At 69.7% G+C, this 113,747-nt stretch carries 105 protein-coding genes and 2 pseudogenes (2 of these 107 only partly in view); 62 read left to right on the top strand and 45 right to left on the bottom strand.

The features are described 5' to 3' along the window. The 14 genes from ACZ63D_RS03365 to ACZ63D_RS03300 form a co-directional block, all read left to right on the top strand. Positions 1–543: the 3' portion of a phage tail tube protein gene (locus tag ACZ63D_RS03365; RefSeq protein WP_465352678.1), read on the top strand. The gene continues 144 nt to the left of window position 1, outside the view; 543 of the gene's 687 nt are visible here — the last part of the coding sequence; the start codon falls outside the window, past its left edge; its stop codon occupies positions 541–543. A 108-nt stretch (positions 544–651) separates the two neighbouring features. After that, positions 652–843, top strand: coding sequence for a hypothetical protein (locus ACZ63D_RS03360; protein ID WP_465352677.1), 192 nt, complete (start codon positions 652–654; stop codon positions 841–843). Positions 844–865: 22 nt separating this feature from the next. Next, positions 866–1,171 carry a hypothetical protein gene (locus ACZ63D_RS03355; protein ID WP_465352676.1) on the top strand — a complete coding sequence of 102 codons (306 nt, stop codon included), beginning with the start codon at positions 866–868 and terminating at the stop codon, positions 1,169–1,171. Between the two features lie 608 nt (positions 1,172–1,779). After that, positions 1,780–5,433 carry a tape measure protein gene (locus ACZ63D_RS03350; protein WP_465352675.1) on the top strand — a complete coding sequence of 1,218 codons (3,654 nt, stop codon included), beginning with the start codon at positions 1,780–1,782 and terminating at the stop codon, positions 5,431–5,433. Between the two features lie 9 nt (positions 5,434–5,442). Continuing rightward, positions 5,443–6,390 carry a phage tail family protein gene (locus ACZ63D_RS03345; protein WP_465352674.1) on the top strand — a complete coding sequence of 316 codons (948 nt, stop codon included), beginning with the start codon at positions 5,443–5,445 and terminating at the stop codon, positions 6,388–6,390. A gap of 33 nt (positions 6,391–6,423) precedes the next feature. After that, positions 6,424–6,759 carry a hypothetical protein gene (locus tag ACZ63D_RS03340; protein ID WP_465352673.1) on the top strand — a complete coding sequence of 112 codons (336 nt, stop codon included), beginning with the start codon at positions 6,424–6,426 and terminating at the stop codon, positions 6,757–6,759. 3 nt (positions 6,760–6,762) lie between these two features. Further along, positions 6,763–7,962, top strand: coding sequence for a hypothetical protein (locus tag ACZ63D_RS03335; protein ID WP_465352672.1), 1,200 nt, complete (start codon positions 6,763–6,765; stop codon positions 7,960–7,962). Further along, a complete protein-coding gene (locus ACZ63D_RS03330) occupies positions 7,962–9,101 on the top strand; it encodes a hypothetical protein (protein WP_465352671.1) in 1,140 nt (379 codons plus the stop codon). Before ACZ63D_RS03335 ends, ACZ63D_RS03330 begins: the two co-directional genes overlap by 1 nt. Beyond that, on the top strand, positions 9,101–9,637 hold the full coding sequence (locus ACZ63D_RS03325) for a hypothetical protein (protein WP_465352670.1): 537 nt from the start codon (positions 9,101–9,103) through the stop codon (positions 9,635–9,637). The genes ACZ63D_RS03330 and ACZ63D_RS03325 overlap by 1 nt, the downstream gene beginning before the upstream one ends. Positions 9,638–9,655: 18 nt before the next feature. Then, a complete protein-coding gene (locus ACZ63D_RS03320; RefSeq protein ID WP_465352669.1) occupies positions 9,656–9,916 on the top strand; it encodes a hypothetical protein in 261 nt (86 codons plus the stop codon). Then, on the top strand, positions 9,909–10,427 hold the full coding sequence (locus tag ACZ63D_RS03315) for a hypothetical protein (RefSeq protein ID WP_465352668.1): 519 nt from the start codon (positions 9,909–9,911) through the stop codon (positions 10,425–10,427). Before ACZ63D_RS03320 ends, ACZ63D_RS03315 begins: the two co-directional genes overlap by 8 nt. An 11-nt stretch (positions 10,428–10,438) precedes the next feature. Further along, the gene (locus tag ACZ63D_RS03310; RefSeq protein WP_465352667.1) at positions 10,439–10,585 is read left to right on the top strand and encodes a hypothetical protein; all 147 of its coding nucleotides are present in this window, start codon (positions 10,439–10,441) and stop codon (positions 10,583–10,585) included. Further along, entirely contained in the window at positions 10,586–11,245 is a 660-nt protein-coding gene (locus tag ACZ63D_RS03305) for a peptidoglycan-binding domain-containing protein (protein WP_465352666.1), read from the top strand. A 5-nt stretch (positions 11,246–11,250) separates the two neighbouring features. Then, positions 11,251–11,562: a hypothetical protein gene (locus ACZ63D_RS03300; RefSeq protein WP_465352665.1), complete on the top strand. Its 312-nt coding sequence runs from the start codon at positions 11,251–11,253 to the stop codon at positions 11,560–11,562. 435 nt (positions 11,563–11,997) lie between these two features. Here ACZ63D_RS03300 and ACZ63D_RS03295 read toward each other — a convergent pair whose 3' ends face one another. The 3 genes from ACZ63D_RS03295 to ACZ63D_RS03285 form a co-directional block, all read right to left on the bottom strand. After that, positions 11,998–12,483, bottom strand: a complete 486-nt coding sequence (locus ACZ63D_RS03295; RefSeq protein ID WP_465352664.1) for a histone-like nucleoid-structuring protein Lsr2 — start codon at positions 12,481–12,483, stop codon at positions 11,998–12,000. An 18-nt stretch (positions 12,484–12,501) separates the two neighbouring features. Further along, positions 12,502–12,906, bottom strand: a complete 405-nt coding sequence (locus ACZ63D_RS03290; protein ID WP_465352663.1) for a hypothetical protein — start codon at positions 12,904–12,906, stop codon at positions 12,502–12,504. Between the two features lie 179 nt (positions 12,907–13,085). Continuing rightward, positions 13,086–14,291: a helix-turn-helix domain-containing protein gene (locus ACZ63D_RS03285; RefSeq protein WP_465352662.1), complete on the bottom strand. Its 1,206-nt coding sequence runs from the start codon at positions 14,289–14,291 to the stop codon at positions 13,086–13,088. 763 nt (positions 14,292–15,054) lie between these two features. Between ACZ63D_RS03285 and ACZ63D_RS03280 the strand changes: the two genes are divergently transcribed. The 4 genes from ACZ63D_RS03280 (at position 15,055) to ACZ63D_RS03265 (ending at position 17,258) form a co-directional block, all read left to right on the top strand. Then, complete coding sequence (locus ACZ63D_RS03280; RefSeq protein WP_465352661.1) at positions 15,055–15,420, top strand: hypothetical protein; 366 nt, start codon at positions 15,055–15,057, stop codon at positions 15,418–15,420. A gap of 424 nt (positions 15,421–15,844) precedes the next feature. Continuing rightward, positions 15,845–16,099, top strand: a complete 255-nt coding sequence (locus tag ACZ63D_RS03275) for a hypothetical protein (protein ID WP_465352660.1) — start codon at positions 15,845–15,847, stop codon at positions 16,097–16,099. Continuing rightward, on the top strand, positions 16,096–16,842 hold the full coding sequence (locus ACZ63D_RS03270) for a DddA-like double-stranded DNA deaminase toxin (RefSeq protein WP_465352659.1): 747 nt from the start codon (positions 16,096–16,098) through the stop codon (positions 16,840–16,842). Before ACZ63D_RS03275 ends, ACZ63D_RS03270 begins: the two co-directional genes overlap by 4 nt. Then, on the top strand, positions 16,839–17,258 hold the full coding sequence (locus ACZ63D_RS03265) for an Imm1 family immunity protein (RefSeq protein WP_465352658.1): 420 nt from the start codon (positions 16,839–16,841) through the stop codon (positions 17,256–17,258). The genes ACZ63D_RS03270 and ACZ63D_RS03265 overlap by 4 nt, the downstream gene beginning before the upstream one ends. Positions 17,259–17,350: 92 nt before the next feature. On the opposite strand, the gene ACZ63D_RS03260 is transcribed toward ACZ63D_RS03265, so the two are convergent. From ACZ63D_RS03260 to bla, 8 genes are all read right to left on the bottom strand, one after another. Then, complete coding sequence (locus ACZ63D_RS03260; RefSeq protein ID WP_465352657.1) at positions 17,351–17,563, bottom strand: hypothetical protein; 213 nt, start codon at positions 17,561–17,563, stop codon at positions 17,351–17,353. Positions 17,564–17,838: 275 nt separating this feature from the next. Beyond that, positions 17,839–19,359, bottom strand: a complete 1,521-nt coding sequence (locus ACZ63D_RS03255) for a recombinase family protein (RefSeq protein WP_465352656.1) — start codon at positions 19,357–19,359, stop codon at positions 17,839–17,841. Positions 19,360–19,446: 87 nt separating this feature from the next. Then, the gene (locus tag ACZ63D_RS03250) at positions 19,447–19,779 is read right to left on the bottom strand and encodes a VOC family protein (protein ID WP_465352655.1); all 333 of its coding nucleotides are present in this window, start codon (positions 19,777–19,779) and stop codon (positions 19,447–19,449) included. A 65-nt stretch (positions 19,780–19,844) separates the two neighbouring features. Next, positions 19,845–20,570 carry a maleate cis-trans isomerase family protein gene (locus ACZ63D_RS03245; RefSeq protein WP_465352654.1) on the bottom strand — a complete coding sequence of 242 codons (726 nt, stop codon included), beginning with the start codon at positions 20,568–20,570 and terminating at the stop codon, positions 19,845–19,847. Then, positions 20,570–21,094 carry a hypothetical protein gene (locus tag ACZ63D_RS03240; protein WP_465352653.1) on the bottom strand — a complete coding sequence of 175 codons (525 nt, stop codon included), beginning with the start codon at positions 21,092–21,094 and terminating at the stop codon, positions 20,570–20,572. Before ACZ63D_RS03240 ends, ACZ63D_RS03245 begins: the two co-directional genes overlap by 1 nt. Before the next feature lie 166 nt (positions 21,095–21,260). Continuing rightward, positions 21,261–22,013, bottom strand: a complete 753-nt coding sequence (locus ACZ63D_RS03235; protein WP_465352652.1) for a hypothetical protein — start codon at positions 22,011–22,013, stop codon at positions 21,261–21,263. 132 nt (positions 22,014–22,145) lie between these two features. Next, positions 22,146–22,667: a D-alanyl-D-alanine carboxypeptidase family protein gene (locus ACZ63D_RS03230; RefSeq protein ID WP_465352651.1), complete on the bottom strand. Its 522-nt coding sequence runs from the start codon at positions 22,665–22,667 to the stop codon at positions 22,146–22,148. Next, positions 22,664–23,560, bottom strand: coding sequence for a class A beta-lactamase (gene bla, locus ACZ63D_RS03225; protein WP_465352650.1), 897 nt, complete (start codon positions 23,558–23,560; stop codon positions 22,664–22,666). The genes ACZ63D_RS03230 and bla overlap by 4 nt, the downstream gene beginning before the upstream one ends. Positions 23,561–23,665: 105 nt before the next feature. On the opposite strand from bla, the gene ACZ63D_RS03220 reads away from it, so the two are divergent. Next, positions 23,666–24,550 (top strand): LysR family transcriptional regulator, encoded by an 885-nt coding sequence (locus tag ACZ63D_RS03220; protein WP_465353686.1) that lies wholly within the window; start codon positions 23,666–23,668, stop codon positions 24,548–24,550. Between the two features lie 4 nt (positions 24,551–24,554). Beyond that, the gene (locus tag ACZ63D_RS03215; RefSeq protein ID WP_465352649.1) at positions 24,555–25,460 is read left to right on the top strand and encodes a serine hydrolase; all 906 of its coding nucleotides are present in this window, start codon (positions 24,555–24,557) and stop codon (positions 25,458–25,460) included. A gap of 286 nt (positions 25,461–25,746) precedes the next feature. On the opposite strand, the gene ACZ63D_RS03210 is transcribed toward ACZ63D_RS03215, so the two are convergent. Further along, positions 25,747–26,700 (bottom strand): SEFIR domain-containing protein, encoded by a 954-nt coding sequence (locus ACZ63D_RS03210; RefSeq protein ID WP_465352648.1) that lies wholly within the window; start codon positions 26,698–26,700, stop codon positions 25,747–25,749. 191 nt (positions 26,701–26,891) lie between these two features. Between ACZ63D_RS03210 and ACZ63D_RS03205 the strand changes: the two genes are divergently transcribed. The 4 genes from ACZ63D_RS03205 (at position 26,892) to ACZ63D_RS03190 (ending at position 32,998) form a co-directional block, all read left to right on the top strand. Next, positions 26,892–27,467 carry a TIR domain-containing protein gene (locus ACZ63D_RS03205; RefSeq protein WP_465352647.1) on the top strand — a complete coding sequence of 192 codons (576 nt, stop codon included), beginning with the start codon at positions 26,892–26,894 and terminating at the stop codon, positions 27,465–27,467. Between the two features lie 3 nt (positions 27,468–27,470). Beyond that, a complete protein-coding gene (locus ACZ63D_RS03200; RefSeq protein WP_465352646.1) occupies positions 27,471–29,078 on the top strand; it encodes a KGGVGR-motif variant AAA ATPase in 1,608 nt (535 codons plus the stop codon). Positions 29,079–29,144: 66 nt separating this feature from the next. Then, a complete protein-coding gene (locus ACZ63D_RS03195) occupies positions 29,145–29,777 on the top strand; it encodes a hypothetical protein (protein ID WP_465352645.1) in 633 nt (210 codons plus the stop codon). Then, complete coding sequence (locus ACZ63D_RS03190; RefSeq protein WP_465352644.1) at positions 29,774–32,998, top strand: ATP-binding protein; 3,225 nt, start codon at positions 29,774–29,776, stop codon at positions 32,996–32,998. The genes ACZ63D_RS03195 and ACZ63D_RS03190 overlap by 4 nt, the downstream gene beginning before the upstream one ends. Positions 32,999–33,046: 48 nt before the next feature. Here the strand turns inward: ACZ63D_RS03190 and ACZ63D_RS03185 are convergent, their stop codons facing one another. Then, the gene (locus ACZ63D_RS03185; protein ID WP_465352643.1) at positions 33,047–33,754 is read right to left on the bottom strand and encodes a S1 family peptidase; all 708 of its coding nucleotides are present in this window, start codon (positions 33,752–33,754) and stop codon (positions 33,047–33,049) included. A 262-nt stretch (positions 33,755–34,016) separates the two neighbouring features. Between ACZ63D_RS03185 and ACZ63D_RS03180 the strand changes: the two genes are divergently transcribed. Next, a complete protein-coding gene (locus ACZ63D_RS03180; protein ID WP_465352642.1) occupies positions 34,017–34,433 on the top strand; it encodes an STAS domain-containing protein in 417 nt (138 codons plus the stop codon). Between the two features lie 103 nt (positions 34,434–34,536). Here ACZ63D_RS03180 and shbA read toward each other — a convergent pair whose 3' ends face one another. Together shbA and ACZ63D_RS03170 are read right to left on the bottom strand one after the other, a co-directional pair. Then, positions 34,537–35,187 carry an RNA polymerase sigma factor ShbA gene (gene shbA, locus ACZ63D_RS03175; protein WP_465352641.1) on the bottom strand — a complete coding sequence of 217 codons (651 nt, stop codon included), beginning with the start codon at positions 35,185–35,187 and terminating at the stop codon, positions 34,537–34,539. Positions 35,188–35,471: 284 nt separating this feature from the next. Beyond that, positions 35,472–36,431, bottom strand: coding sequence for a hypothetical protein (locus ACZ63D_RS03170; protein ID WP_465352640.1), 960 nt, complete (start codon positions 36,429–36,431; stop codon positions 35,472–35,474). 473 nt (positions 36,432–36,904) lie between these two features. On the opposite strand from ACZ63D_RS03170, the gene ACZ63D_RS03165 reads away from it, so the two are divergent. Next, entirely contained in the window at positions 36,905–37,048 is a 144-nt protein-coding gene (locus ACZ63D_RS03165) for a hypothetical protein (protein ID WP_465352639.1), read from the top strand. A 62-nt stretch (positions 37,049–37,110) separates the two neighbouring features. Further along, positions 37,111–39,273, top strand: coding sequence for an ATP-binding protein (locus tag ACZ63D_RS03160; protein WP_465352638.1), 2,163 nt, complete (start codon positions 37,111–37,113; stop codon positions 39,271–39,273). 465 nt (positions 39,274–39,738) lie between these two features. On the opposite strand, the gene ACZ63D_RS03155 is transcribed toward ACZ63D_RS03160, so the two are convergent. From ACZ63D_RS03155 to ACZ63D_RS03140, 4 genes are all read right to left on the bottom strand, one after another. Further along, the gene (locus ACZ63D_RS03155) at positions 39,739–40,143 is read right to left on the bottom strand and encodes a hypothetical protein (RefSeq protein ID WP_465352637.1); all 405 of its coding nucleotides are present in this window, start codon (positions 40,141–40,143) and stop codon (positions 39,739–39,741) included. 5 nt (positions 40,144–40,148) lie between these two features. Beyond that, positions 40,149–41,591, bottom strand: a complete 1,443-nt coding sequence (locus ACZ63D_RS03150; RefSeq protein ID WP_465352636.1) for an MDR family MFS transporter — start codon at positions 41,589–41,591, stop codon at positions 40,149–40,151. Then, positions 41,588–41,776 carry a hypothetical protein gene (locus ACZ63D_RS03145; RefSeq protein ID WP_465352635.1) on the bottom strand — a complete coding sequence of 63 codons (189 nt, stop codon included), beginning with the start codon at positions 41,774–41,776 and terminating at the stop codon, positions 41,588–41,590. Before ACZ63D_RS03145 ends, ACZ63D_RS03150 begins: the two co-directional genes overlap by 4 nt. A 285-nt stretch (positions 41,777–42,061) precedes the next feature. Further along, entirely contained in the window at positions 42,062–43,156 is a 1,095-nt protein-coding gene (locus ACZ63D_RS03140) for a calcium:cation antiporter (RefSeq protein ID WP_465352634.1), read from the bottom strand. A 221-nt stretch (positions 43,157–43,377) separates the two neighbouring features. Between ACZ63D_RS03140 and ACZ63D_RS03135 the strand changes: the two genes are divergently transcribed. The 4 genes from ACZ63D_RS03135 to ctaD all read left to right on the top strand — a co-directional run bounded on the left by ACZ63D_RS03135 (position 43,378) and on the right by ctaD (position 46,660). Further along, positions 43,378–44,142: an acetate uptake transporter family protein gene (locus ACZ63D_RS03135; protein WP_465352633.1), complete on the top strand. Its 765-nt coding sequence runs from the start codon at positions 43,378–43,380 to the stop codon at positions 44,140–44,142. Positions 44,143–44,176: 34 nt separating this feature from the next. Further along, positions 44,177–44,602 carry an SPW repeat domain-containing protein gene (locus ACZ63D_RS03130; protein ID WP_465352632.1) on the top strand — a complete coding sequence of 142 codons (426 nt, stop codon included), beginning with the start codon at positions 44,177–44,179 and terminating at the stop codon, positions 44,600–44,602. Positions 44,603–44,607: 5 nt separating this feature from the next. Further along, positions 44,608–44,850: a hypothetical protein gene (locus ACZ63D_RS03125; protein WP_465352631.1), complete on the top strand. Its 243-nt coding sequence runs from the start codon at positions 44,608–44,610 to the stop codon at positions 44,848–44,850. 103 nt (positions 44,851–44,953) lie between these two features. Next, positions 44,954–46,660, top strand: coding sequence for an aa3-type cytochrome oxidase subunit I (gene ctaD / locus ACZ63D_RS03120; protein WP_465352630.1), 1,707 nt, complete (start codon positions 44,954–44,956; stop codon positions 46,658–46,660). Here the strand turns inward: ctaD and ACZ63D_RS03115 are convergent, their stop codons facing one another. The 5 genes from ACZ63D_RS03115 to ACZ63D_RS03095 form a co-directional block, all read right to left on the bottom strand. Continuing rightward, positions 46,661–47,236, bottom strand: a complete 576-nt coding sequence (locus ACZ63D_RS03115) for a TetR/AcrR family transcriptional regulator (protein WP_465352629.1) — start codon at positions 47,234–47,236, stop codon at positions 46,661–46,663. Next, the gene (locus tag ACZ63D_RS03110) at positions 47,233–47,556 is read right to left on the bottom strand and encodes a hypothetical protein (RefSeq protein ID WP_465352628.1); all 324 of its coding nucleotides are present in this window, start codon (positions 47,554–47,556) and stop codon (positions 47,233–47,235) included. The genes ACZ63D_RS03115 and ACZ63D_RS03110 overlap by 4 nt, the downstream gene beginning before the upstream one ends. 95 nt (positions 47,557–47,651) lie before the next feature. Beyond that, on the bottom strand, positions 47,652–48,017 hold the full coding sequence (locus tag ACZ63D_RS03105) for an RNA-binding S4 domain-containing protein (protein ID WP_009076800.1): 366 nt from the start codon (positions 48,015–48,017) through the stop codon (positions 47,652–47,654). A gap of 7 nt (positions 48,018–48,024) precedes the next feature. Next, on the bottom strand, positions 48,025–48,954 hold the full coding sequence (locus ACZ63D_RS03100) for a hypothetical protein (protein WP_465352627.1): 930 nt from the start codon (positions 48,952–48,954) through the stop codon (positions 48,025–48,027). A gap of 82 nt (positions 48,955–49,036) precedes the next feature. After that, positions 49,037–49,864, bottom strand: coding sequence for a MerR family transcriptional regulator (locus tag ACZ63D_RS03095; protein ID WP_465352626.1), 828 nt, complete (start codon positions 49,862–49,864; stop codon positions 49,037–49,039). Positions 49,865–50,133: 269 nt separating this feature from the next. Between ACZ63D_RS03095 and ACZ63D_RS03090 the strand changes: the two genes are divergently transcribed. The 3 genes from ACZ63D_RS03090 (at position 50,134) to ACZ63D_RS03080 (ending at position 52,276) form a co-directional block, all read left to right on the top strand. Then, positions 50,134–50,826, top strand: a complete 693-nt coding sequence (locus ACZ63D_RS03090; RefSeq protein ID WP_465352625.1) for a helix-turn-helix transcriptional regulator — start codon at positions 50,134–50,136, stop codon at positions 50,824–50,826. Positions 50,827–50,890: 64 nt separating this feature from the next. After that, a complete protein-coding gene (locus tag ACZ63D_RS03085) occupies positions 50,891–51,475 on the top strand; it encodes a nuclear transport factor 2-like protein (RefSeq protein ID WP_465352624.1) in 585 nt (194 codons plus the stop codon). Between the two features lie 54 nt (positions 51,476–51,529). Next, the gene (locus tag ACZ63D_RS03080; RefSeq protein ID WP_465352623.1) at positions 51,530–52,276 is read left to right on the top strand and encodes an alpha/beta fold hydrolase; all 747 of its coding nucleotides are present in this window, start codon (positions 51,530–51,532) and stop codon (positions 52,274–52,276) included. A gap of 57 nt (positions 52,277–52,333) precedes the next feature. Here the strand turns inward: ACZ63D_RS03080 and mftD are convergent, their stop codons facing one another. From mftD to mftA, 7 genes are read right to left on the bottom strand one after another with little or no spacing between them, the layout of a single operon-like run. Then, positions 52,334–53,506 (bottom strand): pre-mycofactocin synthase MftD, encoded by a 1,173-nt coding sequence (gene mftD / locus ACZ63D_RS03075; RefSeq protein WP_465352622.1) that lies wholly within the window; start codon positions 53,504–53,506, stop codon positions 52,334–52,336. Continuing rightward, on the bottom strand, positions 53,503–54,930 hold the full coding sequence (gene mftF / locus ACZ63D_RS03070; RefSeq protein WP_465352621.1) for a mycofactocin biosynthesis glycosyltransferase MftF: 1,428 nt from the start codon (positions 54,928–54,930) through the stop codon (positions 53,503–53,505). Before mftF ends, mftD begins: the two co-directional genes overlap by 4 nt. Then, positions 54,927–55,715 (bottom strand): mycofactocin-coupled SDR family oxidoreductase, encoded by a 789-nt coding sequence (locus ACZ63D_RS03065; protein WP_465352620.1) that lies wholly within the window; start codon positions 55,713–55,715, stop codon positions 54,927–54,929. Before ACZ63D_RS03065 ends, mftF begins: the two co-directional genes overlap by 4 nt. Continuing rightward, positions 55,712–56,401 (bottom strand): mycofactocin biosynthesis peptidyl-dipeptidase MftE, encoded by a 690-nt coding sequence (gene mftE, locus ACZ63D_RS03060; protein ID WP_465352619.1) that lies wholly within the window; start codon positions 56,399–56,401, stop codon positions 55,712–55,714. Before mftE ends, ACZ63D_RS03065 begins: the two co-directional genes overlap by 4 nt. 1 nt (position 56,402) lies before the next feature. Then, the gene (mftC, locus tag ACZ63D_RS03055; protein WP_465352618.1) at positions 56,403–57,575 is read right to left on the bottom strand and encodes a mycofactocin radical SAM maturase; all 1,173 of its coding nucleotides are present in this window, start codon (positions 57,573–57,575) and stop codon (positions 56,403–56,405) included. Then, positions 57,575–57,865 carry a mycofactocin biosynthesis chaperone MftB gene (gene mftB, locus ACZ63D_RS03050; RefSeq protein ID WP_465352617.1) on the bottom strand — a complete coding sequence of 97 codons (291 nt, stop codon included), beginning with the start codon at positions 57,863–57,865 and terminating at the stop codon, positions 57,575–57,577. The genes mftC and mftB overlap by 1 nt, the downstream gene beginning before the upstream one ends. Beyond that, positions 57,855–57,959 (bottom strand): mycofactocin precursor MftA, encoded by a 105-nt coding sequence (gene mftA, locus ACZ63D_RS03045; RefSeq protein ID WP_037355132.1) that lies wholly within the window; start codon positions 57,957–57,959, stop codon positions 57,855–57,857. Before mftA ends, mftB begins: the two co-directional genes overlap by 11 nt. A 190-nt stretch (positions 57,960–58,149) precedes the next feature. Between mftA and ACZ63D_RS03040 the strand changes: the two genes are divergently transcribed. Then, a complete protein-coding gene (locus tag ACZ63D_RS03040) occupies positions 58,150–59,736 on the top strand; it encodes a PepSY-associated TM helix domain-containing protein (RefSeq protein ID WP_465352616.1) in 1,587 nt (528 codons plus the stop codon). Further along, entirely contained in the window at positions 59,733–60,341 is a 609-nt protein-coding gene (locus tag ACZ63D_RS03035) for a DUF5134 domain-containing protein (protein WP_465352615.1), read from the top strand. The genes ACZ63D_RS03040 and ACZ63D_RS03035 overlap by 4 nt, the downstream gene beginning before the upstream one ends. 599 nt (positions 60,342–60,940) lie before the next feature. Here ACZ63D_RS03035 and ACZ63D_RS03030 read toward each other — a convergent pair. Next, complete coding sequence (locus tag ACZ63D_RS03030) at positions 60,941–61,681, bottom strand: zf-HC2 domain-containing protein (protein ID WP_465352614.1); 741 nt, start codon at positions 61,679–61,681, stop codon at positions 60,941–60,943. A 100-nt stretch (positions 61,682–61,781) separates the two neighbouring features. Between ACZ63D_RS03030 and ACZ63D_RS03025 the strand changes: the two genes are divergently transcribed. Continuing rightward, positions 61,782–62,351, top strand: a complete 570-nt coding sequence (locus ACZ63D_RS03025) for a sigma-70 family RNA polymerase sigma factor (RefSeq protein WP_465352613.1) — start codon at positions 61,782–61,784, stop codon at positions 62,349–62,351. 329 nt (positions 62,352–62,680) lie between these two features. Further along, on the top strand, positions 62,681–64,618 hold the full coding sequence (locus ACZ63D_RS03020) for a bifunctional copper resistance protein CopD/cytochrome c oxidase assembly protein (RefSeq protein ID WP_465352612.1): 1,938 nt from the start codon (positions 62,681–62,683) through the stop codon (positions 64,616–64,618). 156 nt (positions 64,619–64,774) lie between these two features. Here the strand turns inward: ACZ63D_RS03020 and ACZ63D_RS03015 are convergent, their stop codons facing one another. Continuing rightward, positions 64,775–65,008: a hypothetical protein gene (locus ACZ63D_RS03015; RefSeq protein ID WP_465352611.1), complete on the bottom strand. Its 234-nt coding sequence runs from the start codon at positions 65,006–65,008 to the stop codon at positions 64,775–64,777. 189 nt (positions 65,009–65,197) lie between these two features. Between ACZ63D_RS03015 and ACZ63D_RS03010 the strand changes: the two genes are divergently transcribed. The 16 genes and pseudogenes from ACZ63D_RS03010 to ACZ63D_RS02935 all read left to right on the top strand — a co-directional run bounded on the left by ACZ63D_RS03010 (position 65,198) and on the right by ACZ63D_RS02935 (position 89,890). Continuing rightward, positions 65,198–67,435 (top strand): heavy metal translocating P-type ATPase, encoded by a 2,238-nt coding sequence (locus tag ACZ63D_RS03010; protein WP_465352610.1) that lies wholly within the window; start codon positions 65,198–65,200, stop codon positions 67,433–67,435. A gap of 78 nt (positions 67,436–67,513) precedes the next feature. Further along, positions 67,514–67,672: pseudogene (locus ACZ63D_RS03005) on the top strand (SDR family NAD(P)-dependent oxidoreductase); the annotation flags it as partial. 252 nt (positions 67,673–67,924) lie between these two features. Further along, a complete protein-coding gene (locus ACZ63D_RS03000; RefSeq protein WP_465353685.1) occupies positions 67,925–68,611 on the top strand; it encodes a 2,3-dihydro-2,3-dihydroxybenzoate dehydrogenase in 687 nt (228 codons plus the stop codon). Positions 68,612–68,767: 156 nt separating this feature from the next. Beyond that, a pseudogene (locus tag ACZ63D_RS02995) lies at positions 68,768–69,097 on the top strand (isochorismate synthase); the annotation flags it as partial. A gap of 294 nt (positions 69,098–69,391) precedes the next feature. Continuing rightward, the gene (locus ACZ63D_RS02990) at positions 69,392–70,525 is read left to right on the top strand and encodes an isochorismate synthase (RefSeq protein ID WP_465353684.1); all 1,134 of its coding nucleotides are present in this window, start codon (positions 69,392–69,394) and stop codon (positions 70,523–70,525) included. After that, on the top strand, positions 70,522–72,123 hold the full coding sequence (locus ACZ63D_RS02985) for a (2,3-dihydroxybenzoyl)adenylate synthase (RefSeq protein ID WP_465352609.1): 1,602 nt from the start codon (positions 70,522–70,524) through the stop codon (positions 72,121–72,123). Before ACZ63D_RS02990 ends, ACZ63D_RS02985 begins: the two co-directional genes overlap by 4 nt. A gap of 3 nt (positions 72,124–72,126) precedes the next feature. Beyond that, positions 72,127–72,789, top strand: coding sequence for an isochorismatase family protein (locus ACZ63D_RS02980; RefSeq protein ID WP_465352608.1), 663 nt, complete (start codon positions 72,127–72,129; stop codon positions 72,787–72,789). Continuing rightward, positions 72,786–73,028 carry a phosphopantetheine-binding protein gene (locus ACZ63D_RS02975; RefSeq protein WP_465352607.1) on the top strand — a complete coding sequence of 81 codons (243 nt, stop codon included), beginning with the start codon at positions 72,786–72,788 and terminating at the stop codon, positions 73,026–73,028. Before ACZ63D_RS02980 ends, ACZ63D_RS02975 begins: the two co-directional genes overlap by 4 nt. After that, positions 73,025–73,879 (top strand): siderophore-interacting protein, encoded by an 855-nt coding sequence (locus tag ACZ63D_RS02970; RefSeq protein WP_465352606.1) that lies wholly within the window; start codon positions 73,025–73,027, stop codon positions 73,877–73,879. Before ACZ63D_RS02975 ends, ACZ63D_RS02970 begins: the two co-directional genes overlap by 4 nt. Before the next feature lie 27 nt (positions 73,880–73,906). Continuing rightward, on the top strand, positions 73,907–74,911 hold the full coding sequence (locus ACZ63D_RS02965; protein WP_465352605.1) for an ABC transporter substrate-binding protein: 1,005 nt from the start codon (positions 73,907–73,909) through the stop codon (positions 74,909–74,911). Continuing rightward, the gene (locus ACZ63D_RS02960) at positions 74,908–75,891 is read left to right on the top strand and encodes a FecCD family ABC transporter permease (RefSeq protein ID WP_465352604.1); all 984 of its coding nucleotides are present in this window, start codon (positions 74,908–74,910) and stop codon (positions 75,889–75,891) included. The genes ACZ63D_RS02965 and ACZ63D_RS02960 overlap by 4 nt, the downstream gene beginning before the upstream one ends. Beyond that, the gene (locus ACZ63D_RS02955) at positions 75,888–76,910 is read left to right on the top strand and encodes a FecCD family ABC transporter permease (RefSeq protein WP_465352603.1); all 1,023 of its coding nucleotides are present in this window, start codon (positions 75,888–75,890) and stop codon (positions 76,908–76,910) included. The genes ACZ63D_RS02960 and ACZ63D_RS02955 overlap by 4 nt, the downstream gene beginning before the upstream one ends. Then, positions 76,907–77,683: an ABC transporter ATP-binding protein gene (locus ACZ63D_RS02950; protein ID WP_465352602.1), complete on the top strand. Its 777-nt coding sequence runs from the start codon at positions 76,907–76,909 to the stop codon at positions 77,681–77,683. Before ACZ63D_RS02955 ends, ACZ63D_RS02950 begins: the two co-directional genes overlap by 4 nt. Positions 77,684–77,699: 16 nt before the next feature. Further along, positions 77,700–87,536, top strand: a complete 9,837-nt coding sequence (locus ACZ63D_RS02945; RefSeq protein WP_465352601.1) for an amino acid adenylation domain-containing protein — start codon at positions 77,700–77,702, stop codon at positions 87,534–87,536. A 41-nt stretch (positions 87,537–87,577) separates the two neighbouring features. Next, entirely contained in the window at positions 87,578–88,888 is a 1,311-nt protein-coding gene (locus tag ACZ63D_RS02940) for a DHA2 family efflux MFS transporter permease subunit (protein WP_465353683.1), read from the top strand. Continuing rightward, positions 88,889–89,890, top strand: coding sequence for a 3-deoxy-7-phosphoheptulonate synthase (locus tag ACZ63D_RS02935; protein WP_465352600.1), 1,002 nt, complete (start codon positions 88,889–88,891; stop codon positions 89,888–89,890). Positions 89,891–89,972: 82 nt separating this feature from the next. On the opposite strand, the gene ACZ63D_RS02930 is transcribed toward ACZ63D_RS02935, so the two are convergent. Beyond that, a complete protein-coding gene (locus tag ACZ63D_RS02930; protein ID WP_465352599.1) occupies positions 89,973–90,809 on the bottom strand; it encodes a helix-turn-helix transcriptional regulator in 837 nt (278 codons plus the stop codon). 180 nt (positions 90,810–90,989) lie between these two features. Between ACZ63D_RS02930 and ACZ63D_RS02925 the strand changes: the two genes are divergently transcribed. The 3 genes from ACZ63D_RS02925 (at position 90,990) to ACZ63D_RS02915 (ending at position 93,738) form a co-directional block, all read left to right on the top strand. After that, entirely contained in the window at positions 90,990–92,618 is a 1,629-nt protein-coding gene (locus ACZ63D_RS02925; RefSeq protein WP_465352598.1) for an AMP-binding protein, read from the top strand. A 31-nt stretch (positions 92,619–92,649) separates the two neighbouring features. Then, positions 92,650–93,534, top strand: coding sequence for an SDR family oxidoreductase (locus ACZ63D_RS02920; protein ID WP_465352597.1), 885 nt, complete (start codon positions 92,650–92,652; stop codon positions 93,532–93,534). Positions 93,535–93,606: 72 nt separating this feature from the next. After that, on the top strand, positions 93,607–93,738 hold the full coding sequence (locus ACZ63D_RS02915) for a hypothetical protein (protein WP_465352596.1): 132 nt from the start codon (positions 93,607–93,609) through the stop codon (positions 93,736–93,738). Between the two features lie 90 nt (positions 93,739–93,828). On the opposite strand, the gene ACZ63D_RS02910 is transcribed toward ACZ63D_RS02915, so the two are convergent. The 8 genes from ACZ63D_RS02910 to ACZ63D_RS02875 form a co-directional block, all read right to left on the bottom strand. Continuing rightward, complete coding sequence (locus ACZ63D_RS02910) at positions 93,829–94,419, bottom strand: SMI1/KNR4 family protein (protein ID WP_465352595.1); 591 nt, start codon at positions 94,417–94,419, stop codon at positions 93,829–93,831. A gap of 53 nt (positions 94,420–94,472) precedes the next feature. Further along, positions 94,473–95,432, bottom strand: coding sequence for an NAD(P)H-dependent flavin oxidoreductase (locus ACZ63D_RS02905; protein WP_465352594.1), 960 nt, complete (start codon positions 95,430–95,432; stop codon positions 94,473–94,475). Further along, on the bottom strand, positions 95,429–97,000 hold the full coding sequence (locus ACZ63D_RS02900) for an AMP-binding protein (RefSeq protein WP_465352593.1): 1,572 nt from the start codon (positions 96,998–97,000) through the stop codon (positions 95,429–95,431). Before ACZ63D_RS02900 ends, ACZ63D_RS02905 begins: the two co-directional genes overlap by 4 nt. Continuing rightward, positions 96,997–97,737 (bottom strand): enoyl-CoA hydratase/isomerase family protein, encoded by a 741-nt coding sequence (locus ACZ63D_RS02895; protein ID WP_465352592.1) that lies wholly within the window; start codon positions 97,735–97,737, stop codon positions 96,997–96,999. Before ACZ63D_RS02895 ends, ACZ63D_RS02900 begins: the two co-directional genes overlap by 4 nt. Next, entirely contained in the window at positions 97,737–98,927 is a 1,191-nt protein-coding gene (locus ACZ63D_RS02890; protein WP_465352591.1) for a CaiB/BaiF CoA transferase family protein, read from the bottom strand. Before ACZ63D_RS02890 ends, ACZ63D_RS02895 begins: the two co-directional genes overlap by 1 nt. Beyond that, on the bottom strand, positions 98,924–99,640 hold the full coding sequence (locus ACZ63D_RS02885) for an enoyl-CoA hydratase/isomerase family protein (protein WP_465352590.1): 717 nt from the start codon (positions 99,638–99,640) through the stop codon (positions 98,924–98,926). Before ACZ63D_RS02885 ends, ACZ63D_RS02890 begins: the two co-directional genes overlap by 4 nt. A gap of 20 nt (positions 99,641–99,660) precedes the next feature. Next, positions 99,661–100,581, bottom strand: coding sequence for a hydroxymethylglutaryl-CoA lyase (locus tag ACZ63D_RS02880; RefSeq protein WP_465352589.1), 921 nt, complete (start codon positions 100,579–100,581; stop codon positions 99,661–99,663). 61 nt (positions 100,582–100,642) lie between these two features. Continuing rightward, positions 100,643–101,128 (bottom strand): MarR family winged helix-turn-helix transcriptional regulator, encoded by a 486-nt coding sequence (locus ACZ63D_RS02875; protein WP_465352588.1) that lies wholly within the window; start codon positions 101,126–101,128, stop codon positions 100,643–100,645. Between the two features lie 97 nt (positions 101,129–101,225). Between ACZ63D_RS02875 and ACZ63D_RS02870 the strand changes: the two genes are divergently transcribed. The 3 genes from ACZ63D_RS02870 to ACZ63D_RS02860 all read left to right on the top strand — a co-directional run bounded on the left by ACZ63D_RS02870 (position 101,226) and on the right by ACZ63D_RS02860 (position 108,285). Continuing rightward, a complete protein-coding gene (locus ACZ63D_RS02870) occupies positions 101,226–102,563 on the top strand; it encodes an MFS transporter (RefSeq protein ID WP_465352587.1) in 1,338 nt (445 codons plus the stop codon). A 133-nt stretch (positions 102,564–102,696) separates the two neighbouring features. Continuing rightward, positions 102,697–104,130: an LCP family protein gene (locus ACZ63D_RS02865; protein ID WP_465352586.1), complete on the top strand. Its 1,434-nt coding sequence runs from the start codon at positions 102,697–102,699 to the stop codon at positions 104,128–104,130. Between the two features lie 270 nt (positions 104,131–104,400). Further along, positions 104,401–108,285 (top strand): Pls/PosA family non-ribosomal peptide synthetase, encoded by a 3,885-nt coding sequence (locus ACZ63D_RS02860; RefSeq protein ID WP_465352585.1) that lies wholly within the window; start codon positions 104,401–104,403, stop codon positions 108,283–108,285. Between the two features lie 4 nt (positions 108,286–108,289). Here ACZ63D_RS02860 and ACZ63D_RS02855 read toward each other — a convergent pair whose 3' ends face one another. Together ACZ63D_RS02855 and ACZ63D_RS02850 are read right to left on the bottom strand one after the other, a co-directional pair. Next, positions 108,290–109,480, bottom strand: coding sequence for a CaiB/BaiF CoA transferase family protein (locus tag ACZ63D_RS02855; RefSeq protein WP_465352584.1), 1,191 nt, complete (start codon positions 109,478–109,480; stop codon positions 108,290–108,292). Beyond that, positions 109,480–110,661 carry an acyl-CoA dehydrogenase family protein gene (locus tag ACZ63D_RS02850; protein WP_465352583.1) on the bottom strand — a complete coding sequence of 394 codons (1,182 nt, stop codon included), beginning with the start codon at positions 110,659–110,661 and terminating at the stop codon, positions 109,480–109,482. The genes ACZ63D_RS02855 and ACZ63D_RS02850 overlap by 1 nt, the downstream gene beginning before the upstream one ends. Before the next feature lie 126 nt (positions 110,662–110,787). Between ACZ63D_RS02850 and ACZ63D_RS02845 the strand changes: the two genes are divergently transcribed. Together ACZ63D_RS02845 and ACZ63D_RS02840 are read left to right on the top strand one after the other, a co-directional pair. Beyond that, complete coding sequence (locus ACZ63D_RS02845) at positions 110,788–111,528, top strand: IclR family transcriptional regulator (protein ID WP_465352582.1); 741 nt, start codon at positions 110,788–110,790, stop codon at positions 111,526–111,528. Between the two features lie 145 nt (positions 111,529–111,673). Continuing rightward, on the top strand, positions 111,674–112,990 hold the full coding sequence (locus ACZ63D_RS02840; RefSeq protein ID WP_465352581.1) for an MFS transporter: 1,317 nt from the start codon (positions 111,674–111,676) through the stop codon (positions 112,988–112,990). Positions 112,991–113,002: 12 nt separating this feature from the next. Here ACZ63D_RS02840 and ACZ63D_RS02835 read toward each other — a convergent pair whose 3' ends face one another. After that, a protein-coding gene (locus tag ACZ63D_RS02835) for a polysaccharide pyruvyl transferase family protein (protein WP_465352580.1) crosses the window boundary here: on the bottom strand, positions 113,003–113,747 show its 3' portion. Its footprint extends 428 nt past the window's final position; only the last 745 of its 1,173 coding nucleotides appear in the window; its start codon lies beyond the right edge, outside the window; its stop codon occupies positions 113,003–113,005.

The following is a 113,747-nucleotide window of genomic DNA, read 5'->3' as shown; positions in this document are numbered from 1 at the left end:
CTGCTGGCTCTGCCGCCTGGTTACGAGGACATCGGTTGGGTCGACAAGGGCGACGGCGCGACCTGGAGCCGATCCGTCGACACCTCCGACGTGAACTCGTGGGGCGCGGTCGAGCCGACGCGCACCGACATCACCAAGCAGTCCGACGGCCTCAAGTTCACCGCTCAGGAAACCAAGCGGCGCACGCTGGAACTGTATGAAGGAGTCAATCTCGCGGGCGTCACTCCGGATGCCACGACCGGCGAAGTCCGCTTCGACCGTCCCGCCCGCCCGGCGACCCGTCACTTCCGCGCCTTCGGCCTGTTCGTAGACGGCGTCGGCCCGGACACCATTTACGTTGCCAAGCTCGCGCCGAAGGCGTCTGTCACCGACACGGGCGACCAGAAGTGGGCCGACGGCGACGACCCCGTGGGATACGAAGTCACGCTCACCGCCAAGTACGACGAAGCGGCAGGCACCGCAATGCGCTTCTTCTTCGGCGGTCCTGGTTGGAAGGCCCTCCTGAACGAGATGGGCTTCACCAAGCCTCCGACAAGCGGCTGAGCGCACCGACGCGGCGCGGCGTGCACGGTGGGGTGGCCGTGAGCGCCGCGCCGCCCCCCATCGCGCCTCGCAATGAGTCACCCCCGTCGCAACACCCAGGAGATCCCGATGACGACCCTGCGCGCGCCTGACGGCCGCTCGTACGACACCGACGACGAGCGCGAGACGAAGAACCTGACTCTCGGCCACGGCTACACCGTCGTCCCCGAGAGCACCGAGCAGCCCAAGCCCACCCCCGCGCGCTCCCGGCGCACCCCGCAGCCGGCCAGCTCCGAGCACGCCGACACCACCGACGCCTGACAGCCGTAGGAGAGACCACCCATTGGCCAAGAAGTACAAGTTCAACCGCTACGTCCGCGAGGCGAAGGCAGAGCCCTTCGTTCTGGAGCTGGACGATGACCAGGAGATCAGCATCCCCGCGCCGGACGGAGACACGATCCTTGAGATCGAGGAGTCGCGCAGCTCCCGCCGCACGCTGGAGCTGCTGACCGGTGACCACTTCGATCAGGTCTTCGACCTGGTACGCCACCAGCCTGCCAGCGTGCTCAACGGCCTGGTCGGCGACATGGTGGACCACTTCGGTCTGTCGGCGGCCCCGCCGGGGGGTACGCGAGCCTCGTCGCACTGATCGAGCAGTACGGCGAGGCTATCGAGTACGACCTCCAGCACCAGCTCGGCGTTGACCTGCTGGCCTTCTTCCGCGCCGAACGCCCGTGGGCACAGCTCCTCCGGCTTGTCGAGCGGCTGCCCGATCACAGCCACTACAAGGTCGCGATCCATGACGACGACGAGCTGGCCCGCCGCCTGCACGACGCCGAGCTGGCCGACGGTGCCAAGCGTCTCCCACGGCCGAACTACATCGACGCGCACACCTGGACACCCGAGCGCGCCGCTCTGACCGACGTCGCGGACATCCTGCTAGCGATCCGCTCATCACTGGAGGCTCAGCGAACCGGCAGGAGCCAAAAGACAACGCCGATGCCCCGGCCCCGGCTCGCTAGGGATCGTCTCGACACCGCCGCCAGCCACCGGCGCCACCGCGACCGCGTTCGTCTGATGCTCGGCAGGGGGTGACCCTGCTTGTACTCGGCCGGTACCGCCTACGTCCAAGTCCTCCCAACTCTGCGCGGCTTCGGCAACTCGGCGGCATCACAGATCAACTCGCAGCTGTCGAACGTCGGCGGCCCGGCCGGACAACGCCTCGGACGAGATCTCGGAGCGGGAGCGGACACCGGCTTGTCCGGCACACTCGCCCGCCTGCGCGGCCGGTTCGATGAGCTGAGCCGTTCCGGCTCGGACTCCATGACCCGGCTGGCGCGCGGGACTGCCCCGGTGCTGGACCAACTCGCCAAGGTCAACCCGGTCCTCGGCCGGGTGCGCGACGGGTTCCAGTCCGGACAGGCCGCAGCGTCGGCATTCTCCGGCGCGGCAGGGACGATCGGCGGGCACCTCCGGACGATCACGGACGCGACGAGCCGGGTCGGAGCTGGCCTCGGCTCGATGGCCACCGTCAGCGAGTCCGCGATGAGCCGGACTGGTACAGCCATCAAGCGCGGCCTTCTCGCACCAGTACGCGGGGCGAGCACGATCCTCGCGGGGTACGGCATCACTGCCGGGACCATCTTTACCGGAGCTGGCGTGGCCGCGGTCGGCATGGGCGTCAAGTTCGCGGCCAGCCAGGAACAGGCCGAGATGGCCTTCACGACCATGCTTGGCAGCGCGCAGAAGGCGCAGCATTTCGTCGCCCAGCTCCAGGATTTCGCCGCGCGCACCCCGTTCGACTTGCCCTCGGTGACCACGGGCGCGCAGCGGCTCATGGCCTTCGGCTTTGCTGCGCAGGACGTGCTGCCCACCCTAACCGCGATCGGCGACGCGGTTGCCGGGATGGGCGGCAGCGCAGAGCAGATCAACCAGGTCACGCTCGCCATCGGGCAGATGTCGGCCAAGGGCAAGGTCCAGGGCGACGAGATCTTGCAGCTCACCGAGGCTGGCATCCCAGCCCTGCGCATCCTCGCGAACCAGTACGGCGTCACGACTGGCGCGATGCAGGACATGGTCTCGAAGGGACTGGTGCCGAGCGCCGAGGCGATCCCGAAGCTGATGTCCGGCATCGAGCAGGGCACACGCGGCGCGGCCGGGGAGACCCAAGCCTTCGCCGGGATGATGTCCAACCAGGCCACGACCTTGGTCGGGATCTGGTCCAACTTCACCGACAACTTCAACCGAGCGATGGGGCAGCTCGTCTCGCCCGCCCTGCCTGCGATCAAGAACGCTCTCTCCGGCCTGACCGATGCGCTCGGGCAAGTGCCATCGCTACTACAGTCCATTTCGGACAGCCCGTTGTTCCAGGTGATCACTGGCGCTTTGCGAACAGCACTGTCCGAAGTGGTCGGTGGCGTGCGCGCCTTCTTCGCCGCCTGGCGCGACGGCGGGACCGACCTCACCAGTTCGGGCATCGCGGGATTCATGGAAGCCGTCGGCTTGGCAGCGCGCAACATTTGGAACGCACTGCAACCCGTCGTCGCGCTGTTCGGCCAGATCGCCGGGGCCGCGGTCGTCGGAGCCTGGCGACTGCTCGGACAGATCCTCGGCGACTACGTGGCCCCAGCGCTGATCACCGTGTCCACCTGGGTGCAGCCGTTGACGCCCGTCATCGTCGGAGTCGCAGCGGCCTTCGCTACCTGGTACGGGATCGCTACCGCTGTCGGCGCTGTCACGACGGCGATCTCGTTGGTGCGCAACGCTATCCTGGCTGTGCGCATCGCCTGGCTCGCTCTCCAGATCGCGTTCACGACCTCGCCACTCGGGTTCGTGATCGCCCTGGTCGCCGCGCTAGTCGCCGGGATCGTCTACGCCTGGACGCACTTCGAGGGCTTCCGAAATGTCGTGCTCGCCTGTTGGCAGGCCATCCAGACGGCGGCGCTTTGGGCGTGGCAGAACGCCATCAAGCCTGCCTTCGACGGGCTCGTGGCCGGAGCGGTCGCGGTCGGCCGCTTTTTCGTCATGCTCTGGAACGGTGCCGTAGCGGCGTTCCGCGCGATCGGAGCCGCCGCGTCCTGGCTCTGGTCCAATGTGCTCGGTCCGGTCTTCAACTTCATCGGCCTGGCCGCGCGAGTTCTGATCGCGATCGTGGTCACGGTCCTCGTGACGCCGTTCGTAATTGCCTTCCGTGCGCTCGCCGCGATCGCGACCTGGTTGTGGGGCAACGTGCTCTCGCCTGTGTTCGGCTGGATCGGCGATGCCGCGGTGTGGCTCTGGACGAACGGAATCAAACCCGTGATCGACTTTGTCGTCGGCTACTTCCAGATGTGGGCCGCTGTCGGGTTATGGTTGTGGCGCAACGGGATCAAGCCTGCGTTCGACGGAATCGGCGCGGTGATCTCGTGGGCCTACAACTCGGTGATCCTGCCGGTGGTCGGCTTCATCGTCGCGGGTTTCCGGATTGTCGGTGACGCCGCGTCCTGGTTGTGGCGCAACGTGATCGTGCCTGCCTTCGACGGAATCGGCGCGGTGATCTCGTGGGCCTATACCAATCTCGTGCTGCCGACCTTCAACGGCCTGCGCACCGCGCTGAACGTGGTCGGAGCCGCCTTCTCCTGGGTCTACCAGAACGTCATCCGACCAGCCTGGTCCGCTCTGGGCTCCGTGATCCGATGGGTCTACGACAACGTGATCGTCCCGGCCTTCAATGCAGTCAAGGGTGCGGTACACGCGGTGGGACAGGCGTTCGACTCGGCGGTGACCTGGATCGGCCAGATCTGGGACAAGATCAAAGGCATCGCGGCCGTGCCTGTCAACTTCGTGATCGACTGGGTGTACAACAAAGGCATCCGCGCCGTATGGAACTGGATCGCGGATTTCCTGGGCCTGGGCAAGCTCGCCGAGGCTACGCCGATCAAGTTTGCAGGCGGCGGGGTCATTCCCGGTTTCGCGCCGGGTCGCGACGACGTGCCCGCATTGCTGTCGCGCGGAGAATCGGTCCTCACCCCCGAGGCTACGCGACTGGTCGGCGCGGAGAACGTGTTGGCGCTCAACGCTGCGGCGTCGGGTCGTCCGGCAACAGTGGTAGGGCGCAACGGGTTCTCTGGCGGCGGTATCGCGCGCTTCGCAGGAGGTGGCGTGATCGACACGATTCTGTCCTTTGTGGAGGGAATCGGCGACAATGTGGTCTCGCTGTTCAAGGACCCGATAGGCTGGGTGAAGTCGCGAATCGGATTCGCGGATTCTCCGTGGATCACGATGCTGGCCAAGATGCCCGGCGAGCTGATCGGCAAGGCGGTCGATTGGCTCTGGTCCAAGCTGAACCCGTTCTCCTCTGGCGAGAACGGTGCTCCGACGGTCGGCGGCAACCTGCTGGGTTGGATTCGCTCCGCTATGGCTTTCACAGGAGTGCCTGCGACATGGCAAGGTCCACTCCAGACACTCATCATGCGAGAGTCCGGCGGAAATCCGCGGGCCACGAACATGTGGGACATCAATGCGAAGCGGGGCGACCCCAGCCGAGGTCTCATGCAGACCATCGGGGCCACCTTCCGCGCCTACCGTGATCCGCGCCTGTCCGCCGACATCTACGATCCCATCGCCAACATCGTCGCGGGCATCAACTACATCAAAGCCCGCTACGGAACAATCTTCAACGTCCAGCAGGCAGTCGGCTCCACTCCGCGCGGGTACGACCAAGGCGGATGGCTGCCGCCCGGACTGTCCACTGTGTACAACGGGACGCGTCGGCCCGAAGCGGTGTTCACCGAGGAGCAGTACAAAGACATCAGCCGCGCTGCGGACCAGCCTGCCCAGACTCACATCACGGTGTATGCGCGCACCGACGCCGACCCAGAGCACATTGCGCACTCGGTGGATCGTCATCTCGCTCTCGGAGCACGGCTGTAGGAGGTGGCGATGCCGCAAGGTGCCCACGTCTGGACCCTCGACTGGTTGACGATGCACCCGGACGGCGAGGTGCGCGACTCGGCGGGCGTGCAATGGATTCTTACGCAGGAGAAAGGATTCTGGGGGGCACCAGGTACAAACGCTGAGTTTTCGTCCCGGCTCGCGCGCCACGGCGCGTACCGATCACCCGGCTGGAAGAAGCAGCGCACGATCAGCTTGACCGGCCGCGCCTACGCGGACGACTTCACCACCCTGCGCCAGGCGCAGGCGAACGTCCTTGGCCTGCTGTCGGACCCGCGCGTTTCCGCACCCTTGACCTGCTTCTCCGAGTTGGGCGCGCTTACCTGTGACGTGTTCTTGGACGATGAGATCCTTTGCACGCCAATCGATGTAGTCAGCGAGCCCGGCTTCGAGTTCAGTATTCAGGTCGTCGCGCCTGACCCTGCGAAGTACTCGGTCGAGCAGCAGAAGATGACGGCGAGCCTTCCGCGCGACTCGGGCGACGGCCTGGACTTCACTCAGGTGGTGCAGCCCGACGCCAACCAAGGGCTCTACTTCGGAGTGGGTGCTGACGACGACGGACTCACCTTCGGCACCTCGAACGCATCGGGTTTTATGCAGCTGACCAACCGCGGATCAGCGCCGACGACGCCGGTTTACACACTCTACGGCCCGTTGACGAATCCGATCCTTACCGCCGAGAAAGCGACGATGCGATACAACGGCGCGCTCGCGGCCGGTGAGTTCGTCGTGATCGACCCCAACGCGCCCAGCGTGTTGCTCGGTGGAACGGCGGTACGCCGTCAGCTGCTCAACCCAGCTCAGTTCAACGGCTTTGCGATCCCGCCGGCCAGCCGGACCGGCGGCCCCGGCGTGCTCTCCGTCGGCCTCACACACAGCGGCGCGGCCACCGACGCCGGTTACGTCACCGCGGTCTTCCGATCCGCGTGGTTCTGACCTCCGTTCCCGTCGCACGAAAGGGGATCTCTCATGGGTGTATACAGCAACGAGCCTGATCCGCCGGTCTACTACCAGGCGGTCGAGGCGACTGACTGCGTGCGGTACACCGACGTCAGTCAGAGCCGATGGTTTATGGACCGGATCAACTACGCCTTCGGCGGGCAGGCGTCCACCAACGTGCGGCTCGCGGACGACGGCACGACTATCCGGTGGTTCGGCTACTACTGGTTGCGGCTCGGCGATTGGCTGTACAGGGGGAACACTGCGATCACCGACGAGGTGCTTCGCGCGTCCGGCCTGCGGCCGATTATGACGGCGTGGCCGGAGAACCCGCCTCCGCAGGCGGCCTCGGTGGCGGAGGCGTAACCGGTGGTCTCTCTCGGAGCCTCCGCAACCTCGGCCGTCGATCCTTGGGCCGTCCAGTCGCGCATCGGACTCACCGATGCGCGACTGGCACTCGATTCCGTGCTGATGCCGCGACCAAACCTCAGCTTCATCGATTACCGCAGCGGAGTCATGGCCAGTGGTGACACCGGCGGAGTCGGCGGCAGCTCGCACATGGCGATGCGTGTCAAGCCCGACAGCTCGGGTCTCGCGGTCACGGTCGAAATGGGCAACGCGGTGATCAACACCCCGTCGATGGGCGCGTACATGTGTGCCCTGGACTCGGTGAAGACGCTGGCCCTCGCAGCGGCCAGCTCGACAACGAACCGAATCGACTTGGTCATCGCCAGGGTCTACGACGATCTCAACCCGGCCATCGCGTCGGCCACGGGCGTCCGGAAGTTCGTCGTAGAAGTCTGGCAGGGCGACCCGGCAACGGGCACGCCGTCGGTGCCGACCCCGACGCCGACGTCCGGCTGGACACCGCTTGCCGCCGTCACCGTGGCCAAGGGCGCGACCGCGCTCACTACGGCCGACATCAGGGACATGCGCGGACCCGGCCTCGTGGCGCGCGGCGGCCTCCGTGCGCTCTACGGCGAAGACGCGAAGCCGACTTCTGCGGCATTCAAGGAGATCGGTTCCTACCCCGGCGAGCAGAGGTGGGTGCAGGCCCCAGGTTTCCAACACCAGGCTTGGTACGGAGCGGGACCAGACCCTTCGACCTCCGGTTGGCGCGGTGTCTTTAACTGCATCAGGTACTACGCGGCAGCCCCGCCGGGCGAGTACTCCTTCACCTCCGGTTTCGGCGTCGCCCGGGAAATCTGCCGGGTGAACATCAGCGATCCCGGAGTGCCTTATTTCGTGTACCCGACCGGACGGGCCGCGATCACCCTGTCCGGACAGTCAGCAGCGGATCTACGGATGAATGTCGGTTCGCTCACTGGCATTGATATCAACTGGACCAGGTTCCACAACTACGGGTCCAATGTGGACAAGCTGCAAGTTCCTAACGTCGCGCCGATGCACTACGGGCCGATGACCGGCGCACAGAGCATCGTCCTGAGCTGCGGGATGCGGGATAGCGCCTCGCAGTACTCGGGGTTCGGCTACCGCGGAAACGATGTGGGAGCCAACGTGTTGTCCGTGCTCGTCATGCCGTCGACCGTGCAGCCGCCGCCGGTCTGATGAGCACCGAGTGGCGGGTCATGGTCGCGGAGACAACGACCGGTTTGTTGCTCGCCGACGTTACACCCCGAGACCTGCCGTCGTTCTCGCGCAAGCTGACCGATCGGGGCCAATGGACGGTGAACGTCATCCCGGACGACGCCGCGAACGCGAGCCTGGATTTCCACTCGCTCACGGATGCGGGCCGATTCTCCTGGATCGTCATGTGCGGTGCGGTCGTCGTCCAGGCCGGGCCGACCTTTACTCACTCGTTCGATGACAACACTCGAACGCTCTCGGTCTCCGGAACCGGGATCGCGGGCTTGTTCGACCGGCGAGTTCTGCGGAACTCGGTGGCGTATACGTCGATCGTCAACCCGACCGAGGACCTCACGATCTCCAACCGGAGCCTTCGGGGCATCGCCCGGGAGATCGTGGCGACCAATTTGGCGCAGACCGGATATGGGCTTCCGATCGATCTTCCCGCGCCGGAGAACGGCACGAACACGCGAACCTACTACGGCTACGACCTGGCGATGGTCTGGGATCGTCTCGATGACCTCTCGAAGGTGATCGGCGGTCCCGAGATCGACTTCTGGCCCTACCTGGTGCCGGGGGAGAACAAGCTCCGTTGGCAGATGCTCATCGGTTCGCCGCTGCTCGGCGACCAGCAATCCGCGGCCGTCTGGGACTACGGCGGCGCGCTGTCCGCCATCGACGTGGACGTGAACGGCAGCGCGTCACCGTGCACCCGCGTGTGGGTCAAGGGTTCCGGTACCGAGCGGGGCATGCTCACCGGCTACGCGGAGAACGGCTCTCTCGTCGGTCTTGGCTTTCCACCCACCGACTACGTGGACGGCGACCACACCTCAGTCACCGAGACGAGCACGCTCAAGGGCTACGCAGATGCGGATCTTGCGCAGTTCAACGCGCCCACTGAGACGTGGAAGTGTTCGGTCCGGATCGACGGGGCGACCGGCAGCGGGTTCGAGGTCTCGCCCGCGCTTGGCAACTGGGGTCTCGGCGATGCACCGACGTTCGGGGTCAGCGGCCACCCCTGGATTGCCGACGGGCAGTACCGACGGCGGATTCTGGCCTTCAACAGCAAGGACGAAGCATCGGTGTCCCTGGAACTGCAACCAACTCCTGGAGCGCTCTGATGCCCCAGCCACCCGGTTCCGGCACCCTCGCGGAGCAGCTTCGTGCGCTGGCGAACCGTGTTGACGAGCTGGCTCGCGCGAAGCCGGTCCTTCCGGCCTGCGTGGTCCGGCTGACTGGCGACGCGAACCTTGCCGCCGGGGTTGACACGTTCGCTCAGCTCGGCTGGAGCGCGACGTACGATCCGCTTGCCCAGTTCGTCACGGGGGCGGCCGGGGTGCCTGCCTACATCCAGCTCGCGCGGGCCGGTTACTACCGCGTGCACTTCCACAGCGCGGTGACCGGTGCCAACGCGGTCGCTGGCGCGAAGGTGTCCACCAGCGGATCCAATGTCGGCAACTCCATCGCCACGGACTCCGGACCGATCGTCCAAGCCGGGGCGGACGGCGCGGTGCTAGACGCGATTCGCTCACGGATCTACCTGAACACTGGCGACAAGCTCTACTGGTCGAACTGGTGCAACGCCGCCGCCACTGTGAAGGGGTCCTCATTCGGTGTGCCCACCGAGATCAGCGTGCAGTACGTGAGTGCTCAGTGAGCGGGGAGGGGCGCTGAGATGCTGCCACGCCCGCTGGTGACGGCGCTTACCATCCTGATTTCTTTTGCTTGGACGGGAAACGTCGTCGTCGGCTTCATCTACCCCGACCGGCACGACCCAACCATCAACGCCATCTTCGCGATCGTCGTGGGTGCGGTGTACGCCTTGGGGCACCGGAAGACCGCCAGGATGAAGGAAGCTCGCCGCAAGCTTGCCGACATGATCGCCGGAGACGAGAAGGAAGCCACCCCCGACGAGCAGGACAGCCCCGATGAGTGAGCTGTGGAACTACGTCTTCGAGTCGGCCGGGTGGGCGGTGCTCGGGTTCGTCGTCGGCTTCCTCACCGGCCGCGCAGCTCGGGACGTTCACCAGGTCGCGAACGCCATCACTTCGGAGGAGCCCGTGCCCGACGATCAGACCTCACCGCGGCCTCGCTGGCGCGTCCCGACGGCGCAGTTCGTGCTCGGCGTCGTCGTGGTGCTGCTCGGCATCATCACCGTGGCCCAGGGCATCGTCACCAACTCAGCCACACGCCGGATCACCGAATGCCAGTCCGCATACAGCAACGGCTTTGCAGACGCGCTTGATGCTCGCGCATCGGCCACGGCGGACGCGCAGACGGCGCTTGATGAGCTGATGAAGGCGATCAGCGGCTACCTCGCCAATCCGCCGGTTCCGCCCGAAAAGGTACGTGCCGCCATCGGCGACTACCTCCGTTCTCGGGAACGAGCTGACGCCGAGCGACAGCAGCATCCGTACCCGCCGCCGCCACGAGACCTGTGCAAGTAAAGGAGGAACCGATGCCCGAACTGGGATCACCGACCGACGAACCGCCGGCAAGCAGTGCTGGCGAAGAGTCCCACGAGTACATCGCTGAGTTGATCGGCGAGCAAGCGAACGCACCAGAGGACGTTGGCCGAGCAGAAGACAAGGAAGGTGACGCCTGATTGGCTTGGCGTCTCGCTAGCGCTCTAGTAGACCTGCGCACCGAAGTGAACATCCGCTGGCCGCAACGAGACAAGGCGAGCGATGGCACGATCGGCGATGCGGCGCACGCGAGCCGATCCAGCGACCACAACCCGTGGGTCAAGGACGCGGCCGGAGTCGGCGTGGTCCGCGCGATCGACATCGACGTGGACGGCATCGACGCCGCATGGCTCGCCGAGTACCTGCGCCAGCGCGGGCGTAGCGGCGACCGTCGGCTGACCGACGGCGGGTACGTCATCCTGAACCGCCGGATCACGAACAACGACTTCTCCGGTTGGCACGCGTACACCGGGAGCAATCCACACACCAGCCATGTCCACGTATCGTTCTCCCGCAGCCACTACGACGATCGGGGTTCCTGGGGAATTGTCGGTGGTGGTGGGAGCACCACGCCGCCGTCGACCGGCCGCCCGACCCTGCGCGAGGGCTCGACCGGGCAGCCCGTCAGGGACCTCCAGGCGTTCCTTAACCGCGCATACCCGGCTTACTCGAAGCTCGCCGTAGACGGGGTTTTCGGACCGAAGACCACATCTGTGGTGAAGGAGTTCCAGCGGCGCTCCGGGATCACCAGCGACGGAATCGTGGGGGCGCAGACCTGGATGAAGCTCGGATTCCGGTGACAATGGTGGTTGACTACAGCACTCGACCGCGACCGATTCTCGATGCAATCCGTGGCGGGGCTTGGAAGACCGTGCTCGGTACGTTCATCACTGCTGCCGTCTCGTTCGGACTGTTGAACAGCACGCAGGCGACGCTGCTTGACAACATCGTGGCCGCGCTGGCCACGTTGATCACTGCGGTGACATCCTTCGCGGCACAGGTGCACGTCCTCGGCCGGGCCGAGCCCCGCGTCACGCCGGTTTCAGATCCGCGCAGCGATGCTGGCGCACCACTGGTTCCGGTTACTGCGTCGCCACCTGAGTCTCCACCCGCCTAACCTCGTTGATACAGTTCCCTGCGCGGCGATCACTCGTCAGGGGAACAAAAGCCCCGCCTGTCCCGAGTGGACAGGCGGGGCTTTTTCTTGTTCAGCAAGCCTTTTGGTTCGTGCATGTGTCGACAGAATCGGGGTACGTCTCGAAGGCAGGGATGGTTTCCTTCATCACCACGACCAACACGCCGCGTCGCTGGAACAGTTTGGCTGCCTCACGAACGTGGGATGGGGTGGGGCCAAACGCTTCCGGCTTCGCCACGCGGACCTCGTCTCCCGGTCGAACACGATCCAGGAGGCGATCTAGACCAGGAGGTCGCTGTGGCCCTTGCCAAATGTCGGCTACGACCTCCGAACAGCCAAGGAAACGCATCCACCAACTCAACATGTCGGCGGTCCCCGCGATCGCCTGGGGGTTCACGCGGAGGTAGCCAAAGACGGTCACGCCAACCCCACGGCCGCCGGGCCGATCGGCAACCCGTTGTCGCGGCGGTAAGCTTCGTACCCCGCGTAGACCGCTTCCGCCACGATTCCGCGGCTGCCGACCTCGAATCCGTGCTCGCGCCCCCACTGCTTCGCCAACTCTCGATACTTCTTCTTAGCAAGCTCGACGTCGCGAGGTGCGCTGCGATCCGACTTGTACCAGGGCTTTCCGTCGGACATCGATGCCAAGTCGGCGGCAGCGGGCATGGTCTTCGTCGCCAGCGCAGAGCCGTTTTTCTTGCTGCTGGGCGCGCGGCGCTCCGGCTTGAACTTGCCGATTTTCGTTGCTACATCGCGGAACGGTGCGATCGCTTCGCGCAGTGCGGCGGCGTGCTCCGAGCTGAGGTCCACCGAGTACGCTTCCCCGTCGATCGCGAACGGGACGGTCTCGCTGGCTGGCGTATCGTGATCGAAGTCGTCTACCAGAAGGACTTTCTTCGCCACTCAGCTTCCTCCTTCCACTTAAGCTGCGGCGGCTTGTGCCGCGCTGCGGTTGTGCCGAACCCCTCGCCGTCTACCGAGCTTCCGCTTGCTCATGTACTGCTCGGCGAGGAACAGCCTGATGTGCTCGCGCGCAACGGGAACCGGCGACAGATAGCCCTCGACCTCCGGGTACAAGATGCGGCGCGCGCCGATGCGGGTCATCGTCCACGGCTCGCAGATGTCCACTCCGGGCAGGTGGCAGCGGGCGCACTGCAACTCCTGCCGCCAAACCTCGTCCGGCTGGCCCTCGTTCTGGATGAAGTACGTCCCGAGCTGGTGGGTCAGGTCCCAGTTGTGGTGGAACAGTCGGCAGCGAAGGAACGCTTCCGGCGCGGACTCCAGGTACTCGCGAACTTCCGGGGGTATCCCGGACGCCTCGGTCATGCAGACCATCCCTCTCGTGTGCGCGTGATCACCGTGTTGAAACCGATTTAACACACCGTGCGAAGAGTAAGCAACCGGTAAGGACGGAAGGTTTGCCCCGGCACCGAACACGACGGACGAGAAAAGCCCCGCCGATCGCGTGGATCGGCGGGGCCGTGTGAGAGGTCAGAAGCGGTAGGTCATGCCCCCTTGACGCCAGCCCAGGCGGCGAGGCGGGCAACAGGATCTGCGGCTCGGCGAGCGCGGGCCAGCGTGCGAATGGTCTCGTGGACCATCGGGTGGTAGCGCGTCTGCTGCGGGGAGATTTCCTTGGCGCGGTAGAGGCTTTGCGTCGCTTTCTCGTTGTCTCCGTGGAGAAGAAAACCTCGTGAAACATCGATCCAGTGATGTCCTGCCCGCTCGCGCTGCGTGCTGCTGGGGAGGGTGAGCCGCGAGGCACGCTTCACCGCTTCGGTGCCGTCGAGGGCTTCGACTGCCAAGCCCACCGACCAGATGCCGACGTTGGTTGGGCCGAAGCAGAGGCGGTAGTCGTCACGGTCGCCGCCGAGGCGCTGGGCTGCCTCGTGAGCTTCCGCCCAGTGAGCGTCCGCGGTCGTCAGGTCTCCGGAGCGAGCGGCTGCCAAGCCAGATTTCAGATGAAGGTTCCCCCACACCGCGATGGTTGGCTTGTGATCCCGCCGCACGTCCTGCTCGATCCGAGCACGACTCTGGTCGAGCAGTCGGAGCGCGCTGTCCCAATCCGCTGCGCTCAGCATCTCTCCAGCGCGCTGGTAGTGGCCGACGAGGACTGCCAGCTCGTCCCCGCTTCGCTCGGCCGCCCACTCGTACCGGTCGACGGCCAGCGACGACAGATCGATGTATCCGAGCTTGTAGGCAGCCTGACTGGCGGCGTAGTACGCCTCAGCCAGCAGGCTGAAAGCGCGCTCCTTCTCGACCCCTTCGGTCGACCAGTGCTTGACGCGCAGGTCATATAGCAATCCCGGTAGCTCTTCTCCGAGAGCATCCAGGTTCACGGCATGGCGATGGCTCGACGCCTGCGCGACGCGTGCGGCCAGCGCTTCCATCGAGCGAGGTCGGTCGTTCTCGTCGGGCGCGATGCTGTACGCGGCGAGTTCGCGCCGCAGCGGAGGAATAGTGGCGTGCACCCGCTGCTCCTCGCGGGTCGTTCGTTCGTACGGCTGCCCCAACAGGTCGGCGACGCCGATATTCAGCGCGCGGGCGGCCGACGCGACGAACCCGGGCGAGGCCGGTGCCTTGCCCTGTTCGACCTTGCGCACCATCGAGGGCGAATATTGCATCCGACTGGCCAGCTGCACCTGCGTGAGGCCGGCGAGTCCGCGTTCTTCCACCAGGCGCTCGCTGATGCTTTGTTCTGGCTGGATCATGCTTCCTGCCTCCAGGTCGGCGGGCGTGCTAAACCCGATGTTACGTGCGCTCAAGAGGGCGAGCCGGTCCGCTGGCACCCGTTGTCACTTTCTTGTCACTTGACGCTCCGATCCCCGCATATGGTCACTCCTCGTGCAGGCGGATCAACCCCCCGTTACGGAATGTTGACCGCCTGCTCAGCCCGGCTGAGTCGGTCACCCCGATGGAGCAGTCGGGTAGATGAGGACGGATGGCCACCCCACGGCCGTCCCCCGGCGGTTACCCCGATTTCTTGGGGGCCATCCGTCCTTTGGACTGGGAGAAAGCGGATGCGGGCGCAGATAGATCGAATTCTTGTCAGGTGGATACGGTGCCGGGACGGCCTGGAGCACGCCGTCTCCGACGAAGAAGCCGAGCTGGCCGCACGTGAAGGAGCACCCGGCTTCGAGGCAGTGTGCGGTTCTTACGTCGCGCCTGCCGTTGCCAATCTTGGCGCGGCCAACAAGTGCGTCCGGTGCACCATGTTCCTTCGCGCTCGCGCCTCGTTGTCGTCCTTCGACGCTCGGATGACCGGTCCTCGGCTCGGCCGCCGTCGTCGCAATCGCCGTCGCTGGCTTCCTTTTCCGCAAGCTTCCCGTTCCTCGGTTGTTCCCATCCCGCGTTCGGGCAGAACAAGCCCGACGACCAAGGCCGGGACCTGACGTGGCGGTCCCGGTGCAGTTCTGCCCCCCGACCGCCGGGATCGCCACATCCACCCTTCTCACCCACAGACGGGAATTCACGATGACGCAGACGTCTATCCGACCGGAGGAGAAGCCGCACATCGACGCGCTACAGCGGGCCGTTCTGCTTGGCTTCAAACCGCTTCCGCTCCCTGGTGTCGCAGCGCTGTTCTATTCGCGACAGTTCGACGGCGTGGTCGAAGTGATCCAGTGCAGCGGGATGGACGACGCGCGGGCGGCCCGGTGGCGCGCGACAGAGTACGTTCAGCGAGCAGGCCGAGCATCGGACCCGCTGTGGCAGGTCGCAGGCACTGTCGCCGAAGTGATTACCGCGCTGCTGGAGCTTCCGCCGCCTGGTGACCCGCGCGCTCCTTCATTGGCGGTTCGGCGATCGAGCGGCCTTCTCCTCCCCGGTGATTTGAGATGACCATGCCCGCCGGAACGGGCACGACCTGGGTGGGGGCCTGGGAGCTGCTGTTGTTTCGGCGGGAACGCGAACACCAAGTCGTTAAACGGAACATCGGTCGGCTGCAAGTCAACGCCGGACAGCGATACAGCCTGGCTGAGTGTGGTGCGGCATGCGTACCCGCGCCCGCCGCCGTCCCCTATGTGCGTCCTTACCGACACCGACGACGTTGCCGGAAGTGCTGGAGCAAGCCGGTGTGGCCCGAGGACGAAGACACCAAGGTGTTTCCGCGCTTACCGCTCCTGCCGAAACGAGTACCGCGGCCTGTCCCGCCCCCATTGCCGATACGCAGCAAAACGACCGGCTCATCGCTCCCGAACCCCCTGTTCACCCCACCGGCTGACCAGGACGTCCCCGCACGGAAACCGACCACGGAGGAATCTGAATGACCATCCAGGAGCAGGCTGAGCAGCTCAATGCGCTCGCCGAACAGGTACCCGCAGGACAGAACGAAGCACTGAAAGGCGAGCTGGCGAATCTTCAACAGCAGGTCGTCGGGATCTTGGGCAACACGGGCGGAGCGCAGGAGATCCAGGGCGTCATCAACCAGGCGATCGAACAGATCAACAACGTGGGCGCTGCGCTGGAGCAGGTCAAGCAGACCATCACGTCGAAGGCCGCCTACCACCAGCAAGGATGACGGTCGAGGACGACGCCAACCGGCTCCGCGATCTCGCTGGAGCGGTGCCGGTCGCCGCGCTGTCCCAAATTGCCTCAGCAATCGAGCAGATCGGGAACCACAGCCAGACGCTCGTCGGTCATGACGACGACATCGGTAGGGCGATCGGCGATGCGCTGGCAGCCATCCAGGGGGCCGGGGCAGCGTTCGCGCAGGTGCAGCAGTCCATCAAAGCCACCGCTGCACGGCACGCCGGCCAGGTCGAACCACCTGGCTCGGCGGCACCTTCACGAGGCCAGCCGGAGGCGAAACCAGCGGCACCGACTGTTGCTGGCCCGGACGGGTCGAAGTATCCCGAGCAGGCGGCGTGGTGCGCCGACATGCTGCCCAGCCGAGTCCGGAAGGGAGAACGGCAGCGGACCGTCGGCTACGCGGACGGCTCCTTCACCCCGTTCACCTCGGGAAGGGACGGAACATATTCACCGCAGATTCGGGAGGGGTTGATCAACGCGGGTTTTTACCCGGACAGCGCGACGTTCCTCAGCTCGCATGTCGAGTTGAAGGCCGCAACGGACATGATCATTCGAGGCAAGACGGACAGCGAGCTGGTCATCAACCACCAGCCGTGCCAGGGGACCGGGCCGATGACACCCGGTTGTGACGAGGCGCTGGAGCGGTACCTTCCAAAAGGGCACACGCTGACGGTGCACGGGACGACGCAAGAGGGTGAGCCGTTCACCCGGACCTACCGAGGGAAAGCATGAGCACACCAGAGATCGTTCGACAGGATGCTTACGACGTCTCCGTGACCACCGATGCCACGGACCTCATCGCGATGATGAAGGCGGTCAACGCCGAGCGCGCCAACCCCGACGCCGGGATCGTGTGGTGGCTGTACGCGGGCAGCTCTCCGGTCGGTCGGCTGGTTGCCGGTGTCCGCGGTGAGCGGGGGGTTCTGACCTGGTCCGACCCGAAGCAGCAGTATCTGCCGGATGGTGGCGCGAACGAAGCGGACGTGGACTACTTCACCTGGGAGAGCCACCACTATCCCCAGCAGGCCGGTTCCGAGATATCGATCGACCTCGTGTACCAGGCGGTCACCGAGTACGTCGCCACCAAGCAGCGGCCGACCTGCCTCGAATGGGTTCCGGCCCCAGATCCGGCGACGACCAGCGGCTAGCCACCCCGTAGCCCGCCGAAAGCGGGCTCGTGCCAAGATGCCGACAACGGGAAGCCCCCGGCGCACGCGTCGCGCCGGGGGCTTCCTTCCGTTCACACGGTGACGTGACGCCCGAGGATCGCCAGCATCCGTTGCAGGCACTCAAGCAGGTCACCGAGGTCGTCCGCAAGAAAGACGTCGGCGGGGCTGTCCGCCCACACCTTGCTCACGTACTCGATGGCCCGCTCAAGCCCCATCGCATCCTCGGGATGCCCCGAGAGCCGAAGCTCTTCGGCGGACGCCTTCACCTTCTCCTCCAGGGTCATGCTCGTGCCTCTCCCCGTTGCCAGAACCGGAACGCCCCTCGTGGGGTGCCCTTTTTCGCCGGTTTGACCCGTGGTTGATTATTCAAGTTCCGGCCCCGAGTTCCTACTCACTTTTGGGGCGCACGATGTATCTGAGCCCTCGGAGCGGACACGGGCTCGACGGCGGGCCACTTCCCGCCGACGACGCCTCTGCTCTTCCTCGAACTTGTCGAACGAGCACAACAGCTCAGCGATCAGGTTCGCCTTCGGGTCGTTTCCGGAGGTGTCCGGCGCGCTCATGCTGCCTCCTTCTTGTCGATGACCACCCGGTCGCGGTAGTCGCCCTCCAGGTGTCGAGGCTTGCGCCCCTTCTTGCCCTTCAAGATCGTGACCGTGCACAGGGCGTCTACGATCGCCCGCTTGCGCTCGATCGGGGTCTTGTCCGGGTTCATGAACACCTCTGCCGGGTTCGGCGCGTCCGCGACACCGCTCAACACCGAGCTGGTGGCGCGGGAGGCCAGGTCGGCGTTAACCGTGTCCAGCTTCGTCAGGATCTTGTCCCGTTGCCGGAGGAATGCCGGACGGGTCAGCTCGCCCTCGCCCAACATGTCCTCCAGCTCATGGATTCGAGCCCGCAGCGCGTTCGCCTTCGTGCGCAGGTCCGAGGCACCGCCGTTCGGTACCCAGATCAGGTCCGCGCCATGCTTGGCGAGCCGGACGCTGATATAGGCGTTCACGATCGCGTCGATCGGTGCGGCACGCACCGACAAGTGGAGACCGTGCTTGCATCGGTAGGCCGCGTGCTTCTCCCCACCCGAACCCTGCGAGGAGACCCCGGCCGACCGCATGAGGTCGTCGCACACGGCGCAGCGGTAGAGGTTCGTGCCCAGCCATTTGAGCGAGCGGCTTCCCCGGTAGGTCGTCCGGTTCTCGTTGTCCAGCAGGATCGCGCGGACGGCGTGGTACTCGTCCTCGTTGAGGATCGGAGGCCACCCGGCTCGAACGCCTTCCAGCACGACACCGCGGTGCTCGACCCAGCCGACGTTGCGCGGCCGGATGAGGATGCGCTTAAGCGTCTCCGGGAGCCAGCGCTTCGATCCGCGCGGGGTCGGCACTCCCGAAGCGGTCCAACGCTTGCAGATCGCGTACAGGCTCTCACCGGAGATCACCCGCTGCACGGCGTCCTTGATCATGGCCGCCTCGTGCTCGATGATCTTGACGCCGACCTCTTCGCGGTTGAGCACATTGCCGTAGGCGTCCCGGATCGGCCCCATGTAGCCGAACGGACGGGCACCGCCGATCCACTCGCCCTTGTTGAGCGCCGTCATCTTCTGTGCGCAGATGCGCTCGGACATGTGCTCGACCTCGTACCGTGCTGCGGCACCGAGGTTCCGAGCGACCAGGCGGCCCGCCGGGGTGGTGAGGTCCAGGTGCCCGGCCTTCACGCAGTAGGTAGCGATGTCGCGGGGTTCGCAGACCTGGATGTATTCCTCCAGCTCGATCGGCGAGCGGTGGAGCCGGTCCGTGTGCCACGCCAGGACCAGGTCGGCCAGGCCAGCGCGGAGGTCCGCGAGCATCCGGAGGTAGTTCTTGCGTGGCTTGCCGGAATACGCGGACATGTCGTTGTCCACGTAGACCGCGACCACGACCACGGTCTTGCCTAGCTGCCGCGAGAGCATCGCGGACAGCTCGCGGCAGTCGCCTTCCTGGCGTTCAACACCGAGGCCCGCGCCCACCTTGTCCTTGCTGATCCGGACGTAGATGAACGCCCGGATGACGTCCTCGGCGACTTCCTTCACGAGGTTCAGGTAGCTCATGCGCACCACCTGCAACCCTGTGACCTGCTGCTATATCCTGTTCCGTAGGGTTCTGTTGAATCCATTTAAACAGTGTCACATGTGAGGCTATCCCTCGGGGTCTTTCAGCACGATCCAGTGGTCGTTTTCAGGATCGTCCACGACTTTCGCGCCGAGGGTGACGAGACGGGCCACCTCGTCGCGCTGTTCCACCGTGTCCGGCGCGATGTCGAGGTGCAGCCGGTTCTTGACGGTCTTCCCCTCGGGCACCGGCTGGAACAGCAGCGACGGACGGTCCGGCGCTTTCAGTTCGACGTAGGTGAGTCCGTGGCTGTCCGGCCACCGTTCGGCAGGCGGATAGCCCAGCGCTTCCCGCCAGAATTCGGCGAGCGCTTCGGCGTCCCGGCAGTCGACGGCGATGGCGATCAGATGGCTGCTCATGATCGGGGAACTACCCGCGATCGGCCGCGGTTATGCCCGGGACCTGATCTGTCCACAGTGGACAATCAATGCGGATGGGCGAGCAGGGTGCCGAGACCGGGCCCGGCGGCGGGGCGGCCGAGCAGGGTGAGGCAGTGCCAGAGGGTCACCTGCGTCGCGGTGAGGACGGGTTTGCCCGCGCGGTTTTCGAGCTCGGCGAGCAGCGGCGCGGTGTGCAGGGCGGTCTCCGGGAGCAGGACGGCCTGGGCGTCCGAGGAATCGGCGGAATCGACCAGCTCGCGGATGCGGTCGCTGTCCCAGGCGGCCAAGTCGCGGTCGGAACCGGCGTCCGCCGACACGGCGTGCACGGTAGAGACGTCTTCCTCGGCCAGGAACGCCGCGAACGCGTCGGTGATCTCCGACGCGTACACCGAGGCGAGCGCGACCCGCTTCAAACCGAGCCGGTGCGCGGCGGCGAGGAACGCCAGCGACGTGCTGCTCGCCGGGACGCTCAGCGCGTCCGACAGAGCCTCAGTCTGCGTCTTGGCCACGGCGACGCCGTCGATGAAACTGCAGCTCGTGCACGCCCAGCTGACCACCCGCGGCGACGTCGTGAAGGTCGCCGCGGTCCGGACCAGCCGGTCCGGTTCGCTCAGCTCGCGCACGGCGGTCTGGACGTTCTCCCGGTCGACCGTGCGCCGGGCCCAGGGCACGTAGGCGAACTCCACGCCCGGCCGGGCGTCGAGGCATCCGGCCAGCGCGGTGAAGTCGTCCTCGGCGCAGCCGCGAGTGGGATACAGCAAACCGATCATCACGGGCAGTGTCGCACTTGATCGCCCGGACGGCAGAACTTCAGGAGCCGGGGCCGGTGTAGATCTCGGCGGCGGGCGGGGGCTTGAGCGGCTCGGGGCCGCTCCCGCTGAAGTCCAGCGTGCCCTGCTTCGGGGACTCGTAGCGCATGGTGGGCCGCCTTGGCCAGCGCCTTGCTGAACTTGATCCAAACCTGGTCGCCGACGCGCAGCAGCGGCATCGACACTCCGTCGTACTCGATCGAGCCGCCCGCGCTGTCGTGGTTGATCTGCAGGTCGAGCTTCGCCGTCCGGCCGTCGCCGCCCTTGACATGGATCGCGACCCACATCTTCATCCAGTCCGCGACTGTGTCGCCGATTGTCGCGGCGTCGGGGGGTGCGTCGAACGGCTTGACCGGCGAGCTCGGGGCCGCGCTGACCGGCGGCGGAGCGAGAGCTCCCGCGGAGCCGGAGCAGGAGGCACACGCGAGCACGGCCGCGAGGGCGCCGCAGCTCAGGAGGAGACGTTTCCGGGCCGGGCGAATCATGCGTTTTCCGTTCGGGACGGGCCCGGGCGCATCCGCTTGTCGCCAGGCCCGGCGATCCGTTGCGGCGCGGCCGTTTCCGTCGCGGATTCGTTCCGTATGGACTATCCACAGTGGACGGAAGGCGGTCTCGCGCTCCCGAGCGGCGCGGGACCCCGAGACCGTCCGATCAGGAGCCGGGGCCGGAGTAGATCTCCGCGGCGGGCGGGGCCTGGGCCGGGACGGGCTGGTCCCAGCCGCTGAACTCCATCGTGCCCTCCGACGGGGATTCGAGGCGCAGCAGGCGGTGCGTTCCGGCGGCTTCGAGGAAAATCGTCCGGGCGCCGTTCTTGTACCGCAGCGCCGGGGTGCCCGCCACGTCGGCGGGTTCGGCCGCGGAGTAGCCGGGCTTGTCGGCGTCGTCGCCCATGGAGCCGACGAAGACGTCGTAGTCCAGGAACAGCTTGAACGCCTCGCCGAGGCCCTGGCCGAGCTGCGAGTCGAGCGACACCCACTTGTCGTTGACCATCGCGGCGGCCTCGGCGGGCAGCCCCGCCTCCTTGGTCAGCGACTTGCTGAACCGCATCCAGACCTTGTCGCCGACGCGCCGCACCGGGACCTCGACGCCGTCCTTCTCGATCGAGCCGCTCACGCTGTCCTTGTTGAACTGCATGTCGACCTTCATCTTGCCGTCTTCGCTCTTCGAGCCCTTGACGTGCACCGCGGTCGACTTCTTCATCGCGGCCTTGACGGTTTCGCCGACCTTCGCGGGGTCGATCGGGGCGGCGGACGGCGCCGCGGACGAGGCGGCGGCCGGGTCGGCGGCGGCAGGGGCCGGCTGGGCGTTTCCACCGGAGCCGGAGCAGGCGGTGCACGCGAGCGCGGCGGCTGCCGCGAGGGCGCCGCAGCGCACCAGGAGACGGTTCGAGACCGGGCGAATCATGAGTTTTCCGTTCGGGACAGGCCCAGGACACCCCCGGGCTCATCCGGTTATCGCCTGACCCGGAGGTTCGTTACGGCTTGCCCGATTCCGTCACGCATTCGTGATCTTGGTCCACTGTGGACGGACCAGGGGTCAGCTGGCGGCGCGGGTCGCGGCCCAGCCGGGATGCGGCAGCCGTTGCGGACGGCCGTCCGGGTGGTACTCGAAATGCCACCATTCGTTGTCGTACACGCGATACAGGCCGAACCGTCCACCGTGGACTTCCAGCCACAGCGCGCCCTCGTAAGGCCGCACGTCGAGCGCGACGCCTCGCACATGCTGCGATTGCGCGGGCGGGAGCGTGAGGCGCAGGGCGAGTTCGGCCGAACCGGCGCGCTGCACCTCGGCGTCGAACAACCCGGCCTGCGTCGCGGCGTCGCGGTGGCCGGACGTCAGGCCGAGCAGGATTCCGTGCCGCCACAGGGCTTCGGTGCGTGCTGCGGTGAACGCGGCGTACGTCCCCGGCGTGAGCCCGGCGAGGTTTTCGGCCGGATAGCGGGCGCTGAGCGCCCACTGGCACGCGACGTGCCGCGCCCGGCCCCGCGCGACCACCCACGCGACCGGCACGAAAAGCACCGCGAGCACGTGGGTGACCACTCGGTAGATTCCCGTCACTGCAGCGCCTTCGCGACCGCGGCGGCGGCCTGCGCGATCAGTTTGTCGTCGGTCTTCGCATCCTTGGCCGGGCGATGGGACAGCACTGCGAGCACGATCGGCGCCCGGTGCGGCGGCCACAGCACGGCGATGTCGTTGCGCGTGGCGTAATCGGCGGTCCCGGTCTTGTCCGCGACCTGCCAGTCCGCGGGCACGCCGGCGCGGATCACGTTCGCGCCGGTGGTGTTGGCGCGCATGATCTTGGTGAGCACGGCCTGTTTGTCCGCCGGGAGCCCCGAGTCGAGCGCGACGGCGCGCAGGTCCTTGGCCCAGGCTCGCGGGGTGGTCGTGTCCCGGACGTCACCAGGGCTCGTCTCGTTGAGAGCGGGCTCGATGCGGTCCACGTGGGTGACCGTATCCCCCAGCCGGCGAAGCTCCGCAGCCAGCCCGGCGGGACCGCCGATTTCGCGGAACATGAGGTTATCCGCCGTGTTGTCGCTGTAACGCAGCGCAGCGTCCAGGACGCTCAGTAACGACATTTGCTCCCCGATGTGCTTTTCCGTGATCGGGGAGTTGGGCACGAGATCGCTTTGCCGAATCGTGACCGTCCGGTTCAGATCGTCCCCGCGGTGCAGGATGGCTGCCGCGTTGAACACCTTGTGCGTGGAAGCGTAGGCAAAACGCTCATCGGCGTGATAGGCGACCTCGCGGCCGTCGCCGGTGTCGATCGCGTAGACGCCGAGATGTGCGTCGAAAGCCTTTTCCAGCGCGGCGAAATCCAGCTGGGCGACGGCTTTGGCCGCCGCGGGCGAGGCGGACTGCGCCGAACTCGCCGGGGCGGCCGGTGGTGCTGGTGTGGCACACGAGGCTAGCGCGACCAATGCGAACGAGGCCAGGGTCAGCCTGCGGAACACGAGGTTCTCCCTCCGAAGTCGATCAAGTCCCCAGAAGCGTGCCTCCGGGTGGTTCATGCGGTCCAAGACACTTTTGCGGAAGTTGATGCGAATCTGGCATAAGCTCTGGTCGTGGACCTGGTGGGCTGGTGCAAGGCGTTCGTGAGCGTGACCGAGGCGGGGAGTTTCACCGGCGGCGCGGCGGTCGCGCGGATCCCGCAGCCGGTGGCGAGCCGCCGGATCGCCGCGCTCGAACGGCATCTGGGGGAGCGGCTGTTCGACCGCTCCACGCGGCGGGCGCGGCTCACGCCGTTCGGCCGGGACCTGCTGCCGTCCGCGCAACGCCTCGTCCGGCTCGCCGAGGCGATGGAGCACGACGCTCAGCGCGCGCGCCGCCGGCCGCTGCGGCTGGCGGTCCCGGACACGTCGACCACCCGCGATCTCGCCGAACTCGAAGCGCAGGCGCGGACGGTGGGGATGTTCCTGGAGTTCCGCGTCGCCGGGCCGGCCGAGCGGGCCGAATTGGTGCGGACGCAGGAGGTGCGCGCCGCGCTCGTCGCGGTGCCGCCGGAGGACGGGGTGTGGACAGTGCCGCTGGGGCTGGCCGGCGAGGCCGAGCCGGACGAAGCCGTGGTGTACCTGGAAACCCTGCGCGCGGGCCGGTCGGCCGGGCCGCGGCGGCGGGTGTGGGTGCAGCCGGAGGACGACGTGCCGCACGTGCGCGACCGGGTGTTCCGCGCGCGGGACGCGGCCGGGTTGCTGCCCGCGCAGGTCGAGGTCGCGGCGACGCTGACGACGGCCGCGGCGAGTGTGTTTTCCTCGGCGGATCTGCTGCTCTGCTCGGCGGACCAGGCGCGGGAACTGGGGCTGGCGTGGCGTCCGGCGGGCGGCGTCCGGCTCGCGCGGGGGTACGACGTGGCGGCCGGGCTTGGCGACGACATCGACCGGGTGCGGACGCCGCTGCGCGCGGCGATCGCGCGCTGTCTCGGCGCGAGCGTTGCGGCAGACTGACGCCGTGAACACTGAGGCGCTGCTGGCGCGGCTGCGGGACGAACTCGACGAAGGCGGGCTGCGGGGCTCGTTCCTCGTCCGCGACCTCGGGTCCGGCCGCGAGATCGGGATCGAACCCGACCTGGAGTTCGCGACCGCCTCGCTGGTCAAGGTCCCCCTCGTGGCGGTGACCGAGGACCGGATCCGGCGCGGCGAACTCGACGGAGCCCGGCAGGTGGACATCGAACCCGGCCGCATCGACACCGCGGGGCCGACCGGGCTGTCCCGGTTCCGGTATCCGGCGCGGGTGTCGGTGGCCGACCTGATGTACCTGGCCTCCGCGATCAGCGACAGCGCCGCGGCCGACGAATTGCTCGCCCTCACCCCGCCCGCGGAGGTCACGCGGACAGTGCGGGAGTGGGGCATCTCCGGCATCTCGGTGCGGCATTCGCTGAGCGAGCTGGCCGACACTCCGGTGGAACGCTTCGACGCGGCCGAGGTGCATCTCGCGCACTCGCTGGCGATCGGCGCGGTGACCGAGGGGCAAGGACATCCGGTGCGGCAGCTGGACGTTTCGCGGGCGAGTTCCGGTTCGGCGCGCGCGTTCACCGATTTGCTGACCGCGTTGTGGACGCCGTCGAAAATCGACCCGGACGTGTCCGCCCGGGTCCGGGAGCTGATGGGCGAAAACCTGCTGCGCCAGCGCTTGGCGCCGGATTTCGCTTCCGATTCCGCGAAGTGGTCCTCGAAAACCGGGACCTTGGTGAATCTGCGGCACGAGATCGGGGTGGTGGAGCATTCCGACGGCCAGACGTTCGCGGTCGCCGCGCTCACCGAATCCCGGGTGCCCGCGGCGATCCAGCCGGAAGCGGAGATCCTGATGGCACGGGTCGCGCGGGCGCTGCGCGACCATTTGCGGGCTCGCGGCTGACCGGGCGGCCGGATCCGCCCTCGCGGCGAATCCGGCCGTTCCCTCGTCAGACCAGGCCCAGCAGCGTGAGGATGAGAACGATTCCGTGCGTCTGCATTTTCCCGCACCTCCTTCCCGGATCCAGGCACGGAAAACCCCCGCCGGGAAAGCGCGCGCTTTCGCGGTTGTGCGGGTTTCCGTGATTCTCGGCGAACCGCCCGGAACGAGCGGCGTGCACCAAGAATGCGATCCGGGAACGAGGGCGGACAAGGCGTTTCCTGTTTCCTGGAAAGCAGGAAACAGGTGTTCAGCGCAGAGTCGGGTTTCCCCAGGCCAGCGCGGCCGGACGGGACGCGCGGGCGGCCGGGCCCGCCGGAGGGCGGCGGATTTCCAGCCGCAGCCGCCGGACGCCGGTGACGTCGAGTTCGGTGTGCCGCGGGCTGCCGAAAGCGGAATGGTCGAGGTGGCGGATCTCCCCGTCGAGCCGGACGCAGAACAGCCCGGTCTGGAAAGCCGCGTCCTCGGCGTCGTCGAGCACGCCGGCGACCGCGGTGAAATGCGCGTACGCGCCGTCGAGGTCGATTTCCGCGAACGCCCATGCCCCGGATGTCGGCCCGGCGGTGCGGAAAACGACGCTGTGCTCGTAGCCGATCCCGTCGATCCGCGCTGAGCCGGCGGCGATGTCCGCGCTCTTCTCGCGCCACGGCAGTTCGGTCGCCAGCACCGGCCCGGGCGCGGAATCCGGTGTCCCGCGCCAGATCCCGCGCACCGGCCGCTCGTTCTGGCTGCGTCCGGTGATCGCGGAGACGAGCCCGGCGACGCCGTCCTGGGTGAACGCCGGAATCCGGAAATGCGTGGTGGAATACGGGGTGAGAAACGCCGGGATGTCTTCGACCGAAGCGCCGGGCAGCACCACCGGCAGGATGCGGCGGGTCTCGCGCTCCAGGTCGCGGGTGAGCGCGTCGCGCATGATCCGCGCCTCGAACTGGGAACCGCGGCCCTCGTCGAAGGGAGCCTCGCCGTCCGCGCGCCTGCGGTAGTCCGGCGAGGCGACCACCAGCACGAAATCGGCGGCGCGGATGTTCCGGATCGCCCAGGCCGACCAGTCGAGCCGGGAGGTGTCGTCCCATTGGTCGAGCCGGACGTCGAGCCCGATCCGGGCGCGCAGGAAAGTGGCGAAGGTCCCGACCTGCTGATAATGCTCGGCGGCGGTGTCGTGGGCGTAGCTGATGAAGATCCGGGGTGCGGCGGGGGCGGACATCGGGCTCCTCGAATTCCGGCGGCAGCGACCGGTCCAGTCTCGGGTCCGGTCCCGGGCCGGGGCGGCGGCAGCGGGCTTTCGGCCACAAAGTGTCCAGAATCTGTCCCTTGTCGGCGTCCGCGCGAAAGGTATCGTCGTGGTCCGAGGTCGGATCGCCAGGACGCGGAAATCGACGGGGGAGCGTTGCCCAGGTGTACCACTACGACGTTTTCATCAGTTATCTGCGGACCGCCGATCCGATCGCCCGGTGGGTGCGCAACCATTTCCACCCCCGGTTGTGCGAACTGCTCGACAGCAACCTCGACCGCGAGGTCCGGGTGTTCTTCGACGGTGCGGTCCGGGTAGGCGACCGCTGGCCCGAAGAACTGCGCAATGCCTTGCAGCGCACCAGAATTCTCATCCCGGTGGCGTCCGGCCAGTACTTCTACGACGAGTGGTGCCTCGCCGAATGGGCGTCGATGGCGCACCGCGAGAAACTCGCCGGCGGCTCCCGCCCGGCCACGCTGATCTATCCGGTGATCTACGCCGATTCGAGGAATTTCCCGCCGTTCGCGCACCAGCGCAAGTGGCAGAACCTCACCGACTGGAACCATCCGTACGAGCATTTCCAGGTTTCGCCCAAGTACATCGGTTTCCACGACAAGATGAACGTGATCGCGCAGGAGGTGGAGGAATTGATCAGCGCGGCTCCTCCGTGGCGGCCGGACTGGCCCGTGCTCACCCCGCTGCCGGACGACCCGCCGACCGCGCGCGTCCCGAAGTTCTGACCGATGACCGGCACCGTGATCACGTTCTATTCGTTCAAGGGCGGCGTCGGCCGCAGTTTCGCGCTGGCCAACATCGCCGTGCTGCTGGCGCGCTGGGGCCATCGCGTGCTGTGCGTCGACTGGGACCTCGAAGCGCCCGGCCTGAGCGACTACTTCCGCCCGATGCTGGACCGCGAACCCGAGGGCGGCGTGGTGGATCTGGTGGCCGACTTCCGGGCCGGCACCGTCGAGCCGGACCGGCACGTCCTGCGGCTGGCCGCGGGCGACAACTCTCCCGGCACGCTCGATTTCCTCGCCGCCGGCCGCGACAGCCTCGACTATCCCGCGCAGGTGCAGGGAATCGACTGGGAAAGCCTCTACGACGACCGGTTCGGCGCGTATCTCGAAAAGTGCCGGGCGCACTGGACCGCGGACTACGATTACGTGCTTCTCGACAGCCGCACCGGGATCTCCGACGTCGGCGGCATCTGCGCGGCGCACCTGCCGGACCGGCTGGTCGTCCTCTACACCGCGAACCGGCAGAGCGTGCGCGGCGCGGTCGAAATCGCGAAGCGGGCCAACGTCGCCCGGAACGCCCTGCCCTACGACCGGCCGCAGCTGCCGGTGCTGCCCGTGCTCTCGCGCTTCGACACGCGCGAGGAATACGACCGCTCCGAGAAGTGGCGGAAGTTCTGCGTCGAGGAAACCAAAAGCTTGTTCGAGCCCTGGCTGGACCAAGACGTGCCGCCGGAAGTGATGGCCCGGCACCTCACCCTGCCGTACGTTTCGTACTGGACCTTCGGCGAGCAGCTCCCGGTGCTGCACGAGGAAAGCCCCGGCGCGGACCAGGTCGGCTTCGCGCTCGAAACGGTCGCCGCGGTGATCGCGCATTCCTTTGACCGCACCGAATTGCTGGAAGAGAACCGCGACGCGTACGTGGCCGCGGTGCGCCCGCAGAAGAAGGATTTCGCCTACGACATCCAGGTGAGCATGCCGCGTTCGAACCTGACGGTGTCCCGGGCGGTCGCGGAAGAACTGGAAAAACTCGGGATCCAGGTCGGGAAATCGCTGTCCGGCGACCGGGCGCGGCTCGGCCGCGCGGAAGCCGAAGCCCAGCACCTGTGCCTGGTGATCGACGGCAAGGCGAGCAGGTGGCAATCCGCGGAGGCGGAGCTGTTCCTGCACCGCACGCTGGGCCACGACCGCAAGCTCATCCTGGTGCTCACCGAAGGCACCGACCCGCGCGACCTGTCCGGCTATCTCGGCAGCGTCCGGTACCTGCGCCTAGGCCCGGCGACCGGACCGGCGAAGGTCGCGCGCAGCCTCGCCGACGAAATCGGCGCCGGCCGGACCCTGGTCGACACCGGCCAGGCCGACCTGGTTTCCCTGCTGCGCCAAGCAGTGCACGCCCGGCTGCGCCCAGGACTGTGGGACCTCGTCGACGATCTCGCCGGCGAAATCCCGGCCGCGGTCGGCGCCGGGGACAGCGCGCGGGCGCAGGACCTCGGCGCGGACCTGGCCGTGCTGCTTCGCCCACGCCGCGACGACGACGGCGCGGTGCCGCCGCCGCAACGAGTCCAGAAGTCCCTCGCCTGGGCCCGGCAAGTGCTCGACGTGCGGGTGACCGGCTAGCCCCCGCACGACCCCAGAACACCCCGGCCGCGCCCGCGTCCGGGATGCCCCGAGGAAGGACGGCGGATGCACGAACGACTGAGCCACAAGCAGTCCGCGGCGATGATCGCGCTGATGGTGCACGGCCGGGAGATGTCGAACCCGGAGCTGCGCCGCGCGGCGGGCTTCGCGCTCGACGGGAGGGACCGGGTCAAGCTCAACGAACGGTACGTCAGCAGCAAAAAATCCGGGCGAGCGTTCGTGCACCAGCTCACCGGGGCTGGCTGGGACTGGTGCGAGGAGGAACTGGCCGCGCTGACCCCGCCGCAGCCGGTGCGGAGCACGTTGACTGTGGTGGCTTACCTGGCGCTGCACGGGTTTGTCGAGTACCTGCGGTTGCACAATGTTCCGCTCAAGGATGTTTTCGGCGGTGCGGACGGGAACGCGCCGCAGGCGGCGAATCTGGAGGAATTGATCCGCACCGCGTACCGGAAACTCGCCCGTTCGCCCCGCGACTGGGTCGGCCTGGCGGATCTCCGGCCGCTGCTGGGCGGCGCGGCCGTCACCGAGGTCGACGCGGTGCTCAAGGAGCTGAGCCGTACCGGACAGGCGCATCTGGTGCCCGAGTCGAACCGCAAGGCTCTCACCGCCGAGGACAAGGAAGCGGCCGTGCGCATTGGCGGTGAGGACAACCATCTGCTCTCCATCGAGGCGTCATGATCGAACATCTCGCGGTGCTGGCGACCTTGCGATTCGACTGGGCTGACACGCCTGATCACGTGTGGCGGGATTCTCCGTACCACGTCGACGGGCTGCACCCCGACATGACGGCAGCGATCGACATCGGCGTCCGCGACGCCGCGGCGAGCGACGGGCCGAGCCCGATCGGATTGGTCATGCAGGGGATGAAGGGCGCGGGCAAGACGCATCTGCTCGGCTTGGTCCGGCGGGCGGTCCATCGGGCGGGCGGCTACTTCTTCCTTGACGACCTCACCGCTGGCGACGCGTTCTGGGAGGACACCGCCGACGGGTTGCGACGAGGGTTGTCTCGCTTGGACGATTCGGGCGAGCCCCAGGTGCGCAGCTTCGTGCGCCGGGTGTGCGAGCGCGGCGACGTGCCGTGGGAAAGCACTTCGGCGCTGGTCAGCGGGCGTGGAGTGAGCCGGGCGCACGTCGACGCGTTCCTGATGGGCCTGCGGAAACTGGACAGGCAGGTCGCGGTCGAATGCGCGGACACCGCTCGCGCGCTGGTGCTGTACGCCGCCGAAGAACTGACTCAGAACGAGATCGGGGACGAGTATCTCGGCCGCTTCGACGAATCGAAGTCCGGTGTGCGGCGCAAGTGGGGCATCCGGGCGAAGCCGAAGTCCGCGCGGGACCAGGTACACGACATCACGCGGCTGCTCGCGCTCACCGGGCCGCTCGCCATCGGGGTCGACCAGCTCGACCCGCTGGTGGCCGTTTCCGAATTGCAGACGAAAGACGTCGGCCGCCGGGAGGACAACGGCCTGCTCGTCGCCCAGATCGCCGATGGGCTGATGGAGTTGCGCGAGATCACCCGGAGGACGGTGACCGTCCTCGCCTGCTTGCCGCCGACCTGGATGCAGATCAAGGAAAAGGCCACCGATTCCGTCGGCGACCGGTTCCGTGAATCGCTGACGCTCGGCCGGGTGCTGGACGCTGAGATCGGCCGGAAACTGGTCGAGCGGCGTCTGGGGGTTGCTTACGCGGCAATGGATTTCACGCCGCCGCACCCGACCTGGCCGGTCGCCGCGTCGGCTTTCGACGGTCCGTGGGAGACCTACACGCCGCGGGAACTGCTGCGGCGGATCGGCGCGCACATCGACGCCTGCGTGCGCGCGGAACGAGTGCAGGAACTGACCACGTTCAATCCCGACGCGGCCGAGGTGCTGCCCGCGCGCGCGGAGCCGAAACCCGATCGCTTCGCCGAACTGGACGACTGGTTTGACCAGCTCCGGGCCGCGGCGGATCCGTCGGCGCTGCTCGACTACAAGGTCGAGGACGAGGTGATGCCCCGATTGCTGTCGGCCGCACTGCGCGGCTGGATCACCGAGGTCGGCGACGACGAGATGGAGTGGGACACCCGCGTCAGCGAGGACGAGCTGCACGCGTGGCTCACCCATACCCTCGACGAGGCCTCGGACCTCGAAGAGCACTGGGCCTTCCGCGCGATCTCGGCGAAGAATCCGATCGCCGTGCTCAGCCGGTTCCGCAAGGCACGGTCGGCGGCGGGGCTGCGGCCCGGCGCGGAGAACCGGCATCTGGTGCTGATCCGGAACTCATCCTGGTCCAAAGGAGAAAAAACCCAAGCCGAACTCCGGGCCTTCGAAGCCGCGGGAGGGAAGCGGCTCAAGATGTCCGAAGCGGACGTCCGCACGTTCTGGGCGCTGGACGAGATGTTCGTCAAGGGCGGCCCGGACGTCCACGAGTGGCTCATCGACCGCCGCCCGGCTCGCCGTTCCCAGCTGCTCTCCGTAGTCCTGCCGGACACCCCGCCGCGGCCCGATCCCGCACCACGCCCCGGCAGCACCGCGCAACCGCGCCCGGTCCACGGGCCAGCGACCCCAGCCCAACCGTCCCTCTTCACCGAACCAGCCCCCGCAGCCCCGCGTTCGCACCGCACCGGAGCCGCCCAAGCCCCCCGTTCCGACGGAACCCACCCCCCGCCCGAGGAGGACACCCTCACCCTCGGCATCGAAACCGGTTCCGGCGAACCCGTCCGGATAGAACTCTCCGCCCTCCGCAAGCACGCGGCCGTCTTCGCCGGGTCCGGGTCGGGGAAAACCGTGCTCCTGCGCCGGATCGTCGAGGAATGCGCGCTGCTCGGCGTGTCGTCCATCGTGCTCGATCCCAACAACGACCTCGCCCGCCTCGGCGACGCGTGGCCGAGTCCGCCGGACGGCTGGGGGCCGCAGGACGCCGAGCTCGCCGAACGTTATCTCGAAGGAACCGACGTCGTCGTCTGGACGCCGGGACGCGCGACCGGGCGCCCGCTCGGGTTCGAGCCGTTGCCGGATTTCTCCGGGGTGCTCGACGACGAGGACGAGTTTTCCGCGGCGGTCGAGGTGGCGGTGGCCGCGCTCGCGCCGCAGGCCCGGCTGACCGGCAGCACCGCGAAGGCGGACATCGGCCTGGCTGTGCTGCGGCAGACGATCGTGCACTACGCCCGCAGCGGGTCGCGGAGCCTGCCGGAGCTGATCGGCGTTCTCGAGGATCTTCCCGAGGGCGTCACGAATCTCAACGGCGGCCGGAAGATCGCGGCCGAGGTCGCGGAGCTGCTCAAGGCCGCGATGGTGAACGATCCGCTGTTCGCCGGGGCCGGGACCCCGTTGGATCCGGCGGTGCTGCTGACTCCGAAAACCGGCAAGCGGGCGCGGATTTCGGTGATCAGCTTCGCCGGGCTGCCCTCGGAGGCGCAGCGGCGGAGTTTCGTGAACCAGCTGCAGATGGAACTGTTCGCGTGGATCAAGCGGAACCCGGCGGGGGACCGGCCGCTCGGCGCGCTGTTCGTGATGGACGAGGCGCAGACGCTCGCGGCGTCCGGCTCGCTCACCGCGAGCACGCGCAGCACGATCGTGCTCGCCGCGCAGGCCCGGAAGTACGGCCTGGGCCTGCTGTTCGCGACCCAGGCGCCGAAGGGCCTGCACAACCAGATCGCCGGCAACGCGACGACGCAGTTCTTCGGGCGGCTCAACAGCCCGGCGCAGATCGCCGCGGCGAACGAGATGGCGCGGGCGAAAGGCAGCCCGGTGGCGGACATCTCGCAGCTGGAACGGGCCCAGTTCTACGTGTCCGGCGAGGCGTTCGGGTTCCGGCGGGTGTCGACGCCGCTGTGCCTGAGCCACCACCCGGCGAGCCCGCTGCGCCTCGAGGAGGTGCTCGCGCGGGCCAGGAACGGGGAGGGAAGAGGGGAGGGGTGAAACAGCGGCCCGGACCCGGGGATCCGTCCGGGCCCGGGCCGCTGCAGATCAGACGCCCGCGACCGACTGGATCCAGTCGCGGTACTGGGTGATGTTGATGTAGGCGGTGTAGGACTGGCGGTCGCTGGTGGAGGCGACGCCGACCTGCTTGCCGTTGGCGTACATCGGGCCGCCGGAGTCGCCGCCGGCGGTGATGCCGTCGCCGCGGTTGGCGCACACCGAGACGCCGGCCGCGCCGTCCGGGCAGTCGACCGAGGTGACCTGGACGTTCGCCACCTTCAGCACCTGCGACTGGCAATTGATCTCCGGCTGGTCGGTGCAGGTCGCGCCCCAGCCGTAGACCTGCGCGGTGTCGCCGACGTTGACGTCGCCCGCGGTGCCGAGCGGCGCGTACTCGGTCTGCACCTTCTGGTCGATCTGGACCAGCGAGATGTCGGCGTCGGGGGAGTCGTGCACCGACGTCGCGGAGACCTCGGTGCCCTGGGTCTGGTCGAGGCTGCCGACGTGGAAGGTGATCTGCTTGCCGCCGGCGCCCTGCGTGCAGTGCCGGGCGGTGAGGATCCAGTCGGGCGCGATGATCGTGGCGGAGCAGAGTTCCTGGCCGCCGGCGAACATCCGGGCGGCGGCGTGCAGGGAGTCGGCGGTGCTGCCGTCGATGATGGCGGGCTGGGCGGGAGCGGCGACGGCCGGGGAAGCCGCGGCGACGGCGGCGAAGGCCAGGCCGGACAGGACTGCGGCGGTACGCGCGATACGCACTGGTGATCAACTCCGGTGGGTACGGGGAGTAGCGGTCAGGTACTGACCCACAGTCGTGAATGTCGGTAAATGACGGAACCCGCCGAAGGTCGGGCTGACTCAGTTCCCGACTTTCGGCGTAGGACAAGCGGAGCAGCCCCCGTTCGCCGCCGCGGCGAGGCGGACTGTGAGCGCGGTCACCGTGCCCCCAGGTCCAGAATGGTGTCGGGTGGACGAGCGGGCGCGACGGGCCCCGCCTCTGGACAGGGAGTGCTGCACGCGGATGGAAGCCGGCTCACAGGGATCGGCACGGCTGAAGTCGTCGTACCGCTACGACGACCTCGACGTGCTCACGCTGCTGCTGGCGGGGGAACTCGACGCCGGCACCGCGCTGGTGGTGGTGCGGGCGGTGACGTTCGCGCTGGCCAAACGCCCGATGGCGCTGGTGCTGGACCTGACCGGGCTGACCGAGCTGAGCGACGCGGGCGTGCACGTCCTGCGGGCCGCGCAGGACCGCGCGGCCGCCGAGGGCGTGGTGCTGCGGCTGCTCGCGCACCCCTCGGACGCGGCGGGCCGCCGGCTCGCCGAAACCGGGATGACCGGCGTGTTCGACATCTACCCGGACCGCACCGCGGTCCGCGTGGAAACCGACCGGATCGCGTTCCTGCGCCGGATGAAACGGCGGCTCGACGCGGGCTGAGCCGGGCGGCGCCGTCCCGCCGGACCGCCGAGTTGGCCCGAGCGGGTGAACTTCGGGGATTTTTTCTTTCGTGGTCCGGACCAGCGCGGGCGATGTTGCGAGTTCACGCCAGCAGCGCTTCGGCGAGCCCCTGCTCCTGGATCGAGTCCCGCAGTTTCGCCAGCGCCCGGCATTGCGTCACCCGGACGTTGCCCGCCGAGATCCCCAGCGCCTTCGCCGTTTCGGCCGAAGTGAGGCCGACGACGACGCGCAGAGTCAGGATTTCCTGCTGCAGCTTCGGCATTCCGGCCAGCAGCCTGCCCAGCGAGGCTCCGAGGTCGGCGGTCATCGTGTGCGATTCCGGGCCCTCGCGCAGATCCGGGTTCTCCGGGACGTCGGGCACCGGCCGCGAACGGTCGCGCGACACCGCGCGGAAGGCGTCGGCCACCTTGTTCGCCGCGATCGCGCGCACCAGGTGCAGGAACGATCCGCCGCGGTCCTCGTAGCCCGGCACCGCCTGCAGCACCGCGATGCACACTTCCTGCGCGACGTCGTCGGCCGACAGGTACGACAGGTCGCGTCCGCCGATGCGGGCGCGGCAATAGCGCGCGATCACCGGTTTCAGCAGCGCCAGCAGTTCCGGCACCGCGCCGGGGACGCCGTCGCGGGCCGCGCGGACCACGGTTTCCAGGCGCTGCGGCAGCCCGGACGGGCGCGGCAGCGCGGCGAGCGGGACGTAGCCTTCGACCGGTTCGGAGACGGTGGCGGTGGACATAGGGGTCGTTCCTTTCGTACGGGCGGCCGCGGTGGTCCTCGCCCGCTCGTTCCGGGAGTCGGACGGCCGCGCCCGGATGTTGCGGCCGCGCGGGTGTTGTCCAGCTTCTGTCCGTTGCGCGGCAACGGAATCCGCGCGGACCTGGACAGATCTTGGACAGGTCCGGGCCATCGGTAGCGCGTCCGGGCACGGCGGCGATCCCGGTCCGGTCGGAGAAATCCCGGACGGGAAGGGGAATCGCGATGATCACGCACTGACCGGAGCCGAGGGCCCGGCCGGCGGGTTCAGCCGGCCGGGCTCCATCGGATGCCGTAGGCGAAGCCGGGCGCGAGGCGGTCGAAGCGCAGGTGCGCCTCGCCCGATCCGTCCAGGCGCACGAGGTCGCCGCGTGCGTTCGGATCGCGGGCGTCGTCCTGGAACACGCGGTCCAGCCGCACGATTTCCGTCGGCGATGCGGCCGGAAAGCGCACGTACAGGTCGAACTGGTCGACCGGATGCCGCGGCACGCACACGTAGTGCGGATGCCGGAATTCCGCGCGGAACCGGAGCGCGAGCTCGTGCTTTTCCCCGCGCGCCAGCGGGGTGGCCAGCCGCAGCGCGAGGCCGACCCGGTCGTTCGACTCCATCGCGCGGCGGACCAGCGTGCCGCCGTGGAAGACGTCGACCTCCAGATCGCTTTCCCGCACCGGCCCGGCGGCCGTGGACGTGGTGGTGAGGGTGAGCGCGAGGTCGAGTTCGCCGACCTCGTCGGCGTCGGCGACGATCTTCCGGAACTCGAACACTTCGGGCCGCTTCTGGTCCAGCGCGAGGGAGACGTGCAGCAGTTCGGTGTGCCAGCTGCCGTCGGGCGCGGGCCGCCCGCCGCCTTCGCGCGGGCCCGCGAGCGCGAGGTGTGCGACATGCTCGATGCCCTCGTCGATGCGCCGCCGGATCGTGCGGTCGTCGCGGTCCAGCTCGCGCGCGGCCCAGTGCACCCGTTCCTGATAGAACGGCTTGCGCGCCGGCTCGTGCATCGCGAACGCCGCGAGCACGGCGATCCGGAGGTCCTCCGGGAGCGTTTTGGCCAGCGGCTCCAGCACGTGCGCGAGCCGGTCGCGGATCTCGACGTTTTCCGCGTTGTCGGGAATCCCGCACACCTCGCGCAGGACCGGGCCGACCCGAATCCCGAGCGGGGTGGTGAATACGCCGCGCCCCTTGCGGAGCACTTTCAATTCCGCGACCAAGTCCGCCGCGTTCGGTTCCACCCGTTCCTCCCTCGCGTCTCCCCGCCCGGAGTCACTGTTACGCAACGCGGGCGCGGATGTCCAGCCTTGCCCGGGGACGGCGCACGGACTGTGACCGGAATGATTTCCCATTCCCGCGTCCGGCTGGTGCGCCCGGGTTTATCGGCAGCGGAAATTCGCTCGAATGGCGCCTTCCCGAAACGGCGGGTGACTGCTCCCTATTACCGCGGGCGCGTCGCGTCCGCGCTGCCGGCGAACAGTCAGCCGTCTGATATTCGCTCTTCTGAGCGAGATCAAGTCAGTCCTGCCTTCCGATCGCCGCCCCGCCGAGGTTGAATATGCCTTTCGCCGCGGCAGCCGGTCAATGCGTCTTCGTTTCCCGTTCACGCGATAAAGGCGGAAACGGGAAACTCCTTCCCCTGGCGCCGGGCGGCCCCGCATTCTCGGGACAAGCCGCCGATCGGGCGGGCGGAAATCCCCTGGAGGAGCTTGCCGTGAAGGTCGTCTGTTCGTTTTCTCTGCTGGTGCGGGCCGGGTTGTGGCTCGCCGGGCTGGCGCTCGTGTCCGGACTCGCCCTCGGCCATCCGGGCGGGCCCGCGCCGGTCGCGCCGCCGGTGCCGGTGCGGACCGCGCCGTGACGAAACCGCGGGCCGGTGTCTGCCGGACCGTCATACTGGGAGCGAGAAGAGGGTGGAGGCGGATGACAGCGCGCGCGACGTTCGGGGCGGAACTGCGGCGGCTGCGACTCTCGGCCGGACTGTCGCTCACTGAGCTGGCCGGGCGGGTGCACTACAGCAAGGGATACCTGAGCAAAGTCGAAACGGGTCTTGCTGCCCCGAATTCCGCACTCGCCACCTTATGTGAATCCGAATTCGGTACTCCTGGTGCTCTTACTGCGCTGATTCCCGCCGAATCCGGAAAACGGCGCACCAGGCCGGACGTCCGCCCGTCCGGCCTTCCCCCGGCGGCCGCCGACTTCACCGGCCGGGATCCGGAATCCCAGGCCGTTCGCGAGATTCTCGAGTCGGACGGCGGGATCTGCGTGATTTCGGGGATGGGCGGAGCCGGAAAGACGGCGCTGGCGGTGCGGTGCGCCTATCGGCTCGAAGCGTCCTTCGCCGACGGCAGTCTCTTTCTCGATCTGCGCGGGACCTCCGCCGAACCGGTCGCGCCCGCCGACGCGCACGACCGTCTGCTTCGGATCCTGGAGGTGCCCCCCGAACGGATCCCGGCCGATCCCGACGACCGCGCCGCGCTTTTCCGCACTTGCCTGCGCGGCCGGAGTTTCCTGCTGGTGCTGGACAACGCGGGCAGCACCGGGCAGGTGCGCCCGCTGCTGCCCGCCGAACCGAAATGCCGGGTCGTGATCACGAGCCGCTCCCGGCTGCCCGCTTTGGACGAAGCGCGGCACCTCTCACTGGGCGTCCTCCCGTCCGCAGCCGCCGCCGAACTGGTCGCCGCCTTGACCGGTGCGTCCCCGGACGCCGCGTTGCGGATCGCCGACCGCTGCGGCCGCCTCCCGCTGGCGATCCGGATCGCCGCGGCTCGCCTGCGCGCCCACCCGGCGTGGGATGTCGCGGAACTGGAACGCCGCTTGGCCGACGAGACTCGCCGGCTGAGCGAACTCGACGACGGCGAACGAAGCCTGGCTGCGGCTTTCCGATTGTCCGTGCGCCAGCTCGACCCGCCGGAAGCAAGGCTGTTCGGCTTGCTCGCCCTGCACCCCGGCCCGGACTTCGACGTCTTCGCCGCGCAAGCGCTGGGCTCGCTGGATTCCCGGACAGCGGAACGCCTGCTGGACCGCCTGCACCAGGCGTACCTGCTCACCCAGCCGGAACTGGGCCGGTACGGTTTCCACGACCTGGTAAGGGTTTTCGCCGCTTCCGGCAGCGCGGACGACGCCGCCTTCGCCCGCCTGGCCGATTTCTCCGTCGCGGCCGCGGAACGCGCCGACCGGGTGCTGAGCGGCCCGCGGTACCGCCCGGAGGTCGCGTACCCGCCCGGGCTGCCGGAGGTCGAGTTCCCGGACCAGGACAGCGCGATCGCCTGGTTCCGCGCGGAATGGCCGAACCTGGTCGCGCTGTGCCGCCGGACCGGCGGGTCCGAACGATGCTGGCAGCTGGCGTTCTTCCTGCGCGGATTCTTCTACCTGACCAAACTGTGGGACCCGTGGATCGCGACGCACCGCTGGGCGCGCGCCGCCGCCGAAGCCGTCGGCAACCGCTGGGCCGCCGCGACGACCACCGCGAACCTCGGGATCGCGTACGTCGACCGTGGCGATCTGGACGAGGCGTCCCGGTGTTACCGCCAAGCCCTGCGGGAGTACCGGGAAATCGGCGACCGCCACGGCGAAGCGACGGCCCTGGCGCATTCCGCGTGGGCCGAGCACTACCGCGGCAACCACGACCAAGCCCTGCGCGACCTGCGCACCGCGGCCGATTTCTACGAACTGACCGGCAACCGGCGCAGCGGCGCCATCACGACGCGGGGGATCGCCCTTGTCCTGACGGCGCTGGGGCGGCCTGCCGAAGCCGCCCGGTTGGTCGAGGAAACGTTGGCGGTGTTTGAGGAACTGGGGCTGGAACTGGATGTTGTGATGGGGCTGAACTGCCTGGGGTGGGCGAAGTTCCGCGACGGGGACCATAGCGGTGCCGAGTCGGCGTACCGGGAGGCGGTGGCTCGCGCGGAGGCTTGCGGGAGTTCGCACGAGGCGGCGCGGGCTTACTTGGGGCTGGGGAATGTCGCTGCGGCGCAAGGGGTTTCGGGGGAGGCCGCGGTGCAGTGGGAACGAGCGGAGGCCGCGCATCCTGATCTGGACCCGGTGACGGTAGGGGAGGCGGCTGCGCGGGCGGAGTTTTGTTGAGGTTGTTTCCTTATCCGGGGCGGGTTTTCACCGCGGCTGTCTCGGGAAGCCACGAGGACGGACCGATGTCGGCCAGCGGTTGAGGAAGGGCGGCGGCCACGGGATGACCTGCGTGCGCGGATGTTGGTCTCGTGGGGCGGGCGAGACAAGCCGGGGTTTGTGGCGAGAGGTGTTGTTTTGTCGGTTGAATCGGTGCTGCTGTCGGCGGCGAGGCGCAGGGCAGCCCCGGAGAGTTGGCGCGCACGAGGCTGACGAAGCCCAGGGGGTCCGTGGAGCCTGACGGGCGTCGCTGAGGTTTTCGCCTGCGGAGCCTGCTCTCGCGAACGGCGACTGCGGATCCGGCGCGCGAGGCCGCCCCTCCCGAGCACCCGCCGTAACGAGCGGCTCGAGGCCTGGCCGTGACCACGGAGTGGCCAGGCACAGACTCCGAGCCGCCCTGCCGTAAACCCCGGCGGCCCCAGCCGGTCACCGAGGACGCAGGGCCGCCTCGATCTCCTCCTGATCCGCCTCGCCGGGTCGGATCGTCAGCGGCCCCGCGACGTCCAGCAACCCCGGATGCCGGACGGTCCAGCTCAGCACCGGCAGCGAATCCTTCGTCAGGTCGTGCGCCGACGTCACCGTGACGCCGGGCGTCGGGCCGCAGGTGACGAAGTCCGCGGTCGCGCCGCGGCCGTCGCTGTGGCAGAAGGCGGCTCGGCCGTCAGCGGACAAGGCCAGCAGGGCCGGGCCGCCGTCGGCAGTGACGGCTGGCAGCACGTGGTCGTAGCTGGCCATCCGGCGCGTTATCAGCCGGTGCACGCGGCGGCCGCGGATGCTGGTCATCGGCGCGGTGTAGGTGCGCGCGACGGCGTCGAGCCGTTCCGGGTCCACGGGGGTCAGGCGTCCTCCTTCGTTCGTTCCGGGCGGGGCGACCGGACGAACCAGGCCCCGGCCACCGCGACCACTCCGATGCAGCCGGCGACGACGAACGCCGTCTGCAGCCCGTCGGCGTCAGGGCTTACTGCGGCGCCTACGGCGCTGCTGAGGGTCGCGACGCTGACGAACACCGCAGTACCCAGCGCGCCCGCGACCTGTTGGAGCGTCGAGAGGATCGCGCTGCCGTGCGAATACAGATGGTCCGGCAGTGCGGCCAGCGACTCGGTCATCAGCGGCGTCATCATCAGGCCGAGGCCGGCCATCAGGACGATGTGGATGCCGATCAGCGCGATCAGCGGGGAATCCGGGCCCAGCAAGGAGAACAGCCAGAGCGAGACCGTCATCGCGAGCGCGCCGGGCAGCACCAGGGGACGCGCGCCGACCCGGTCGAACAGGGCTCCGACCGGGCGGCCGAGCAGGCCCAGCACCAAACCGCCGGGCAGCACGGCCAGTCCGCTGACGAACGTGGACTTGTGCAGGACGGTCTGCAGATACAGCGGCAGCAGGATCGCGCCCACGCCGATCAGGCACATGAACAGCAACGCGCTGAGCCCCAGCGCGACGACGAAGCTGCGGTGGGTGAACGGGCGCAGATCGAGCAGGGCGCGGTCGCGCCGCTGCAGGCGGAGCTGCCGCCAGCCGAACACCGCCAGCGCAACCACGCCGACGACGATCGGCAGCCATGGGGGCAGCAGGGCCGTCTCGGCGGATTCGCCCGCGGACGACAGGCCGTACAGCACTCCGCCGAAACCGAGGGCGGACAGGACGACGGAGACGACGTCGAGCGGAACCGCGCGGGTTTCGCTGTCGATCCGCAGCTGCAGCACTCCGGCGACCAGCGCGGCCACCGACAGCGGAAGCACGATGAAGAACATCCACCGCCAGCCGAGCGACGACAGCACCGCGCCGCCGATCGTCGGGCCGATCGCGGGCGCGACCGCGATGACGATGCTGATCGTGCCCATCGTCGCGCCGCGGCGCTCGGCAGGCACGAGCCGCATGACGGTGGTCATCAGCAGCGGGATCATCACCGCGGTGCCGCACGCCTGCACGACCCGGCCCGCCATCAGCACACCGAACCCGGGCGCGACGCCGCACAGCAGCGTGCCGAGGCTGAACGAGGCGAGCGAGAAGACGAACACCTGCCGCGGCGTGAACCGTTCGAGCAGGAATCCGGTCGTCGGGATCACCACGGCCATGGTGAGCAGGAATCCGCTGGTGAGCCACTGGATCGTGGTGGTCGGCACGGAGAGGTCGAGGGCGAGGTCGCGCAGCGCGACGCTCAGGATGGTCTCGTTGAGGATCATCACGAACGCCGACAGCACGAGCACGCTGATCAGCAGCCCGGGTTTGACGGGCGGCCGCGCGGGAGCCTCCGGGGCGGCGGAGGAGACGCCGCTCATGGGCGCACCTCGCAGACGGTCGCGGCACCGGACTCCGGGGTCGCGAGCCGGGCGGCGGCGCCTCGGGCGCTCGCGAAGCCGGCACACAGTGAACGGCCGAGGAACGCCGGACGGCCGCCGGGAGAAGCTCTGCGCGCGGCTTCACCGGCCGCAGCGGACGGGGTAGGGGACTGCTGGATCTTCACTCGGCCAGGATACGGATGAGCACCGACAAAACCGGCGTCCTTTATCTGCCCCAGCCCGCGGCAACGGCGGGCGGCGGGCCGGAGGAAGCGGCGGAAAAGGCCGCTCGACCAGCGGTCGGACGCTGCCTGCCGGACCGGCAAGCTAACCGGGAATCTCGTTCGCGGAGAAGGCTCGCCCGCCTTGGAACCGCGCCGGTGCTACAGCCCGTGCGCGGACCGGAACGCGATGCGGAGTGCTCGGCAGTCCACTATGGAGCCACGTCCTGACAACCCCGGCAGCAGGACTCACGGGTTCATCGCCAGCACCAGGAAGCCCGCCAGCAACACCAGGTGCACCCCGCCCTGCAGCCGCGTAGCCCGCCCCGGCACCACGGTCAGCACGCTGACCACCACCGTGAGCGCGAGCAGCACGATGTGCGTCGGCCCGAGGCCGAGCAGCAGCGGGCCCTTGAGCCACACCGAGGCGAGCGCGATGACCGGAATCGTCAGGCCGATGCTGGCGATCGCCGAGCCGTACGCGAGGTTGAGGCTGATCTGCATCCGGTCGCGCCGTGCCGCGCGGACCGCCGCGAGCGTTTCCGGGGCCAGGATCAGCAGGGCGATCACCACGCCCACGAAGGACTGCGGCAGCCCGGCCGCGCGCACGCCTGCCTCGATCGCCGGGGACTCGACCTTCGCCAGGCCGACGACGGTGACCAGGGCGATCAGCAGCAGAACGAGGCTGACCAAAGTCTTCTGCGCGCTTGGCGGTTCCGCGTGCTCTTCTTCGCGGGTCTCGCCGTCGGCGTCGACCGGGAGGAAGAAATCGCGGTGCCGGACGGTCTGCGTCATCACGAAAGTGGCGTACAGGACCAGTGACGCACCGGCCGCGAAACCCAGCTGCGGGGCGGAAAACGCCGGTCCGGGCGTACTCGCGGTGAACGTCGGCAGGACGAGGCTCAGCGTCGCGAGCGTGCCGACTGTCGCCAGGGCCGCGCCGCTGCCTTCGGGGTGGAACCGCGTTTCCCCGTACCGGCGCGCGCCCACGAGAAGCGACAGCCCGACGATGCCGTTGGTGGTGATCATTACCGCGGCGAACACTGTGTCGCGCGCCAGCGTGTCGGCCTTTTCGCCGCCGGAGGCCATCATCGTGACGATCAGCGCGACTTCGATCACCGTCACCGCGACCGCGAGCACCAGCGAGCCGTACGGTTCGCCGACCCGGTGCGCTACCACCTCGGCGTGGTGCACCGCGGCGAGAACCGTGCCCGCCAGCGCGATCGCCACCAGTGCGACCGGCACCGGACCCAGCGTGCGGCCCCAGGTGAGCGCCAGCAGGACGAGGGCGACCAAGGGCAGCAAAGTGGTCCAGGACAACAGATAACCGCGGACGCGCGCCATGCGCCCACCCTGGCATATCGGACCCGCCGCCGCCGGGAACGCCGTCCGCGCGGGGGAGTGTCGCGTCCGAAATGGACACTGCCGGTCGTTGGGCGGGAGGCGGACAGTCGCCCGACGGGGGGCGAAATTCACTCATTCGGCCTAGCAGATGCAGGGTTCCGCAGGTCAGCGGCGGGGTACGCGCGGCGCACAGGGGATTTCGGCGCGGAAAGGAGCCGGAGATGACCCGTGAGATGAACATGGCCGACCGCGCGATGCCGGCCGGCGGCGACGGCGCGGAGTACTCGTTCTGGCGCGAGCACACGCACATCAATCTGAGCCCGGTGGCCGCACCGTCGATCCTGGGGCTCGCCGGGTTCGCGGTGTCGACGTTCATGGTGGCGGCGAACATGGCCGGCTGGTTCGGCGACAGCACGACGACGCCCCTGCTGCTGGCCCCGTTCGCGTTCGCCTTCGGCGGCGTCGCGCAGTTCCTCGCCGCGATGTGGTCGTACCGGGCCCGCGACGCTCTCGCGACCGTCATCCACGGCGCGTGGGGCGCGTTCTGGCTTGGCTACGGGGTCTACCAGCTGTTCGTCGGCCTCGGCGGACTGCCCTCGACGACGGCCAGTCCGGTCGCGGCGGCCGCGATCGGCTTCTGGTTCGTCGGCCTCGCGGCGATCACCTGGACCGGCGCGCTCGCCGCGCTGGCGGAAAGCCTGGTGCTCTGCGCGCTGCTCGCGGTGCTGGCCGCCGGGGCGACGCTGCTGGCGATCGGGCTGATCGGCGACGTCGGCGTCGTGCGCACCATCGCCGCGTACTTCCTGCTCGCGTCCGCGGTGCTGGCCTGGTACGCGTGCAGCGCGATGGTGCTCGAAGCGGCGCACCACCGGGTGGTCCTGCCGATGGGCCTGCGGGCTCCGCGACCCGCCCGGACCACGACGGTGCCGTTGCATCAGGCGATTCAGTTCGACCACGGCGAGCCGGGAATCAAGGCCGGGCAGTAGCCCCGGCCACCCCGGCGAGGAGGTGACCAACGGAATGAAGATGAGCATGGCGCTCACCGCGTTGACTCCGCGGGACCGCAAACTGCGGGAAAGCAGGCTGCCGCTCGCCGCTGAGTTCCTGGCCGGTGCGTGGCTGGTGATCGCGGCGTTCGCGTACAGCTATTCGTTCACGCTGTCCGCGACGGCCGGATTCTGGAACAGCCTGGCCTGCGGGATCGCCGTGGCGGTGGTCGCGCTGGTCCGGTTCGGCCTGCCGGAACGGGCGCGCTGGCTGGGGCTGGTCAACGTCGCGATCGGGTTCTGGCTCATCGCCGCGCCGTTCGCGTTCGGCTATCCAGTGGACGGCCATCGCGACGCGGTCCGCACGAATTCGCTGATCGTCGGCGTCCTGCTGGCGATTTTCGCCGTCATCTCGGTGACCGTCGCCTACCGCAGGCACAGCGGCGAATTCCGGGAGTGAGGAGGATGTACTGGCCGGTGCTGGCGGTGCTCGCGATCGGCGTGCTCGCCTTGGGCAGCGCGGGATTGCGCGCGCTCAAGGCAGCGCCGCCGGCCCGGAAGGAAACGCTCGTCGGGGCCTGGCTGGTGGCCGCGTCGGGCGTGGTGTGGTGGGCCTCCGCGCCCGCGGCCGGGGCGGTGTTCCTGGTGCTCGGCGCGGCGGTCGTCTTCGGCGCGGCGCTGATGACCGGCGAGCTGCCCTCGCGCTGAAAAAAACGGGGGTTTGCCACGGGCTGGGGCCGGTTACCCGGCCGGAGTGAGGCCGGGCTGCCGTCGGTTGCCCGGCAATCGGCGGGTGCGCGGGAGGTCGGTCATGACGCAGCTGAAACCCCGGCCGGTGGCGGTCGCCGCCCCGCCCCGCCGAGGCAAGAAAGGCTCAGTGCTGCTGGGCCTCCTGCGCACCACCGACCACAAGCAGATCGGGCTGCTCTATCTTGGCAGTTCGTTCGCGTTCTTCCTTATCGGCGGTGCGATGGCGCTGCTGATGCGCGGCGAACTGGCCCAGCCCGGCCTGCAATTCCTGTCGCAGGAGCAGTACAACCAGCTGTTCACCATGCACGGCACGATCATGCTGCTGCTGTACGCGACGCCGAACGTCTTCGGATTTGCCAACTTCGTGCTGCCGCTGCAAATCGGTTCCCCGGACGTCGCGTTCCCGAGGTTGAACGCGTTTTCCTACTGGCTGTACCTTTTCGGCGGGTTGATCGTGCTGAGTTCGTTCCTGACGCCCGCCGGGGCACCGGACTTCGGCTGGACGGCGTACACGCCGTTGTCGGACGCCGTGCACAGTCCCGGGGTCGGCGGGGATCTGTGGATCATGGGCCTGATCGTGTCCGGGCTCGGCACCATTCTCGGCGCGGTCAACATGACCACGACGATCCTGTGCCTGCGCGCCCCGGGAATGACGCTGTTCCGGATGCCGCTTTTCACCTGGAACATCCTCTTCACCGCGATCCTGGTGCTGCTCGCCTTCCCGATCCTCACCGCCGCTCTGTTCGGGCTGGAGGCCGACCGGAGGCTCGGCGCGCATGTTTTCGATCCCGCGAACGGCGGGGCCATCCTGTGGCAGCATCTCTTCTGGTTCTTCGGCCATCCCGAGGTGTACATCGTCGCGCTGCCGTATTTCGGGATCGTCACTGAAATCATTCCAGTGTTCAGCCGGAAACCGCTCTACGGCTACCGGCTGATGGTGTTCGCGACGGTCGGCATCACCGGGCTGTCCGCGACGGTGTGGGCGCACCACATGTTCGCCACCGGGGCGGTGCTGCTGCCGTTCTTCTCGATTCTCACGTTCCTCATCGCGGTGCCGACCGGGATCAAGTTCTTCAACTGGATCGGCACGATGTGGAAGGGGACGCTGTCGTTCGAATCGCCGATGCTGTGGTCGGTCGGATTCCTCGTCACCTTCCTGCTCGGCGGCCTGACTGGAGTGCTGCTGGCTTCTCCCGCGCTGGACTTCCACATCACCGACACCTATTTCGTGGTCGCGCACTTCCACTACGTGCTGTTCGGCACGATCGTGTTCGCCACGTTCGCCGGAATTTACTTCTGGTTCCCGAAGATGACCGGCCGGATGCTCGACGAACCGCTCGCGAAATGGCACTTCTGGACGACGTTCATCGGCTTCCACACGACGTTCCTGGTCCAGCACTGGCTCGGCGCGGAAGGGATGCCGCGGCGGTACGCGGACTACCTCCGCAGCGACGGCTTCACCTTGCTGAACACGATTTCCACCATCGGCGCGTTCATTCTCGGGGCTTCGGTGCTGCCGTTCATCTGGAACGTGGTCAAGAGCTACCGCTACGGCGAACAGGTCGAGGTGGACGATCCGTGGGGCTTCGGCGGTTCTCTGGAGTGGGCCACGTCGAGCCCGCCGCCTCGGCACAATTTCACCGAATTGCCGCGGATCCGCTCGGAGCGCCCCGCTTCCGACCTGCATTATCCGGAGGTCGCGAAACGGGCGGTGGAAGAGCGGTACGTGCACTGGGGCAAGCGCGAGAAGGAGAAATCGGACGCCTGATCACGGCCGGAACCCCTTGACCATGGCGTGCAGCCCGGCGGCGAACCACTGGTCGTAGTACTCGGCGGCGGCCGGATCGGCCCGCTCCGGCGGCGAGCCGAGCTGTGCGAGCGCGTGGCCGAGGGTGTAGACCCCGATGGACTGCACCGCGATCAGCGCGGTTTCCTGCGCGATCCCGTCCGCGGCGAACCGGTCGAGCACCCCCGCGAGCAGCGGCGTGACCGCTTCGACGTCGACAGGATGCGTGGCCAGCAGCGGGACCGCGTTCGGATGGCTGAGCAGCATGGCGCGGTACGCCTCGGCGAACCCGATCGCCGCTTCCGGCCAGGACTCCTGGGGTTCGAGGTCGGCGAGCGCGCTGGTGACCAGGCGATTGACAACCGCGGCGAGCACAGCGTCGCGGTGCGGGACGTGGCGGTACAACGACATCGCCGCGACGCCGAGGCGGGAGCCGAGCGCTCGCATGGTCAAGGCGTCGAGGCCGTCGTCGTCGATGAGGCCGATCGCCGCCGTGACGATCTGGTCGGCGCTGACCTGCGGCGGGCGGCCCGGCCGGCGGCGCGGCGTGTCGTTCATGCGGTCAGCGTGGCAGCCAGCGTCGTGCCGCACATGACCAGGGTGAGCGCTCCGACGACCAGGTGTTGGACGTCCGGGACGACGTCGTGCCCGGCGAGGATCAGCGCGCACAGTGCCAGAGCCGCGATCGACGACCACGGCCGGTGCAGCGCCACGCCCGCGGCGATGAGCAGCGGGAACGGGTAGTTGATCGCGGCGGCCAGCAGGCGCGGGCGGAGATTGCCCGGGGCGAGGTCGTTGAGCGGGAACATCGGCACCCATTCGGTCAGGACTAGCCAGGCCAGCCACAGCAGCGGGACGGCGACGGCGATCGGGATCACGGCGGACTCCTCGGGTCGCGTGTGCGTACGTCGTAAGCTTACAATGTACGCAAATGAGCCCGCAAGGAAGCGCCAGGTCGAGGGTCCTCGTGGGGTCAGCCCTGCTGGCGGCGGAATTCGTCCAGCACCCGGCGTTCCCGCTTCGTCGGGCGGCCCGCGCCGCGCTCGCGGCGGGCGACCGGGATCGCCGCTTCGGGCGGCGGCTTCGGGGTGCGGTCGATGAGACAGGTGGCCGCGACGGCGGCTCCCACGCGTTTCTGGATCACCTGCACGACCTCGACCACGCGCGTCGTCGTCCCGATCCGGGCGCGGACCTCGTCGCCGGGCACCACCGACGTCGCGGGTTTCGCCGGGCGGTCGTTCACGCGCACGTGCCCGCCGCGGCAGGCGGCCGCGGCGTCGGCGCGCGTCTTGGTCAGCCGGACCGCCCAGAGCCAGCGGTCGATCCGCGTCGATTCCATGCGTCCATCATGGCGTGTCCCAATGCCAGCGCAGGCCCAGGATCCCCGGAGTGACCGCGGCCGACACCATGTGCGCGGGCAGGCCTTCGGTGATCGGCAGCTCGGCGACGGTCGTCTCCGGCCCGGCGGGGGAGTCGAGCCGGTAGGCGTGGCAGGCCCGCGGTGCGCAGCCGGGCGCGAAGTGCAGTTCCAGCAGGTGTTCGTGCACCGCGTTGCGGAACCGGCGCTCGTACGACCAGTCCGGCCGGTCGTCGGTGAACTCGAACTCGTACTCGGCGATCGCGGTTTCGCCCCGGTCCAGGCCGCGGCCGAGGACGAGTTCGGCCACCGTGAACCCTTCCTCGGCCAGGGTTTCCGTGCGTCCGGGCGAGCAGTAGCGGGTGCGCACCAGCCGCGGCGGGCAGCCGGGGCCGACTCCGTGCGCGGTGACCAGCCGGATGTGCGTGTCGTCCTCCGTCGCCCGGAGGACCTCGCGCACCTCCAGCCGGTGCAGCCGCCGGTCCGGGCCGACGTGCACAGCCTCGTGAAGGCTCACCACCACCAGCGACGTCCGGTACGCCGTTTCGAACGAGTTCAGCACCCGCAGCACGGCGTTGCGGCGTCCCCACAGCCTTTCCCATCGCACGACCGGAACCGGCGGGGGTTCCGGATCGCGTTCGATGAGCCCGGTCAACGAGCCCGGCGGCAGGTCGAGCACGCCTTCGAGAATCCGCACCGCGACGCGCGAACGGGCGCGGGCGGGCACGGTGCGGCCGGTCCGCCAATAGCTGAGCGTCGTGGTGCTGACCGCGGCGCCCGCCGCGGCGAGCCGGTCCCGGAGCCGGTCGAGGCCGAGCCCGCTGCGGTCGATGGCCAGGGTCAGGGCACGGCTGAACGGCCCGTCCGCCAGCGCGTCGGCGAGCCGGTCCGGCTGGGTGCCGGGACCTGTCGAGAACACCTTCGTCCTCCTCGGGTCGTCCCCACCCATTCGCCTCCGGAACGGGCGGCGGCACAACCGTCGAAGGTCGGGTCTTGGCCGGTCAGCGCGGTTCCTCGGCGAACGGCTCGCGCAGTTCGACAACCCACTCACGCTCGTCCTCGGAAGTGTGGAGATAGACCTCGCAGGGGAAGCCGTCCGCGCGGAACCCGTGCTCGTCGGTCCACCGGGCGAGCCGCTGGTAGCCGGCGAGGAATCCGCTCGCCGGGCCGCGCTGGACCAGCGTCGCGGCGCGGGCGGCGGGCAGTTCGGCCAGTTCGAGGCCGTTCAGTGCGGCGACGGCGCCGGACACCGGGAGCGCCGCGTGCACGACGACGGGATCGTCCTCCGCGGCGGGCTTTTCGTAGTAGCAGGTCAGCGGCCCGGCCGGGGTGGCGTCGGATCCTTCGAGGCGGCGGCCGAGTTCCGCGCACAGCGGGCGCAGAACCGGGCTGATCGCCTCGGGGGAGAAGCTCGCGACGGTCGCGGTGAGCCGCACGACGCGCGTGGCGGGGAGGTCCTTGACGACGATTTCGGTGTCCGGCATGGCGTGCTCGCTTTCCAGCGTGCGGAGTCTCGCCTCGATCTCGGCCAGCCGGAGCCGGTCGGCGGCGACCCGTTCGGCCAGTTGGGCCCGGCGCAGCGTCAGCATGCCGCGGACCTGCTCGGGCGAGACCTGCTCGTCCAGCAGCGCGGCGACCTCGCTGAGCCCGAAGCCGAGCTCCTTGAGCGCGACGATCCGGTTCAGCGCGGCCAGCTGTCCCGCGGTGTAGCGCCGGTAGCCGGTGAACGGGTCGACCTCGGCGGGCCGGAGCAGGCCGAGCGCGTCGTAGTGCCGCAGCATGCGAACCGAAACCCGGCCGTGGCGGGCGAATTCTCCGATGGTGAACATGACCTCCCCAGCACACGCTCTGACACGGTGTGAGAGTCAAGTGTCCCCGCCGGACCGGGAACGGGCCGGCCCCCTGCGCCGACCCGCCCCGGCGGTCCCCTCGTCCCCCGACGAACGAGGGGACCCCGCCGGTCCGCCGCCCTCCACAGGACGGACCGGCGCCGGTCGCGGCTCCCGCGAACGGAACAGCGCAGCTCGGCTCGCGTGACGGCGGTCGTCGGAAAAGCCACCCGATCGGGTGAGGATTGGCAGGTCCGTAGGCTGGCCGGGTGAATCGGACGGACCGGCTGTACGCGCTCGTCGAGGAGCTTCGGGCGGTCTCGCCGCGCACCCGGACCGCGGCGTGGCTCGCGTCCCGGTTCGAGGTCAGCGTGCGCACGATCGAACGCGACCTGGGCGCGTTGCGCGAGGCAGGCGTGCCGATCTGGACCGAGACCGGGCGGACCGGCGGCTACGGCCTCGACCGCGAACGGACCCTGCCGCCGCTCACCCTGGCGCCGGAGGAAGCCATCGCGATCACCGTCGCGCTGCGTTCGGCCGCTGGTTCGCCGTTCGCGGGCGCGGCGGAGTCGGCGGCCCGCAAGGTCCTGGCGCGACTGCCGTCCGACGTCCGCGACGCCGAACAGCACCTCGCCGCGCGGCTGCACCGGGTCGGCGAGCCCGAACCCCCGGCCGTCCACAACGGACTGATCCTCACCGCGCTCGCGGCGCGGCGCGTCCTGCGTCTGTCCTATGTGGACGCCAAGGGTCAGGAGACGGAACGCGACGTCGAGCCGCTGGGGCTGCTGTGGGGGCCGGCGGGCTGGTACGTCCTCGGCTGGTGCCGTCTGCGCGACGCCGTCCGCGGCTTTCTGCTGGACCGCATCCGCGCTCTCGAACTCACCGGCGACCGCGTCGAGCGCCGCGAGGTCGACCTCGACGCCGAACTGGCGCGGATCTCCGCCCGCCCGCTCGGCGAGTGACCTGCGCCACTCCGCGGGAAAACACCGACAGGACGGTGTCGCCGGCGGACGCGATCGTCGTCGCATGACGAACGAACTGACCCCCGAAGAAATCCCCGCCCTCTGGTGCCGCATGTGGAACGAGGACGCCTCGCTCGCGCACCGGCTGCTCACCGCCGACGGCCGCCAGTGGTCCGGCGTCAAACCCGGCCTCGACCCGCTGATCGGCCCGGCGGACGCCGAGGCGTTCATCGCGAAATACCAGCGCGAGGTCGGAAATGTGTTCGTCCCGCGCACTCTCGTCATCGACGGCACCGACCGGCTCGCCTTCACCTGGGACGTCACCCGGCGCGACGGCGTCGTCATCACCGGAGCCGACCTGTGCGTGCTCTCCGGCGGGAAAGTCGCGCGGAACTGGACGATTCCCTCGCCGGACGGCCGGTCGGCGCTTCCGGACGGGCCGGGCGAAGGCGGCTTGGACCGCCACGAATTGCAGACGCTGGCCAAGGACGCGCACCCCTGGCACGGCGACCTGGTGCTGGACCCGGTACGGCAGACGATCGCCGGAACCTGGTCGGACGGCGCGCGCGGCGGGCTGGCGGTGCTGGTCGCGGTCGACGGCCGGGTGGACCGGGAATGGGTGGTGCCGGGGACCCGTCCGCTTCCCTGATCCCGGAAGCCGCCGATCGCTTCCGGCGCAGCGGGCTCGTGGAATAGTGGACCCATGATCGAACTGCCCGTCCATCGGTTCCGCGCGCGCGACGGGCTGGAACTGGCCTACCGCGAACTCGGCGAGGGCGCGCCGGTCGTGCTGCTGCACGGGTTCACGTCGTCCGGCGAGGCGTGGCTGCACAGCGGACTCGCCGGACGGCTCGCCGAACGCGGGTTCCGGGTGCTGCTGCCGGATTTCCGCGGCCACGGCGCGAGCCCGCAGCCGGACGATCCGGCGTGCTACCCGCCGGATGTGCTCGTCGACGACGGGCTCGCGTTCGTGGAGCAGCTCGGGCTGGCCGACTATGGCCTCGGCGGGTATTCGCTCGGCGCGCGGGTCGCGCTGCGCATGCTCGTGCGCGGTGCTCGACCGGCCCGGATTCTCCTTGGCGGGCAAGGACTTGCCGCTATGCAGCGCGGTGGCGGAGGCGGTCCGCTGCACCGGGTGCTCACGGCGTTGGCCGACGGCCGGGAGGTGGCACCGGAGGACGTGCAGACCGCGCACTGGATCGGCCGTCTCGGCGCTGATCCCCGGGCGCTGCTGCGCGTTCTTCACTCGGTCGTGCCGACGGGCGACCTCTCCGCGCTCACCACTCCGGCGCTGGTCGCGGTCGGCAGCGAGGACGAGGGCCATAGCGACGCCGAGCAGCTCGCGCGGAAGCTGGCCGCGGACTTCACGTGGGTTCCCGGCGGGCATTTCGGTGCGTCGGCCGCGCCGGAGTTCACTGACGCGGCGGTGCGGTTCTTCGCGGCCGGATGACGCGTTGTCCGTGAGGGGAGCTCTGCGGGAATCAGGGTTCCCCTCACGGTCGGCTGATCACGCGCCGATCCGGCGTTCGAATCCGTCCGGAACGATCAGGTCGTCGCGGCTCAGGTCGTGCACGCTGCGGTGGCCCAGCGCGAGCAGCGTCGAGTCGATGCCGTTGCGCAGGACGTCCAGCACGTTCTCCACCCCGGCCTGCCCGCCCGCGGCGAGACCCCACAGGTACGCGCGCCCGATCAAGACCGCGCGGGCCCCGAGCGCGAGTGCCTTGACGACGTCGCTGCCTCGCCGGATTCCGCCGTCCAGCAACACTTCCACCTCACTGCCGACCGCTTCCGCGACCGCGGGCAGCGCGCGGATCGTGGCGGGAGTGCCGTCGAGGTTGTTGCCGCCGTGGTTCGACACCGAGATCGCGCTGACCCCGGCGTCCACCGCGCGGCGCGCCTCGTCGACGCGGTACACGCCTTTCAGCAGAAACGGCCCGTCCCATTGCTTCCGCAGCCAGCTTACGTCTTCCCAGGTCGGCGGTGCGGTCTGCATCCACTGGCCGTACGCGCCGAAGAACGTCGGCACCGGCGTGCCCGGCTCGGCCATGTTCGGGACGCTGAGGTCGGGCAGTTTCTTCGTGCGCGCGTAGGCGAGCAGCCAGCGCGGATGCGTCATCCCCTCGGGCGCGAACCGGATCAGCTCGCGCAGCGTCAGCTTGTCCGGGATGTGCGGGCTGCCCCAGTCGCGGCTGTGCGAGAACGACCAGTCGAGCGTGAGGATGATCCCGACCGCCCCCGCCGACCGCGCACGGTCCAGCCGGCCCAGGATGTCGTCGCGGCTGCCTGTCCAGTACACCTGGAAGTACGTGTTCGGGTTGGCCGCCACCACTTCCTCGATCGGCTTGCTGGCGAACGACGACAGCCCCATCGACGTTCCGTGCGCGGCAGCCGCGCGAGCGACCGCGACCTCGCCGTCGGGGTGGACGGCCTGCACGCCGGTGGGCGAGATCAGCACCGGCAGGGCGACGTCGCGGCCGAGGACGTTCGTGCTCAGGTCGCGTTCGCCGGGCAGCCCGGCGGTGCGCGGGGCGAACCGCAGCTCGTCGTAGGCGGCCAGATTGTCCTGCAGCGTCAGCCCTTTTTCCGAACCGGCGATCAGTGCCGAGTAGACGGACGCGGGCAGGCGTTTCTTCGCGCGCCGCTGTGCTTCGGCGACAGACTCGAACCAGGTGGTGCTCATCGTTTTCCCTTCGGGTCGGCGCGCAGAGGGCGCCAGGTGACGCGCGGCCGCAGCGGGACCGCAGTCCGGTGGTGGAAGCAGCCCGCCCACACCCCGGCGCCGTACGCGAGGTCGTCGGCGACCGCGCCAGCGGTGTAGCGGATCAAGTCGAGGCCGGGGCGGTGCCGCAGCCAGGCAGTCAGCGGAGGTCCGGCGAGCAGCGACACGAGCGCAGCTCGCCGTCCCCAGCGTTTCCGTCCGCCGGGCAGCATGAGCGCGGCGAGCAGGGGAGCGGCGAATTGCGTGCTGTAGCGGCCGAATCCGAGCCAGGTTTGGCCGACGGCGGTCGCCATCGCTGGGGCGACACCGTGGGTGGGCACGTCGCTTCGGCGGAGGGTGCGGGCCATGCTCAGCACCGCGCCCGCGAACGCGGCGGCGGCCGGGAGCGGACGGCGGGCCAGGAGCGCGGCGACGGTGAGCGTCGGCCAGGGGTGCAGGACGAGCGGGGCCATCGCGGCCGGGCGGCGGAGGGCGAGCGGTGCGGCGGAGGTGCCGTAGCTGGCGCGGCGGCGGAGCAATGCGGGCCAGGTCGCCGGTTCGTGATGGTCGACGTGCGCGGACGGGTCGTAGCGGATCCGGAAGCCAGCGTCGTGGAGCCGCCAGCCGAGGTCGACGTCCTCGCCGACGCGCATCGACGGGTCGAAGGCGGAACCGTTACGGGCGACGGATTCCAGTGCGGTCCGGCGAACCAGGAGCGCCGCAGTGGGCACATAGGACAGTCGTGTGCCGGGTGCGACGCGGGCGGCGGCAGTGCCCAGGTCGAGGCTGCTGGCGGCGCGGGTGTAGCGGCCAGCCCAGGTGCCGGGGGCGATCGGGCGCACGCGCGGCGCGACGGCGGCGACGAGCGGGTCGGCGAAATGCCCGGCCAGCCGGTCGATCCAGTCCGGCGACGGGACGCAATCGCTGTCCAGGAAGGCGATCAGGTCGGTGGAAACGTGTTCGAGGGCGGTGTTTCGCGCCGCGCCCGGGCCGCCGTTGACGTCGCGGCGGACGAGTTTCGCGCCGTGTGCGGAGGCTGTCGCGGCGATGGCAGCGGGGTCGGCGGATGCGTCGTCGACGACCAGCGCGGGGTAGCGGCCGTCGAGCGCGGCGAGGCAGCGGCCGAGCAGTTCGGCGCGGTCGCGGGCCGGGATGACGACGGTGGCGTCGGCGATTGTGGCTGGGGGCAACGGATGCGCGAATCCGGCGTCGGTGAGCAACCGGGCGAGGACGCCTTCCGCCGAGGTCTCGACGGGGTGGTCCGCCAGGCGTGTCCACGCTGTTCGCCCGGCGTTTGTGAGGCGCAGGACGCGGGCGGGGGAGCCGCCGAAGAGCAGGTTGCCGGAGAGGTGTTTGACGCTCGGGTCTTGGGCGAGGCGGAAACCGGCGGGCAGCGGGGTAGTCACAGGGCCAGCCCTCCGTCCACCGGGATGACCGCGCCGGTGGTCGCGCTGCTTTCCGGCCCGGCGAGGAAGGCCAGGACGGCGGCGACCTCGGCGGGATCGAGCAGACGTCGCAGAGGTTGTTGCGCAGCAAACGTTTGCGCGGCCGGGAGGTCGTACAGCCGGGCGCTTTCGGCGAGGATCGGCGTGTCGGTCGAGCCTGGGCTGACCGCGTTCGCGGTGACGCCGGAGTCGCCCAATTCCACGCCCAGCGCGCGAATCAGCCCGGCTACTCCGGCCTTCGCCGCACAGTACGCGGCGAGCATCGGCAACCCACGCGTGGCGGCGGCGGACGCGACGGCCAGGAACCGCCCGGAACGGGGTTTCGGACGGCGCAGCAACGCCGGAATCGCCACGTGGGCGAGGTTGAGGACGCCGCGGAGGTTGACGTCGAGGACAGCGTCTTCTTGGTTCGGCGGCATTTCCCATAGCGGTACTCCGCCTGCGATCACCCCGGCTGCCGCGATGGCCGCGTCAAGGCCGCCCCAACGGTGTTCGGCTTCCGCGACCGCTGCGGCGAGTTGTGCGCGGTCGCGGACGTCCGCACGGAATTCGACAGCGGTGCCGCCGTTCTCGCGGATTTTGGCGACCACTGTGGACAGTTCTTGTCCCGTGCCCATCGGATAGGGGAGGGCTGGATCGTCTTCGGCGATGTCGACGGCGAGGACGGCCCAGCCTTGCTCAGCCAGTTTGCTTGCCGTAGCTGCGCCGATGCCGCGTGCCGCGCCGGTCACGAGGGCGGCTTTCACGGCGTCACCGTGGAAGTCCAGGCGCGCACGTGTGCTCGCAACTGCGCGGTGAGGTTGTCGAGGAGGTCTCGGCCTTCATCTGCCGTCGCGCCGGTGGGGTCGCCGAGGATCCCGGTGTCGGTCACGGCTTTTATCCCGCCCTTGCGCAGCGCGGGAAGCAGTTCGCTCAGCGGACGGCTGTCGCCCGGTACAGCTTTCTCCAGCTGCACTTTGTCCAGGCGGAGAGCCAGTTGCAGAGCGGTTTCCGGCCGTCCGGCGTGCGGATCTCCGTGCCAGCGCGGCTCGAACACCGAGACGTCCCGCGATTCGGTGCGCAGGATAGCGACCGCGCGCGTCACCGAAGCTGCGTTGCCACCGTGCGCAGACACGAATAGCAGCCGGCGGAACGTTTCGCAGGCCGAGCGGCCTAGTTCGACGAGCAGGAGTTCGGTGGCCGCCTGCCCGATCGACAGCGTTCCGGCGAATCCGGCGTGTTCGCCGCTCGATCCGTACGGCACGGCGGGCGCGACCAGCACGTCCGGTCGCTCCGCGGCGAGCCGGTCGCACAACGCGGTCGCGATGTCGGTGTCCGTGCTCAACGGCAGATGCGTGCCGTGCTGCTCGGTCGCCCCGAGCGGCACGGCGAGAATCGCGCCGGACGCCGCGTGTTCGGCGACGTCCGGCGACGACAGATCGGCCAGGCGCATCTCAGCGGCCCGGGACGAAGCCGGTGAGCGGATTCTCGTCGCAGGCCCGATCCGGCGGGCGGCGCATGCCGATGGTCACTGGAACTTTGCGGTGCGAATGATCCAGCGACGGTTTCGGCACGCTGCCCGCGGCGACCCCGGCCAGCGCGCGTTCGCCGTGGCCGCGCACGCATTCTGGATCCGGACCGTCGAGCGGCAGGCCGGTGAAGAACTTCGCCGCCATGCACCCGCCGCGGCAGGCGTCGAAGGCCGAACACGTCGTGCAGGCCCCGCCGCTCTGCGGGCCGCGCAATTGCGCGAACAGCTCGGATTCCCGCCACACCCGGGTGAATCCGCCTTCGCCGCGGATGTTTCCGGCGAGGAAGGTGTCGTGGATGGCGAACGGGCACGCGTAGACGTCGCCGACCGGATCGACCAGGCACACCACCCGGCCCGCGCCGCACAGGTTGAGCCCGGGCAGGCCTCCGTCGCCGTACCCGGCGAGGTGGAAGAACGAATCGCCGGTCAGCACGTTTTCGCCGTGCTTGACCAGCCATTCGTACAGCTCCCGTTGCTGGGCGGCGGTGGGGTGCAGCTCGTCCCAGACGTCCGCGCCGCGGCCGGACGGCCGGAGCCGGGTGAGCCGCAGCTGGGCGCCGTAGCGGTCGGCGATGGCTTTGAAGTCGTCGAGCTGTCCCGCATTCTGCCGGGTCACCACGACAGAAATCTTGAAGTTCCCGAACCCGGCGGCACGCAGGTTCTCCATCGCCCGGATGGCGGTGCGGTAGGAACCCGGGCCGCGGACGTGGTCGTTGACCTCTGCGGTAGCGCCGTCGAGGGAGATCTGGACGTCGACGTAATCGCTGCCAGCCAGCCGTTTCGCGACGTCCTCGGTGATTTTGATGCCGTTGGTGGAGAACTTGACGCCGACGTGGTGCTCGGTCGCGTAGTCGACCAGCTCCCAGAAATCGGGCCGGACGGTCGGTTCGCCGCCGCCGATGTTCACGTAGAACACCTGCATGCGCTCGAATTCGTCGATCAGCGCCTTGCATTCTTCGGTGCTGAGCTCGCGCGGGTCGCGGCGGCCGGACGAGGAAAGGCAGTGCACGCAGGAGAGGTTGCAGGCGTAGGTGAGTTCCCAGGTGAGGCAGATCGGCGCGTCGAGCCCGAACTGGAATTCGTCGACTAGCGGCATCACACGCTCCTCGGATGGATCATTTCCGACGCGGCGAGGGCGGCGAGGGCGGCGCGGTAGCGGGGCAATTCCGCCTGCGCGACCCCGGCCTGCGCGCACGCGGCGCGGGCGGAGGGGTGGTCGGTCAGCGCCTGCACCGCGGCGAGCATGGTGCGGCTCTTGAGAAAGGACAGCCGGCGGGTGCCGAAGTGGTACAGCAGCGCGCCGAACCGCTCCGGCCGGATGGAGACCCGGCTGTCCAGTTCCCAAGCACCGTCCAGATCGAACGCCGCGGCGGGATCAGTAGACACCGCACATTCCGTCGATCGAGACCTCCTCGACGAGCAACTCGTCGGCAACGACCTCTTCGGCCTTCGTCTCGGCAGCGGCTGTCGTCTCGCTCATCGTGACTCCCTTGTCTCTGGCGGCGATATTTGACACCTGGTGTCGAATGTGAGGGGGACAATACTGTCACCGAGTGCCAGAAGCAATGCTCCCTCGACGAGGCACACCCGAATGGGTGTTTGCCGAGGTCGGGAACCGAGGGCCCCGCCGGTCCGACTCCTGGGGAGGCGGACCACGCGAAGGGAGCAGGATGGCCATCGGCAGCAAGCCGCGCACCGGACGGGAACCAGCGACGGGGTGGGCGGCGATTCGGCCATTGGTGTTGCGGTTGCACTTCTACGCCGGAGTGTTCGTCGGCCCGTTTCTCCTGGTCGCTGCTCTGACGGGGATCGCGTACGTGTGGACGCCCCAGCTGGAACAGGCTGTCTACGCCAAGGAACTGCACGTCCCGGCCGCCGCTGAGACCGTGTCGCTGGACCAGCAGGTCCTTATCGCGAGCGGCCAGGTACCGGACGGAAAGGTGATCGGCGTCCGCCCAGCACCGTCCGCGACCGACACCACCCAGGTGATCTTCAACCGTCCGGGCCTGGCACTGAGCTATCGGTACACAGTGTTCGTCAATCCGCACGACGGCGAGATCCGCGGCGCGCTGGAGACCTACGGTTCCGGGCAGGCGATGCCGGTCCGAGGCTGGATCGACACTCTGCACCGCAACCTCCACCTCGGCGACTTCGGCCGCTTGTACAGCGAACTCGCGGCGAGCTGGCTGTGGGTGATCACTCTCGCCGGAGCGGCTTTGTGGCTAGGCCGTCGGCGGCGGCTGCGTGCCGCGCTGCTGCCGTCGCCGGGAAAGCCCGGACGCGCGCGGCTGCGCTCCTTCCACGGCGCGACCGGCCTGTGGATCGCCGCGGGTTTGCTGTTCCTCTCCGCCACCGGCTTGACGTGGTCGCTGCACGCGGGTGCGAACATCACCGACCTGCGGTCCTCTTTGGACTGGACGACGCCTTCCGTTTCTTCTGCCGCCCAGACTCCCGGCGACGTCGGCTGGCAGGCAGTCCGCGACGCGACGGCCCGAGCTGGATTATCCGATCCGGTAGAGATCCGGCCGCCCTCCGACGGCGGCTATGTGGTGCAGCAAATCGGCCGGAGCTGGCCGTCCAAACAGGACTCGATGGCGGTGGATCCCGGCACCGGGAAGGTCACGGAGACGCTGAGGTTCGCCGACTATCCGCTCGCCGCGAAGCTGAGCCGGTGGGGGATCGACGCGCATATGGGGTTGCTGTTCGGGGTGGCGAACCAGGTCGTGCTGACCGTGCTCGGGGTGGCGTTGCTGTGCGTGGTGACGTGGGGGTATCGGATGTGGTGGCTGCGGGGGAGGGGGCGCTCGTTGCCTGGCCAGGCTGGTTCCGGGGAGGTGTCGGGGCGTGAGGTTCGGTCAGGTCGGGTGCTTGTGCGTTCGCGAGGCTTGGGTCGCGTTGGCCGTTCGTCGGTGAGCGACGAGTCGCTGCCTTGCCAGCCAAATTCCGGAGAGGCGTTGGGGCGTGAGGCTTCGTCTGGTCGGTTGCTGTTGCGCAGCAAGTCGCTGTCTGGTCGGGCAGATTCCGGGCAGGTGTCGGGGGTTCGGCCTGATCGGCTGTCGGAGCGTTCGCGAGGCCGGGGCCGCTTCGGCCGGTTGCCGGTGCGGGGAGCGTGGCGGCGGATTCCCGGACGGGTGCTGGCTCCGGTGCTGGTCGCAGTGGCGGTGGTGGGATGGTTCCTGCCGGTGTTCGGAGTGTCGTTGCTGGGATTCCTGGCGGTGGACTGCCTGCTGGGCTTGCGCCGGGAGGCCGCGCGATGATCGCCGGACTGGGTTTGCGATGGATTCTCACGCTGCTGTTCGCGGCGGCGGGAGCGTTCTGCTTGTACCGGTGCGTGCGACGTCCCGGCTTGAGCGGGCGAGCGGCGGACGCGCTGCACGCGGTGATGTGCGCCGGGATGGTCGCGATGGCGTGGCCGGCGACGATGACTTTCGCGAGGATCCCGCAGGTCGTGCTGTTCTCGGCGGCAGCCGGATGGTTCGCGGTGAGCACGGCGCTGGGCTTCGGGCACGGCAGGCTGCCGGGCGTTCATCACGCGCTGATGATGGCCGGGATGGCGTGGATGGCGTTCGCGATGCCGTCGGCGATGGCGGGAATGACGATGTCCGCCACCGCGATGGGCGGCGAGCACGCCGGGATGGACATGGGCGACGCCGGGATGACCATGACCGGGCATGCGCCCTCGCACGTCGTGGTGGTCGCGGTTGTGCTGGCGGCGGTTTTCCTGGTGGCGGGGATCGTATGGCTGGCCCGTGCGATCGAGCACGCCCGGACGGTCGCCCGGCCTGGACAGCGCGAGATCGGGCTCGCGATGGAGGGCGTGATGAGCTTGGGAATGGCGGTGATGGCGGTGGCGATGATCTGACAGCCGGTGCCGCGTGGACGGGCATCGGGACGGTTTCGGTCGGCTTGTCTCGGCCGCGCGGCCTTCCGGTCTGGAGGTTGCGGGCCTGCCGGTTGGGACTAGCTGACCTCACGGCTTTGGCTTAGGCGGCAGGGCTTCCTGCTTCGGCCGTGCGGGCAAGGGACTCTCGTAGGGCGGGAGGGATGTTCGCGAGGGGCGGACTTGTTCTTTTGGTTGCGCGGCTGGGGTTTGTCGTTTTGGCAGGCGAAAATCATGTCGATTTGGATGGGCAGCGTCAGGATCCTGTCGCGCTCGCCGGGGCGAGAAGCACATGGGTCGCAGCGGGCTCGGCTGGTCCCCTTTGCGCGGGGCGGGAGCCTGTCTCGCTGGCCAGGTTTGCGAGGCCCGTGCGCTGGGCCAGGTTCGCTGGTCCGAATCGGGCTGCGCTGCCGCCACAGGCGGCGGTTCTGGTGTCTCGGATTCAGCCAGTACTGCGGCTTGGTGCCAGGCCGCGCGCCGCTCCACGGATGGCTGCCCCAGCGTGGTGTTCCTCTAGATTCCGCTTGCACCAAGCGTGCCCGGGCTGGGTGAGCTTTCCAGACCGGGATTCCCGAGCGGGGTCAGGCGGCGCGGTGCCGTCCGGTCGGGCGTTGCGAATCGCGGCCGCGCTTCGGATGGGGGCGGACCAGGGCGAGCGCACCGTGGGTCGACACGGTCGTGTGCTCCGGGTCGTCGGCGGTGTCGGCGAGGTCCGGACCCGGCTGGTGCCGGAGCCGGTGCTGGCGGTGGACCGCGTAGAGCAGCGCCAGCCCGACGACGAGGAAGACGTGCGACAGCACCCGGGCGACGGTCACCCGGTCGCCGATCAGGTCACCGGTCGTGAGCACTGCGAGGACGATCACGAATCCGGTGATCATCGGCAGCTGACCGGCCGCGGCGCGGGTCCGCAGGGCGGCCCACAGCAGCCCGACGCCGACCGCGAGGTTCCAGGCGGCGCTTTCGTTGATGAGGTGGCCTTCCATGAACCCGCCGCCTCCGTGGGCGTTGTCCATGCCGAGCAGCTGCGCGAACGCCAGTCCGCACTGGACCAGCCCGACCAGGCCGAGCGCGACCCGCAGGCCCCATTTTTCCCGCGGCGGAGCCGGGGTTTCGGCGAGGATCCGGTCGGTGAGATCGGGCACCCGGGGCGCGCTGCGGACCAGCAGAGCGCGGCGCAGCGTCGCGCTCCGCTCGTACCAGCTCCGGCACGACGCGCAGGTCTCGAGGTGCTGGTCGACCTGCGGTTCGGGCAGCGGACCCGCTTCGCCGTCGAGTCGCGCGGACAGCGCTTCGCGGAAGATTTCACAGCTCACGTCTGTCATAGTCGCTCGGAGGCGCGGCTCGGTTCCCGGCGGGTTCGGCGAATTTTCTCCGGGCTGGTCAGGGAACCGCCCCGGACGGGCATGGACTACCGTGATGCCCGTGTCCACCGGCCGCGACTACGACGACGAGCGGATCACCGCGCTGGCCCTCGCCGCCGGCCGCGGCGACCGGGCCGCCTTGGAAGCCTGGGTCCGCGCGACGCAAGCCGACGCGTGGCGCTTCCTGGCCCACCGCACCAGCCCGGCCGAAGCCGACGACCTCACCCAGGAAACGTATCTGCGCGCGTTCGGCTCGCTGCCGCGCTTCGCGGGCCGGTCGTCGTCGCGAACCTGGCTGCTGTCCATCGCCCGCCGCGTCGTCGTGGACCGCATCCGCGCGCGCTCGGTCCGCCCCCGCGAGTCCACGACGGCCGACTGGCAGCGCGCGGCTGAAGAACAATCGGCCCGGACCCGCACGGCGGGCTTCGAGGACCTGATCGAACTCGGCCTGCTGCTGGACACCCTCGACGAGGACCGCCGGGAAGCCCTGGTGCTGACCCAATTCCTGGGCCTGTCCTACGCGGAGGCGGCCGAGGTCTGCGGCTGCCCGGTCGGCACGGTGCGATCCCGGGTGTCCCGCGCCCGCGACGATCTGCTGCGCGCTCAGGAGGAGAACGACACCGCGATGTGACACGGGGTCGTTCCGGTGCCGCCGGGGTGTGCTGGGCGCGGCTTAGTCAGCGGTCCGGTTGGTCCGAGGCGGCAGTTCCCCGCGATCCGGTCGGGGTTCGAGGGCGCGATGCCGTTCGCGGCGCTGCACCAGCTGTACGTTCCGCTCTTGACGCTCGTATCGGGACTCCCTCCTGGTCGTGTTCAGCTGGCAGTTCTGGCGCGCGGGGCCGCAATCGTCGTTTCGGCGGCCTGCCGGGGCCAGAGCCGTCGATACGGCACCCCGCCGTGGATCGTCACCGTGACCCACGTCGCGGGAACTCGCCGCCGCATCCGCCCGACCACTCTGCTGTGCGCACTATTCCGGCCCCGCACCGGCGGGGTTTGCTTGCCGCGGCGGGGTTTGCCGCGGTCGCCGTCGTGGTGGTGGTCGCCGCGGCGGGCGATGTCTACGCGGCGCTCGGCAATCCGGCTCCCGGTCCGGTGACGTCTTTCGGTACCTCCTTGCTTCGGTTGGTCGCCGACGCGGCCGGGGTGGTCTGCGTCGGCGGGCTGGCGTTCGCGGTCTTTCTGTGCCCGCCGGGCGAAGCCGGTCGGCTTTCCCCGGACGGGTATGCAGCGACCCGCACTGCGGCGGGAGCCGCTGGCGTGTGGGCGCTCGCGGCCGCGGTGCTGGTGCCGTTTGATGCTGCTGACGCGTCCGGGCGGCCGGTTTCCGAGGCGTGGCATCTGGCGAAGCTCGCTGTCCTCGTCGACGCCATGGAGGAACCCAAGGCGTGGCTCTGCGTCCTCGCCGTGGCGGCAGTCGTGGCGCTCGGCGTCTGGCGCACGCTGACCTGGCGCACCACGGTGCTGTGGCTCGGCCTCGCCCTCATCGGGTTGTTGCCGAGAGCAATCGCGGGGCACGTTTCCATCGGTGCGTGGCACGACCTGGCCACGAATGCCTTGGTATGGCACGTGATCGCGGCCGCATTGTGGACTGGCGCGCTGGTCGCGCTGCTGGCCCACCGCGGTTCGGACGCGGCGCGGGAGGTCGCGCTCCGCCGGTATCGACGGTTGGCGACCTGCTGCCTTGTGGTGCTCGGCGCGTCCGGTGTGGTCGACGGTCTCGCGCTTGCCCGTCCGGCTGGACTATTTACTGGCTATGGCTTGCTCCTCGGGGTGAAGGTCCTGATCTCGGTGGTATTGGCGGTCCTGATCGCCATCACGCGCCGTCGTTGCGGCGGCGGTACAGCGGCTCTCGTCGCGGAGGTCGTGGTGCTGGCTGGGGCAATGGGCGTCTCAGCTGGGCTGGCACACCTGGTGCCGCCGGCGTTCGTGGACGATCCGGCGACCGTCGGCGAGACTGTGCTCGGCTACGACCTGCCTGATCCTCCGACGTTCGCCCGTCTCTTCCTCGATTGGCGTCCGGACTTGCTCCTCGGTGTCGTGGCGGTGCTCTCCGTCGTGGCGTACGCGGTCGGGGCACGTCGCCTCCGCGACCGCGGCGACGACTGGCCTCGCGGCCGGTTCTGGGCGTGGACGTCCGGCTGGGCGACGGTGCTGGTCGCGACGTCGTCCGGTCTGGGCAAGTACTCGTCCGGAACCTTCAGCCTCCACATGGTCATCCACATGACGCTGGCCATGCTCGCCCCGGTGCTGCTCGTGCTCGGCGGACCGGTGACCCTCGCGCTGCGTGCCTTGCCGGTGGCGGGCAAGCGACCGGAGGGTCCGCGCGAGTGGCTGGTGGCTCTGCTGCACTCGCGGTTCACGCGCCTGGTCTCGCACCCGCTGGTGGCGTCAGTGGTGTTCGTCGGCTCGTACTACGCGCTGTACTTCTCGGGCCTGTTCGGCGAGGCGATGCGCTACCACTGGGCGCACCAGTTGATGAACCTCCATTTCCTCGTGTCCGGCTACGTTTTCTTCTGGCTGGTGATCGGCGTCGACCGCCCGCCGCGTTCGATGCCGCATCTCGCGCGGCTCGGCATGATGTTCGCCGTGATGCCGTTCCACGCGTTCTTCGGTGTGATCCTGATGAACAAGCAGACGGTGATCGCCGAGACGTTCTACCGTTACCTCTCCCTGCCGTGGCTGTCTGATCTCCTTTCCGATCAACGTCTTGGCGGCGGCATCGCCTGGGCCGCCGGGGAAATCCCGATGATCGTGGTCGTCGTGGCGCTGCTGGTGCAGTGGGGCCGCCACGACGACCGCGAAGCCGCCCGGCTGGACCGCCGCTTCGACCAAGGCGAGGACGACGATTTCGCCGCTTACAACGCGATGCTCGCCAACCTGGCGGCCAGAAGGCAGTAGGCACGGCCCGATGCCCCTCGGCGAATCAGGTTCAGCTGACCCCTGATTCGGTTCGACCGGCATTGGCGCGTCACCTGCGGCACCCGGCTGCCCGCGGATCGCGCGCTCACGCCGCCGCCCGCAGCGGAATCTCGTTGCGCAGAGCCGATTTCGTCGTCACACCACGGCAGCCACCACCTTGTCCAAGCTGCCGCCTTTGACGTCCTCGACGAGAACTTTCAACTGAGCCAAGCTCATCTGCACTCGCTGGCCGAAGTCGTCGGTCAGCACCACGCGACGCTCCGGCGAGGCCGCGTCGTCCAGGAACAGCTCCGGGCAGCCGCAGTCGCAGTTGCCGCAGAACGTGGTCACGTGCCGCAGATTTCCTGGTGTGACAAAGGTTTCGGACATTTCGGCTCCTGTCTGATCGGGTCGGGTCGGGCACTGCCACCATCCGGATAGTCGTCGCGGAGGGGCGAAAGGTTCCCAAGTCACCCGATGGAGTGGCGACGGAAAAACAGGCGTACTATGGAAATCGGTCCGCCTTTCCGGCACCGGCACTGCCACCGCTTTCGTGCCCGTCCTGGAAACCGGAGAACCATGTCCACGCAGACCGCCGCCCCCGCGGCGACCCCGACCCGTCACCTCGATCTCGCCGTCGGCGGGATGACCTGTGCCGCTTGCGCGGCGCGCGTCGAGCGTTCCCTCGGCAAGCTCGACGGCGTCCGCGCCACGGTGAACTACGCGACCGAACGCGCGACCGTCCACTATCCACCAGACCTCGACCCTGCCTCCCTGATTGCGACGATCGAGAAGGCGGGCTACACCGCGACCGTCCGCGGCGAAACGAGTCCGGAAAACCGCGACGCGCGGGTTCGCGACTTGCGCCGCCGGTTGATCGTGGCCGCGGTGCTGGCGGTCCCGCTCGGCAATCTGTCGATCACGCTCGCGCTCGTGCCGTCGCTGCGGTTCCCGTTGTGGGAGCTGGTATGCCTGCTGCTCGCGACTCCGGTCGTGTTCTGGTCGGCGGTGCCGTTCCATCGCGCCGCTCTGCGCAACCTGCGGCATGGATCGTCCAGTATGGACACGCTCGTTTCCTTGGGCGTGCTGGCGTCTTATCTGTGGTCGGCGGCCTCGGTGCTGATCGGATCGGGCAGCGAGGCGGGATACTGGATCGGATTCGGCGCGACCGCGCCGGGTGCGGATTCGGTGTACCTCGACGTCGCGGCCGGGGTGACGACGTTCTTGCTCGCCGGGAGGTACTTCGAGGCGAGGTCCCGGAGAGGCGCGGCGGATCTGCTGGGTGCGCTGGACGCGCTGGCGGCGAAGGACGTGCGGATTCTGCGCGCGGACGGCGAAGTGCTGGTCGGAATCGGCGAACTGGCGGTAGGCGATCGGTTCGTGGTCCGGCCGGGGGAGAAGGTCGCCGCGGACGGAACCGTCGACAGTGGTCTGTCCACAGTAGACGTCAGTGCTATCACGGGCGAACCCGTTCCGGCGGAGGTCGGGCCGGGAAACCGGGTGATCGGCGGGAGCGTCAACCTCAACGGCCGGTTGGTGGTGCGCGCGGAGGCCGTGGGAGCGCGGTCGCAGCTGGCGCAGATGAGCGCGCTGGCCGAGCGGGCGCAGGAGCGGAAGGCGGCGGTGCAGCGGCTGGCCGACCGGGTTTGCGCGGTATTCGTGCCGGTGGTTTCGGCGCTGGCGGTGCTCACCCTGGCGGGATGGTTGCTCGCCGGGAATCCGGTTCGGGACGCTTTCGGCGCGGCGGTGTCCGTGCTGATCATCGCTTGTCCGTGCGCGTTAGGGCTCGCGACGCCGACGGCGCTGATGGTCGGCGTCGGGCGAGGTGCGCAGCTCGGGATCCTCGTCAAGGGACCGGACGCGCTCGAGGCGAGTCGTACGGTCGACACCGTCGTGCTGGACAAGACCGGCACGGTGACTCGGGGCCGGATGACCCTTGCCGACACCCGGGCGTTCGGGGCGTTCTCGCCTGCGGAAGTGCTTCGTCTCGCGGCTGCGGTGGAAGCGTCGTCGGAACACCCGATCGCAGCAGCGGTTGTCACCGGTGGGCCGGAGGTGCTTCCGGCTGCTTCTGAGTTCGAAGCGTTGCCGGGGCTTGGGGCGCGCGGCGTGGTCGAGGGAACGACCGTCGTGGTCGGGCGGCCGAGGTTGCTGGTCGATGAAGGGGTTTTGGTCGGTCCCGAGATTGAGGATGCGGTGGCGTCGGCGGAGGCTGGCGGAGCGACGGTCGTGCTCGTGTCGGTGGCTGGCGAGGTCGCGGGCTTGCTCGCGGTGCGCGACGAGCTAAAGCCTTCGGCACGGGCGGCGGTTGCGCAGTTGCACCGGTTGGGGCTGAAAACCGTGTTGCTGACCGGCGACAACGAGGTGACGGCCCGGGCGGTCTCCGCGGAGGTGGGGATCACCGAGGTGCTCGCCGGGGTGTTGCCGAGCGAAAAGGCGGCGGCGGTGTCGGCGTTGCAGCGCAAGGGACATCGGGTGGCGATGGTCGGCGACGGAGTGAACGACGCTCCGGCGCTGGCGACCGCTGATCTCGGACTGGCCGTCGCGGAGGGAACTGACCTGGCCTTGCGGTCGGCCGACATCATCCTGGTCCGCGACGACCTTTCGGTGCTGCCGGACGCGATCCGTCTCGCGCAGCGGACGTTGCGCACCATCCGGGGCAATCTGGTCTGGGCCTTCGGGTACAACGTGGCCGCGCTGCCGCTCGCCGCGTGCGGGCTGCTCAACCCGCTGATCGCGGGGGCGGCGATGTCGTTGTCCTCGGTGCTGGTGGTGGCCAACAGCCTGCGGTTGCGGAACTTCGCGCCCGGCCGCTGACCCCAGGGGTGGGCGGGATCACCCTGGCCGCCGCTCACTCGATTAGGTTAGGTTTGCCTAATCAGTCGGCGACGGAGGGTGAGGTGCGCGGTGACGCGGGACGCGGGAGCCGGGATCGAGGGGCGGATCGCGCTGGTGACCGGCGGCGCGCGCGGAATCGGAGCGGCCGTCGTGGAGGCGCTCGCCCGGGCCGGTGCCGTGGTGGCCGCGGTGGACATCGACGAGGAGGGGTTGCGGGAGGTCGCCGCGCGGGACTACGGCGCGGAGCTGGTTCGGGTGGAGGCCCTGAGCGGTGTGGCGGTTGGTGATGCCGCGGGGACCCTAGGGTCGGATCAGGTTGCAGCTAGGGGTGCTTCGGATGGCGGAGCGACTATTGACTCCGAGCCAGGTACTGCTGTAGCCGGGACGGCTACCTCGGGTGGCGAGGTAGCGGGGGCTCGCGCTGATGCGCCAACGGATGTTGTCGCAGAAGGCGATGGCGTGGCGAGGATTTCGGGCGACGCGTCATCGCAGCGCATCGCGGCTGGCGCTGTGGGGGCTGGTCCGGATCGCAGTGCCGGGCGGGTGGTGCCGTTCGTGGCGGATGTGGGGGATTCGGCGGCGGTCGCGCGGGTGGTGGCGGACGTCGAGCGGGAGCTCGGGCCGATCGGGATCGGGGTGTCTGTCGCCGGGGTATTGCGGCCCGGGTCGGTGAGCGAGACCAGCGACGAGGATTGGGCGGCGACGTTCGCGGTCAACTCGACGGGGGTTTTCACTGTGCTGCGCGAGATCTCCCGGCGGATGCAGGCGCGGGGGAGCGGTGCGCTCGTTACCGTCGGGTCGAATGCGGCTGGTGTCCCGCGGACCGGGATGGCCGCTTACGCGGCTTCGAAGGCGGCGGCGACCATGCTCACCCGGTGTCTCGGGCTGGAGCTCGCCGGGTCGGGGATCCGGTGCAACATCGTCTCGCCGGGGTCGACCGACACTGACATGCAACGTCTGCTGTGGACGGACGAGTCCGGCGAATCCCGGGTGATCGCGGGGAATCCGGAGCAGTTCCGGGTCGGGATCCCGCTTGGCCGGATCGCTGATCCGGCGGACATCGCTGACGCGGTGTTGTTCCTCGTGTCCGATCGGGCGCGGCACATCACCATGCAAAACCTCTACGTCGACGGTGGGGCCACGCTTCGCGCGTGAACCAGGTCGACTCGCCGGACGGCTTTTCCTTTTCGTCCGGTTGCGTTAGTGTCCATTAGGTTAGGCTAACCGAACAGTCAAGGTCTGGACCTTGCGACAAGGAACGGACCGGGCGGCTCGGCCGCCTGCGCGCGTGTGCGAAAGGGAATTCACCTCGTGTCCTCACCTGCTCCGGCCCGTCCGCGGCCGGTCCACCGGGCGGCGGATCTCCTGGCCGCGTATCTGCCGGGGTCGTTCTACTACTCGTCGGCCCGCGGGGTGCTGCTCGCCGACGGAGTGCACTCGCACGTCCGCGGCACGGCCGGCGCTCGGGCCGCGGCGGCGGCCGAGGCGTTGGAGGCCGCGGTGCTGGCGGGGGTCGAGAATCCGGTCGTGGTGGGAGCGATCGGGTTCCGGCCGGATTCCGGGAGCAGCTTGATCGTGCCCGCGGTGGTGCGCCGGGCTGAGGCGCCGGGAGGCGGTGCCGCGCTTGCGGCCGATTCTGGCGAGAATTCTGGGGAGAATTCGCGTGCGGTGGCCACGATGGTGGAGTCCGGCGGTGACCCGAGTGGGGGCTCGCGTGCGGCGGCGGCTCACCCGCGGGAGCCCGATGGAGACTCGAGCGAGCGTTCTCGCGCGGCGGCTCACCCGCTGGAGTCCGGTCGAGACTCGGGCGGGGGTTCGCGTGCGGCGGCAAACATGGTGGAGCCCGGTGGTGACCCGAGCGGGGATTCTCGCGCGGCGGCTCACCCGCTGGAGTCCGGTCGAGACTCGGGCGGGGGTTCGCGTGCGGCGGCAAACATGGTGGGGTCCGGCGGAAATGCGAGTGGGGGTTTGCGTGCGGCGGCCGACATGGTGGAGCCCGGTGTTGATCCGAGCGGGCGTTCTCGCGCTGGGGCCCACCCGTTGGAACCCGCCGGAAACCTGAGCGAGAGTTCGCGCGCGGCGGGAACCATGGTGGGGTCCGGCGAAAACCCAGGCGCGGGCATGGCCGGATCCCGCAGCGGCTCGGGCACCGAAGACACCCAAGACGCCCGAGACTCCCAAGCCGCAGAAACACCACAGCCCACGAGCAAAACCCCCTGGACCGTACTCCCGCACCCAGCACCCGAGGTCTACGCCGAGAGTGTCCGCCGGGCGGTCGAGCTCATCTCTGACGGCGAACTCCGCAAGGTCGTCCTCGCGCGGGCGCTCGATCTCGTGGGAGAACAAGACATCGACGTCCGGCGCCTGCTCCGCGACCTCGTCCTGGCCGACCCCGCGGCGCACGCCTTTGCTGTCGACGTCAGCGCCCCCGGGGACCAGGCGCCGCGGACGCTCGTCGGGGCCAGCCCGGAGTTGCTGGTGTCTCGCAAGGGAAACGTAGTGACCGCGAATCCACTCGCGGGGTCGCGGCGGCGGACGGGAGACCCCGTACTGGACGCGCAGGCCATTGCCGAGCTGAGAGTGTCCGAAAAGGACCGTGACGAGCATGCGCTTGTCGCGGCGCAGGTCGCGGAGGTGCTGGGGCGCTACTGCACCGAGCTTCAGGTTCCGGCAGAGCCGGAAGTGATCGGCACGCCTACGATGTGGCACCTTTCGACCCGGATCACCGGACGTGTCGGACCGGGTGGGCCGTCGTCGTTGGAGCTGGCTGAGGCGTTGCATCCGACGCCCGCGGTGTGCGGGGTGCCGGTCGGGCTGGCGCGCGACACGATCGCGCGGCTTGAACCGGAGGAACGCGGGTACTACGCGGGGCTGGTCGGCTGGACCGACCTCGCGGGGGACGGGGAATGGGTGGTCACGATCCGGTGCGCGGAGGTGTCCGGCGGGACCGCGCGGCTGTTCGCGGGGGCGGGGGTCGTCGCGGGGTCCGACCCGGCCGCGGAATTGGCTGAGACCAGCGCGAAGTTCGGGACGCTGCTGCGGGCGCTGGGCGCGGAGGGGGTCGCGTGAGCTTGTGGCCGGAGGAAACCGCGGCGAGGTATCGGGCCAGCGGGTATTGGCGGGGGCAGACGTTCGGGGCGTTGCTGTCCTCGCTCAAGGACGCGTATGCGGACCGGACGGCGGTGGTCGGCGAGGAGCAGCGCTGGACGTTCGCCGAGCTGGACGAGCGGGCGCATCGGCTGGCGGCGGGGTTCGCCGCGAGCGGGATCGGGCGGGGCGACCGGGTGGTCGTGCAGGTGCCGAACATTCCGGAGTTCGTTTCGCTCGTTTTCGGGCTGTGGCGGGCCGGAGCGGTGCCGGTGTTCGCGTTGCCGGCGCATCGGGACAGCGAGTTGCGGCATTTCGTCGAGCAGAGCGACGCGAAAGCGATCGTCACTGTCGGCGAGCACGCGGGGCACGATCACGCGAGGATGGCGCGTGAGGTTGCGCAAGGGCAGCGGAAAGTCTTCGTCATCGGGGAGCCGGAGTTCGCGGAGCTGGCGGCGACGGCCCCGCGGGAGTTGCCGGAGCCGGACCCGGAGGGGATCGCGTTTCTGCAGCTTTCCGGCGGGAGTACCGGGCTGCCGAAGCTGATTCCGCGTACGCACGACGATTATCTCTACAGCGTGCGCGAGAGTGCGCGGATTTGTGGGCTGCGCAAGGAAAGCGTGTATCTCGCGGCTTTGCCGGTGGCGCATAATTTCCCGCTCAGTTCGCCCGGTCTGCTCGGCGCGTTGCACGCGGGGGCGGCCACGGTGCTGGCGCCGCGGCCGGATGCCGACACCGCGTTCCGGCTGATCGAGACCGAAGGGGTCACGATCAGCGGGGTCGTCCCGCCGCTGGCGGCGGCGTGGGTGCAGGCGGCGGCGCGGACCGGGCGCGATCTGTCCTCTTTGGACGTTCTGCTGGTCGGTGGGGCGAAATGCGGGCGGGAGCTCGCCGAACGCATCGGCCCGGCGCTCGGCTGCCGGTTGCAGCAGGTGTTCGGCATGGCGGAGGGGCTGGTCTGCTACACCCGGCTGGACGATCCGGAGGACCTCGTTCTCGGCACCCAGGGGCGGCCGATCTCGCCGGACGACGAGGTGCGCGTGGTGAATCCGGACGATCCGCTGGCGAAGTCGGACGACCTGGTCGAGCCGGGCGAGACCGGCGCGTTGCTGACGCGCGGGCCGTACACGATCCGCGGGTACTACAACGCGGCCGAGCACAACAAGACCGCGTTCACCGAGGACGGCTTTTACCGCACGGGCGATTTGGTGCGGCAACGGGAATCCGGGCATCTCGAGGTCGTCGGGCGGGCCAAGGAGCAGATCAACCGCGGCGGGGAGAAGGTCGCGGCGGAAGAGGTCGAGAACCACCTGATGGCGCATCCGGGCGTGCTCGACGCCGCCGTCGTCGCGGTGCCCGACGAGTACCTCGGCGAGCGGACCTGCGCGTACGTCGTCCCGGCCGACGGAGCACAGCCGAGCGCGGCGGAACTGCGCCGGTTCGTGCGCGGGCGCGGGGTGGCCGCGTTCAAGGTGCCGGACCTCGTGGAGGTGGTCGGGGAGTTCCCGGTCACCGGGGTCGGCAAGACCAGCAAACGCGAACTGCGGGCGGCGCTGGCCGCCCTGGCGAAGGAGAGGTGAGGCGTGTCCCTGCCGAAGATCCGGGCGTATCCGCTGCCGACGGCGGCGGACCTGCCCGACGGGCGGGTGCGGTGGCGGCCCGACCCGGCGCGGGCGGCTCTGCTCGTGCACGACGTCCAGCGGTATTTCCTTGCCCCGTATGAGGGTTCGCCGATTCCGGAGATGGTCGCGAACATCGCGGAGCTGGCGGAAAAGGCGAGAACCCTTGGCATGCCGGTGTTCTACACCGCGCAGCCGGGCAAGCAGCCCGCCGCCGATCGCGGGCTGCTCACCGAGTTCTGGGGCGACGGCATCGGAGCGGTGATCGACGACGACCCGCGCGCGGCGGACATCGTCGACGAGCTGGCCCCCCGGCCGGGCGACACGGTGCTGGACAAATGGCGGTACAGCGCCTTCCAGCGCAGCACTTTCCGCGAGCAGCTCGGCGATCGCGACCAGCTGCTGATCACCGGCGTGTACGCGCACATCGGCTGCCAGGCCACGGCGGTGGAGGCGTTCATGCGCGACGTCCGGCCCTTCCTGATCAGCGACGCGGTCGCGGACTTCGACCGCTCCCGGCACGACCAGGCGTGCGAGTACGTCGCGCAACGCTGCGGCGTCGTCACCACCACCGCCGACGCGCTCGCCGCGCTGTCGGCGCCGATTCCCGCAGGAGCACCTCGATGAGCACCCCCGGACTGACTGCCGAGCAGGTCAACGCCGACGTCGCCGACCTGCTCGGCTGCGGCCTCGACGAGCTGACCCCGGACACCGATCTCGCCGACCTCGGTCTCGATTCGATGCGGATCATGAGCCTGGTCGAGAAGTGGCGCGGCGCGGGAGCGACCCAGCTGGAGTTCGCCGACCTCGCCGAAGACCCGCGGCTCGGGCACTGGACGAAGCTGCTCACCGGCGGCGCGCAGTGAGCCGGGATGCCCACCGGCACCGGCACACCGCCCGGATCGCGGAGGTCCGCGCGGGCCGCCAGGCCGAGAAAGTGCCGTACCCGATCCGGATCCGGCGCGCGGAGGTCGTGCGGACCAGCGCGGTCGGCGCGGGATTGCTGCGCGTCACTCTCGGCGGGCCGGGCACGGCCGGGTTCGAGGCGCATTCTCCGGACGAGCACGTGAAAATCCTCTTCCCGGACGCGGACGGCGAGCTGCGGCTGCCCGAACCGGACGGCGACCTGCTCCGCTGGCCGAAGCCGTCGCCGATCTCGCGGGAGTACACGGTTCGCCGCTACGACCCGGCGTCCGGCGAGCTGGACCTCGACGTCGCCCTGCACGACGGCGGTCTCGGCTCGGACTGGGCGCGCGCGGTTCAGCCGGGCGAGATCGTGCATGTCGCCGGTCCGCCCGGCGGGCTGATCGTGCCGCATCACTACGACCGCTACCTGCTCGCCGGGGACATCACGGCACTGCCCGCACTCGCGCGCTGGCTGGAGGAACTGCCGCGGACCGCGGTGGGCTGGGCATTCGCCGAGGTCGCCGACGCGAGTGAGGAGATCGACCTCGACGCGCCGGACGGCGTCGAAGTCCATTGGCTGCACCGCGGAGCAGCCGCACCGGGCAGCGTCGAGCTTCTCGCCGACGCCGTGCGCGAAGTCAAGGTGCCGGAAGGCGAACGGCTTTACGCGTGGGTCGCTGGAGAAGCGGGCGCGATCAAGCCGCTGCGCCGCTGGCTGCGCGACGACCTCGGGCTCACCCGCGGGGACTACGACGTGACCGGCTACTGGAAACGCGGCGTCGCGGACTTCGACGACGAGCACGACCACTGATCCATCAGCAACAGCAAGGACCCTCGCATGACCGCCATCAGAAAGACCCGTCTCGCCGCCGCTGCCCTCGCGGTCGCCCTCACCGTCGTCGCCGGCTGCGGTTCCGGCTCCGCGGATGGGCAGAACGGCGGGAGTGACGCCCCGACCCGCGTGTTCGCCGCCGACAACGGCGAGATCAAGATCCCGGTCAAGCCGAAGCGCGTGATCGCGACCGGTTACGCGGTTCCGGCGCTGCTGGAGGCGAAGGCTCCGCTCGTCGGGATCTCGACGTGGAAGCGCGGCTTGCCGATGATGACGGCCGAGGACCGCAAGAAGTACGACGAGCTGCCGAAGGTCGCGGGCGAGCAGGCCGCCGAGACCAACTACGAGGCGATCGCGCAGGCCGATCCGGACCTGATCGTGATCGGCGTGCCGAAGCCGGTGCTCGCCGACATCGACGTCAAGCGGCTGCAGGAGATCGCGCCGGTCGTGGCGATCGGGCCGTCGGTGCCGTCGGCGTGGCGGGAGCTGTCGCGCAAGCAGTCCGACGCGGCCGGTGCGCTGGCCGGGTTCGACGCCGCGCGCCAGGAGTACGAGGCGAAGGCGAAGCAGCTCAAGGACAAGTACCAAGCCGTGCTGCCGCAGCTGAAACTCGGCCACGTCGGCGCGTACGGCGAGGTCGCGAAGGGCAATTTCCAGCGCGAGTTCAAGGATTCCTGGGGCACCAACGTCGCGCAGGACATCGGCGCGAACTACTTCGGCCAGGTGAAGGTCAAGGGCGGCGGCTCGAAGGACGTCAGCGAGTACCCGTCGATCGAGGAACTGCCGACCGCGTTCGCGCAGGCCGACGCGATCACCTACTCGGTGAAGCCGGACGGCTCGGTGCCGCCCGCGGTGAAGTACGTGCTCGATTCGCCGCTGTGGAAGGAACTCCCGGCGGTCAAGGCGGGCAAGACGTTCGCTTTCCGCTACACCGAAGCGGCCACCTACCGGGCGGCGATGAAGACGCTGGACGCGGTGGACCAGGCGTTCGCGCCACTGTTGAAGAAGTGAGCGCGCGCAGCCGGACCGCGCTGCTGGCCGCCGCCGTCGTCCTGCTGGCGGCGGTGGCCGTGGTCAGCGTGGGCATCGGCGCGCACGGCATCGCGCCGGCGGAGGTGCTCCGGGCCATTTTCGGGCACGGCGACCCGGCTGACCAGGCGGTGGTGCGCGACGTCCGGGCTCCGCGGGCGCTGCTGGCGGTCGGCGTCGGCGCGGCGCTGGCGGTGGCCGGGGTGCTCATCCAGGTGTTGTCGCGCAACCCGCTGGCCGAACCTGGCGTGCTCGGCGTGACCGCCGGGGCCGGGTTCGCCATCACGATCGGTTCCGCGCTCGGGATCGCCGTTTCCGCCTCCGGGGAGTTGTTGTTCGCCGTGCTCGGCGCGGTGCTGGCGACGCTGCTGGTTTATGCGGTCGGGCGGCGGTCGCCATTGCGGATGGTGCTGACCGGCACCGCGCTGACCTTCGTGCTCAGCGGCGTTTCGCTCGGGCTGCGGCTGTTGCTGCCGGACACCTTCGACCGGTACCGGTTCTGGGCGGTCGGCTCGCTGGCCGGACGGGAGCAGGCTCCGCTGACGGTGCCGCTGATCGTGATCGCGGTGAGCGTGCTCGCCGCGTTCCTGTTGAGCCGTCAGCTGAACGCGCTCGCGCTGGGGGACACTGTCGCGCACACACTCGGCGCGCGCGTCGCTCGAATTCGCGCGGTGACGCTGCTGCTGATCACTTTGCTCGCTGGAGCGGCGACGGCGGTGGCGGGTCCGATTCTGTTCGTCGGGCTGATCGTGCCGCATCTCGCGCGGCGCGCGGCGGGCGCGTCGGTGCCGTGGCTGACCGCGTTCGCGGTGGTGCTGGGGCCGATTCTGCTGCTGGTGTCGGACATCGGCTCGCGCGTGCTGCTGCCGACCGGCGAGGTGCCGGTCGCGATCGTGACGGCGTTCGTCGGCGGTCCGGTGCTGATCTGGGCGGTCCGCAAGTACGGGACGGCTGCGTTATGACCGCGTTCGTGTTCCGCCGCGGCAGGATTTCGCTGCGGGTCGAGCGCCGCACGGTCGTCCTCGTCGCCGTCCTCGGCGTCGTGCTCGCCGGTGTCGCGTTGCTGGGGCTTTGCTACGGCGCGGCCTGGGCGAGCCCGGCGCGGGTGTTCGCCGCGCTCGGCGGCTCCGGCGGCGGGCCGGGCGTGGTGATCCGCGAATGGCGGCTGCCGCGGGTGGCGGCCGGGCTCGTGTTCGGGGCCGCGCTCGGGCTGGCCGGGGCGATTTTCCAGAACGTCACGCGGAATCCGCTCGGCAGCCCGGACGTGATCGGGCTCGATTCCGGGGCCTACACCGGCGCGCTGATCGCGATGACGGTGCTGTCCGGGTCGCCGGCGCAGCTCACGTTCGCGTCGGTGGCCGGCGGGCTGCTCACCGCGGCCGCGGTCTATCTGCTTTCGATGGGCGGCAGCCGGTCCGGCTTGCGGCTGATCGTCATCGGAATCGCGGTCAACGCGATGCTGACCGCGCTGAACTCGTGGATCGTGCTGCGCGCCGACCTGGAAGTGGCGATCGCCGCGGTCGGCTGGAGCGCCGGTTCGCTCAACGGCATCGGCTGGAGCGACGTCGCGGTGCCGTTCGGGGTGCTGGCCGTGCTGTTCGCGGTCCTGGTGACCCGGGCGCCCGCGCTGCACCAGGCGGCGCTCGGCACGGAACTCGCGGTGACGACCGGCGTGCGGCACGAATCGCTGCGGCTGCAGCTGGTCGTGATCGGTGTCGCCTGCACGGCGACGGTCACCGCGGTGGCCGGGCCGATCGCGTTCGTCGCGCTCGCCGCGCCGCAGATCGGCCGCAGGCTCGCCCGCGCGCCGGGCATTCCGCTGCTGCCCGCCGCGCTGACCGGCGCGCTGCTGCTCGCCGGCGCGGACCTCGTCGCGCAAATGTTGCTCGCCCCGGTGTCGCTGCCGGTCGGCGTGGTCAGCACGGCGATCGGCGGCTGCTACCTGATCTGGCTGCTCACCAAGGAGGTGCGGCGGAAGTGACCGCCCGCTTGACCGCGCGGGACCTCACCCTGCGCTACGGCGACCGTGTCGTCTCGACGCAGTTGCGGCTCGACGTGCCCGACCGCGCGTTCACCGCGGTGGTCGGCCCGAACGCGTGCGGCAAATCGACATTGCTGCGCGCGTTCGTCCGGCTGCTCCGCCCGTCCGACGGCGGCGTGACCTTCGACGGCCGCGAAGTCGGGGCGTATCCGGCCAAGGCGCTGGCGCGCGAGCTCGGTTTCCTGCCGCAGGAGCCGTCCGCGCCGGAGGACGTCCGGGTCCGGCAGCTGGTCGCGCGCGGCCGGTTCCCGCATCAGTCGCTGCTGTCCTCGTGGTCCGAGGAAGACGAGACCGCGGTGGTCAGCGCGATGACCGCGGCCGGGGTCGCCGGGCTGGCCGACCGTCCGGTGCAAGAGCTGTCCGGGGGGCAGCGGCAGCGGGTGTGGATCGCGGTCGTGCTCGCGCAGCGCACGCCGTACCTGCTGCTGGACGAACCGACGTCGTTCCTCGACATCGCGCACCAGTACCAGGTGCTGGAGCTGCTGAAACGGCTGCGCGACGAGGGCCGCACGGTGATCGCGGTGCTGCACGACATCAACCAGGCCTGCCGGTACGCCGACCACATCGTGGCCATGCGCGACGGCCAGGTCGTGGCGCAGGGCGCGCCCGGCGACGTCGTGGACGCCGACCTGATCAAGGAAGTCTTCGACCTGCCGAGTGTCGTGGTGCCCGATCCGGTCACCGGCACGCCGATGGTCGTGCCCGCGCTCTGACCCCGGGAGTCCCCAGTTGAGCACCGCACTCGCCACCCTCGAACTGACCAGCGCCCAGCTGGGCATCTGGAACGCACAGCGGCTTGAACCTGATTCGCCGTACTACCTCGTCGGCGACGTCATCGAAATCTCCGGCGGCGCACCGATCGACGTCGCGGCGCTGGCCGAGGCGATCCGGGCGACCGCCGAGGAAGCGGAAAGCCTGCGGCTGCGGGTGCTCGACACCCCGGACGGGCCGCGGCAAGTGGTGTCGGCCGATCCGGTGCCGCTGCCGGAAGTCGTTGACCTGCAAGGGGAACCGGACCCGCTGGCGGCCGCGCACGCGCGGGTCGCGGCGGAGCGGCGACGGGTGGCCGAGGCGTGTCGCGGGATGCTGGACCGGCCGTTGTTCTCTCATCTGATCTTCCGGCTTTCCGACACCGAAGTCTGGTTCACCCAGCTCGGCCACCATCTGGTGTTCGACGGATATACCGCGGCGATGCTCGCTCGGCGCACGGCCGCCCGGTACACCGCGGCGGTGCGCGGCGAAGACGTGCCGCCGTCGACGTTCGGCCGGTTCGCCGATCTGGTGGACGCCGACCGCGCGTACCGGATGAGCGACCGTTTCGCGCAGGATCGCGCGTACTGGTGCGAGCGGTTCACGCCGATGCCGGAGCTGGCCGAGGACGCGAGTACGGCCGGACTGCCGGAAGCGACGTTCACCGCGCGTGCCGAACTCACCGCGGACGAGGTCGCCGGTCTCGCCGAACTGGGCAGGCGCGCGGGGACGACCTGGGGTGACGCGCTGATCGCGTGCTACGCGGCGTTCCTGCACCGGGTGCTCGGGACGACGGACGTCGTGTTCGCGGTGCCGTTGATGTGCCGGGTGGGCGCGGCGTTGCGCACTCCGGCGATGGCGGTCAACGTGCTGCCGCTGCGGGTCCGGGTGGAGCCGGGCGACCGGCCGGAGGAACTGACCGCGCGGGTCGCGCAGGCATTGCGGGAAATGCGCGCGCACCAGCGGTACCGGGGCGAGAACCTGCCGCAAGACCTGGCGGTGCCCGGTGCGGGCGCGCTGCTGCACGGACGCGGAATCAACCTCAAGGCGTTCGACCTGGAGCTGGCGCTCGGCGAGGCGCGCGGGACGATGCGGAACGTCGCGGGCGGGCCGCCGGAGGACATGGGGCTCAGCGTGCTGCCGACGGCGGGTGGCGGCCTGTTGCTGGGGTTCGAGGTCGATGCTCGGTCCCAGGATCAGGCTGGCGTCGACGCGCAGCTCACCGCGTTGAAGGCGTTGATCTCCGCGTTCACTTCGGCGGACGCTCCGGTGGTCGGCGGGGTGGATTTGGTGCCGGACGTCGACGCCTTGCTCGCCGATTGGTCGACTCCCGCCGTTGTCTCACTGGATCAAGGGCTTCTGGACGGACTCGGTGGGCAGACCGCGCTGGTCTGCGGCGACGAGCGGCTCACCGGCGACGAGGTGCGGGCGCGGGTGCACCGGCTGGCGCGGGCGTTGCGGGCGAGGGGCGTCGGCGCGGACGACGTGGTGGCGGTGGCGTTGCCGCGGTCGGTCGATCTGGTGGTGGCGTTGCTGGCGGTTCTCGACGCTGGTGCGGCGTTTCTGCCGCTGGATCTGGCGCATCCGGCGGAGCGGTTGCGCTCGTTGGTGGCCGAGGTGACTCCGAAGCTTGTCGTGACGGGCTCGGAGTTGCTGCCGGGGCTCCGGTTGGACGATCCGACGGTGCGAACCGAAATCGCCGGATATTCGGCGACAGAACTGTCCGAAGTGGACCGTCATCCGGAGCACCTCGCGTACGTCATCTTCACCTCGGGCTCCACCGGGCGGCCCAAGGGAGTGCTGGTCCGGTCCGGCGGGCTGGAGACGTTGCTGCGGAACCATCGCGCGACCACGGTCGCCGAGACCGCGCAGGGGCGGCGGCTCCGCGTGGCACATACGTACTCGTTCGCCTTCGACTCGGCCATCGAGCAGTTGCTCTGGATGCTGTGCGGGCACGAATTGCACGTCTACGACACGGAAACCGCGCGCGACGTCGACGCGCTGCACGCCGCGTTCGTGCGCGACCGGATCGACGTCATCGACACGACTCCGTCGATGGCGGCTCCGTTGCTGGACGCGGGATCGCTCGACCCGGCGTTGCTGGTGCTCGGAGGCGAGGCGACGTCTCCGGCGTTGTGGCAGCGGATCGTTTCGTCCGGCATCCGGGCGCGCAACATCTACGGGCCGACAGAGACCACTGTGGACGGTGCCAGTGCGCCGATCACCGGGGACGAGCCGGTGATCGGGTTCGCGGTGCCCGGCACGCGGGCGTATGTGCTCGACGCGGCGCTGCGGCCGGTGCTGCCGGGCAGCCGCGGTGAGTTGTATCTCGCCGGGCCGCATCTGGCGCGGGGGTACCTCGGGCGTCCGGGCGGGACGGCGGAGCGGTTCGTCGCCGATCCGTTCGGGCCGCCGGGGGAGCGGATGTACCGCACCGGCGACGTCGTGCGGTGGGTGCCGGGTCGCGGGCTGGAGTATCTGGGACGGCGCGACGGTCAGGTCAAGATTCGCGGCCACCGGGTGGAATTGGGTGAGGTCGAGGGCGCGCTCGGCGCGGTGCCAGGCGTGCGGGCCGCCGCGGCGGCGGTGCGCGGGCCGCGGCTGATCGGGTATATCGTCGGGTCCGGACTGGTGGCGGAGGACGTTCGCGCGACACTCGCGCGGCGGTTGCCAGAGGCGATGGTTCCGGCAGCGGTCGTGGTGCTGGACGAACTTCCGGTGACCAGCAACGGAAAACTCGACCGGGCCGCGTTGCCCGCGCCCTCGGCGGCAGACGGCGGCCGGGAGCCGCGGACCGAGCGGGAACGGCTGCTGTGCGCTGCGATCGCCGAGGTGATCGGCGTGGAGCGGGTCGCGGTGGACGACGACTTCTTCGCTCTCGGCGGCGACAGCATCACGGCGATCAGTGTCAGCAGCCGGCTGCGGTCGCACGGGCTGGACCTCCGGCCGCGGGATTTGCTGGCGCGGCGCAGTTTCGCGGCCTTGGCGGCGGCGAGCCGGGAGCTGTCCGAACCGGACAGTGCGCCGGACGAACCGATCGGCGAGGTTCCGGCTCCGCCGATCGTGCGGACGTTGTTGGACCTGAATCCCAACCTGGACGCGATCGTCGGCTATGCACAGTGGACAGTGCTCCAGGTGGGCGGTCCGGTGCCGCGGCTGGCCGAAAGCGTTCAGGCGATTCTCGACCACCATGACGTGCTGCGGCTTCGCGTCGAACCCGACGGCAGGCTGGTGATCCGGCCGCGTGGTGAAGTCGCAGCGATGGTCAGCGAGGCAACGGGGAGCCCGGCCGAGGTGGCGGAGCGGCTGGCGTCCGAATTGGACCCGCGCGCCGGGGCGATGCTGCGGGTCGCGCAGGTCGGGGACCAATTGGTGATCGTCGTGCACCACCTGGCGATTGACGGGGTTTCGTGGCGGATTCTGCTGCCGGATCTGCAGACTGCCTGTGCGGGCGGGGTGCTCGAACCTGTCCGCAATTCCTGGCGACGCCATGCCTTGGCGCTCGCCGAACAGGGCGCGAGCGGTGCACGGCGCGGAGAACTGGAGTTCTGGCGGTCGGCACGGAAGAGCAAGCTTGACCCGACGCGAGACACGGTTGCCACCGCGCATCGTTCGGTCACCGTTGCCACCGAAGAGGAAAGCACGGCGATCCTCACTACGCTCCCTGCCGCCTATCGCGCGGGTGTCGACGAGGTGCTGCTCGCCGCGCTCGTGTTGACGCTGCGCGGTGACGAAGACGCGTTGACCGTCATGATGGAGGGCCACGGCCGTGAAGGGCTGGACCTCGCGCAAACCGTCGGCTGGTTCACCGCCGAATACCCGGTCCACATTGAACTGTCTGGAGTGGACACTCTCGATCGGTTGCTGCGCAGGGTAAAGGAAGCACGGCGTGCGGTGCCGGATGGCGGCGTCGGCTTCGGTGTTCTGCGGTACCTGGACCCGGGTGCGGATTTCGCTCCGGACCTGCCGGACGTCCTGCTCAACTACCTCGGCCGGTTCACCCCGCTGTCCGGCGGCTGGCAGTTGCCGGACGAAGATCCGTTCGCTGTCATCGAGCCGCCCGCGAAGGCGCTGGAGCAGGTTCTCGCGCTGAACTGCTTCGTCCGCGAGGAAGGCGTCCCGCGGATCGCTGTCGAATGGACCGCCGCGAGCCGCGTGCTGCCACCGGAAGAGGTGGAACGCCTCCAGGAAGCGTGGGCAGCCGCACTGGCCGCGTTGGCGGCGCATGCGCGGGAGAGCACCGGCGGGCTCACTCCGTCGGACCTTCCGCTCGTCACGCTCACCCAGGACGACATCGACGCCCTCGAACAGCAGGGTCCCATCGCCGACGTCCTGCCCGCGACGCCGCTCCAGGCCGGATTGTCGTTCCACACGCTGACCCGCGGCGGGCCGGACGTCTACACCGTGCAGGCGGTGACCCGGCTGGAGGGACAGCTCGATCCGGACCGCATGCGAGCCGCCGCCGAGGAGTTGCTGCGGCGGCATCCGGCGCTGCGCGTCCACCTGCACACGACAGCGGCGGGCGAGGTCGTGCAAGTCGTGCCTGCTGAAGTCCACCTGGACTGGCGGCACGTCGAGCACCCGGAGAACGCCGACGACGAGTGCGCGGCCGAGCTGGCCCGGCCGTTCGACCCGGCGGTGCCGCCGCTGATCCGCTTCCTGCTGCTCACCCTCGGCCCGGCCGAACACCGGCTGGCCCTGACCATCCACCACGCGCTGCTCGACGGCTGGTCGATGCCGCTCGTCGGCCGTGCTCTGCTCGCCACCTACGCCGAGCTGGGCGGCGGCCCGGCCGCTCCAGTCGCGCCCTCCCTCACGGAGTACCACCGGGTGCTGGCCGCCCGCGATCACGACGCGGCGGTCGAAGCCTGGCAGACCGCGTTGGCCGGGCTGGAAGAAGGAACCCGGCTCGCTCCGGTGACAAATGCGTCCACTTCGGACCGTCCACAGCGGATTTGGCTGGGGCTCGGCGCGGAGTTCAGCGAACAGCTGCGCACCTTCGCCCGAGAACGCGGCGTGACCTCGACGGCGGTGTTCCAGACCGCGTGGGGCGTCCTGCTGGCGCGGCTCACCGGACGCCAGGACGTGGTGTTCGGCTGCCCGGTGTCCGGCCGTCCGTCCGACGTCCCGGGCGTGGAAGCGATGATCGGCCAGCTCGGCACGACCATCCCGGTGCGCGTGACGTTCGCCCCGTCCGAGCCCGCGTCGGCAGTGCTGGAGCGCGTGCAGGACGAGAACGCGCGGCTCACCGACCATCACCACCTCGGCCTGCCGGACATCCAGCGCGTCGCGGGCGTCGGCGACCTGTTCGACACGATGCTGGTGATGGAGAACTTCCCGCTCTCCAGCCGGGACCGCGAACCGCTCGCGCCCGGGCTCGACCTCGCTGGCGTCGACATCACCGACGCGACGCACTACCCGCTGACAGTGATCGTGCTGCCCGGTGACGAGATCTCGATCGGCCTCGGCTACCAGCCGAATGCCTTCGACGAGCCGACCGTGCAGGCGTACGGCCGCTGGCTGACGACGCTGCTGCACGAGCTCGTGGCGGACCCGCGGCAACCGGTTGCTCGGCTGCGTTCCCTTCCTGCGCAAGAGGAAGCGGCTCTGCTGCGGCAAGGAACCGGGCCGGAGCCGCGCCGGGAAGCCGGTACCTGCTTGGAGGAATTCGCCCGCTGGGTGCGGGAAACTCCGGACGCCGAAGCTGTCGTGTGCCGGGACCGCCGCCTGACCTACGCGGAACTGGACCGGAAGGCGAACCAGCTCGCCCACGAGTTGCGAGCGGCTGGGGTTCGGGCGCAAGACCCGGTGGCGGTGCTGCTGGAGCGGGACATCGAACTGGTCGTCGCGTTGTTCGGCGTGCTCAAAGCCGGTGCGGTGCACGTGCCGATGGACCCGGCCTATCCGGCGGAACGCCTGGCGCACCTGGTGAAAGACAGTGCGCCCGCGGCGGTGGTGTCCACTTCGGATCCTGGCTTCGGCATTCCGGTGATAAATCCGTTGGTCCTCAATGGACTGTCTACTTGGGACGACGCAAGTCTGTCGCCGGATTCACTGGCCTATGTGATCTACACGTCCGGCACCACCGGGAAACCCAAGGGCGTGGCGATCACCCATCGCGGGATTCCGAGCCTGGTCGCGTTGCAGGAGGACATCGTCGGCATCCGGCACGGCGAACGGTATCTGCACTTCGCGTCCACGAGTTTCGACGTGTCGTACTGGCAGTTCTTCCTGCCGCTGCTGTCCGGCGGAACCTCGGTGATCGCGCCGGAGGAAGTCCGCGGCTCCGGCGACGACCTGCTCGCCTACGCCGCCGAACACCGCGTCACCGGGCTCAACCTGCTGCCGTCGTTCCTGTCCGCGATGCCGGACGACGCGACGGTGGATCCGGACGTGTTCTTCGTGGTCGGAGCTGAACGGCTCGACCCGGAGCTGGCGCACCGCTGGGGCGGCCGGCGGGCGCTGTTCAACGCCTACGGCCCGACCGAGGTCACGATCAACTCGGTCACCTGGGTGTATTCCGCCGACGATCCCGGGCCGCTGCCGATCGGCAGGCCGGATCCGCAGGTGCGGGCGTACGTGCTGGACGCGGGGCTGCGGCCAGTCGGGACCGGCGTCACCGGCGAGCTGTACCTCGCCGGGCCGAAGCTCGCGCGGGGCTACGTGAACCGGCCGGGACAGACCGCGGAGCGGTTCGTGGCCGACCCGTTCGGCGCGCCCGGCGACCGGATGTACCGCACCGGAGACCTGGTGCGCTGGCGGCCGGACGGGCAGCTGGTGTTCCTCGGCCGCGCCGACCACCAGGTCAAACTGCGCGGGTTCCGGATCGAGCCGGGCGAGATCGAGTCGGCGCTGACGCGGCATCCGGACGTGCGGGCCGCGGTCGTGCTCGTGCGTGAGGACCGGCCGGGCGACCGGCGGCTGGTCGGCTACGTGGTGCCCGTCGACGGAGCGGACCCGGACCCGGCCGCACTGCGCGAGTATCTGGCGGCTGAACTGCCCGCGCACCTGGTGCCGTCGGCGGTGCTCACGCTGGAGCGACTGCCGCTCGGGCCCAGCGGCAAGCTCGACCGGGCTGCGCTGCCCGCGCCTGGGCCACGCATTGCCGCCGCGGCCCGGCAACCGGCGACGGAAGCGGAAACTGTTCTGCTGCGAGTGGTTCGGGAGCTGCTTGGCCCGGACGTCACGATCGACGACGGGTTCCTCGACGCCGGTGGAGACAGCATCGCGTCGCTTCGGCTGGTCGCACGCGCTCGCCGGGAGGGCCTGCACCTGACCGCGCGAGACGTCTTCGAGGGCGGCACGATCGCCGGGATCGCGGCCCGCTGCGGCACCAAGACCGCGGTGGTGTCGCCGGATCTCACGCCCGCGGTCGGAGACGCGCCGCTGACGCCGGTGATGCGTGAGCTGCTGGAACGCGCCGGCTCGGCGGCTGACGGGTTCTGTCAGTGGGTCGAGGTGTGCGTGCCCTCCGGCGGGGACATGTCGAAGTGGCGGGCTGCGCTCGACGCGGTCCTCGAACGGCATGACGTGCTGCGGTCACACCTGGCTGGCGACGTGCTGCGCGTTCCGGAACCGGGTGCGGTGACCGGAGCGGACGTGCTGATGGTCGTCCCGGCGGGCGAGGACGCGGACCTTCGCGCACTCTTGGACGACCAGATCGCGGCCGTCCGGTCCGCGGTGAACCCGCGGACGGGTCCGATGCTGCGGGCGGTGTGGGTGGACGCCGGGCCCGCGCGTCCGGGGCGGCTCGCGCTGGTCGCCCACCATCTCGTCGTGGACGCGGTGTCGTGGCGGATCCTTCTCGACGACCTTGAACAGGCCTACCTCGGCCACCAGTTGCCGGAGCGCGGGCCGTCGTTCCTCGGCTGGGCGCGGGCGTTGGCCTCGGCCAAGCCCGCGCGACAGGTGGAACGTCCGCATTGGGAACGGTTTGCGGCCTCGGCCCGCCCGGTCAGCGGTACTGCGCGGCACCACGAGATCGAGGTGTCGGAAGAGATCACGCAGGCGGTGCTGACGACGCTGCCCGGCGCGTACCGGACCGGTCCGGACGCCGTGCTGCTCACCGCTTTCGCGCGGGCTTACCGGGCCTGGTGCGGCTCGGAGTTGCTGGTGGCGTTGGAAAGCCACGGCCGTCCGGACCACACACCGGACTTCGCTGGAGCTGTCGATCTGTCGCGGACTGTTGGCTGGTTCACCGCGATGTACCCGGCGCGGATCACGCCGCCTTCCGACGAGACGGCTATCGCCGCGGTCCGCGATCAGCTTCGCGCCGCCGGCGATGGGCTCGGGTTCGGAATCCTCGGCGGAACGTCGACCGGAGCGGACGTCAGCTGGAACTACCTCGGCCGATTCGACCCGGCACCGCTGGAAGAGACGCCGTGGCAGCGCCCGCCGGACGCTGACCCGCTCGGCTCTGACGGCGGTCCCCTCGGGCAGGCGCTGATGGTGAACGCGATGGTGCGCGACGACCGGCTGGCGGCCCGGTTCACCTGGCCGTCCTCGGAGTTCAGCGCGGAGGAGATCGCGGCTCTGGGTTTGGCGTTCCAGGAGGAACTTGCCGCGCTGGCCGCTGCGGTACCGGCGGGCGAATTGCTGCCGTTGACGCCATTGCAGGAGTTGATCCTGCGCGAATCGCGGGCCGCGGACGAGGATCCGTACCCGGTGCAGGCGGCGTTCTCGCTGTCCGGAGTGCTCGACCTGACCGCGTTGGAGGCGGCAGCGAACGCACTCGTGCGGCGGCATCCGAACCTGGCCGCGGTTTTCCCGGCCGGGCACGAAGTGCAGGTGGTGCCGACGGAGCCGCGGGTCGGCTTCCGGGTCCGCGAGGTGGCGGGGGACGTCGAGCGGCTGCTCGCGGAAGACCTCGCCGAGCCGTTCGATCTCGCCGCCGGGCCGTTGCTGCGGGTCACGGTGCTCCGGCACGGCCCGGATCGGCACGAACTCGTGCTCACCAGCCATCACCTGCTTTCGGACGGCTGGTCCGCGCCGCGGATCCTGGCCGAGTTGTTCGCCGGGTACTCCCGGGAATCGCTGCCGGAAGCGGTGCCGTTGTCGAGGTACACGCGGTGGCTCGCCGCGCGCGACCACGCCGTCAGCGGGCATGTTTGGCGGACGGAGCTGGCTGATCTGCCTTCGCGGAAACTCCTGAGTGGACAGCCGCGGGCAGTCGAGCCGGAACTGTTCACTGTGGACGCTCAGTTGGTCGCCGAGCTGACGCGAGCCGGGGCCGAACACGGGCTCACGGCGGGAACGTTGCTGCAAGGCGCGTGGGCGGCAATGCTCGCGGCTCGATCTGGGGTCACCGATGTCGCTTTCGGGGCGATGGTGTCCGGACGGACGTCCGAAGTGGACGGTGTCGAGGACATCCTCGGGTTGCTCGCCAACACGGTGCCGGTGCGGGTCCGGTTCGCCGGTACCGTGGGGGAGACCCTCCGGAAAACCCAAGCCCGGCAACAAGAATTTCTCGCGCACCAGCACGTCGGCCTCGGCGAGCTGGCCTCGTTGACGGGCCGGGAGCGGCTGTTCGACAGCCTCGTCGTGTTCGAGAACTACCCGGTGGACCCGGCGAAGCTGCGTGAACCGGCACCGGGCCTGTCGATCACCGGCACCCGGTTCCGCGAGCGCACGCACTACCCGATGACGGTCACCGTAGTGCCGGAGCTTTCTGGCGGCTGGACTGGCGTATTCGGTTACCAGGACGGGATTCTGACCGCTGCGGAAGCCCGAGACCTGGTCGCGGACCTGCTGCGGTTCCTCGGCGAGCTTCCGTCGCGATGGGACGATGACGCGGGTGAGTTCGCGAGGCCGCGGTGACCCTGTGGCGGACCGCGTTCGTGCTCGTGCTGGGCACGTTCATGGCGACGCTCGACAGCACCATCGTCTCGGTCGGCGTGGAGACGCTGGCGCAGCGGTTCGACGCCTCCGTCACCGAGGTCCAATGGGTCACCACGGCGTATCTGCTCGCCGTGGTGACCGCCGTGCCCGCGTCCGGCTGGCTCGCCGCGCGGTTCGGCGGGCGGCGGACCTGGCTGGCCGCGGTAGTCGTTTTCGTGCTGGCGTCGCTGCTGTGCGGGCTGGCGAGCTCGTTGCCGATGCTGGTCGCGTTCCGCGTGCTGCAAGGGCTGGCGGGTGGTTTGCTGCCGCCGACAGGTCAGGCGTTGCTGGCGCGCGCGGCGGGGCCGGAACGGATCGGGCGGCTGATCAGCGTCGTCGGCGTGGTGCCGTTGCTGTCGCCGGTGCTGGGGCCGCTGGCGAGCGGGGCGATCCTCAACGTCGCGGACTGGCCGTGGCTGTTCTACGTCAACCTGCCGGTCGGCGTGGTCGCGGTTGTGCTCGGCCTGCGGTACGTCGCGGCGGACGCGCCGACCGGCCTACGCGAGCCGTTCGATTTCCGTGGTGCCGCTTTGCTTTCCCCCGGGCTGGCTGCGGTGGTTTTCGGACTGACGGGGTTTTCCGATGGATATCCGAAGTGGCTGTCGTCCGCGGCGGTCGTGGCGGGTTTGCTGATGCTGGCCGCGTTTGTCCGGCACGGCCTGCGGGTGCGGGCGCCGTTGCTGGACCCACGATTGTTCGCTCGGCCGCCGTTCGGGGCGGCCGCGGTGGCGTTGGTCGTGTTGGGCGCTTCGGTGTTCGGCACGATGTTTCTGCTGCCGTTGTATTTGCGGCGCGGTGCCGGATTGGGCGCTTGGGACACCGGATTGCTGCTGGTGCCGCAGGGAATCGGCGCTGCCGCGGGTTCGGTTCTGGTGCATCGCCTGGTGGACCGGTTGGCTCCGCGGACGCTGGTGATGTCTGGAATCAGCTTGGTGGCATTGGGAACCACGGCGTTCACTCAGCTAGGCCCGGAACTTCCCGACGCCGCGCTGGTCATTTCGCTGGTGCTGCGCGGATTCGGGGCGGCGATGATCAGTGCGCCAGTGCTGGCGCTGGTGTACCGCAGTCTGGAGAAAACGCAGCTGCCGAAAGCGGCCGGTGCGCTGAATTTGCTGAACACGCTGGGCGGTTCGGTCGGGACCGCGGTGCTCGCGCTGATCTTGCAAAACCGTTTGGCCGTACGGGGCGCGGATGTCGCGGCGGCTTTCGCGGACACGTTCTGGTGGGTGCTCGGACTGGTCGCGGTGGCGGCTGCCGGGGCGGCGAAGCTGCCGAAGGAAAGGAGCCGGTAAATGCAGGACACGTTGCCCAGCCCGGTGGAGGTGACGGCGGGAACCGCGCCGGACGTCGCCCGGCACCGCGAGACGGTCTCGGCGGTGCTGGCCCGGCGCGATCCGCGGTTGCTGGTGATCGTGGGCCCGTGCTCGGTGCACGATCCGGAGGCGGCGCTGGAGTACGCGGAACTGCTGGCCGGCGCGGCGGCTCGGTATGCCGACGACCTCGTGGTGGTTTTGCGGGCATACCTGGAGAAACCGCGGTCGGTGACCGGGTGGACCGGTTTCCTGCCGGACCCGACGCTGGACGGCAAAGGCGATCTCGCGACGGGCGTCCGACTGGGGCGGCAGTTCTTGCTCGACGCGGCGGCGACCGGGTTGCCGCTGGCGTACGAATTCGTGGATCCGGTGCTGGCTCCGTATGTCGCGGACACGGTGAGCTGGGGCGCGATCGGGGCGCGGACGGTCGCCAGCCAGCCGCACCGGCAGCTGGCGTCGTGGCTGCCGATGCCGGTGGGAATGAAGAACTGCGTGTCCGGACGGCTGGGGCCCGCGGTGGACGCGATCCGCGCGGCCGGGGCCGCGCACGCTTTCCCGGGGCTCGGCGTGGACGGCCGGATGAAAACCTTGCGCAGCAGCGGAAACCCGGATGCGCACCTGGTTCTTCGCGGCGGCCCGGCACCGAATTACGACGCGGCGTCGGTGGCCGAGGCGATGGCGGTGCTGGGGGAGGCGGGGCTGCCGCGAAGAGCGGTGATCGACGCCTCGCACGGAAACAGCGGAAAGGACCACAACCGGCAGCCGGGAGTGGTGGCAGACGTCGCGGAGCAGATTCGCGACGGGGCGGCGGTGGCCGGGGTGATGATCGAGTCGTATCTGCGCGACGGGGCGCAGGACCCGGAACGGGTGCCCGCCGACCGCGCGGTGAGCCGGACGGATCCCTGCCTCGGGTGGGAGCGGACGGTTCCGTTGCTGGAGACGCTGGCGGTGGCCAGCCGGGACCGGGCTGCGCTGGTTTGACCGTCGCGGCGAGGGCGGACGGTCCGTGAGGGAATCAGGGTTCACCCCACGAACCTTTGTCGAGGTCCGGTGGGGGAGCGGGCTAAGGCAGCAGATTGGCGCGGCGCGCGGCGTTGACGGCTTGCAGGCGAGTCTTCGCGTCCAGCTTCCGCATCGCGTTGCGCAGGTAGCTTTTCACCGTTTCCGGACCCAGCCCGAGCGCCTCCGCGATGGCCGCGTTGGTGTGCCCGGCCGCGGCTCCTTCGAGGACGTCCAGTTCGCGGGCGGACAGAGCCGGCTGCGGTCCGCGGGCAGCGTCGCCGGTCAGGGACTGGCATACCGCGTCGATGCGGGCGCGCAGCTGCGGGTCTTCGATCGCGGCGGCGATCCGGCGGAGTTCCGCGTGGCTTTCCCGGAGCGCTTCCCGGTCGGCCGGTTTGCCGGGCGGCGCGGTTCCCGGCTCCGGGGCGAGCAGGTCCAGCCGCCGGCTCACTTCGGCGCGGACGGCCAGTTCTTGTTCCAGGTCCCGGGCCACTTCGACCATCGCGGTCACCGACCGGTCGCCGAAGCGGACGTGCTCGCGGACCGCGCCGTACAGCACCGCCCGGACGGTCCGCTGCACTATCACCGGCACCGCCATCACCGAGCGCACGCCCTCGGCCTGGACCGCGCGGTCGAAGTGGTGGCTGATCGCTTCGCTGGCGTAGTAGTCCGGCAGCACGACCGGTTTCCGCACGCCGATCGCGCGGCCGCCGAGGCCCTTGCCCTCCGCGACGACCAGGCCGAGCAGCGACGTGGTGGTGTTGCCGAGCAGTTCGGTCATCCGCAGCCGCTTGCCGTCCGCGACCTCGCCGCCGAACGTCAGCGGCACGCCCGCCGCGCCGCGGAGCCGGGCCAGGGCACGGCGCACTTCGGCGGCGGTCTCGGTCGCACTCGTCACGGCAGGCACCCCACTTCGGCGGCACGGAGGCTCCGGCAGGAGGTGCGATTCTACCCAGCCGCGCCGCCGTTGTCGCCGCGCGGGACGAAACGCCGGCCACCCCTGTTCGGGGGTGGCCGGCTGGCTGACCTGCGGTGACGATGTGCCGACACCGGCCGACGATGACCGTGGAGCAGCCCCGTGAGCCCTGAACGCACCATGTTCGACCTGTTGCAGACCTATGCCGCCCCGGACGCGGACGCGACGCATCTGCTGTGCGGACGGCATCCGGCCGACGCTGTCGCGTTCACCCTCGTGGACGCCGACCTCAGCAGCCGCGACCTCACCTACGGCCAGCTCGAGGCCGCTTCCGCGCGGTTCGCCGCCGCACTGGCCGCGCACGGCGTGCGGGCTGGAGACCGGGTGGCGACGCTCATGGGCAAGTCCGCCGAACTGGTCACCGCGCTGCTCGCGATCTGGCGGCTCGGCGCGGTCCACGTGCCGCTGTTCACCGCGTTCGCGCCGCCCGCGATCGCCCAGCGGATCGTCGGGAACGGGACGCGCGCGGTCGTGGTCGACGCTGGTCAGCGAGCCAAACTCGACCCCAGCGAGGACCTGCCCGCCGATCCGGCGCGGATCATCGTGACGACCGGCGAGGCGTCCGGCGGAGATCTGTCTTTCGAGGCGCTGCTGGACGAACCGCACCCGCTGCCCGAGCCGGTCGCCATCGGCGGCGACGGCACGCTGGTCGAGATCTTCACCTCCGGCACGACCGGCACCCCGAAAGCGGTGCCGGTGCCGCTGCGCGGACTCGCCGGGATCCACTCCTACCAGGAGTTCGGCCTCGACCAGACCGACGAGGACGTCTTCTGGAACGCCGCCGACCCGGGCTGGGCGTACGGGCTGTACTTCGCGCTGCTCGGCCCGCTCGCGACCGGTCGGCGCAGCCTGCTGCTGCACGCCGGGTTCAGCCCGGAGCTGACCTGGCAGGTGCTCGAACGCTTCGGCGTCACCAACTTCACCGCCGGCCCCACGGTCTACCGCGCGCTGCGCAGCTCGGGCCTGCCGGTGCCCGCCGGCCTGCGGCTGCGGCACTGCTCGTCGGCCGGGGAGCCGCTGACGCCGGACGTCGTGACCTGGGCCGAGGAGATGCTCGGCTGCCCGGTGCGCGACCACTACGGCCAGACCGAAACCGGCATGGTCGTCGGCAACGCCTGGCATCCGCACCTGATCGCGCCGGTCAAGACCGGGTCGATGGGACGGCCGCTGCCCGGATTCGCCGTCGAGGTCCTCAAGGCCGGCAGCGACGAGATCGCGGAGATCGGCGAGACCGGCCGCGTCGCGATCGACGTGTCCGCCAGCCCGCTGATGCCGTTCTCCGGCTACCGCGACGCCCCCGAGCGGACCGCGGAACGATTCAGCGCCGACGGCCGCTGGTACTACACCGGCGACATCGCCGCCCGCGACCGCGACGGCTACCTGACTTTCGGCTCGCGCGACGACGACGTGATTTTGATGGCGGGCTACCGGATCGGCCCGTTCGAGGTGGAGAGTGCGCTGGCACAGCACGAGGCCGTCGCGGAAGCCGCGGTGATCGGCGCGCCGGACGAGCTGCGCGGTGAGCTGGTGGTGGCTTATGTGGTGCTGAACCCGGGTGTCGAGGGGTCGGAGGCGCTGGTCGACGAGTTGAAGCAGACGGTCAAAACCCGCCTGGCCGCGCATGTCTACCCGAGGCGGATCCACTTCGTGGCGGAACTGCCGAAGACGCCGAGCGGCAAGATCCAGCGCTTCGCGTTGCGGGGCCGGGAACTGAGCGCCGCTTCGAGCTGAGTTTTCCCGCGGCCGGTGCCACACTGGCGCGATGCCGCCTGATCTGCACGACCGGGTCGCCCTCGTCGCGGGGGCGGCCCGGGGCGCGGGCCGGGGAATCGCCGCCGCGCTCGGCGAGGCCGGGGCGACGGTGATCTGCACTGGCCGCAGTAGTCGTGCTGGGCTTAGACGCTCTGATTACGACCGGCCGGAAACAGTCGAAGAGACCGCTGCGCTGGTTTCTCAGCTGGGCGGGGTGGGGATCCCGTTCGTCGCCGATCACTTGGACCACGACGACGTCCGGCGGCTGGCGTCTTTCGTCCAGTCCGAGTACGTGCGGCTTCATGTGCTGGTAAACGACATCTGGGGCGCCGAGCGGCTCAAGGGCGGTCCGGCGGACTGGAACACGCCGGTGTGGGAGCACGACCTCGACGCGGGGTTGCGGATTCTCCGGCTTGGGGTCGAGACGCATCTGGTCACGTCGCATTTCCTGCTGCCGCTGGTGATCCGCGAACCGGGCGGGCTGGTGGTCGAGGTGACCGACGGGACTGCGGCGCATAATGCGTCGCGGTATCGGATTTCGGTGTTTTACGACCTGGCCAAGGCTTCGGTGAATCGGCTGGCTTTCTCGCAGGGGCACGAGCTTGCTGCTTACGGTGGCACGGCCGTGGCGGTCACGCCGGGGTGGCTGCGGTCGGAGATGATGCTCGACGCTTACGGGGTGACCGAGGAGAACTGGCGATCGGCTTTGGCAGCGGGTGCTCCGGAGGGATTCGCGGAGTCGGAGTCGCCGCGGTATGTGGGCCGCGGGGTGGCGGCGATGGCGGCGGACCCGTTGCGGGATCGGTGGAATCAGCGGTCGGTGAGTTCGGCGGAGCTGGCGAGGGAGTACGGGGTGACGGATGTGGACGGGCGACAGCCGGACAGCTGGGGCTAGCGGTATCCTCGGGCGGGATCCAGCCGCGGTTCGCCTGCGTAGGTGGGAAGGGACGCGAAAGATCGGCTCCTCGTGATCGAGGTCCATGCGGAGGATGTTGTCGCCGCGTGCGTGAGCGGGGACTTCCCAGCCGACCTCGACCATTCCGCCGGGGTGAGCGTCGAGGGGATTGTGGAAGTTCACGGCGTTGCGGAAGAAGCCTGAGGGGAACCGGATGCCGCCGGTCCAGCCAGAGGCTTGGCGAGGTCGTCGATCGAGTGTCTTCGCACGTGGTTCACGGCTTCTTTCCAGAAGTCACCGATACTCGGAGTGGGCAAGCCATCGACCGTTTCCCAGATGAGTGGACGGGACCCGGAAGACGCGCGGCAGATCTTCGCGCGGCCAACCGAAGATGTTGTCCGCGCCGGTGGACGTCAAGGTTTCCCGGATGACGTCAGTCATCGGCCCTCGGTGGTCGCGCCACTCGCCCGCGCCTTGGCTGTAGTAGGCGACCCGCCATCGATTCGGGTCCGCTGCTCCGGTGACCCAGCAGAACATGCCGCCTTGTCCGTCTCCGCCCCAGGGCAGGAGCCCGTTTTGGCCCGGGAAGGGCAGGTAGCCCGTGTCCGCCAGGTATTCCAACTCGTCATCGGCCAGGATTTCCAGGGTTCCGAAGACTTCCTCCCGGATGAAACGCGGGTAGTCCGAGCGCGCATCGATCGGGTTGGTGACGACGATCGCGTCGCAGAAGGCTCCCGACGGGAAACGGGAAAAGAGTTCTTTGTAATCGTCCGGGAGCACGGTGCCGATGTCCTGTTCGACGGTGCTCCAGTCCCGGCCAGGGCGGATGCCGCCGGTCCATTGGGTGATCTCCTCGATCTGGTGCCACGCGGACGGTTGACTCACCTGCGCATCCTATCGGAATTCGATCACCGCCAGAATTGCGCTGAACGGAGCAATCACAAACCCTCAAGCTGAGGCAGAGTCACGGCTGCGTATTCCGCCGTAATCCGGGCGACGATCTCCGCAGCCGGGAGCACCTCCGTGATCAACCCTGCCGACTGACCAGCCTCCACCTTTCCCGAAACGACATCACCATGCAGCGCTGCATCCTTCAACGACGAAGCGAGAAAAACCTTCCGCCGCAACGCCTCCTCCGCCCCGGAAGCCTCCAGTTCCGCCATCCGCGCGGTGAAATCGTTCGACAGCGCTCGAATCACCCCCAGCCCATGACCCACCGTCCGCGTATCGTCCACTCCGGCGGCAAGCACTGCCTCCTGATAGGACGGATGCACAGTAGCCTCGGAACTCGCCAGGAACCGGGTCCCGAATTGGGCCGCTCCGGCGCCCAAGGCCAGCATCGCGGCCAACCCGGCGCCGTCGGCGATCCCGCCGGAGGCGATTACCGGGACCGAGGGGACCGCGGAAACCACGGCCCGCACCAAGACCTGCGTGGTGACCATCCCGGGCGGCGGATGTCCGCCCGCTTCGGCACCTACTACCACTAACCCGTCCACACCGGCGGTGGCAGCCTTCAAGGCGTGCGAAACCCCGGCGACCACGTGCAGGCACCGGGTCCCGACGGCATGGAACCGGTCCAGGTATCGCCGCGGGCCGCCTTGGGAGGCGATCAGCACCGGCGGGCGGCGGGAGAGGAGGAGGTCGATCACCTCGTCGGCACCGGGCCGGTAGAGAGGCAGGTTCACGGCCCACGGACGGTCGGTTCCGGCGATCATTTCGTCCAGTACCCGCGCCAGGTCGGGCAGGCGCATCGGACCGGCGGCGACGACGCCCAGTCCTCCGGCGTTCGAAACCGCCAGCGGCAAAGCCGAGGACGACGACGCCCACGACATCCCAGCTTGGATGATCGGCAGGTCCAGGCCCAGCGAATCGGTGACGGGGGTACGCAACCGGGTCATGAGTTCTCCAGCAAAGCCCGGGCATGGCGAGCCAGATGGTTCTTCTGCACCTTCGCACTGGCGGTCATGCCGATCGATTCGAAACCGTCCACAATGCGCAGGTATCGCGGGACTTTGAAGCCTGCCAAGCGTTCTTTGGCCCACAAAAGCAAATCCTCTTCCGAAACACCGGGCGATGTCAGGACGACGAAAGCGAACGGCACTTCGATCAGACGCTCGTCGGGCACCCCGACGACGGCGGCCTGGCGCACGGCGGGATGACGGTGCAGCACGTCCTCGACATCCGCGGGGGCCACGTTTTCCCCGCCCACCCGGATGATTTCTTTGGTGCGGCCGGTGAAATGGAACCGGCCGGAGTCGTCGAGCAGGCCGACGTCCCCGGTGGACAGCCAGCCGTCGGCATCGATGGTTTCGGCGGTGCGCACGGGGTCGTCCAGATAGCCTTGCATGACATTCCAGCCGCGGACCAGTACTGAGCCGGGTTCGCCGGGGGCGCAGTCGCGGGTGCCGTCCAGGGCGCGGATGCGGATTTCCACGCCTGGTTCGGGGGCCATCGCACCGGAGGCGCGGACGTCTTCCGGTTCCCACCAGGCGGATTGGGCGACGTTGGGCGAGGCCTCGGAAAGCCCGTATCCGGCGACGCATTCGCGTGCGCCGAGTTCGTCGATCACCCGGCGCACGACGGTCGGGGACGCGGCGACCCAGGCACCGCGCAGAGAAAGGCGGCGGTGCGGGCGGTCGGGGTGGTTGAGCAGGAGCAGGGCGATGGTGTCGTTGCCGGAGAAGTGCGTGCACCGCTCGGCTTCCAGCAGCCGCAACGCTTCCGCTGGCTCGAATTTCGGCATTGTCACCAAGGTGGTGGCGTGCTGCAGGGACGACAGCACCGACAGGGTGCTTCCGGCGACGTGGAAGAACGGGCGTGCCGAGTGGAACCGGTCGCCGGGGCGCAAACCCAGGCGGGTGCCGGAAAAGAAAGCGTCGGCGCACATGCTGCGGTGGGTCAGGAGGACGCCTTTGGGGCGCGAGGTCGTGCCGGAGGTGTATTGCACGAGAAGGAGATCGTCCGGCGTGGCGACGGGTTCCGCGGGAGAACTGGCGGCGAGGAAATCGGTCCAGCTGGTTTGGCCCAGGATGATGATTCGTTCCAGCAGCGGAAGGGAAGCGCAGCCGGGTTCGATGCCCGCGTCGGCGAACAGGCGAGGGAAGTCGACGTTCAGGACGCGCTCGGCGGCGAAAAGAGTGCTGACTCCGGCGTGCGACAAGGTGTAGTGCACCTCGTCGGCCGTGAACCGGGTGTTCACGGGGACGACGAGCGCGCCGAGCGAACCCAGAGCCAGGAAAAGCGTGACCCACTCGGGAGTGTTGCCCAGGCAGAGCCCGACGCGGGAGCCCCGGCCGATCCCGGAAGCAGCCAGGGCACCGCGTACTCGGGCGACTTCCGCGGCCAGTTCCCGGTAGGTGATCCGGGCGTCGGCGGTGACGACGACTTCGACGTCGGGGGCCAGGAGCGCGGCCCGGGCGAGGGCGTCCTGGACGGTGAGCGGGCAGGCGGTGCGCAGGTCGGTCATCGCGTCTCTCCAGTGAACCGGGCGACGCCGTCGCGCCAGCTGCCGTCGGCGAGATTTTGGTCGATGGCGGACATTTCGATCCGGATGCCGCGGTCGAGGTCGGTTTCCGAACCCAGATCCACGGCGCGTTTGGTCAGGGCGATCGCACCGGGCGGGGCGGCGGCGATGGCGGCGGCCACCTCGGTTCCCGCCACGGCCAGGTCGGGGACGACGCGGTTGACCAAGCCGAGCGAGGCGGCTTCGGCGGCGGACAAGGGCGTGTTGGTGAACAACAGTTCCTTGGCCCGGCGTTTGCCGATGGCTCGTTGAAGCCGCTGGGTCGCGCCGACGGTGCCCCAATGCGGTTCAGGGAAACGGAAAACCGTGCCCTCGGCGGCGAGCGCGAAGTCGGCGGCGAGAGCGATTTCTCCGCCGGAGCCGACGACGGTGCCGTGCACCAGCGCGACAACAGGGCACCGGCAGGCCTCGATCGCCGCGTAGGCCGCGAAGGACGCCACGCGGCGACGGCGGACCCAGGCGGCGTCCTTGCCGGTCCGTTCCTTCAGATCGGCACCGGCGCAGAAGACCGGGCCCGCGCCGCTGAGCAGCACAACCCGCGCGTCTGAGATATCAACGGCGTCGAAGGCGTCTTTCAGCGCGTGGCACATCGCGAGATCCACGGCGTTGCGCGCGGCCGGGCGGGCCAGTTCGACGCGGGCGATTCCGTCGGTGACGTCCAGCGTCACGCGTTCGTTCATCAGAGCACTCCCGCGGCCCGCAGGCCCTCGATCTCGCTGTCGGACAGTCCCGCGAAGTCGCACAGCACGGCGTCCGTGTCCGCGCCGAGCACCGGCGGTGTTCCCGGCGTTGGCGCTTCTCCGGAAGTCTCGCGCAATGGCGTGCGCAGCGCCGGGAACACCCCTTCGACAGGATGCGTGAACTCGCCGACGACGCCCCGCGCGACGGCGTGCGGATCGGCGAGCGCCTCGCGGACCGAACGCACCGCACCGGCTGGGACATCGGCCGCCTGCAGTTCTTTGACCAGCTGATCCCGGTCGTGCTGGGCGATCGCGCCGCGCAGCGCCTTCATGACCCGCGCGCGATGTTCGACGCGGCCCGCGTTGTGCCGCAGCGAAGGATCAGCGGCCAAAGTGGACAGTCCGAGCACACCGCACAGCGGTTCCCAATGCTGGTCGCTGCCGCTGATGTGCAGCCATTCGCCGTCCCCGGCCTGGAACGCCGCCGACGGCACCCGACCCGGATGCTCGGTCCCGGTGCGGACCGGGTCCTCGCCGAGCGCGAACAGCCGCGCCGCGTTCAGGGCGTGCAGGCTGAGCTGGACGTCCATCATCGCCACGTCGAGGTGCCGGCCGCGGCCGTCGGACGCCCGCCCGGCGAGGCCGGCCAGCGCGGCGATCACCACCCACAGCCCGGACGTCAGGTCCGCCACCGGCACCCCGGTTTTCGCGGGCGGGCCAGCGGGATCGCCGGTCATCGCCATGACGCCGGACAAGGCCTGGAACACCGTGTCGTAGCCCTTGCGGTGCGCGTCCGGCCCGGTCTGGCCGAAACCGGTCGCGGACACCAGCACGAGGCCGGGATTGGCCGCGGACAGCTCGGCGTAGCCGAGGCCGAGCCGGTCGAGCGTGCCGGGCAGGAAGTTCTCCACGACGACGTCGGCGCGGGCGGCCAGTTTCCGGACGACATCCCGGCCGCGCGGGTCCTTCAAGTCCACAGTGAGCGATCGTTTGCCGCGGTTGAAGGCGAAGAAGTACGCGCTTTCGCCGTGCGGCAGCCGAGGCTCGAAGCCGCGGGTTTCGTCGCCGGAGCCGGGGCGTTCGACCTTGAGCACGGTCGCGCCGAGTTCGGCGAGGATCTGCGTGGCCAGCGGCGCGGCGAGGACCCGGGAGAGGTCCAGCACCGTCGTCCCGGCGAGCGGGCCGGTCATGACCGGAACCCGCGCATCAGGGCGTTGACGTCCTGTCCGGCGCGCATCGCGGCGTCTGTCGGCAGGTCCGCGACGCGGTAGAAGAGGTCCTTGGCGGCGGCGAGCGCCCGGGGCTCGACCGAGGCCCAGCGCTGCGCGACGGCGAGCGCGGCGGGCACGATCTCGGAAGGTTCGACGACCTGGTTCACCAGCCCGTACGACGAGGCCTCCGCGGCGGTGAGCAGCCGACCGGTGCTGACCAGCTCGAACGCCAGCTTGCGGCCCAGATGCCGGACCAGCCCGGTCATCACCAGCGCGGGAACGATCGAATGCTTCAGCTCGGGATAGCCGAATTTCAGATCCGACCCGGCGACGACGAGGTCCGCTCCGATCGCCAGCCCCGCCCCGCCGCCGACGGCCGCCCCGCGCACCGCGCTGACCACCGGGACCGGCAGCTGCTGCATGCGCGTCTGCAGCCGGGCAGTGAGCGCGGCGCGTTCGAGAACAGCTTCCGGCTGGCTAGGGGTGAGCGACGAGAATTCGTTCAGATCGGCCCCGGCGCAAAAGCCGCGGCCAGCTCCGGTCAGGACGACGGCGCGGACGCTGGGGTCCCGTCCGGCTTCGTCCAATGCAGCATCGAGAGCGCGAGTGAGCGCAGTATCGAGCGCATTGAGTTTGTCCGGCCGGTTGAGCGTGAGGACGCGGACGGCGTCGTGATTTTCGGTCAGCAGCACAGGTTTCTCCCCAAAAAAGGTCAGGCGGACGCGAAGCCGGCGCGGGCGACCATGCTGTGCAGCGGGCGGCCGAGCGCTTCCTCGCAGGCCGCGGACGCCGCGGCGAGCTGGTCGAGATCGAGGCCGGTGTCGACGCCCATCGCGGCGAACAGGCTGGCCAGGTCCTCTGTGCACACATTGCCGGTGAGCCCGGCCCCGTAGCCGATCTTCGTCGGATGCCCGCCGACGCCGCCCATCGCGGAATCGAAATGGCGGCACCCGGCTTCCAACGCCGCGACAGCGTTCGCGATCCCGGTTCCGCGCGTGTTGTGCAGGTGCGCGACCAGTGGCAGGCCCGGGTTTTCGCGCGACAGCCGGGTGTACAGCGCGCGCACCGAGCCCGGAGTCGCGACGCCCGTGGTGTCGCCGAGGGTCACCAGGCTCGCGCCGAGATCGGCGAAACGCGCGACGTCCTCGGCCACCCGGCCGGGATCGACCTTGCCTTCGAACGGACAGCCGAACGCCACGGACACCACCCCGACCAGGCGAAACCGCCCGCCAGCGAGCTTGACCATTTCGGTCACGCGCTCCCACTGCCCGGCGCGCGTGGTGCGCAAGTTCCGTTCGGTGTGCGCCTCGGTGGCCGACACCAGCAGACTCAATTCCTCGGCGCCGTGCCCGGCGTCGAGGTCAGCGAGCGCGCGTTCGACGGCGCGCGGATTCGGGCAGGTCGCTTTGTACGAGACACCTGGTCGCCGGTCGATCCCGGCGAGCACTTCGGAAGCGTCGGAGAACCCGGGCACCCGCGCGGGGTGGCTGTAGCTGGTCGCCTCGATCCGGCGGAAACCGGTGCGCGCGAAGGAGTTCAGCAGCGCGATCTTCGTCGCGGTCGGCACGGGCTCCGGCTCGTGCTGCAGCCCGTCGCGGGCGAAGCACTCGCAGAGCGTGACGGCGTCGGACATCCTGGGCCCACCTCCTCGTCGGTGGGTCCAGAAGTACGCGATGGTGTTGATAAAGTCAACACTACTCGGCGGCCGGGCGGTCCCGCTCGCTCTCCTCGACGGCCAGCGCGCGCTCGGCCAGCTTGTCCAGCGCGCGGTCCAGCACCCGGGCCTCTTCGGCGGTGAGGGCGGCGAGGAAGTCCGCGTCGCGCTCGTTGGCGGCGGTGATCAGGCCGCGGTACACCCGGGTGCCCTCAGCGGTCAGCGCCAGCTGCGACGTGCGCCCGGACCCGGCCGTGCGGTTGACCAGCCCGCGGTCGGTCAGCCGGCTGACCACCCGGCTCATCTGCGCTTTGTCCAGTCCGGCGCGGCGGGCGAGCCGGTTGAGCGTGAGCGTCGGGTCGGCCGCGATGAGCGCGATCGCGCGCCATTCGCCGAGGCTGACGTCGAAGTCCCGCCGATAGCGCACCGCGGCGCTGCGCGACATCGCCGACGACGTGCGCGAGAGCCGGTAGGACAGCAGTCCGGAGATGGGGACCAGTTCGTGTCCGTCTGCGCGTTCGGCCATGGCCGGACATCGTAGCCGTTACCGGTCCGGTGTTGACAAACTCAACACTCGATGCGGAGACTGCCACTCGCCCGATCCGGACGAAGGAGTCTCAGCCGTGGCCGAACCATCCGCTGTCACCGGCGCTCCGGCAACCGCCGCCGTCGACCGCGAAGCGACCTATCGCACGATCGCCCGGCGCGTCATGCCGCTGCTGGTGCTGTGTTACGTCGTGAGCTACATCGACCGCACCAACATCGGGATCGCGCAGCAGGGCCTCAAACGGGACCTCGGTTTCGGGCCCGCGGTGTATGGGCTCGGCGTCACGCTGTTCTTCGTCGGCTTCATCCTCTTCGAAGTCCCGAGCAACGCGCTGCTCGCCCGCATTGGCGCGCGCAAGACCCTCGCCCGCATCATGGCCACCTGGGGCGTGATGACCGTGGTGACCATGTTCGTGCACAACGAAATCATGTTCTACGTCGCACGATTCCTGCTCGGCGTCGCCGAAGCGGGGTTCTTCCCCGGCGCGCTGTATCTGCTGTCGTTGTGGTTCCCGTCGTCGCGGCGGACGCGGATGACGGCCGTGTTCTTCATCGGCATCCCGGTGTCCGGCGCGCTCGGTTCGGTGATGTCCGGGTGGATCATGCACTCGCTCGGCGGCGCCGGCGGGCTCGCGGACTGGCAATGGCTCTTCCTGATCGAAGGGATCCCGCCGATCCTGCTGGCCGGGCTCGTGCTGCTGTTCGTCACCGACAGCCCGGAGCGGGCGAAGTGGCTCACCCCGGAACAGAAAGCGGCGGTGCGCGCCGACCTCGACGCGGACCTGCGGGACAAGGGCCCGGCGACGGGGAAACACAGCGGGCTCCTGCTCGCCCTGCGCGACCCGAAGGTCTGGATTCTCGGGCTCTGCGCGTGCGGCGCGTACACCCTGGCGAACGCCGTCTCGTACTGGACGCCGCGGATCATCGCCAACGCCGGGGTCGGCAACGTGCTGAACCTCGGCTTCTTCTCGGCCATCCCGCCGCTGCTCGGCATCGTGGTGATGCTGCTGGTCGGCCGGCATTCCGACCGCACGCTGGAGCGGCGCTGGCACGCGGCGGCGAGCTGGATCGTGGCGGCGTTCGCGATGCTGGCGCTCTCGGTGTCCGGCGGCAACGTCGTGGTGGTCATCCTGCTGCTCGCGGTGATGGCGGCCGCGCACTACTCGGGACTGACGGTGTTCTATTCGATCCCGTCGATCTACCTGACCGACCGGGCCGCGGCCACCGGGATCGCGGTCGTGACGTCGATGGGCTCGTTCGCCGCCGCCGCTTCGCCGTCGCTGCTCGGGTTCATCGAATCCGCGACCGGGAGCCTGTCGCTGGGGCTGCGGATCAGCGCGGGCATCGTCCTGCTCGCCGTCGTGGTGCTGCTGGCCGGCGTCCGGCCCGGCGATCTTCGCGAACGGCACCGCTGACCCTCCAAAGTGTGACTCTCGCCCGCGCCTGCGCGTCCGACCTCGGCGGGCTGCCTCGCCGGACGTCTCTCTCATCGCTCTCACAGGAACCCCGGAGTAGACCGGGGGCGCCGGAGGGGAGGAGCGGTGAGCGATGGAGCGCGCGAACGGGCACTGGGCCGAGCGGATCGGCGTGGTCGCGCTGGTCGCCGTCCTGCTGGGCGGGGCCGCCTACGGGTGGGCCGAGCTGCGCGCGCTGCTGTCCGGGGTCACGACGTCGGCCGCGCTCGACGGGCGGGCCCGGCCGGGCGGCGACACGAACATCCTCGTCCTCGGCCTCGATTCGCGGCTCGACGAGCGGGGCGATCCGCTGCCCGCCGAGCTGTACGAGCAGCTGCACGCGGGAGACCAGAACGTCGGCGGATACCACGCCGACGTCCTGATGCTGCTGCACGTTCCGGCCGACGGGGGACATCCGACGGTCATCTCGATCCCGCGCGACGACTACACCGACCTCGCCGGCTGTCCGGACGGGGTGTGCCAGGGCAAGATCAGGGACGCGTACGGATACGCCTACGCCGCCGAGTCCAAACGTCTTGCCGCGCAAGGAGTCACCGAGAAGACGGTACGCGAGCAGCGGGCACGGGACGCCGGCCGCGCGGCGGAAGTCGCGACGGTGCGGCAATTCCTCGGCGGGGTCGCGGTGGACCATTTCGTCGAAGTCACCCTCGTCGCGTTCTTCCAGCTCGCCCAGGTCGTGCAGCCGATCACGGTGTGTTTGTCCGGCAGCACGCGCGACAGTTACTCGGGAGCGGATTTCCCGGCCGGGAAGCAGCGGATTTCCGCGGCTCAGGCGCTCGCGTTCGTGCGGCAGCGCCGGGACACCCAGCACGAGTTCACCGACCTGGACCGGGAACGGCGGCAGCAGGCGTTTCTCGTTTCGCTCGCGCATCAGCTGAAAGAGGGCAGCGTGTTCGGCGATCCGGGGAAACTCGGCCAGCTGGTTTCGGTCGCGAGAGAGAATGTCGCGATCGATTCCGGGCTCGACCTCAACGCGCTGGCACGGCAGGCGGAATCGTTCGCGGGCGGGGATCTGACGTTGGCGTCGCTTCCGGTCGAACGGTTCGAAAAGGACGCCCGGGGCGAAGACGTCGCCATTGTCGATCCGGTGAAAATCCGCGCCGCCGCGGCGCGGCTGCTCGGCCGGACGGTCCCGCCGCCGCCCGCCGCGACGGCCGGGCCCGCGGTGGACGTGGTGAACGCGAGCGGCCGCGAGGGCGCGGCCGCCCGGGTGCTGAAAACGCTCCCGTCGCGGGGATACCGCGCCGGGCACACGTCCAGTGCGCGGCATGCGCACCGCACTGTGGTCCGGTACGGGCGCGGGGATTCCGCGGCCGCGGCGAAACTCGTGGCCGCGCTCGGCGGCGGGTACGCCGTGAGCTACGACGGCGCGCTGGCCGCGGGGGAGCTGAAACTGGTGCTCGGCACTGATTTCCGGGAACAGGCCGGCGAGGTGGACCCGGTGCCGGCCGACCCGGTTTCCCCCGCCGACGAATTGTCCGGAGGCGGGGTGCCGTGCGTGCGGTGAACGGGAGAAGCACAACGATCCTGTGAACCTGTTGAGAACGAATTCCGAAATTAACTCTCCCGAGTGACAGCGGCGGCACTGCTTCCGCTAATGTCCGGACTCGCGTGACGAGCCGCACAGCCGCGACTGGGGGATTGCCCGATATCTGTTCTTGTTCCGATTCCAGTGCTTGAAACGACACTGCTGTTTTCAACCCGGCCTCACACCGCCCATTGTTGAGTGGTGTCCAGCCGGTTTCGTGACTCCTGTTCTCCTGGAAAGAGGTTTCCTGTGACGCTGGACGCGGATCGGGCGCGCACAGCCGCGCCCGAGAGGCTCGCCGAAGAGGCGGCGGCGGTTTACCGGTCAGGCCCGGCGCCCGCCGTGCGCACGCTTTACGACATTTTCGCCGAAACAGTGCGCGAGCACCCGGACGCGCTCGCTCTGGACAACGGAACCGAGCGGGCGACGTATCGCGATTTCGCCGCGCAGGTCGAAGAACTCGCCGGACGCCTCCGCGCCGCCGGGGTCAAGCCGGGCGACCGCGTCGGCATCCGGATGACTTCCGGCACCGCCGCGCTGTACCGCGGCATTCTCGCCGTCCTGTCCACCGGAGCCGCCTACGTCCCCGTCGACGCCGACGATCCGGCCGACCGCGCCGAGACAGTGTGGGCGGAAGCTCAGGTGAGCCTGGTCCTCGACGACGCGGGATTGCCGCCGGCGCACGGACCGCACTGGCCGCGAGTCCGCCCGCAGCCGCAGGACGACGCCTGGATCATTTTCACCTCGGGCTCCACCGGCAAGCCCAAGGGCGTCGCCGTCACGCATCGCGCGGCAGCGGCCTTTGTGGACGCCGAGGCCCGGTTGTTCTGCACCGCGCGCCCGCTCGGCCCGGGAGACCGGGTGCTGGCCGGGCTGAGTGTCGCGTTCGACGCCTCGTGCGAGGAAATGTGGCTGGCGTGGCGGCACGGCGCGTGCCTGGTCCCGGCGCCGCGCTCGCTCGTCCGGGCGGGAGCCGACCTCGGGCCGTGGCTGGTCGAGCGCGGCGTCACGGTCGTGTCGACGGTGCCGACGCTCGCCGCGCTGTGGCCAGTGGACACTCTGGCCAGCGTCCGCCTGCTCATTCTCGGCGGCGAGGCCTGCCCGCCGGAGGTCGTGACGCGCTTCGACGACGGCCGCCGGGAAATCTGGAACACCTACGGCCCGACGGAAACCACTGTCGTCGCGTGTGCGCAGCGGTTGCGCGCGGGCGAACCGGTGCGGATCGGGCTGCCGCTCGACGGCTGGGAACTCGCGGTCGTCGATCCGGAGGACCCGGCGGGCATTCCGGTGCCGTGGGGCCGCAGCGGCGAGCTGGTGATCGGCGGGGCCGGGCTCGCCCGCTACCTCGACGCGGCGAAGGACGCGCAGAAGTTCGTGCCGCTGCCGGGGCTCGGCTGGAGCCGCGGGTACCGCAGCGGCGATCTGGTGCGCGCGGTGCCCGACGGGCTGGAGTTCGTCGGCCGCGCGGACGGCCAGGTCAAAATCGGCGGACGGCGCGTCGAGCTGGGCGAGATCGACGCGGCGCTGCGCGCTTTGCCCGGGGTCGCCGCGGCCGCGACGGTGGTGCGGCGCACGGACAGCGGCGCGCAAGTGCTGGTCGGCTACGTGGTGCCGGAAGGCGACGACCTCGACCGCGCAGCCGCGCGCAGCCGCCTGCGGGACCGGCTTCCCGCCGCGTTGGTGCCCCGCCTGGCGTTGGTGCCGGAGCTGCCGGTGCGCGCGTCGGGCAAGCTCGACCGCGACGCGTTGCCGTGGCCGCTGGAGGAACCGGCCGCCGCGCCGGTGCTGCCGTCCGATCCGAAGCTGGCGTGGCTGGTGCGGGCGTGGAGCGACCACCTCGGCACCGCGGTCGGGCCGGACGACGACTTCTTCGACCTCGGCGGATCGAGCGTGACCGCCGCGAGGCTCGTTTCCGTGCTGCGCGAACGGTATCCGACCGCGGCAGTGGCCGATGTGTACTCCTGCCCGACGCCGCGCGAACTGCACGAACGCCTCGCCGGAACGCCGGTCGAACCGGTCGCGGCGGACGAGCCGCGGGCCGCCGCGGCGCGCGGCAGCGGATGGTGGCAGGCCGGGGTGCAGCTGGTTTTGCTGGTCCTGTCGGGAACGCGGTGGCTGCTTTCGGTGTCGCTGCTCGGCTCGCTGGTTTCCCTGGTGCTGCCGTTGCAGTGGCTGCCGCGGATGTCGTGGTGGATCCTCGTGCCCGCGTGGCTGGTGCTGCTGAGCCCGCCGGGCCGGATGCTGCTCGCCGCGGGCGGGGTGCGGCTGCTGCGCGGAAACCTCGCGCCAGGGGAGTACCGCCGCGGCGGCATCGTCCACATGCGACTGTGGACGGCGGAACGGTTCGCCGCCGTCATCGGCCCGCCCGGAGTGGCGGGCACCCCGCTCGCCGCGCCGTATGCCCGGTTGCTCGGCAATCGCGTCGGCCGGGGTGTCGATCTGCACTCTCCGCCGCCGATCAGCGGTCTCGCGCATTTCGGCGACGGATGCGCGATCGAGCCCGAAACGGATCTGGCCGGGTGGTGGCTGGACGGTCCAGTGCTGCGGATCGGCCGCGTTCACATCGGTGCCGGTGCTCGGGTCGGCGGTCGCAGCACGCTGCTGCCGGGCACGGATCTCGGGGCTGGATCGGTGCTGCTGCCCGGCTCGACGCTCGACACCCGGGTGCCGGACAACGCGGTCTGGGGCGGCTCCCCGGCCGGGCCTTCGGGCGAGCGTCCGTCGCGGCCGGCCGCGGCGGCACCGCGAGCGAAGCGGTACTCGCTGGCGTTCGCGCTGGGCGGGACGGTGCGCTCGGTGTTCCTGTTCGTCTCCGCGCTCCCGCTGATCGCGGTCGCGCTGCTGCTGGTCCCGGCGGCGGACGATCCGCGCACTGCCGCGCTGGCGATCCTGCCGTGGACGCCGTTGCTCGTTTTCGCCGGAATTGTCTTGTACGCCCTGACGATCGTCCTGCTGGTGCGGCTGGCTGGCCGGGCCGTGCGGCCGGGTGTCCATCCGGTGCTGAGCCGGGCGGGCTGGGCGGCGTGGTTCGTGCACGAGCTGCTGGAAATCGCCCGGCGGCAGCTGTTCCCGCTCTACGCCGCGCTCGCGACTCCGGTCTGGATGCGCCTGCTGGGCGCGCGCGTCGGCCGTGGCGTCGAACTGTCCACTGTGCTCAGTCTGCCGTCGCTGCTGCGGGTGCGGGACGGTGCGTTCCTCGCCGACGACGTCCTCGCCGCACCGTACGAAATCGACCGCGGCTGGGTCCGGCTGGGCGTCTCGGAGGTCGGGGAGCGGGCGTTCGTCGGCAACTCCGCGATCGTCGGCCCGGACCGCACACTCGGCTCGGAGGCGCTCGTCGGCGTCCTGTCCGACACCCCCGCGAACGTCCCCGACGGCACGTCCTGGCTCGGCCGTCCCGCGCTGGAACTGCGCCGGACAGCCGACACCGTTGATCCCGCCCGCACTTTCGCGCCCCCACGCCGGTTGAAGCTGGCCCGCGCGCTGGTCGAGTCCTGCCGGATCGCGCCGCTGCTGATCGCGGGCCTGCTCGGGCTCGCCGTGAGCACCGTGCTGGCCGGGGTGGACGTCGCGGACGGCTTCTGGGTCGCCGCCGTCCTCGCGCCCGCGGTCTTCCTCGCCGCCGGTCTCGTCGCCGCGCTGCTGACGACGCTGGCGAAATGGACGTTGGTCGGCCGGTTCCGGCCGGGACGGCATCCATTGTGGAGCGCGTTCGTGTGGCGCAACGAGCTGTACGACACCTTCGTCGAGACGCTCGCGGTCCCGTGGTTCGCCGGATCCTTCCTCGGCACGCCGGTGCTGAACTGGTGGCTGCGCACCCTCGGCGCCCGCATCGGCCGCGGCGTCTGGTGCGAGAGCTACTGGCTGCCGGAAACGGACCTCGTCCACCTCGGCGACGGCGCCGTGGTCAACCGCGGCTGCGTGCTGCAGACCCACCTGTTCCACGACCGAGTCATGCGGCTCGACCCGGTCCGCCTCGGCTCCGGCGCGACCCTCGGGCCGCGTGCGTTCCAGCTGCCGGGTAGCGGGGTTGCCGACGGCGCGACGGTGGGGTCGGGGTCGCTGGTGATGGCGGGGGAGACCCTCCCGGCGCGCACCCGGTGGCGGGGCACGCCGGTCCGGCCCTGGCGGTGACGGCCTAGGTTCGCGGGAGGTCGATGCGCGCGGCTCCGCTTTCGAGCGCGGCATCGACCTCCTCTGGCGAAAGCCCCGCCGCGGCAAGCACTTCCCGCGTATCCGCCCCCGGCTGCCGCGGCGATTCGGCGGCACAGCCGGGCGTCCGGCCGAGCTTCACCGGCACCCCGACCCCGCGATACCCGTCCCGTTCGACAACCATTTCCCGGTGCCGCACCTGCGGAGCGTTCATCGCCTCCGCGATGTCGTGCACCGGAGACGCCGGAACCCCCTTGGCCAGCAGCAATTCAGCCAAAGCGTCCCGGTTGTACTGTCCGATCAGAACACTCAACTCCGCCCGCAGCGCGCCGACATTGGCAACCCGGTCGGCGTTCGAAGCGAACCGAGGATCGGAAGCCAGCCCCGGCGCGCCGAGCACGTCGACCAGCGCGGCGAACTGCCGGTCATTCCCCGCTCCGACAAAGAAAAGCCCGTCCTCCGTCGAAAAAGTCTCGTACGGCGCGATCGACGGATGCGCCGAACCAGTCCGCCGCGGCACCGCCCCGTCGGCCAGCCACGCCGCGGAATGCGGATGCAGCAAGCTGATCACCGTGTCCAGCAACGAACAATCGACCAGCTGCCCGAGCCCGGACCGGGCCCGTTCGTGCAAGGCCAGCAGGATCCCGGAAAACCCGAGCACCCCGGTCACCACGTCGACCACCGGCACCCCGATCCGCAGCGGCGGCCCGTCGGCTTCGCCGTTCACGCTCATCAGCCCGCCGTACGCCTGCAGCACCGCGTCGTAGCCGGGCAGCCCGCCGAGCGGCCCGTCCGTGCCGAAACCCGTGATGCGGCAATGGATCAGCGCCGGATGCTCCGCGCGGATCGTCTCGTCCGGCCAGCCCCAGCGCGCGAGCGTGCCCGCCTTGAAGTTCTCCACCACCACGTCCGCGCCGGCGAGCAGCGTGCCGAGCAGTTCGCGACCGTCCGGACCGGACAGATCGAGCACGATGTTCTTCTTGCCGCGGTTGAGGTTCGCGTAGTACGCGCTGGTCCCGTCTTCGCGAAACGGCGGGCCCCAGCCCCGCGTCTCGTCCCCGGCGGGCGATTCGACCTTGATCACCTCGGCTCCGTGGTCGGCCAGCATCTGCGTGCAGTACGGCCCGGCCAGCACCCGCGAAAGGTCCAGCACCCGCAGCCCGTCGAGCGCGCCCATCAGTACGACCTCGGCAGCCCGAGCACGTGCTGGGACACGTAGTTCAGCACCATTTCCTGGCTGATCGGCGCGAGCCGCAGCAGCCGTGCCTCCCGGAAGTAGCGCTCCACGTGGTACTCCCGCGCGTAGCCCATTCCGCCGTGAGTCTGGATCGCCTGGTCGGCGGCCTGGAAACCGGCGTCCGCGCACAGCCATTTCGCCATGTTCGCCTCCTTGCCGCAGGACAGGCCCCGGTCGTAGCGCCAGGCGGCGTTGCGGGCCATCAGCTCCGCCGCGTCGAGCCGGGTCGCGGCCTCGGCCAGCGGGAACGCCAAGCCCTGGTTCTGCCCGATCGGACGGCCGAACACCTGCCGTTCCCCGGCGTAGCGGACCGCGCGGCGCAGCGCCGCCCGGCCGATGCCGAGCGCCTCGTGCGCGAGCAGGATGCGTTCCGGGTTGAGCCCGTCGAGCAGGTACCGGAAGCCCTTGCCCTCCTCGCCGACCCGCGCCGATTCGGGCACCCGCAGGCCGTCGATCAGCACTTCGTACGAAGACACCGCGTTGCGGCCGAGTTTGGGGATGGCGCGCAGCTGCACCGCGTCGGACTCGATGTCCACGACGAACAGCGACATGCCGTCGGTCGGCTTCTCCACCTCGTCGCGCGGCGTGGTGCGGGCGATCAGCACCATCTTCTGCGACTGGCCCGCCTTGGTGATCCAGACCTTCCGGCCGTGCACGACGTAGGAATCGCCGTCGCGCCGGGCGAACGTGGAGATGCGCGTGGTGTCGGTGCCCGCGTCCGGTTCGGTCACGCCGAAGCAGACGTGCAGCGAACCGTCGACCGCGCCGGGCAGGATCTCCCGGCGCATTTCCTCGCTGCCGTGCTTGACGATCGTGTTCAGCCCGAAGATCGTCAGGTGCATCGTGCTGCACCCGTTCATCCCGGCCCCGGACGCGGCCACTTCCTCCAGCAGCAGCGCGGCTTCGAGGATGCCGAGCCCGCCGCCCCCGTACTCCTCCGGGATCGCCATGCCGAGCCAGCCCGCCGAGGCGAACGCGTCGTAGAACTCGCGGGGAAACTCGGCGCGCTCGTCCCGTTCGGCCCAGTACTCGTCGGGGAACCGGGCGGCCAGCTCGCGCACGGCGCGCCGGATGTCCTCCTGGTCTTGGCTCAGCTGGAAGTCCACAGTGCTGCTCTCCATTGTGCGTATATGAGAACGCTAAGTTCGGATATACGACCAACGTAAGACGGCGCGCGGCTTGGGTCAAGCGCCGTCCCGGGCCGATGTCGCGATAGGGTTCGTATGTACGAACGCGGGGAGGCAGCGGTGACCGAGTCGACGGCCAAGGCGCACCGGACGGTCGGCCGCGTCACCAGCATCCTCGAATGCGTCGCGCGGCAGCCCGGGATGCGGCTGCACGAGCTGGCGGTCGCCCTCGACGCCCCGAAATCCTCGGTGTTCGGCCTGGTCAAGGGCCTGGTGTCGACCGGATATCTGGTCGAGGCCGACGGCGCGTACCGGCTCGGCCCCGCGCTGGGGAACCTGCTCACCGGCGGCCTGCCCGGCATCGCGACGGCGGCCCGGCCCGCGCTGGAGGAACTGCGCCGCCGGTTCGGCGAGACGGTGATGCTCGGCGCGGCGGTCGGGGATTCGCTGATCTACGTGGACGCGGTCGAGTCCGAGCAGCCGATCCGCTACTCCGCGCCGTTGCGCACCCGGCGGCCGCTGTATCCGCCGAGCGCGGGCAAGATCTTCCTCGCGTACTGGTCGGCGCGGCGGCGCGAGGCATACCTGAAATCGGTGCTTCCGGACGCCGAGCACGTGCGGGCCGCGATGGCGGAACTCGACACCGTCCGCGCTGAGGGCGTCGCACTCAACCGCGGCGAAACGCTGCCCGACGTGAGCGCGGCCGCGCGGCCGATCCTGGTCGACGGAGAGGTCGTCGCGGCGATCGCCGTCGCGGGCCCGACCACGCGGATTTCCGGACGCCTTCCCGAGATCGGCGAGGCGCTGGCGGGCATCACCGCGGCGGTCGTCAAGCGCTGGGAAGCCGCGCGCCAGGGCTGAGCCCGAATTAGTCGCGACCCTTGACCGGTGTGTTCGCGGTCTCTTAGCATCCGGATATACGCATCATGCGTTCCCAAATACGCACGCAATGGCGCGCGCCGGCTGGCTTCCGCTCGCCCGTGCCCCAGTTCCGGAGAGCAGGACCATGCCCAGTGTTGTGGACGACAGCGTCGGAACGACCCGGAAAGCCCCACGCGGAGTCGGGGTCGCGGTGGTCGTCGGCTCCGCGCTCGAATGGTTTGACTTCTACCTCTACGCGTCGATGGCCGCGCTGGTGTTCGGCCACGTGTTCTTCCCGCCCGGCGACGACGCCGCGGCGACCATGGCCTCGGTCGCGACCTTCGCGGTCGGCTTCCTGGCCCGTCCGGTCGGCGGCATCGTGTTCGGCGCGCTCGGCGACCGGGTCGGCCGGAAGAAGGTGCTGTCCTGGACCTTCGTGCTGATGGGCGTTTCCTCGGCCGGGATCGGGCTGCTGCCCAGTTACGCGAGCGCTGGGCTTCTCGCGCCGGTGCTGCTGGTGGTGCTTCGGTTGCTGCAAGGGCTCGGCGCCGGTGCGGAATTCGGCGGCGCGATCGCGGTCGCGTACGAGCACGCCGATCCGCGCAAACGCGGGCGGCAGGGTTCGTGGCCCGCGCTCGGCGTGAACGTCGGGTTGCTCGTCTCCTCGCTCGCCGTCGCCGGACTGACCACTTTGGACAAAGAATTCCTGCACGGCTTCGGCTGGCGGATCCCGTTCCTGGCCAGCTTCCTGCTCGTCGGCGTCGGGCTGTGGGTGCGCCGCCGGGTGCCGGAGACCCCGGAGTTCGAAAACCTGGTGCGCAGCAGGAAAAACCGGCCGCGCGGCTGGGCGAACCGGCCGCTGGTCAAGCTGTTTCGCAGCGACTGGCGCGCGCTGGCGGTGGTCATGGTGATCACGATCGGCTACAACGGCGTCAGCTACGTGTTCAAGACGTTCTCGCTCGCCTACCTGACGAATTTCCGCGGGGTACCGGCGAATATCGGCGCGCTGGGGATCAGCATCGCGAGCGGGATGGCGATCGTGACGGTTCCGGTCGCCGGCTGGATCAGCGACCGGATCGGCGCGAAGAAGGTCGTAGTCGCCGGTGCGGTGGCGACCGGGCTGCTGGCGTTCCCGTTCTTCTGGCTGCTCGACACCGGCGTCAGCTGGTACATCTGGCTCGGCCTGGTTTTCGCGACCGGCATTGTCGTTCCCGCGATGCTTTCGGCGCAGGGGGCGTTCCTGGCCAAGCAGTTCCCGGCCGAAGTCCGCTCGACCGGCCTCGGCACCGGCCGCGAGGTCGGGGGAGCGGTGTCCGGCGGGCTCGCGCCGCTGGCGGCGCTGGCGATCGTGGAAGCGTCCGCGACGCACGCGACCTGGGGTGTTTCGCTGCTGTTCATCGCGGGTGCGTTGTGCATCGGGCTCGGCGCGCTGGCCGATCAGAGCCGCGACGCACTCAACTGAGCCGCGACGCACTCAACTGAGCCGCGGCCACCGCGTGCGGGACCTGGGCAATTCCGGGCCGTACACGGCTTCGGCGACCGAGCGTTTCGCATTCGCGCAGTGGTGCAGGACGTGGGCCGGAAACCCGGTGCCGGAAGGCCGTTCCGGCGGCTTCTCGGCACCGGCGGCCACGAGCGTCCAGCCGGAACCGAGTTCGAGCAGACTCCGGTGTTTGGTGGTGTAGTACTCCGGCGAAACGTCGACCGCCACGCCGGTCGCGCCCGCGGCGGCGGCGACCAGGTGCAGGTGGAACCGGCTGGAAATCCAGGTCTGCCCGGGCGCGACCGGCAGGCCGCGGTGCCACACGTCGCGGAACGGATGGAACTCCGCGCCGGGAAGTTCGTGTTCCAGCAAAGCGAAAACCTCGCGGTCGACGCGAGGAATCCCTTCCACCACAGCGAGTTCGCCCGGCGGGAGCCGCCACGCCCGCACCAGGTCGAGCACCTGCGCGGCGAGTGCGGACGGCCGCTCGGCCGCGATGTCCGACTGCATGCAGAGAACGAACTCGCGCGAGGTGGGCGTCGTCGGCGGATGCGGGTCGAGGAAGACGTCGTCGCAGGTCCGGCCGACGCCCGCGACACCGTGCAGGAGTTCGGCGGACGGATCGTCGCGGACGTCGACGACGTCGAACCGTTCGGCGAGCGTGCGCAGCAACCCGGCCGCGCCCGGCGGGAACGGGACGAATCCCTGTCCGGTCATCGCCGAACGGGCTCCGGAA

This window comes from Amycolatopsis sp. NPDC104775, from assembly GCF_055583325.1.
The sequence above is the reverse complement of the archived record's forward strand: the minus strand, read 5'-3'. Positions and strand labels throughout refer to the sequence as shown.

What these genes read in the sequence shown, in the direction of transcription:
- ACZ63D_RS02935 (WP_465352600.1), top strand. Translation starts at nt 88,889, where the DNA reads ATGCAGGACACGTTGCCCAGCCCGGTGGAGGTGACGGCGGGAACCGCG.
- ACZ63D_RS03250 (WP_465352655.1), bottom strand. Translation starts at nt 19,779, where the DNA reads ATGAGCAGCCATCTGATCGCCATCGCCGTCGACTGCCGGGACGCCGAA.
- ACZ63D_RS03080 (WP_465352623.1), top strand. Translation starts at nt 51,530, where the DNA reads ATGATCGAACTGCCCGTCCATCGGTTCCGCGCGCGCGACGGGCTGGAA.
- ACZ63D_RS03085 (WP_465352624.1), top strand. Translation starts at nt 50,891, where the DNA reads ATGACGAACGAACTGACCCCCGAAGAAATCCCCGCCCTCTGGTGCCGC.
- ACZ63D_RS03130 (WP_465352632.1), top strand. Translation starts at nt 44,177, where the DNA reads ATGAAGATGAGCATGGCGCTCACCGCGTTGACTCCGCGGGACCGCAAA.
- ACZ63D_RS03235 (WP_465352652.1), bottom strand. Translation starts at nt 22,013, where the DNA reads ATGATTCGCCCGGTCTCGAACCGTCTCCTGGTGCGCTGCGGCGCCCTC.
- ACZ63D_RS03310 (WP_465352667.1), top strand. Translation starts at nt 10,439, where the DNA reads ATGCCCGAACTGGGATCACCGACCGACGAACCGCCGGCAAGCAGTGCT.
- ACZ63D_RS03200 (WP_465352646.1), top strand. Translation starts at nt 27,471, where the DNA reads ATGACCGGCACCGTGATCACGTTCTATTCGTTCAAGGGCGGCGTCGGC.
- ACZ63D_RS03345 (WP_465352674.1), top strand. Translation starts at nt 5,443, where the DNA reads ATGCCGCAAGGTGCCCACGTCTGGACCCTCGACTGGTTGACGATGCAC.
- ACZ63D_RS03260 (WP_465352657.1), bottom strand. Translation starts at nt 17,563, where the DNA reads ATGACCCTGGAGGAGAAGGTGAAGGCGTCCGCCGAAGAGCTTCGGCTC.
- ACZ63D_RS03015 (WP_465352611.1), bottom strand. Translation starts at nt 65,008, where the DNA reads ATGTCCGAAACCTTTGTCACACCAGGAAATCTGCGGCACGTGACCACG.
- ACZ63D_RS02880 (WP_465352589.1), bottom strand. Translation starts at nt 100,581, where the DNA reads ATGTCCGACGCCGTCACGCTCTGCGAGTGCTTCGCCCGCGACGGGCTG.
- ACZ63D_RS03190 (WP_465352644.1), top strand. Translation starts at nt 29,774, where the DNA reads ATGATCGAACATCTCGCGGTGCTGGCGACCTTGCGATTCGACTGGGCT.
- ACZ63D_RS03095 (WP_465352626.1), bottom strand. Translation starts at nt 49,864, where the DNA reads ATGTTCACCATCGGAGAATTCGCCCGCCACGGCCGGGTTTCGGTTCGC.
- ACZ63D_RS03290 (WP_465352663.1), bottom strand. Translation starts at nt 12,906, where the DNA reads ATGACCGAGGCGTCCGGGATACCCCCGGAAGTTCGCGAGTACCTGGAG.
- ACZ63D_RS03105 (WP_009076800.1), bottom strand. Translation starts at nt 48,017, where the DNA reads ATGGAATCGACGCGGATCGACCGCTGGCTCTGGGCGGTCCGGCTGACC.
- ACZ63D_RS02905 (WP_465352594.1), bottom strand. Translation starts at nt 95,432, where the DNA reads ATGACCCGGTTGCGTACCCCCGTCACCGATTCGCTGGGCCTGGACCTG.
- ACZ63D_RS02850 (WP_465352583.1), bottom strand. Translation starts at nt 110,661, where the DNA reads ATGGAGAGCAGCACTGTGGACTTCCAGCTGAGCCAAGACCAGGAGGAC.
- ACZ63D_RS03320 (WP_465352669.1), top strand. Translation starts at nt 9,656, where the DNA reads ATGCTGCCACGCCCGCTGGTGACGGCGCTTACCATCCTGATTTCTTTT.
- ACZ63D_RS03270 (WP_465352659.1), top strand. Translation starts at nt 16,096, where the DNA reads ATGACGGTCGAGGACGACGCCAACCGGCTCCGCGATCTCGCTGGAGCG.
- ACZ63D_RS02900 (WP_465352593.1), bottom strand. Translation starts at nt 97,000, where the DNA reads ATGACCGACCTGCGCACCGCCTGCCCGCTCACCGTCCAGGACGCCCTC.
- ACZ63D_RS03255 (WP_465352656.1), bottom strand. Translation starts at nt 19,359, where the DNA reads ATGAGCTACCTGAACCTCGTGAAGGAAGTCGCCGAGGACGTCATCCGG.
- ctaD (WP_465352630.1), top strand. Translation starts at nt 44,954, where the DNA reads ATGACGCAGCTGAAACCCCGGCCGGTGGCGGTCGCCGCCCCGCCCCGC.
- ACZ63D_RS03265 (WP_465352658.1), top strand. Translation starts at nt 16,839, where the DNA reads ATGAGCACACCAGAGATCGTTCGACAGGATGCTTACGACGTCTCCGTG.
- ACZ63D_RS03330 (WP_465352671.1), top strand. Translation starts at nt 7,962, where the DNA reads ATGAGCACCGAGTGGCGGGTCATGGTCGCGGAGACAACGACCGGTTTG.
- ACZ63D_RS03240 (WP_465352653.1), bottom strand. Translation starts at nt 21,094, where the DNA reads ATGATTCGCCCGGCCCGGAAACGTCTCCTCCTGAGCTGCGGCGCCCTC.
- mftA (WP_037355132.1), bottom strand. Translation starts at nt 57,959, where the DNA reads ATGAGCGAGACGACAGCCGCTGCCGAGACGAAGGCCGAAGAGGTCGTT.
- ACZ63D_RS03010 (WP_465352610.1), top strand. Translation starts at nt 65,198, where the DNA reads ATGTCCACGCAGACCGCCGCCCCCGCGGCGACCCCGACCCGTCACCTC.
- ACZ63D_RS03115 (WP_465352629.1), bottom strand. Translation starts at nt 47,236, where the DNA reads ATGAACGACACGCCGCGCCGCCGGCCGGGCCGCCCGCCGCAGGTCAGC.
- ACZ63D_RS03150 (WP_465352636.1), bottom strand. Translation starts at nt 41,591, where the DNA reads ATGAGCGGCGTCTCCTCCGCCGCCCCGGAGGCTCCCGCGCGGCCGCCC.
- ACZ63D_RS03325 (WP_465352670.1), top strand. Translation starts at nt 9,101, where the DNA reads ATGCCCCAGCCACCCGGTTCCGGCACCCTCGCGGAGCAGCTTCGTGCG.
- ACZ63D_RS03285 (WP_465352662.1), bottom strand. Translation starts at nt 14,291, where the DNA reads ATGATCCAGCCAGAACAAAGCATCAGCGAGCGCCTGGTGGAAGAACGC.
- ACZ63D_RS02855 (WP_465352584.1), bottom strand. Translation starts at nt 109,480, where the DNA reads ATGGGCGCGCTCGACGGGCTGCGGGTGCTGGACCTTTCGCGGGTGCTG.
- ACZ63D_RS02940 (WP_465353683.1), top strand. Translation starts at nt 87,578, where the DNA reads ATGGCGACGCTCGACAGCACCATCGTCTCGGTCGGCGTGGAGACGCTG.
- ACZ63D_RS03135 (WP_465352633.1), top strand. Translation starts at nt 43,378, where the DNA reads ATGACCCGTGAGATGAACATGGCCGACCGCGCGATGCCGGCCGGCGGC.
- ACZ63D_RS02975 (WP_465352607.1), top strand. Translation starts at nt 72,786, where the DNA reads ATGAGCACCCCCGGACTGACTGCCGAGCAGGTCAACGCCGACGTCGCC.
- ACZ63D_RS02920 (WP_465352597.1), top strand. Translation starts at nt 92,650, where the DNA reads ATGCCGCCTGATCTGCACGACCGGGTCGCCCTCGTCGCGGGGGCGGCC.
- ACZ63D_RS03245 (WP_465352654.1), bottom strand. Translation starts at nt 20,570, where the DNA reads ATGATCGGTTTGCTGTATCCCACTCGCGGCTGCGCCGAGGACGACTTC.
- ACZ63D_RS03035 (WP_465352615.1), top strand. Translation starts at nt 59,733, where the DNA reads ATGATCGCCGGACTGGGTTTGCGATGGATTCTCACGCTGCTGTTCGCG.
- ACZ63D_RS02875 (WP_465352588.1), bottom strand. Translation starts at nt 101,128, where the DNA reads ATGGCCGAACGCGCAGACGGACACGAACTGGTCCCCATCTCCGGACTG.
- ACZ63D_RS03360 (WP_465352677.1), top strand. Translation starts at nt 652, where the DNA reads ATGACGACCCTGCGCGCGCCTGACGGCCGCTCGTACGACACCGACGAC.
- ACZ63D_RS02955 (WP_465352603.1), top strand. Translation starts at nt 75,888, where the DNA reads ATGACCGCGTTCGTGTTCCGCCGCGGCAGGATTTCGCTGCGGGTCGAG.
- ACZ63D_RS03315 (WP_465352668.1), top strand. Translation starts at nt 9,909, where the DNA reads ATGAGTGAGCTGTGGAACTACGTCTTCGAGTCGGCCGGGTGGGCGGTG.
- ACZ63D_RS03125 (WP_465352631.1), top strand. Translation starts at nt 44,608, where the DNA reads ATGTACTGGCCGGTGCTGGCGGTGCTCGCGATCGGCGTGCTCGCCTTG.
- mftC (WP_465352618.1), bottom strand. Translation starts at nt 57,575, where the DNA reads ATGCCGCTAGTCGACGAATTCCAGTTCGGGCTCGACGCGCCGATCTGC.
- ACZ63D_RS03275 (WP_465352660.1), top strand. Translation starts at nt 15,845, where the DNA reads ATGACCATCCAGGAGCAGGCTGAGCAGCTCAATGCGCTCGCCGAACAG.
- ACZ63D_RS03160 (WP_465352638.1), top strand. Translation starts at nt 37,111, where the DNA reads ATGACAGCGCGCGCGACGTTCGGGGCGGAACTGCGGCGGCTGCGACTC.
- ACZ63D_RS03040 (WP_465352616.1), top strand. Translation starts at nt 58,150, where the DNA reads ATGGCCATCGGCAGCAAGCCGCGCACCGGACGGGAACCAGCGACGGGG.
- ACZ63D_RS02890 (WP_465352591.1), bottom strand. Translation starts at nt 98,927, where the DNA reads ATGACCGGCCCGCTCGCCGGGACGACGGTGCTGGACCTCTCCCGGGTC.
- ACZ63D_RS02965 (WP_465352605.1), top strand. Translation starts at nt 73,907, where the DNA reads ATGACCGCCATCAGAAAGACCCGTCTCGCCGCCGCTGCCCTCGCGGTC.
- ACZ63D_RS02895 (WP_465352592.1), bottom strand. Translation starts at nt 97,737, where the DNA reads ATGAACGAACGCGTGACGCTGGACGTCACCGACGGAATCGCCCGCGTC.
- ACZ63D_RS03195 (WP_465352645.1), top strand. Translation starts at nt 29,145, where the DNA reads ATGCACGAACGACTGAGCCACAAGCAGTCCGCGGCGATGATCGCGCTG.
- mftD (WP_465352622.1), bottom strand. Translation starts at nt 53,506, where the DNA reads ATGAGCACCACCTGGTTCGAGTCTGTCGCCGAAGCACAGCGGCGCGCG.
- ACZ63D_RS03030 (WP_465352614.1), bottom strand. Translation starts at nt 61,681, where the DNA reads ATGACAGACGTGAGCTGTGAAATCTTCCGCGAAGCGCTGTCCGCGCGA.
- ACZ63D_RS02865 (WP_465352586.1), top strand. Translation starts at nt 102,697, where the DNA reads ATGGAGCGCGCGAACGGGCACTGGGCCGAGCGGATCGGCGTGGTCGCG.
- ACZ63D_RS02840 (WP_465352581.1), top strand. Translation starts at nt 111,674, where the DNA reads ATGCCCAGTGTTGTGGACGACAGCGTCGGAACGACCCGGAAAGCCCCA.
- ACZ63D_RS02990 (WP_465353684.1), top strand. Translation starts at nt 69,392, where the DNA reads ATGGTGGGGTCCGGCGGAAATGCGAGTGGGGGTTTGCGTGCGGCGGCC.
- ACZ63D_RS03210 (WP_465352648.1), bottom strand. Translation starts at nt 26,700, where the DNA reads ATGTCCGCCCCCGCCGCACCCCGGATCTTCATCAGCTACGCCCACGAC.
- ACZ63D_RS03180 (WP_465352642.1), top strand. Translation starts at nt 34,017, where the DNA reads ATGGAAGCCGGCTCACAGGGATCGGCACGGCTGAAGTCGTCGTACCGC.
- ACZ63D_RS03280 (WP_465352661.1), top strand. Translation starts at nt 15,055, where the DNA reads ATGACGCAGACGTCTATCCGACCGGAGGAGAAGCCGCACATCGACGCG.
- shbA (WP_465352641.1), bottom strand. Translation starts at nt 35,187, where the DNA reads ATGTCCACCGCCACCGTCTCCGAACCGGTCGAAGGCTACGTCCCGCTC.
- ACZ63D_RS03140 (WP_465352634.1), bottom strand. Translation starts at nt 43,156, where the DNA reads ATGGCGCGCGTCCGCGGTTATCTGTTGTCCTGGACCACTTTGCTGCCC.
- mftE (WP_465352619.1), bottom strand. Translation starts at nt 56,401, where the DNA reads ATGCGCCTGGCCGATCTGTCGTCGCCGGACGTCGCCGAACACGCGGCG.
- ACZ63D_RS03340 (WP_465352673.1), top strand. Translation starts at nt 6,424, where the DNA reads ATGGGTGTATACAGCAACGAGCCTGATCCGCCGGTCTACTACCAGGCG.